Source organism: Halocatena halophila (genome assembly GCA_027563145.1).
In the GTDB taxonomy this organism is placed as follows: Archaea; Halobacteriota; Halobacteria; order Halobacteriales; family Haloarculaceae; genus Halocatena; species Halocatena halophila.
Genome location: CP071307.1, coordinates 572,791 through 688,133, shown reverse-complemented (window position 1 = coordinate 688,133; position 115,343 = coordinate 572,791). Strand labels below are relative to the sequence as shown.

Below are 115,343 nucleotides of genomic sequence, written 5' to 3'. Positions count from 1 at the left end.
GTGTACGTTCGCCGAGCCGATCGGTCAGCGCCCCCGCTGGAAACTGAATCAGAGCGTAGGCACCCCACAGAACCGTGATCGCAATCCCCGCGCTCGTCTCAGAGAGACCAAACGATTGCTGGACAGAGGGAAGCAACACTGGAAACAGATAGCGCCCACCAAGTATCGACAGCCACCCACCGGCCACGACGAGCAACACGAGCCAGCGGCCACCACCGAGAACGTGTTTGGTCCATTGTATCTGCTCGGTATGCGATTCCATTCGAGCGTTGATTCGACCGACGCCATGAAAATCGTGACGAATACCGAACATTGCTGTGGAGGGGTCGACAACCTCAACCCATAACTAACAGAATTAATTATGATATTATTGTCGGGGTGCAGACGATTTACTACCAGGCAATGAGGGCAGCCACAATACAATAGTGTAATGCAACCGTAGTGCGAATATGGAAGCGGTAACTGTGTTGGAACTGGTCGTGCTTGCCACCAACGACCTGGGATTAGTGTTCGTTGGCCTCGGGTTGTTGCTGTCGTTGATCGGAATCGGATGGTGGATGCTCCGACCGCAGGAGCGATCGGCAGAGGAGACAGAAAGCTGGGAATCCAACTCGTCTACAGCCACTGCAACGGCGGAATCAGAGTCCGAAGAAGAACAAACGGGCGGTTTCGTCTTTTCGGACGAAGATACGGGAACGGACACGGATGACGACTCAGATCTGGGTTTCGGAAACAATCAGTGGTAACAAAACGAATGGGTTCCAGAAGATTGTGCGGTCAACTCGCCAGTCACCCATTGGACGAAGCCGACTGCTCCTCGATGAGAATGTCAGCAAGAAGTTCGAGCGGGTGAGTGATCGAATAGCCGGTGCCATGGGACATCTGCATCGCACACGTTGGGCACTCGGTCATCCCTTGCTCACCGGCTGCTGCTTCCATCTCCGCAAACATCGTGTCGCCGATTGCCATTGAATAGTCGTATTTCTCGGCTTTCCAGCCGTACGTCCCTGAAATTCCGGAGCATGAATCGCCGACATCCTCGATCGTCACGCCATCAACGTCGCTGAACAGTTCAACTGCCTGCCGATCGAGTCCTTGATTGCGGGCGTGACACGGGGCATGATAGGCAAATTCCTCTGCATCACCCGCTGTTTCAGCGAGGGCGGCCTCGAGATCCTCATTGAGCCGAAGGTACTCCAGCGCTTCGTACGTGTTCTCACCAACGGAATCGATGCCATCGAGATCGAACAGTTCGGGATACTCCTGTCGAAGCGCCATCGAGCAAGACGTACACGAAGCGATCACGTCGGCACCGTCCGCAATCGCCTCGGCGAGCGACTCGACGTTCGTCTCTGCGTGTCGTTTGGCGTCATCGAGTCGGCCATTCGCAAACATCGGCGTTCCCGAACAGCGCTGTTGTGGGACAAGCACCTCATACCCGAACGATTCGAACACCCGAACCATGGCCTTTCCCACTGCCGGCGTATTGTAGTTCGCATAACAGCCATGAAAGTAGGCCACTCGCTTGTCCGGATTCTCGAGTTGGGCACCGCCGCGTTCGGTCCACCACTCTCGAAACGTCTGGGTGGCAAACGAGGGAAACGACCGCTCGCTGGTGATCCCGAGCACGCGTTCAAGGAGCCAACGCGTGGGCCCGAAATTCGTAAACGCATTTGCAACTCGTGGTAGTTTGCTCGCAAATCGTCCGGCCGTGTAGTAGTTTGCCAGCAGCCGGTTTCGAATCCGCTCACGGAGATCTGAAACTCCGTCTCGAACGATGGACGCCCCGCGTCGAAGCTCTCCTGAACGGAGCGCAGCCAGCGCAGAGCGAACGAAACGCTGATTTTCCACGTACGCGCCGCGTGCCGTGTTGTGCATCTGACTCAACGGGACGGATGACGGACAGGCACCATCACAGCGCATGCAGTTCGAACAGCCCATGATGGAGTCATCAATCTCCGTATCTTCCTTGCGCGTGAGTCGCCACTGTTCTGGCCCCTGGAACTTCGGGCCAGGAAACGACGAATCAACGGAGGCCACCGGACAGACGCTGTCACACGTCGAACACTTATAGCAATCATCAGAGCCCGATCTGAGGTCCTGTTCTGTCGATTCGAACACCGTTACTGGATCGAATGAAGGTGTGTCTTCTGTATCACTCATGGTGAATCAGTTGCTCCGTTCTCCCGCGAGACGACCGGCCCGGACGCCGCTCGTGAGAGAATTTCCGCTCGCTGAGAGTTCCATTGTCACGTCTGTGCCGCCGAGAATGGCACCAGCAGCCCGAAGGTTGTCGTACTCAGGACTCCCCGAATCGTCGTGGGGTTTGAGATCTGCATCCACGGAAACGCCGAACCGAGCAAATGGCTGGTCCGTGTGTGGATTGTCGCCGTACCACTCGGTTCGGTCCTCGGGGTGTGGAACGTGACAGTCGAACACCGATTCCGTGAGCGCAGTGCGGTCGGAGTCGAGTCCTTTGCCGACAAGTCCACCGGTTGCGAGCACGAACTGCGTGGCCTCATACGGGACACTGCTGCCGTTTCGGTCGGTAAACACCCGCCGAATACGGTCACCATCGGCGTCGAACGCCACCACCGGATTGCCCGTCGCCCGATGCACGCCAGCCCGGTCCAACGCGTCGAGGAACTGGTGTTCGAGGCGCTGACCGGGGATACTTGGTGGGCCCATCGGCACTTCGAACACGTCCACACCGAGGAACTGCTCGAGATCCCGGCGAACGTTGGGTGCGTTCTCGAGGCCAAGAAGCGCTGGAAGGCCAACACGCTGTGCCGACTCGAGATGTGACTCGATCCGCCGAGCGAGAGCGATCCGTATCGGCTGTTCTCCAGTGGACGTCGAAACCGACTCGTTCGCATCAAGTGCGTGAACAAGCCGATGGAGCCGTGTGTCCGGCCGATGTGATCCTGGGGCGGAGATCGTTACGCCACGCGTCGGCGCAGGCATCCCGTCCGAAGAAAGCGATGCACTAACATACGGCGCATCGAACGCGCTCAATCGCTCAAAACCGACAAACAACACAGGCGAGCGATCGCTGGCCAGTCCGGCCGCCGTCATCGCTGGATAGCGTGCAGTCGGTTTTATTCGCCCGACGTAGGTTGGAACAAGCGCGTTCGCCGAAGTGTGTCCGCCCGCATAGCTCTCACCAACGACGCGGTCAAACAGGGCGAGTCCGTCGTGAATTGCCTGTGAGCCAACTCGTTGATAGAGATGATGGTTCGGCAGCGACCCCATCGCCTCGAACGGCTCGGCAACGATCTCACCCGCAGGGGTGTATCCCAGCACATCGATCAGCCCGCTTGCTTGCCTGAGCGTGCTCTTTTTGTGCGACAGCAGTCGAACGGACGCCCCAGTTTCAGCAGCTGCGAGCGCACTCGTCATGCCAGCCAGTCCGCCGCCGATTACACACACGTCCGATTCAATCGCCACGCTCATCACCCCCATCGAACCGTTCGAACGCTACCGTCGGCGAAGATTCCGTCTGCGATTGGGCCCGGTTCATCGTCGTTGCGTGTAAATACCGTGTGAGCATGGCTTGTGAGAGCTGTTCGCCCCACAGCGCGTGGCGTTGTCCCCGCCAGCGCTCTTCGTACAGCGCTTCGAGTGAAGTGCGTACTGTCTCGACAGTGTGATCGGGGTGTAACAGCGCTGCCATCCGGTGAGCACAGAAACAGCCCTGACAGTTGCCCATCGACGCACGCGTTCTGATCCGGACTGCATTCAGATCGGTGCCTACCTCCGTAATTGCGTCCTCGAGTTCGGCCCTGGTGACGGCCTCACAGCTGCAGATCACCGGATTGGGATCGCTCGTTGAAAGGACCGACGACGACCGACTACCCAACCGTTGGACGCTCCGGCGGGCGATCGGTGATCGGAGCTCGAACGACTCCATCGCTTCTTGCAGGTGCATTGGGTTTTCACTTCCTGGAAGCGCCACGTCTGCAGTCCGACAGACGCCATCCACTCCGATCCTGTCACAGACGTGATCGGATATTCGTTCGGCCATCAATCGATAGGTAGTGAGTTTACCCCCAACGATCGAGGTCATTCCAGCCAACCCGTCACGGTCGGCGTGATCAAGCAAGAAAAACTGCCGCGTGATGTCCGTGGGATCGCTGGTCTTCGTTTCGGGGGGTTCATACAGCGGCCGCACCCCCCAGAACGACCGAAGTGTACGCGCCTCATCGAGGATGGGAACGAGCTCTGAGAGCGTCTCGATCATCGTCTCGACTTCCCACTGCGTTTCGGGAAACGCATCCGGGTCATCCACCTCCACGTCGGTCGTTCCGAGGATGCACGCCGTTTCGTGTGGGACGATGATATCCGCGTCGCCCTTTGGCCGACAGCGATTGATCACTGTATCGACCTGGCGACAGTTCATCACCGTCATCGCTCCTTTCGAGGGCCGCACGGCGATATCGACGCCCGCCATGGCACCGATCTGTCCGGCCCACGCACCCGTCGCATTCACGACGTGCGTCGCCTTGATGCGTTCTGTCGAACCGGTCATTCCGTTATCGTTCGAATGTGTTATCTCGACGCCGACGACTCGATCTCCATCGAGAAGCAGATCGGTGACTTCGGCATGAGTTTCGATTCGAGCGCCGTGTTCTCGAGCCGCAGCCGCATTTGCCACACACAGCCGAAACGGATCGATCGCGGCGTCTGGGACGCGTATTGCCCGCTCGATATCGTGAGCGAGATACGGCTCGATGGCTCTTGCTTGTTCGGCACTGAGGAGTTCGGTCGGTATATCACACGCAGAACAGCCAGCCAGCTTCCGTTCGAAATACTCCTCCGAGTCGCCCGGCTTTGAAACGAACAGGCCGCCAGTCGGTTCGACACAGTGGCTTGCGATCTCACGGAGTATCCGATTTTCAGAGATACATTCTGCCGCACTCTCTCGGTCCGAAACTGCATACCGACCACCGGAGTGGAGCAGCCCGTGCATCCGACCGGTGGTTCCATCGGTGAGCGTCCCGCGTTCAACGAGCGTGACTGCGACACCACGCATGGCGAGGTCTCTGGCGATGCCACAGCCGGTCGAACCACCACCGATAACGAGCACCTCGGTTTTCGTATCCATCGAATTGTCCGTGGGTTAGTGCCGACGCACTTTATTTTACCGATGGATGTATACCAGCCGTAACTATCATTCGGGCCGAGTCAAGTTGCGATGGAGCATCGAGTGCTCAAGACTTATAGCTGATTGGTCCAAGCATCGATAACGACAGTCGGACACCCGAGATCCGACGGGGCGAAATGGGACAGACAGGGCCACTCACGAGACCGTCCGACGGACGGATTCGACTGGAACGCACGCAACTGGGCTATCAATGAACCGCTCGATGGATCTTCAGTCGAGAATTCGTCGACGGGCAGAATCGAGCACCGAGACGCGACTTATCCAGGAGTACGAACCGATCAGTCCGGTTGCACACATAGAAGAACCCATCGGACGGGGGGCGATAATCGAACGGATGCTCGACTACCTCGAGCCGATTTTCGACGGACAGCTTCCGTCGAACGCCTACATCTGGGGACCGGCTGGGAGCGGTAAGTCAGCGATCGTCACGGCACTGTTTCGTGGGATCCGACAGTGTCGATCCCACACTGACGCCATCATTCACACGGCAACCCGTGTCGAATCGACGACGACGCCTGCGCTGGTCTATGTGGACTGCCGGACTGCGAGCACGGAATTTGGCGTGTATCAGTCGATACTCGATGCCGTGCTCGAGGACGTTCCCAAAAATGGCGTTGGGACAGAACGACTACGCGACAGCCTCCAGGAGTATTTAGGCGCTACGGAGAATGCTCTGCTCGTCGCGTTCGATCACGTCGATGAGCCAGGAGCGCACGACCTTGCCACACTTGAGCGTGCATTCGACGATGTCGCGGATGACCTCTCCTGGATGGCAATCGCCAGAGTACCGCCCACCCGGCCGGTACGTTCCGAAGTCCAAATTGAACTGCCAGCCTACCGCGATCCCGTTATGGTTGATATACTAACACAAAGAGCCTCAAACGGGCTGGCCCATCGTGCGATAGCACACGAACAGCTGCGAGAGATCGCTGCCTGGAGCGATGGCAACGCACACGACGCCCTTTGTGCACTGTTCTGTGCGGCTGACATCGCCACCGCAACTGGCACAGCCACTATTCGTGACCGGGATCTCCATGCCGGGATGGACAGCGTTCCGAAAGGAACAGCCGCCCTCGGACGAGTCCTCGCGCTCGCAGAAAATCGACGGCGGGTGTTGCACGCACTCATCGAAAGCGATCAAGGAGAACGTGCACCGATCGAAACCACGGCTACCTCGATCGCAGACCATCCCGACGTTGCGCTTTCACCCAGTACAGTCAAGCGACTGCTGTATGAGCTGGCCGACAACGGTATCGCACACCGAGTCCAGATCGAGACAACAGACGAACGGGCTGGTCGAACACCGAGTACCATCGAACCACGGTTCCCAACGCGCGTTTTTCGCCGTCTCGATGGACTATCGACGCAACCGTCTGTGGATTCGCACTGACCGATCCTGTCCGCCCGATCAGTGTCGAAGGTATTTTCTCACGATAGATTTATACTGATAGAACATGCTGGTTACGCTCGAAGCCATGGTACGGATAAAAAATTCTCGGCGACTGGACCGAATCACCCGAGGTGACCGATGAGCGACGATACGTACGTGGGTGCGATCGATCAGGGAACGACCGGCACACGGTTTATGGTGTTTGACCACGATGGCCACGTGATCGGTGAGGCCTACGAAACACACGAGCAGTTCTACCCAGAACCGGGATGGGTAGAACACGACGCCGAAGAGATATGGGAGCGGACCCGGTCGGTCGTCCTCGCAGGAATCGACGACGCTGGCATTGACGCCGAGCAACTAGAGGGGCTTGGGATCACAAACCAGCGTGAGACCACCCTGGTGTGGGACCGCAAAACGGGTGCGCCGGTGTACAACGCCATCGTCTGGCAGGACCGACGAACGACCGAACGGATCGAAACGCTCGAAGCCGCCGATTCCGATGAATCGATTCGCGCGACGACCGGCCTCGAACCCGACGCGTACTTTTCGGCGTCGAAAGTAGAGTGGCTACTCGATTCGGTCGACTCCGAGACCGACCACGACTCGTTGCGAGACCGTGCACGGGCTGGCGAGCTCTGTTTTGGGACGATCGACTCCTGGCTGATCTGGCAGTTGACCGGCGAGCACATCACTGACGCGACAAACGCGTCGCGAACGATGCTGTTCGACATTCACGAGCTGGCCTGGGACGATGCCCTCCTGTCGGAGTTTGGCGTTCCCCGCGCGATGTTACCCGAGGTCCGTCCGTCTGCCGACAGCGACTATTACGGGACGACCGACCCAGATGGCTTTCTTGGTGCGGAGATTCCTGTTGCTGGTGCGCTTGGCGACCAGCAGGCAGCACTGTTCGGACAGACCTGCTTCGATCCAGGTGACGCGAAAAACACGTATGGGACCGGCTCGTTCTTTCTTCTCAACACCGGAGACACCGCCGTCGAGAGCGACCACGGACTGCTGACGACGGTCGGATTTCAGCGATCTGGCGAGCCAGTACAGTATGCGCTTGAGGGCTCGATATTCATCACCGGAGCGGCAATCGAGTGGCTCGAAGACGTTGGCCTGATTTCGAACGCCAGTGAGTCGGCCGCGCTGGCACAATCAGTCGACTCCACGGACGGAGTCTATTTCGTTCCGGCGTTTACTGGCCTTGGGGCTCCACACTGGGACGGCAGAGCACGCGGGACGATCGTCGGACTGACTCGTGGAACGACCGACGCACACATCGTCCGTGCGACGCTAGAATCGATCGCGTTTCGGACGCGTGACGTTGCCGAGGCGATGGCTGCCGACGCCGGCCTTGAGATCTCGAGTTTGAAGGTCGATGGGGGCGCGGTGAAAAACGACTTTCTCTGTCAACAGCAGGCGGATATCGTCGGAACTTCGATTGACAGACCGGCAGTTGATGAGACCACGGCACTCGGTGCGGCCTACGCCGCCGGCCTGGCAGTTGGCTACTGGAACGACCTGGATGAGCTCCGCGACAACCGGCGGGTTGACCGGACGTTCACGGCCGATGACGACGGGACGGCAGACGACCGATACCAGCGCTGGACGGACGCGCTCGAACGTGCCCAGGACTGGGCACAGGAGCACTGACCGATGCTGGGTCTGCAGGTGGCGATTATGGGCAATGGAGTCGAAACCATGCTCGTACTCGCTATCACGGCGCTCGCTGGCGGTGCATTCGGTGCGGCGATCGGTGCGCTTCCGGCGTTCGTTTTTACCGGATTCGTCGTCTTTCTTGGCGAAGGACTAGAAATTCTTGAGTCGTCCGTGGGGTCGCTCGCAGGAATTGAGGCAACTGCGCTCGACGTTGGCCTGACGGGATCAATCGGCTTTGGTGTGGTGTTTGGCCCGCATGTTGCGTTCGCCGGCGGCGTTGCGGCCTCGGCATACATGGGCAAACAGTATCCTGAACAGGAGCCCAATGGCTGGGACTACCACCCGGGAAAGGTGATCACGGAGGCGTATGGCACACAGCCGGACATCCTCGCCGTCGGTGCGGCCTTTGGACTGCTAGGTCACGTGATCGAGCGCCTTGCCGTCGCCAGTTCGATTCCAACCGATCCCATTGCCCTCTCGGTCGTCGCGACGGCACTGCTTGCGCGACTCGCCTTTGGATACCCCCTGATTGGGACGCCAGCGGGTGATTCCTGGTTCGATATGCGCCCGTTCCAGAACGGTGACCGTCAACCGCTGACTGACGGTGGCACCGAACGAACTCGGCTGGCCACCGAGCCATGGCTCGCACATCAGTATCGCTGGTCTGGCGTTACCACAATCGGCATCATCGGCGGGCTCCTCGGCGGCTACATCTGGATGGAAACCGGGAGCATATTTCTCGGCTATGCGCTCTCAACGATGAGTCTGACCTTTTTGACGCTTGGCGTGGCGAAAATTCCTGTCACTCATCACATCACGTTGCTCGGTTCCGTCGGGGCAGTACTCGCCGCAGAGCTGACCGGGAGTGTGGTTCTCATCCTCCTCGTTGGCGGATTGTTCGGAACGATTTCGGGGCTCATCGGAGAAATAACACAGCGAGTGTTGTATGCCCACTCTGGAACACACGTTGACCCACCGGCGATGGCGATCACCGTGTGTATGGTAGTTGTTGGTGTTGGGGCCCTGCTGGGAGTTATCCCAACCGCCGCCTATCTGTAGCCGAGCAGTTCACCAGTGCCATCCGATCGGCTGCGGGATGGTATCTCCCAGAGAGATGGTGAGTCGGCTCAGGCCAGTGTGTTGTTGTAGATCGTGTTGTAATGGGAGTACTGATCGTCGATGATTGGTGCTTCGTGGTTGTTCACGATCTCGTTGTGGGCAACAGTGTTGTTGTTGGCATCGCCAAGCTGTTCGCCAACGGTGTCATTGCTCCCGCGCAGGACGACACCCGAGCCGTTGTTCTGAGAGATCGTGTTGTGTGTGAGCAGATTGTTACTGGCGAAATGGAGATACACACCGTGATCGCCGTTGGAGTGGACTCGGTTGTTCGCCACAGTGATGTTGAGCTTGTTGGCACTCGGGGTCTGTCCCGGAGAGATATGCAGTCCTTTCCCGTTGTTGTTATTAATGGTGTTATCCACAACACGGCTGTCGTCCGATTTGCCGACTGAAACACCGAGTCCGTTTCCGGAAATCTTGTTGTCGGCAATTAAACTATTGTACGAAGTCCCACCCACACTGAGGCCAGTTTCGGTGTTGTGTTCGACAGTGTTGTCTCGGACTGTCGAATTGGGAGAGTCATGCAGATACATTCCGTCTCCATTTCCTTTGATCACGTTGTCAGTTACTGTTGCTCCCTCCGCATTCTGTCCACTAATCGCTTGTCTCGTGTTCTGTGCGATTTTTGAGTCAGTAATTGTGATCCCGGAGGCGCTGGCGATATCGATTCCATCCATGTTGGAGACGGTCTGAACGTTCGTAATCGTGGTGTCTGCATCCCAGACGTAAATCCCGGCCCCAAAGTCCGATATCGTCACGTCACGTACTGTAACGTTGCTCGAACGGGAGGACGACGTTTCGATCCCGATCGATTGCAATGTATCAACACCATCGAGGGTGTGGCCGTTGCCGTCGAATGTCACGTCATCTGCCTGGATCGAGATGCACGGATCCCGATCTTTGTTGATGAGATCTGTCGTCAGCTCGTACGATCCAGACGACGTAATTACAGTACAGGAATCAATCGTCTCAGTGCCGTCCGGGCCGTGGCAACGCCAGATGGGATGCCTATCAGCGCTACCAGTACCACAACCCCTACTACAGCTAACTTTGCTCGTATCATACTGCACCAGCGACTATCTAGAGTATTCCCATTGTTAACCTCTGTCTACTGTAAGAATAATAATGTTGGCGGCCGATTCGGACGCTCACAAACGCAGTGAGGCGTACCGTCGATACTTCCATCGGTCCATTCGAGGTATCGTCCGTCGTGTTAATATCGAACGAAATTCAGGGGGTACCTCCGCCGTGAACCTCGCTCAAGGCGGAGGATGCAGAACGGACCAGAACGACACACCTTCGAATTTTGTGAGATATGGACCACCGAGCTGCGTCTTTGGTCGGGTGTCGAGTGGTTGAACGTTCGGATTTCCACGAAATAGATCGACGACCGACATGAACGCCGGCGACGGTGTCGAATCAGTGGCGACAGTGAAGGCGTCCTTGCTGACTGCCGTCTGGACGATGGCACGGGCGTCGTCTCCGAGCCCGGACAGAGAAAAAATGAACCGGGCCCGCAATCGGCTGTCGTATTCGGTGCTGGTTCCAATCCGCGTTGGGGTATACATGAACCGTTTGACCGTAACCTCACCCAGGCGTTCAATCCTGACGGCAACTATTGTGCTATCATCCCACGAAATATACGAATACTCCGGTCCAGAAACTAGCACGGACCGTTGGCGTTTCTCATCAGTGTAGAGAAACGTCGAGGCGACACCGAATGTGTCACCCTCCGCTACTCCAATTTTGCGTAACTGAGCTCGTATATTGCATCTTTGTGGAAGTAATGCGCTCCGTCCGCAAACGGTGGCCGAACGCTCTCGACAACGGATGAATCTCGAAGAAACTGCACGAGGTCCCTGGACGTGTATCCGGTGAGTTGCCGTGACCTGATGGTGGGAACTATCCAAGATGAGAGCTCGACCGCATCCAGTGGCGTCATTCGAAGACTGGCAGTTGACGGAGTTCCAACGGGCGCGCTAAACTGCGTAAAGATGGCTGCACAGCCAGCCACAGCCCCGATCACGGCTGTGCCAACGCTCGTGAGTACCGTCCGTCTGTGCATGTTATAAAGTAGCACTACACACGATCGTGTAGGCCTTGTGGCGACCAACGGAACACCCGTTCTCACCGTCATCTCCTGTGTCCTGGTACCGAGCGCCAATTATTAGGCTGTCCTAAAAATCGAAAGCGTATTATTTTCTTAGGTAAGCCTAAAAACATGGACGGAACGAAGCGCCCCAACTGGCGTCCAACTCGAAGAGCATATCTGGCAACCGGGTTCACGGCCCTTGGAACGGTTCTTGCTGGCTGTACGGGCGATTCGAGCGGACCGACGACCGGCACTGATTCGAACGCAAACGACGATACCGACGAGTCATACTCGGTGTCGATCGAGCCGATGGGTACGGTGTCGTTCGATTCAGTCCCACAGACGTGGGTGGCAAACAATGGGAGCTGGGCAGATATGGGAATCGCGCTCGGTCTCGAGCCGCCAAAAGGCGTGTGGCTGACCGATCGCTATCACACGCAGTACTACGACGCGATCCCGGCGGTCTCCGTTTCGACAGAGGAGATGGTGTCGCTGTATCAGGATGGGGTGAGCAAAGAGCGGTTTTACGACCTGGACGCAGACGTTCACGTCATCGATCCCAACTTCCTGATGAATCGGTTCAAGGGATGGGAAAAATCTGACGTGGACGAGATTCGCACCAACGTCTCGCCATTTTTCGGCAACAGTACCTACGCCCAGCATTACCCCTGGCACGAGGAGTATCGGTATTACACTCTGTACGAGGGGTTCGAAAAGCTCGCGCAGGTGTTCAGACGAACCGACCGCTATGACGCGTTTGTGAACCTGCACGACGACTTTCAAAACACACTCAAGCCGATCGTCAATGAACGATCCACCCGGGCAGGGGCAGTGCTCTGGGGCACTGGTGACACTCCCAAAGAGTTCTACCCCTACCGCATCGGGAATGGAACTGGATTCAAACATCTGCGCGATCTGGGCGTCTCGGATGCACTGGCAAACAGCGACGTCAGCGACTTCCATGGCAGTCGAACCGCAGTCGACTTCGAAACCATTCTGGAAGTCGACCCAGAAGTGTTGTTGCTCCGTGGCTACGAAACAAAAACAGCTTCGGAGTTTCAGAATACCGTCGTAACGTTTCTCGAATCGCATCCAACGGCGAGCGAGCTAACGGCGGTTTCGAACGGCGATGTGTATCGAGCGGGTGGACTCTATCAGGGCCCAATCACGAATATGGTCCTCACCGAACGGCTCGGCAGTGCACTGTTCAATATCCAAAAAGACCTGTTCGATCGTGACCGCGTGGGGGCAATCGTTAACGGGGAGTTCTGAGCCATTCGAGAATGCGGTCCTGACGACCGACGATGAGTGGCTACGTGGTAGTAGCACCCAACAGATCAGTGTATCACCACTAATCACGGAGTAGTTCACCTCCGAACACGGCCAATAGGGAGTACTTACCTGGTCGTTCCATTCCCGAATTACAACCAGCGCCACCCCATTCAAGCACGCAACGGCTAGCCACTCGGCGGTGTCCACACAGGCGTGAATCGAACGTGTTTGAAACACCCTCGGTTAGGGGCCATAAAATCACCGATCGGTGCAGTAAGTCCCGAACATCGTCTAGTAAGGAGGACGTACTGAAGTATATCCCTACCAAAGGATCACCTGGTAGTTTGGGATGACATCACACTGGGATGAGGTCAGCTTCGTGCTGGCCTCCACGTACCGAGTCGCTGTTCTCGAACGACTGATGACCGGTCCGGCAACACCGTCACAGCTCGCGAGCGACACTGACGTATCCATGTCACACATCTCGCGCGCACTCAGCGAGCTTCGCGACGAAGACCTCGTCGAACTGCTCGTCTCCGACGACCGGAAAAAAGGCCGGGTGTACGGCATCACTGACCACGGGAACGAGATCTGGGACACGATCGAAGCCGAAAACCTCGCCTGAGGACGGCTACGATTCGGTTTCAGAACGCTCGATCGATTCAGAGGCGCGCCGATAGAACGCAATGTGGAACGTCGACAGGACGGGCACGACGACCGCAGCAATAAGGAGGGTTACTAAAAACGCAAACAGGGCCAACAACGGTGAGGGATCCACCTGAGACATCACGAGGGAAACGACGAGAACCGTACCGATCATCGAGACGAAATAGACGATACCTCCGACGATATCGTATCCGATCGTACTGAGGATATTGTTTTTCACGACGCGATAGCTACGAGAAAACGAACTGCCGACCGAGCTATCATCGACCACAGTAGCAGCGTAAACGAACTGGAAAATGAATCCAAAAATCATGTACAAACCAACAATAAACCAGTATGCAAGAATCATACTCATAATAAACGTGACAAATGACTCGCTGCTACCCGAATCGAGTGTGCCAAGCAGGGCAATCGAACCAAACAGCTGAGCCATCACTGATATCGCAAAGAGAACCACCCAACTCACCAGTGCGATGACGAACACGTCCACGAAATTTGCCTTCCCCTCGTCGAGAAACGTCGATAACGAGGTCGAACCGTCCAGTGCCTCGTTGCACATCCCCAGAAGCCCACCGATTGCGTACGTGAAAAAGGCAATATTGAGCAACATCCAGAAGAACGAAAATATGAAAAATATTATTTGACCAATTGCTGCCACGATTCCGAACGGGATCATCGCCAGAACGAGCAAAATAGGAACGGCGACCAAAATCGGATTGTTTCGCACGGCATCGATCGACTCGGTGAAGGCGTCGATTACTACCATATTAGTAATCTATTCTATGTTATTATAAATCTAATTGGTACCATTACCATTTCATTAAATATATTCTAATTACAGTTAGAAAATATTCTTATTCTCCCGTCAGGAACATCGCTGGACGGGGCTTGTCCCTCCGATGGTCAGATTACCATGTATTGACAGACTTCTGAGATTGGTTCGGTGTGTCTGCTGGACGACTGACAGTGAGCGGCCGTGTTGCCGTTTCTTGCAGTGATGTGACGACGACCACATACTCACCGGGGTCATCTGTAGTCTCTACTTGCGTTGAAAATGATAGTCGTTCGGACTCACCGGGTGTGAGGTTGAGTTGTTTGTGTGCCCGAGACCGTCGAACCGTATCGCCAGTCCCGTTCCGAGAACGTTCGACGAAGCAGTAGATAGACTGCGTTGTCGCATTCCCACCAGTGTTCACAACGGTGGCGTTGACGCGGAGTTGCGATCCGATCGGGACCTGGTCCGGTGCTGTAACGTTCGAGACGGCAAAATACGCCGGACTGGACCCAGTAGCCTCAACGGTGACAGTGAGTTCGACCGAATCGTTGTGTGTCGAGAGTTCATACGTCGCCGGTCCTGTTTCGTTTGGTGCCCTGACGGTATGTGAAACCGTTTGTCTCTCACCGGGTGCCAGGGTGTTGGTCGTTATCGTCTGGGTTTCGTTGTTCCGACGAACCGTTACCGGCGTAGATCCCGGTGATGTCCCATTGTTCTCGACGGTTACACCTACTGCAAACGGTTCGCCAGACGGAGTCGAAGATGGTGCGCTCGCATTTACGATTTCGAACGATGCTGTTGGCGTTTCGGTGGGCGAATCGATGGTGATCGTCCTCGCGGACACTTCGTCGGCAGAAATGCCATGATGGTAGGAGCCAGGCTCAAGCGACGAAGGAACCGGAATTGTGAACGTCACTCTCGTTTGTTCGCCTCCAGCAAGCGTTACACGGCGTTCAGTCGTCATGTTCGTACTCGAAGCATCGAATGCAGTTCCTGGTGGGAGATAAAACACCGACCGGGTCGCCGTTTCGGAGCCAGTGTTGGTGATCGTCGCCGAGACGGTTATCGTCTCGTTTGTCGCCGCGCGCTCGGGAGCCGAGAGATTCGAGACGCCGAAATACGCACCCATCGTGAAGTTCTGCGTCGTCGTCTCGTTCGGTGAAACGACGGGGAACTGTATTGACGTCGCGTTGTAGTCGCTGGCGTTCGCAACGACTGCGTACGTCCCTCGATCGAGGCCATCGAATTCGTAGTAGCCGCTCTCGTTCGTCGTGGTTTCGAAGGCGTTGGCATCCGCATCGGTAACCGTCGCTCCCTCGATCGGCTCGCCCGCACCGTTCAGAACGTACCCCACAATCGTCCCTGATTTCGGGGGAAGCCGAAAGTCGACGCCCGAAACGGTCTCGCCCGGACCAACAGTGACGACCGACTGCGAGTGAAAGCCAGCTGGAGTCTGGCCGATCGAGACGAGATAGTTGCCTGGCGAAACGGCCATCGAGTACTGACCGGAGCCATTGGTCGTGACCCGTTGTGTGGTGTCATCGCTGTCCGTGCTGGTGACCGTGACGTTCTTGAGGGGAGCTCCTGTGTCAGCGGCGACGACACTGCCGGTGATCGTGCCGTTCGCTGGCGAAACAGAAAGATCAGCCGTGGTGGTTTCGTTGTGTGACACTCTCACGGTTCGATTCTGTCCGTGATACCGGTCAGTATCCACACCAAGCTGATGGTCACCGACCGGGACCGCAGCAAGGGTGTACTCGCCATCTGCATTAGTGATCGCCGTTGTTGATCCATTCGTAGTGTTGATCCTGACAGTTACATTCGAGACAGGCGTATTCGTTGTGTTGTCGGTGACAGTGCCAGAGACCCGCCCAGTGGGCATTTGAACCGTTACCGGCGTGCGATTGCGATCGTCACGCGTCTGCACCGAATAAAACCACTGCTCAGTACGATCCAGTCTATATGGAATCGCCGACGAGAATGTGAGCTGTTTGGACTCACCCGGTGTGAGTGACAATCGCTGCGTGGTGTTCGAAGCGGCTGGTGTGCTGGCTGGTGTGTGGTCACCGACCCAGCGGACGGCATTTGCCAGGATTTGATCTGCAGCCCGGGTAAACGACGGATTCTGCACGAAATACTCGCGACCAAACGTAGCGGCAAGCACTGTCGCACTGTCGGAATCGACGGCTACTGCGGGACCACCCAGGTGACTTCCATCTGCACCCACCGTTCCGATCGTACGTCCATCAAAGCCGTGAAACCACGACCGGTCCGCGTACGGACCGTGGTGGATCGCCACCGCCTCGTTTGTTGCTACAACGCTGTTGACGATCGGATGGTCGGTCGTCACGGTCAGATTGACAGGCGATTGTCCCGTATCTGCATCGTTCGTACTCAATGGGTCACCGGTCACAACCGACCGCTCGACAATTGCATCACTGTATGCCCCCCAACTGTCCAGCCAGATGGCCCCCGTGGTGGTGGTATTGAGCCGATCGACAAGCTGCTGAACGTCAAGTGCTCGACGATCGAGGTCCTGAATGACGACAACGTCGTGGGCTTCAACCGCGTCGATAGCATCCTCATCGTCGATCAACGAGATGGTGTGCCGATCGGACAGCGTTGCGTTGAGCGCGGATACCACCTGGTCACCGTAACCGTGATCGGTGTCGACGACAGCCACTGACATGGTTTCTCTTATAAGATCGTAGGTTACCGGCGTCGCCCCGGTTGCATTACCGGTGTTCGTGATCGTCGTGGAGACGGTGACGGGCTCACCAGGGGTTACGGATGAGGGCCCAGAGAGTGCACCGACTCTGAAAAAGGGCGAATCGATTCGTACCGATTGGGTGGCCTGATCAGCTGGTGTTGTTACGACCTGTTCGATCTCCGCACTCTGTTTTGTTGGCGGAATCTGATGGGAAAACGTGACTGTCGTTCTGTCGCCGGCATCGAGCGTTATGTTCCGCTGGTTGGTACCAACGGACTCGAGTGCGGACTCGACGGTGTGGGTCGCGTTTTCGTTGCCAGTGTTTTCGACCGTTACATTCGAGGTCAACGTCTCCCCGGTGGCGATCGATGGTGGCGTCGCAACTGACCGAATCGTGAACGCTCCACCGCGGACAGTCAGCTGATCACCCGCAGCATCCGTTTTGCTCACCACAGCGTGGTGATACTGACCCGGAAGGGCGTCCGGAGTAAACTCGAACGTGACAGTCGTCGACTCTCCAGGACCCAGATCCACCACCTCACTCGCCACCGTATCGTTCTGTCCGAGGTCGGATGCACTGCCAAACCGGTATGAGAGCTCCTCAATGACGCCTCGCCCACCGGTATTAGTAGCCGTGACAGACACCGAGATCGATTCACCGTGTGAAACTGAATCCGGTGAGTCTAACGCCGACAGATTCACCCGACCTGCAGACAGGTCACCGAGGACCGAACGTTGCAGCAATCGTAGGTCTCTGTGAGTAATTTTCCCGTCGCGATCGAGATCTGCCAGCTGCTCGTTGAAATGTGCGTCTTCAGACAAGGAATCGGCAAGATACTGTTGAAGCAGTTGGATGTCATTGACAGAGAGCGATCCGTCTTCGTCAACGTCGCCGATCTGGTGTGTAGGAACCGGATCAAGCGCGGAGACGGCACCGTACGCATCGATAATCCCAGCGCCATATCTGGTGTCGTTGCCGTCACGTGGCGAGCAGTCCGGCGAGCAGTCTTTCGGTTTGGTTGCTGTGGAGTACAGCGCCCGTTTGACTGCCGCGGGCGTCGAATCGTCAGTATCGCTTGACAGCATAAGTGCGATCACTCCAGCAACGTGGGGGGTTGCCATCGAGGTTCCCGAATGGGTGGTGTAACTCCCATTCGGAACCGCACTCTTCACGCCTACGCCGGGTGCCACCACGTCGGGAACGACGTACGTTGCCGGCCATCCCTCTGGTGCGTGGGGGAATGTGGTGTTTGCCTCGACTGTTTTCCCACCAGAAGAGCCCGCGACGCTGCGATCTTCCGCAGTTGAGCCAACTGCGATCGTTTCGTACACCGATCCCGGTGAGCCGGCAGTCCCCGGACCACCATTGCCACTGGCCGCTACGACAACAGTTCCAGCCGCCTCGGCGTTTCTGACCGGATCGATTAGTTCTCCGTCAGCCGATCCGCCGAGACTCATGCTGATCACATCGGCGGAGTTGTTCACAGCCCACTGCATGCCGGCAATCACCTGCACGGTCGATCCGCCACAGCCAAATCCTGTGGATTCGGTCAGCACCGCACCGTGCATCAACTCAGCGTTCGGTGCCACGCCGATCCATTCGCCACTGGCATTACTGCCTGCGACGGTTCCGCTCGTGTGTGTTCCATGGTCGCCACAGACTGCTCGCGGTTGGCTATCCGCGACGCGCCCTCCTGATTGTGTGAACTCCGCCCAGCCACCAGGATACGTGGGATCGGTTGCATCGGCCGTGTGGAGTTCGATATCGGGATGGTCAATGGAGACGCCACTGTCGAGAACTGCAACGGAGACGTCCTCCCCACGGGTGTCATACTCTGACCAGACGGCCGGGGCGTTTACCTGATCGACGCCGAATGTCGTGTTGTATCCACGAGAGGAACTTGCGTTCACTGCTGGAGGACTCGCGGTTGCAGGCTGGGGACGAGGCGACTGTAGCCGTTCGTTGGGTGAGAGCCGTTCGACGCCCTCCACGGTGGCAATTCGGTCCAATTCGACACGCTCGGTGTCGACCGACAGCAACACAATGTTTGAAAGCCAGAGCCGACGCTCAACCGTCACCGACTTGGGATGAGAACGAGCAAACTCGACAACCGGCCGTTGGGTTTCTGTGGCGTGGCGTCGAAGCGTCGTTCGAGTGGATTCATAATCCGTATTCATTGCGGTGTTCGCCGGCTCGAGTTCGACGATCACTTCAACGGTTCCGTTTTCCTGATTGAGCGCCGGAGCAATGGGGGCCCCGCTCTCTGTGGCCGGTGCTTTCAGGCCAGCCATTCGACTGGTCGAATCTGACGGATCAACCCCTGGGATCGGATCGGTGGCCCCAACAGATGCGATCGGTACGAACGTTGCGATGATAACGATGCAAACGACACTGAGTACGACACTGGATCGTCCATGAATCATGGGTACAACTAGTTCTTATTTGACATCCACGCAGTACAACCGAATAATGCATGTACGAGCGATAAAGACATGTTGTGACCGAACATATCTAATTAGATCCGTGCAATATTAAAAATTGGCCCAATACGCCATGAGAATTGTGTAGAACCATATTTCAATGTCTCACAAATATCAAGTAATAATGTGATTCAGTGTACGTGGTGAGCGGTTTGTGCGAGTACGCGCTGAATATTCGAATAAGGCTACCATCAACGGTACCCACGGGGGTATCGAATCTTAGCACAGTTACTACTGTATAAACTGTAAATACTGTGTGCAGTAGTCAGACCGATAATCACTACGAGCTCCACCGAGACCGTTTACTATAATTACAGTAATACCGATATAATTACATTCTATCCACACTCGAACCGTATACAATCCCTAATCGGCTCAAATTTGTTCATTCACCCCAATCATTTACCACTCAGTTAGAGCATCTATAGTAGTTACTATCATGTATTTGAATGTAGTGGACACGACGTGGCGCTCGAAAGAACCGTTCCATAGACGGTACAGAGATCGTTCCAGATTACACCAGACGGCGATTCACAGCATCCATATCCACAGAGATCCCCAACCCGGGCTCCGATGGGACGGTTAGACACCCGTTGTCGAATTCGAATGGCTGATCGAGGATGGTGTCAGCCCAGCTGTAGTAGGTCGTATCGGAAGGAAGCGCGAACCCCGCCATTCCATAGACAGCATGACAGATCGCCGCCGTTCGAATGCCGAGATCGAATCCACAGTGATGAACGGCGGGAATGCCAGCAGCTTCTGTGAGTGCTACTTGCTGGCGAAGTCCACTGAGGCCACCAGCCGGTGTCAGATCGAGCACGGCAACGTCGAGCGCGTTGTGTTCGATGAGAGACTGAAGATTGTGCGGAACGTACGTATCCTCGTTCGGCGCGATCGGCTGTTTGGTCCGATATCTGAGACTTGCCAGCACGTCATGCATGTCGGTCCGAATCGGTTGCTCGAGATACTGCAGATAGATGCCGGCATCCTCAAGCGCACTGGCAACGCGGAGGGCCTGATCGGGCCGCCAACCCTGGTTGGGGTCAAGCCGAAACTCGATCTGACCGTTAGTCGCCGCGTCCATCGCAATGATTCGATCGACATCCGCTCGCCAATCGCGACCGGCCTTTGTTTTGAGAGTCGTGAACCCGGCTTCTTGGGCGGCAATTGCTTTCTCTCGAGACTGTTCGAGCGAGCAGATACCCAGACAGAACGCGAATTCGACCGAACGATCCGTTGATGACAACGAACTGTCCGTCTGTGACGGTGTGTTTCGTCCGCCGAGGAGTTCATACACCGGACGGCCGAGTGCCTGACCAACGATGTCCCAGCACGCCGTTTCGACTGCGGCAAAAAACATCTCCACGTTGGTGTACTCGATGGTCACGCGACGGCGAATCTGCTCAAGGTCGAACGGCGACTGGCCAATCACCTGCTGGGCAACGCCGTCTTCGATGAGTGATTCTGTGGCGCCAGCAGCCAGAAACGGGCGCATTTCACCCCACCCAGAACGGCCATCGCTCGTATCAACACGGACCAGCACCCGTCTCACCGAGGAGATTTCTCGGTGATTCATGACGTACGGAGCGATGCCAAGCGGCGCATCAGCCCCAACGAGCGGTATTTCGACCGTCATCGCCGTGATGTCCGTGATTTCCATATCCACCACTGCAGTTACCGTGATATAAATATACTGGGCACTTCCGATACATTCATCGGGTTTTGACGATAGTAAAGTACTTACCAACCATTACCTATGAGAACATATGTCGGAAAAGGACCGGAATCCACGCCGCATTCGATCGGTACAACATTCGTGTGCGCTATTACGGGCCGTCCAACAACACGATGGTGCAACGGTCTCCGAACTGGCCGAAGACGTTTCGCTCTCGATGGGTGCCGTCCACACACATCTCGCGACGCTCCACGAAGAGGGGCTGATAGTTAAGGAAAATCATAAATACAGATTATCGGAACAGTTCATTATCTACGGAGATTACGCGCGGAATAATTCCGACCTTTTTAGAGCTGGAAAAGCGGTCGCTGATAAGCTCGCCGAGGAGACGGGCGAGTCAATCCACCTCATCGGAGAGCACGAGGGACTCGAAGTGATTTTCTATGAGAGTTTCGGAGAGAAAGCAGCTGGCACTGCATTCTACATCCAGAACAGACAGAATCCCGAGTTACATCTCCATTATTCCGCCGCCGGCAAGGCGATTCTGGCACATCTCCCTGAATCTCGTTGTGAGGAAATTATCCAGCGGTATGGGTTGGTGAGACGAACGGAGCATACCATCACTGACGAACAGACACTGCTGGAGGAACTGGCCCTGATTCGCGAGCGAGGATTCGCCCAGAACGACGAAGAAGCGATCAAGGGCGTCCGGGCGATTGGCGTCCCAGTGATCGGCAAAGACCAAGCGGTAATCGGTGCGATTAGCCTCTCGGCACCCACAACGCGGCTACAGGGTGACGATTTTAACGATACAATGGCCCACCGTGTGATGCAAGCTGCCAACGTGATCAAAATAAACGTCGAGACGAAAACATCTCCGCTCTGATTCCGGCGCGGTCGTGGCTTGCCCTCACCGTCCATTACGCTGGTACTATTGTAATTCCAGAGCGGTGCCCTCACACAGCACACAGGGTTTCGGTATCGTCAAATTCGATTCGGTGTGTGATAATCAGTCCACGGAGTGACGGGTTCCGTAGACGTCTGGATCATCGTGAAGACAGGCCGTCCAGCCGCCATCGACCGGAATCGACGCGCCGGTGACGAATCGTGCCTCCTTGCTGGCCAGAAACGCGGTCATTCCGGCGATATCGGCCGGTCTCCCGTATCGATCCGCAGGGAGTCCTTCGAGCCGGTGTTCGAGCAGTGGATCGTCGCCAGGATCGTCTTTGATCTGTACGGGACCGGGTAAAATCGCGTTCACAGTGATGTTGAGCGGACCAAGGTCGGCGGCCATCGACCGCGTCATCCCATTGAGCCCCGCCTTTGCCACGTTGTACGGAAACCGCTGTGGATCTGATGCCATGGAATGAACGGACGATATATTCACTATTGAACCACCCGCCGGCATCGAATCGATCGCGTGTTTCGACAACAACCAGGGGGCACGGAGGCTGACGTTGATCACGGTTTCCCAGTCGTCAACCGTGCGATCGAGAAATGGTCCGTGGGTCCAGGCAGCCGCGTTATTGACGAGTACGTCGATCGAACCGAACTGATTGACAGTCCGGGTCACGAGCCGTTCGATTGGTTCTATGTCCGCCAGATCAGCTTCAATAAAGGTGGCTGTGGCGCCGCAGTTCTGGATGTCGTCTGCGACTGCCTGGCCGTCAGCAGAAGACCTGCCGGTAACGACAACGTTCGCGTCTTCGTCGGCAAACCGGCGGGCTATTCCCTCCCCAATGCCGCGTGTTGATCCGGTGACGAGCACGGTTTTGCCGCCAAAGCGGTGCATGTCGGAGGGATTGATAGCAGTGTGTAAGCGATCCGAACGTGGTGTCGTGTTTTCAGGTGTCATTGGTGGTAAGTGGTGTTTCGTTAGGGCCAAACAGTGTCGGTTCCGTGCGGACGGTGTCGTACAGCGCGCGTACAGCTGGGTCGTCCAGTGCAGTGATCAGTCGGGTGGTGACACCAGATTCGAAAAACGGCATTTGTTCAGTGTCACGGGCGTGTGCTAACAGCGCATTCACCGACTCCGGCACGAGATACTGGCGTCTGCCGTCGGGCCAGCTCGTTTCGATTATGCGTGCTGGCGAAGGCCGCGACTCGGGGATGTCAGTTTCGTAGGACCGAACAGCGTCCATATTGACAGTGACGCCCAACCCTGGACCATCCGGCACCGACGCCATCCCCGAATCTACCTCGGGGGGATCCTCAAGCAGGGTGGATTCGAAAATTTGGTGGCAGTTGACCGCTGGAAGGCGTGCCTGCTCGAAGACGCCGCCACAGTGAAGCGAGAACGCAGCCGAAATGCCTGTGCCCACGATCTGAATCATGGCAGGAAGATCGGCCTGGGCGGCCACCGTTGCGTGCTTGCGAATCGCCCCAGGGGCGGCATTCAACAACAGCCCATCGCAGACGTCAGCCACAATAGCCTCGAATGGGTCTATCTGTCCGTAATGTAACAGAATCGGCGTCGACAGCGCATCTCGAAGCTGGGCGTACTCCTCGGTTGCACCAGGTTCGATCGGCGTCTCGAAATGGCTGACGAGTGGAAACTGCTCCAGCGTTGGAAGTATATCGAGTGCTTTCTCGGTGGTGTGCAACGTGGCGTTGAAATCAATCGACACGTCGAACCAGTCGGGGACAGACGCCGAAAGCGCCTGCAGCTGTGCTTCGAGGTCGAACCAGGGTCTTCCTTTCACCTTCAGTGTCGTGTAGCCAGCATCGATCGCACGGCCGGCCTCGTGTACCCAGTCTTCCGGTGGCATATCGATACACCACCAGGCGAGCGGCGTCGAGTCATGAACCTGTTCGCCGAGTAACCGATGGATGGGAACGGACTCGGCGCGGCCGATTGCATCGAGTGCGGCAATTTGAATCCCTGGGCCGAGCGAATCGTCGAACGGAACGTCCAGGACATCCGTTCCCTCAAGACGGTCGATCGTCGCTTGCTCTGTCGGACCGTTCATGTAATAGAGCATCGCCTCGCCATGACCGAGGGCACCACAGGCAAGTTCTAGCTCGAACAGTTCGAGATATCTCCAGTGTGGAAGCTCACGACGAAGGTTCCGCCCAGGAACGTCACGAAACGGCACCCTGACTGGAATCTGCTCTATCCGTTCTATCACGCGATCCGTGGCTGTGAGTGCGGTGTTCATTGGTGGATATCTGTGTTGGGCTGCTAATCTCGGCTCGTTCGTGGGTTCGGCGGATCACTGCGATAGCCCTGTCGGTCGGTCGGTGCTGCGTACAATGAGCCATCACCCGTCACGAACAGCGTCCGGTGGTCAGGGCCGCCAAATGTGCAGTTTGTGGGGAACGACCCCGGGAACGGGTGGGTTTCTAGTACCCGGCCGGATGGGGCAAACACGTAGAGCATTGGTCCCGGACCGCTCTCGTCCGATCCCGCCGTGGCTATTACGTTGCCCTCAGCGTCGAGGCACATGCCATCGATACCGCGATGCGGGCCGAAATCGAACAGCACGCGATACTCCCCGAGGCCGCCGTTCTCGATGGGATACGCACGGAGTTCCATCGGGGCGTCCGGTGCAGGGTCGGTCTGAGCGACGTACAGCGTGTCGCCAGCAGGCGAGACCAGGATGCCGTTTGGCTTTGTCGTGTCCGAAGCCACACGTTCTATCTCCCAGCTACCGTTCGATCGGGGATCCGCGCGATACACAGCCTGACAGTCCTGTGGAAGGGCATCGTATTCGCCGTACCGGGGATCGGTAAACCAGAGTCGACCAGTATCGTCGAATCCCAGATCGTTCGGACTGTTGAACGGGGCTCCGTCGTACGTTTCGATCACGGGGGTTTCAGTCCCGTCCACATAGCGAACAATGCGTTTTCCAGGCGGTCCCTGACACGCATACAGCGCCCCATCGGGGCCGATTTTGAGACCATTGGCTTCTCTCGTGTCGGTACGGAACCGTTCTGTTTTGCCGGTGTCGGGAACGTACCGAAGGATTCTACTCGTTGGAATATCTGTAAACAAAATTCCATTTCCATCCCACGTTGGTCCTTCAGTGAACTCAAACGGGCCAGCAACATGTCTGAACTCCCATGGCATATCACGTAGGGAGGGTGGATGAAGGATAAATATACTGGCTTTCCACAACAAAAAGAAATAGAACAACTAGATATCCAACTGCAAAAAGTAGTTACCCGATGAAATAATTGTAGTAACTTTCCTATTATTTCTAGTTAAAAAGTGATGAATAATATCACAACCTACATGTACTTCTGGTCTAACAAATATCTATGCCAACCGATGGCACCAGTGACCTAGACGGCAGTATGGGGATCTCTCGTCGGCAAGCCATCCAGTTGATGGGAACCAGTGCAACGCTGGCACTCGCCGGCTGTGCTGGGGTAACCAACGATGGTGGCGGAGGGGGCGAGGGGGGACTCGCCGACGGCACGCTCACCATGTACGACGAGGCCAACCCGGAGAAGATCCAATGGAACAACTACTACGGGAAAAAGGTAAACTCCCGGGTAGTTCGAAAGCATCTCTTCGATCCACTGGCGAAGGCACCATCGTACACCAGCAAGGTTGACCCGTCTGAAACGGTCGATCATCCGGATCTGCACCCGGTGATGGCCAAAGAGTGGTCCATCGACGGCGAAACTGCCTCGGTGACACTGAAAGACGGCTACAAATGGCACAACGGCGATGATGTGACGGCAAAAGATGTTGTGACGCAGTTTACGATCGAAAAGCATCTCGAACTGCCGACCTGGAGTGCTCTCTCCGGCGTTTCTGCGGCGGACGAGAAGACCGTCGAGTTCTCGCTCGCTTCGACGCCAGTCAACGAGTCGATTCTTTTCGTGCAATTGCTCGCCATCCGACCGCTCACGACACCAGCCAGCATCTACAAAGAGCACGTCAAAAAGCTCGAAAACGGCGGCAAAGCGGCCAAAGAGGAGTTCATCAACACGAAGATCGAAGAGCCAATTGGCAACGGTCCGTTCAAAATCGACGACGTTGCGAGCCAGCAGTACAAGCTGGTAGCTCACGACGGGCACCCAGCGAGCGACGCGATCAACTACGATGTGGAAGTCGCATACGTCGAAGAGGTCGAGCGGATGCAACAGGGGCTCAAAAGCGACGAGCTCGACGCTGTCGAACGGTATCCGGTTCCAAAGAAGGTCCAAAAGGAGTTCCCTGATCACGTCGAGACGTTCCCGTTCCCTGCGGCCGGCGGCGGCTGTATCCTGTTTAATCTCGAAAAAGAGCCGTGGTCGAATCGGAACGTGCGAAAGGCCTTTGCCTGGCTGATCGACCGAAAGAAAGTGGCCGAGAATGCGCTCGACTGGTCGGTGACACCACGAACGATCACCGGGCTCCCACCAGGACTCGTCGAGTCGTGGGTGGGTGGCGACTTCCTCGAAGCAAACTACGAGATCTACGAGCCAAACCAGAAAAAGGCAGAGACACTGCTGAAAGGCGAAGGATTCACCAGAGAGAACGGTACGTGGCTGACACCAGACGGCGAAGAGCTTTCTGCACCGATCGTCGCCCCGAACGCTGGAACGTACGACGACGTCGGTGAGAGCGCTGCAGCGATGTTGTCCGAGTTCGGTATCAACGCCGAACTCGTCACAAAATCGTCCGCTGCATACGGACAGGCCATCGACAATGGCGACTTCGAGCTGGTCGTTACGATGCACGGATCGGGACAGATGCACTACTACACTATCTTACAGGACGACTTCAACAAACGGAAGCTCCCGCCGACCGGGATGTCCATGGAACGGGAGGTGCCAATGCCCGTCGGAAGCCCGGACGGAGACCTGCAGACGGTGAATCTACAGGGGAAGATCGATTCGCTCGTGACGGCAACGTCCGAGAAGGAAACCCAACAGCTGCTCCGCGAGATCACCTGGGTGTACAATCAGGACGTGCCATCGATCAATCCACACTTCTGGGTGGTGACGGATTATCTGACCAGCGACCACTGGGACTATCCTGATCCCACAGACGAAGCGTTCTTCAACGCGGTGCCGCTCACGTTGCCAAAGCTCGGGAAGCTGACCGCAACGGAGAAATAATCAGCGTCAATCACACCAATTCATGAAATGGTTGTACAAGCGGCTGATGCAGTTTGTCATCACGGTGTTCGTAGTGATGACTCTCTCATTCGGGTTGGTTCGGTTTATGCCAGGGGGACCGATGGATTACATCCGTGCGCAAGCACTGGCGAACGCCGGAACGGGGACAACCCGGACGCTCGTCCTCGAAACCTCACGGGAGGCACTGGGATTCACACCGGATGCGCCACTCCACGTACAGTATTTCAACTACATCACGGACATCCTGATGGGCGATCTTGGAATCTCGATCGCCAACGACGAGCCGGTGAGCGCAATCATCGCCGAGGCGCTCCCGTGGACCCTGTTTTTGATGGTGCTGTCGATGACCATCATGTTCGTCGGAGCGATCGTTATTGGCGCGTTTATGGCCTACCGAGAGTCCGGACGACTCGACACCGGACTCACGAGCATCTTTGCCGTCCTCAACTCGACGCCGTACTACATCGTTGCGCTGTTGTTGCTCTCGTATATGGCCTTCGAGCTGAACTGGTTTCCAAAACGGGGTCGCGTCGCCCCGTTTATCGAGCCAGGGTTCACGGTCGAGTTCATATACAGCGCGCTCTATCACGCCACGTTGCCAGTTATCTCCATCGTGATCACTGGAATTGGAGGCATAGCATTACAGATGCGAGGTAACGCGATCCAGATTCTTGGCGAGGATTACCTCCATGTCGGCCGACTGCGAGGCATTCCAGAACGACGGCTGACGTACCGATACGTCGCCCGAAACGCAATCCTGCCGATGTACACACAGTTCATGATCAAACTCGGAACGATGTTCGGTGGAGCAGTGGTGCTAGAGCAAATCTTCACCTACCAGGGGATCGGGAAGTACATGTTCGAGGCGATTAGCATGCGAGATTATCCACTGATGATGGGCTGTTTTCTGGTTATCACGCTCGCCGTCGTCACTGGCGTGTTCATCGCCGATATGACCTATGGCCTGATCGATCCACGAATCTCGACCGGAGGTGAATCGAATGAGTCGTTCTGAAGGGTCCAGTCCGTTTACCACAGTCTCGGACGTTGAACTCAACGACCGCGAGCGGATTGCCCGATGGCTCGAACAGTCCGTTTTCGCCCCAGCGCGGGTACTGCTCAGCGACTGGCGTGGCATCGTGGGCGCGCTCATCGTCTTTGCGTACATCCTTGCGGGCACTGTCGGTGTCTGGCTGATTCCAGAACCGGTCCAGAATCAGGCACCGCGAGAGGCGGTGTGGTTCCAGAGCATGGAGTATATTCTGGGTGCAGACCACATGGGACGGAGTCTGGTGAGCCTGATCGTCCACGGAACGCCAACGATCTTGAAGATGATTCTCGCCGGTGCGGTGTTCACGACCGTGATGGCGACGACCGTCGGCATGCTCTCGGGATATAAAGGAGGACGCGTCGATACCATCCTTTCGACCGTGATGGACGTCTTCATCACGATTCCAGGGCTACCACTGGTGATCGTCCTCGCGACGATGTTCGAACCAAAAAACGTCTATCTCATCGGCATCCTCGTCACGATAAACACCTGGGCCGGGCTCGCACGATCAATCCGGTCGCAGGTGCTGACGATTCGAGGTGAGTACTACGTGGAAGTCTCTAGAACGATGGGTGTTCCGATCCGAACGATACTGAAAGACGATATCTTGCCGAACATCCTCCCATACGTATTCATCAACTTCGTCCTTGCTGGCCGACGCGTGATCTTTAGCTCGGTTGCGCTGTATTTTCTCGGGATTCTTCCGAGGGTAGGATCACACTGGGGTGTGATACTCAATACGGCCTACTCAAACGGGGCGTTGTACACCAGTAGTCTTCGATACTGGATCATCGTCCCGGTGGCAACGATCGTAGTGCTCTCATATGGGCTATTTATCCTCTCACAGGCAGCAGACAGGCTGTTCAACGTCAGACTCCGGGCGAAACACGAATCGACCAGCGAAGAAACGACCGGCATGCCGGCCGATTGAACAACAATTGTGCTCACACGATTGGTGCACAGTTCACCATGGCTACAAGAAATAAGTGGCTGATAAAAAGATAGTGACGAACATTAAAGTATGATGAACACACCCTATGCAATGATGCGTTGTTATAGCGCGGTCGAACGACCCGTCTGTGGAGCCGACTTGGAACGGGACAGTGCGAACACCATAGAGACCTGCCGGAGGCGAACTGATGGCTAACACAGAACCATACCGGACACCGAACGAATCGAATGACACTCCCGTAAAGCTCGAGCTCCGCGATACGTCGGTGTCGTTTTCAATGGACCGCGGTGAATCGCGAGTGCTCGATTCGGTTTCGATGGAGGTGTATGATGGTGAAATTCTCGGTGTCGTTGGCGAATCGGGGAGCGGCAAATCGATGTTTGCCTCGGCGATGCTTGATGCGATCGAAGCGCCAGGAGAGCTCACGGGCGAGGTAGTGTATCACACCGGTGACGGAGAGACGGTGTCAGTGCTCGATCTCTCGCCATCGGAGCTTCGAACACTGCGGTGGGAGTCGATCGCCATGGTGTTTCAGGGCTCTCACAGCTCGTGGAATCCGACGATGTCGATTCGTGGACACTTCAACGAGACGCTTTCCTACCACGACTTCGATGTTGGGGCGGGAATGGACCGTGCAAACCGACTGCTCTCCGAGTTGTATCTCGATCCAGAACGGGTGCTCGAGAGCTATCCCCACGAGCTGTCCGGTGGAATGAAACAACGGGCACTGATTGCGCTCTCGTTGATTCTCAAGCCCGACGTGCTAGTAATGGATGAACCAACGGCCGCACTCGATCTGTTGATGCAGCGCTCGATCATCGCGTTGCTCGATGCGATCCAGGACGAATACGATCTCACGCTGGTGTTCATCACCCACGACATCGAACTCGTTGCGGATCTGGCCGACCGGCTGGCCGTGATGTACGCCTTTGAGATTATCGAGGCAGGCCCGGCAGACCATGTGCTGTTGGATTCGAGCCATCCGTACACCAGGTCGCTCGTCAACTCCACACCCAACCTCGAAACGCCAATCGAGAAAATGCAGCCGATTCCTGGGGAGGCACCCGATCCGGTGAACGTTCCGACGGGCTGTTCGTACAGCCCACGGTGTCAGCTCGCAGACGAACGGTGTCGCACTGAGGATCCGCCGATGATTGATGCGGGCAACGCCCACGAGTCGGCGTGTCACTACGTAGAGCACGTTGATGAGGAGATTCCACTCAGCATTACCGATGTCACTGTTCAGTAACTCAACGAACCCTGAAGAACCAGCGCCGAAAGACGATGCGCCCCTCATTTCGCTCAAGGATGTTGAAGTGCACTTCGAGAGCAATGCCGGCCTTCTGAATCTGTTTTCGGAAAGCCAGGTCGTCAAGGCAGTCGATGGGGTATCTCTCGAGATTGGTTCGAACGATGTCGTTGCTCTGGTCGGCGAGAGCGGGTGTGGCAAAACGACGCTTGGAAAAGCCGCAATCGGCCTCCAGCGACCGACCGGTGGCAGCGTCAACTACCGTGGGCAAGACATCTGGGCTACAAATGACAACGGAACCGGGCCGCTCTCATTTTCGGAGATCCGTCGATCGTTACAGATCATTCACCAGGATCCCGGTGGCGCGCTCAACCCGAACAAGACGGTGCGAGACATTCTCTCTGTCCCAATAAAAACCTGCGAACCGAGTCTCAGCCCCAACGACCGTGAGGCACGGATTCATGGCATGCTAGAGCGCGTTCGAATGAGTCCACCGTCGGACTATGCCGGACGGTATCCACACCAGCTTTCGGGTGGAGAACAACAGCGTGTTGCGCTCATCCGGGCATTGTTGATGAACCCGGATCTAATTCTTGCCGACGAGCCAGTGAGTGCACTCGACGTTTCGCTACGGGTGGATACGATGGATCTCTTACTTGAGCTTCAAGAACAGTTCAACACCTCGTTTTTGTTTATCTCGCATAATATATCCAATGCCAGATATTTGACCGAGAAAACCGGGGGGAGAATCGGTGTCATGTATCTAGGAGAAATCGTAGAGATTGGTACACCTGATGAGATACTACACAATCCACAGCATCCATACACGAAAGTGTTGAGCTGGGCGACCCCCCAGCTAGATTCCAGCGAGAAGATCGGCGATCCCCCAATCCGAACGATCGACATTCCGGATCCAGTCAATCCACCGAGTGGCTGTCAGTTCCACACTCGTTGTCCGAAAGCGACTGAACACTGTACGAATCACAAACCAGCGTTGCAATCAACGAGCGAAACGCACCGCGTGAGCTGCTATCGGTCGTTTGGAGACGCCCACGAGTACTGGGACAGTCCGTCGATCGCAGAGAACGAGACCACCTCAATAACGCAAGACCCGCAACCTCCAGCAAATGACTGCGGCTCACGCTGATTCGTATGCGTATGAGAGATAGACGAGCCCTCCAGAACAGAGACAGAGCATCCCACCGATAGCAAGTGTGATTACGGTGATGTAGTAGCTCGGCGATGGGGGAGAGAGAACCACGAGTAGACCGAACAACAACAGGAGAATAAACAGGGTTGATTGAAAAATAAATGTCCAGACGTGTTTCATCTGAATGAGTTGTTGGGTGAACGACCCAGTCTGCGACCTCATATGTTCCGTTGTGTGGACTGACAGTTGAGTATTGCCATTATCAGCACGAACCTCACATCGACATGATAGTGAGCATTGGATTCTAATTCTTTTTGATGTAAAAAGACGTGTACTGCCGTGACAACGTTCAAGCGAATGGCCACTACCTAGGATAGTGAAACGATAGCAAGACTCATACACATGACAATCACACCGACACACCAACGAAAGCGCGATGGCGGGTGGCGACGGCGAACCGTGTTACGAACGACTGCAGGGCTGGCAGGGCTTGCCGTATTCGGCCGTTCTAGTGCCGACACCGTCAGTCGTCGGGTACTCCTCAGCGGCAATGCGACGGACGGAACGGTGACGATCGCCGATGCAACCAGTTACGAGCCGTTGCTAACGATTGATGCGTATCCGGTCGGTACCAAAGAAGATCTCCTTCGGGACGCGATTGAGCACACGATTGGAGCGGTGATAAACGCATTCACCAGGGAAAACTATCTGGAACACGCCAATCTTTCACCCGATGGGAGGACGGTGTACATCGCCCGTGGACACGTGGGAGATGTGGTCGCAATCGATCTCGAAACCCAGGAAAAACGATGGGAGCGTTCGCTCACAGGCTTTCGAGCGGACCACCAGACGATCAGCCCTGACGGAACATACATTTACACGGCCGACATCCTTGCCGACCAGATCGACGTGATCGACGCAGAAACTGGTGCCATCATTGATGCAGCTTACGCGCCAAACCTGCCACACGGCGTGCAGTTCCGACGGCTCCCAGCCTTTGACAACCGCCCAATCCTGGTCAACGGCAGTCTGGGCAACATGATCTTCCCAGACACTACATTCGGTGATCCATTCGTTCACCGCCTGTCCTTTATCGACCCCACCACACTGCGTCCGCTCCAGACGGTCTCGCTGGATGAAGGTATCAGACCATTTTCTTTTTCTCCAGATGGGCGATACTGTTACTGCCAGGAGTCGTACTTCCACGGATTCCACGAGGTGGACATCGCGCGCGGTGAGATCATCCGAACGAAATCGTTGCCAAAAACCGAGCACGTCCCTGCTGATCCCGCAGAATACCCCATGCAGGCGGCCCACCACGGAATCGGCGTGTCCGGCGACGGCAAATATCTCTGTGTTGCGGCAACGACTGGCTGGTATGTGGCAATTCTCAACCGAGAGGACCTCAGCGTTGTCAAGCGAATTGATGTCGGAGCACACCCGTACTGGGTGGAAACGTCGGACGACGGTCGATTTGCATTCGTTCCCGTCAGAGGCGATAACGAAATTGTAGTGATCAACTATGCGAGTCAAGAGATCGTCAACCGAATTCCAACAGGGAGTGAGCCCCACGTTATCGAAACCGGGACCATACCTGACCGACTGCTCTAACAGCCAGCTTGGAGTACCATCACAAGCGCCAAGGTGCGCTCACACGTGTATCCAGTATGAGATTTGCCACGATCGTTCATAAACATTCGGACGGCTGGTTCCAGTCACTGGGGGCTACGTTCTCCGAACGCAACGATGTCACACCGATTGCGCTCCACTCGTCGCAGATTCTCACGGACGGAACGGCGGTGGTGCTTTACGAACTCGAGGGAGCTCCAGAAACAGTGCGATCAATTCTCGAGAAGTCACAGACGGCCACGGACTTTCGCGTAACACAGAAACGTGATAACATCATTGCCTACATTCATTTCGAACCGACACCGGTTGTCGCGGGAATGTTGAAATCACCAGCCACGTACGGACTGCTGGTCGATGGTCCGATCACGTTTCACGATGACGGGGGCGTCGAGCTTTCGCTCATCGGGCGAGAGGAAGACATCCAGCGAGCACTCGCAGAGACACCAGAACACGTTGCAACGACGATCAAGCGCGTCGGCCAGTACGCACCAGGACAGCTCGAAACCGTGGCAACTCTCAGCGAACGCCAGCGGGAAGTGTTGCGGATGGCACACAAACAGGGCTACTACGAACAGCCACGGCAGGCGACCTACGATGACATCGCCACACAGCTCGGGTGCACCAAAGCGAACGTCGGGGACATCCTCCGACGGATCGAAAACGCGCTCATCAACGAGATCGTTCAGGATAGGTTCGAACACCCGACTGTCGAGGACGAATCACGGAATCGTACTTAAATTGGTTTCTATGTGAAGGAAGCAGGATTTCCATTCGAATCACGAACGTGGAAGCATGTCACACGCAAGCATGGACGCGTTCGCACTCGATGCATTCATCGAATCAATCGACTGCACGACGGTTGCAGATGGCGTCCATCACTGTACGGCGTTCAGCGGTGTAACGGCCTTCGAAACCGAGGCCGGTCTCGTGCTCGTCGATACTGGGCTTCGTGCAGTGGCCGGCGAAATCGCACGCATGCTGCGCGAAAAGACCGATGCGCCGATCCACACGGCAATCTACACGCACGGCCACATGGACCATGCCTTCGGACTCGAGGCGTATCTCAAAGACGACCAGGAGCCACCGACAGTGATTGGACACGAGGCAATCGAAGATCGGTTCGACCGATACGAGCTGACAGCCGGGCACAACGATTCGATTAACAGCCGACAGTTTGGTGGGACGGCCGAGGATGATGGTCAGCAACCAGGATTTGGCTGGCCAGCGCAGCCACCAACAACGACCTACGAGGACGCTTTGACAGTCGAGGTGGGCGAACTCACGTTCGAACTCCAGCACGGCCGCGGCGAAACCGACGATCACACCTGGCTCTACTGTCCAGAACGGGATGTGGTCTGTTCGGGTGATTTCGTCATTACCGTTGCACCGAATGCTGGTAATCCCCAGAAGGTCCAGCGATATCCCACCGAATGGGCCGAGGAACTCCGCAAAATCTTGGCCGTAGAGCCAGGCACGCTCTGTCCGGGCCACGGTGAACCCATCGTCGACGATCCCGACGCGATCGCAACGCAGCTACGAACAGGCGCAGAGTATCTCGATACCATCGTCGACCGGACGATCGAACTGCTCAACGATGGCGCTCCGCCACACGTCGATATCGTTACTGAAATCGAGCTTCCAGAGCCAGACGAGCCCTGGCTCCAGGAGGTGTACGACACGGGAGAATTCATCGTTCGAAACGTGATTCGGCGCTACGGCGGCTGGTGGTCGGGGCGCCCAAGTGAGCTCAAGCCAGCACCACGAGGCGACCTTGCAGCCGAAATCGTCAGACTCGCAGGCGGAGTCGACAGGGTGCTCGATCGGGTTGAAACGCTCACAGCCGAGGATGAACTCCGGCGAGCCTGCCATCTCGCAGACTTCGCGCTCGAGGCTACCCCAAACAACGAGCAGGTTCGAACCGTCGTTGTGGATGTTTACGAGCGCCGTGCCGAGCGGGCAGACGATCTGATGTCGAAAAACATCTACGCGTCGGCCGGGGCGTATGCCAGTGAGGGACGGAGGTTTCGCTGACGATGGCAGCCAGCAGCCAACAGCTAGCGACCGGCAGCCTCTCGGTGGCCGGCGCGACCGCACTGCTCGTCGGCAACGTCATCGGAATCAGCATCTTCACCCTCCCTGGACCACTTGCTGGCAGTGCCGGTCCGAGCGTCATATTTGCCATTCTTCTGGCAATGGTTCCCCTGGGGTTTGGAATCGCGATGGATTATCAGCTCGGCAGTGCAATTCCGGTTGCAGGAGGCAACTACGTGTACGCTTCACGGATCGTCAGTCCATCGGCCGGGTTTCTCGTTCCGTGGATCATCGTACCCGGCGTGTGGGCCGGGTTGTTGTTCATTGGCGTGGGGTTTTCGAACTACGTTGGACTCTTTGTCGATGTTCCCACGCTGGCGTTGATCTACACGGTGTTGATACCATTTCTGGTGTTGAACATCGTCGGAATCAATCCGGTGGCGCGCGTCCAGATGGTGCTCGTGGCCATCCTCCTCGTGAGCATGGCAGTGTTCATCGTGCCGGGTGCGCTCGCAATCGATCCAGGGAACTACACGCCACTGTTTCCCCACGGCGTCGGCGAGTTCGGGCTTTCCGTGGTCTCGCTGTATTTCCCGTTGCGCGGCTTTTCGATGATCGTTGCGCTCGGAGAAGAGCTCGAAGATCCAACCACATCGATTCCGACGGTGCTCGGGTTTGCAGCCGCCATCACACTGACACTGTTCGCCACGATGGTAGCCGTCCTCGTTGGCGTGGTTCATCACTCGGAACTCGTTAGTGTGGAGGGTGCTATCGTCGAAGCCGGCCGGACGTTCCTGCCCGAACCACTGGCAGCGTTTCTCGCGATCGGTGCTGTCGTCGGCGGACTCACCTCGATCAGCACGACGTACACCGGCTTTTCACGGACACTCATGCGGGCCGCGCGCGACGAGGTGATTCCACGGTCGGTAGCCACCGTCCATCCACGGTTCGAGACGCCACACGTGTCGCTACTCGTGCTTGGCGTACCACCGCTCTTTCTCGCACCAGTAGTCCTGCGTGGACTCGAGAATCCGTCGGTGGTCCTTTCGGTGTTTCTTGCCGTAGCAGTGTTGTTTGCCATGAGTCTCAAGGCAGTTGCCCTCTGGAAGCTCCCTGCTGTCTTCGAAGAACGCTGGGAAAACGCAGATGTTACCTTCACTCCGAGGACGCTCAAACTGCTCGCGCTTGGAACGTTGGTAAGTGCAGTCGTGTTCATCCTGATCACGGCGAGTCAGACACCAGCGATCGTAGGAATGCTTATTTGTTATAGTGTAATTGGACTTGTATATTTCACCCTCGGAAAACGACAGCTCCGCCGGCGAGATGTGGATCTCGATGCTGTGATGAGTACGCTGGCCGAATATGAGTAACATATCACGGTTTCAATGCGCGGGACCCGAACGGAACTAGCCATCCGAGTGTGGCACAGAATAGATCGAAAGACTGTATAATGAACAATGAAACCAAACGCCATGGATAAAGAGATAACACGGCGGCGAGTGCTGGGGAGCCTGGCCGCAATCGGTGCAGTCGGAATGGGGGCCGGTGGTGGTGATCTGCTCGATCGGTTCGCTGCAGGCAGCGGATCGCTGTGGGACACGCGCGATCGATCGCTTCCCGATTCGGTCTCGAGCCCGTACGGACAGGCCACAATCAGCTACGACGACAGCGGTGTCCCGCACATCGAAGCCGATTCTGAGGCTGCGTTGTTTTTCGCCACGGGATACGCACAGGGGGCCGACCGGCTGTTCATGATGGATCTGGTCCGTCGTCAGATGAGTGGTCGGCTTGCAGCGGTGATTGGCGAGCAGGTCGTTGCTCAGGACCGGTTCCACACGAAGCTGAACTTCGAGGCTGCAGCTGAGGCGACCTGGGAGCGGATGAAAGGGACGGAGTCGGCCACGCTGATGGAGGCGTTTGCCGAGGGCGTCAATAGACATCTCGATCGGCCGCTTCCTCCGGAGTTCGATTTGCTCGGCTATGAACCCGAGCCATGGAACCCCGTGGCGACGATGCTGGCAGAAAAACAGACGGCCTGGTCGTTTACTGGGAGTTTCCGGACGCTTCGCAAGGCAACAATCGCAGCTGAGATGGGCGAGGACGTGGCAAATGAGCTCTACCCCCCATCGCTACGACCACGATGCCACCATTCTGGATGACAACGAGTCAGAGAATGCTAACGGAACAACAGATCGCATACGGCCCACTGCAGTCACGCCGGGACTGACCGAGTGGCTATCATCGTTCGAATCACCCCAGGGTATCGGATCGAACTCGTGGGTCATCGGAAAACAGCACACACGATCGGGCGCACCGATGATGGCAAACGACCCCCATGTTCCGTTGTTGGCACCGCCGGTGTGGTACGAGATGCATCTGAAGGGGCCAAAAACCCACGTTCGGGGGGTCACCCTCTCTGGCATTCCGTTTCCGATCGTTGGGGAAACGGAGCATTGTGCCTGGGGTGTGACTGTCGCATACACCGACGGAATCGACTTCTACAGCTACGAAACGAACGACGGAAAATACAGATACGGTGATGAGTACCGATCGTTCGACACCGAGACGAAAACGGTGCCAGTCGCAGACGGTGACGATCAGGAAGTGACTGTAAAACGGACGGTACACGGCCCGGTGGTTGACCACGAGTCCGACGGCGACGAGTTACAGGAGCCGATCGCGGTTGCCTGGACAGGGCTGACAGCAACCCGAACCGGGGAGGGCCTGCTGAATTTACTCCGCAGCGAGAGTCTCACGGAGGCTCGCGAGGGGCTCTCGATGTTCGATCTGCCGTCGTTGAACTTCGTGTACGCAAATCGTGACGGTGAGACCCTGTATCAGGTGGTTGGTAAAGTGCCGATCAGAAAGACGGATGGCGAACCAGTCGCGGCGAATCGCGTCTTCAACGGCTCGGATAAAGCGGGTGAGTGGCCCGGGTTCAAGCCGTATGGAACCTCGACGTGGGATGAAAACGGGGGTGTCATCCCGTTTGAGGAGATGCCCCACGAGATCAATCCCGAGTATCTTGGCACCGCCAACCAACGCATCGTTGAGGACGAATCGTTCCCCCACTATCTGTCCGCATCGTATGCGACACCGTTTCGAGGAATTCGTCTCAACGAGCGTCTCGACGAGCGCGTCACATCCGGCGAGCCGATCGATCGGGAGTTCATGAAATCGCTCCAGCGAGACACCCACGACGAACGGGCGGCCATATTCGTCCCGAAGATGCTCGCGGCAAGCAACGAAATCGATGGAAAGGCGGCTGAACTGCTCGAAGCGCTGTCGGACTGGGACTACCACATGGATCGAGATTCCAGAGCGGCGTTGATCTTCTCGCGGTTCATTCCACACTATCGCGACGTGGTGTTCAAACCCCGGCTTGAGGAGGCGCTCGACGATCGGCGCGATCCTGAGGAGTACTACGGCGATCAGTGGGTGACGGTGACACTCAATCCTGACTCGGACTGGTTCCCGGAGGGCAGGCCAGTGGCTATTCAAAAAGCACTCGAGCGAACGGCCGCGGAACTCGAAGAGGAGGGCTGGGAAACGTACGGCGATTTCAACACAGCGGATTTCAAACACAAACTGGAGCAGGACTGGCTGGCGTATCCACCCATACCAACCGACGGCGCGGAAGGATCGCTCAACAACTTCCGTCGCGATACTGCCATAGGAAGCAGCTGGCGACAGATCTGTCCGATGGACAAATCCGACGGGCCATCGGAGGGGACCTTCCCAGGTGGCAACAACGGCAATCCGATGTCTGATCACTACCACGATCAACTCAAACGCTGGGCCGACGTGGAGTACACGGACATTGGACTCAAGATGCCCGATGAAACGACGGTGACGTTCACGGAGGACGAACAATGAGCGTCCCCAATACTCTGGAGGAGCTGCGATCGACGACGCGACAGCGCTGGCTCGCAACCGCGGTGGCGGTCGTGGTCGGTATTGGTCTCGGGTGGATACACTGGTTCGGCGTGTTCGTCGGGGCAGCACTCGTTGCGCTGGTCCAACGAACCGTCGGTCGCGGAATCGCTGCAGGAATTGGCTTTGGCGTGCTCTTTGTTGGTGTATTTCTCGTCTCGCTCGCGATGACAGGCGATCTCGATACCTTCCGTGCGATGTCGAAGATAGCGGTCGTTGCCGTCGGTGGGGTGATCCTCGCAGCGGTGTTCGGGTCGTTCGTGCGCGCCGTTCGGTGAATGCCATCGTACGGCTTATTATCTGAGTATGATACGTGCCGAATAATTCTATGCAAATTAATTTATATTTGTGGATCATTATCCATTCAATAGTATAGAGAAAGTGCAATCCCTGCGATGTATGGCTCTTCTCTGAGCAGATCAAGAACACCATTAAATAACTTATTAAATATATGAATATCATCTATTCCTATATGATATATTAGAGAAAATGAAAAGGTATCGTTTCGACACCATTATTTCCTGAGGGTCCGTAGTTCATCTACCAGACGATCAATCCGAGACGACAACCGGCGACGACGGATCCTTGAACGAAAGCCGATGGGTGGGCTCCCATCCGAGCAACTGTGCAGCCTTCGCCGTCGAAACGAGCGCACTGTGGCCACTGAACGATCGTTCAACAGTGGTGTTGGGATAGCACGCTTCAACGAGCGCCGGGGTCTCAACAGCAACGGACGTAGTGTCTGCAACGCCCCAGAACCGTTCGTGATCGTCGAACGGTGCACCAATAGCTGCCAGTGCGAGCCGGGCGGCGTCAGTTCGCTCTATATACGCGAAGAGATCGTCGCGGCCAAACAGCGCGTCGTCGTCAGTAACCGCATCGAGCGACCGATCGACGCCATCGAACGTCTCAAGGAGTTCATCTCGACCCGCGACCCACGGTAACCGTAGCGAGGCGATCGACGTCTCAGAATCTGCGCGCCGGCCGAACGCATCCGCAGTGACTTCGATCGCGTGTTTGGCCGTCCCGTACGGATCACGTGGCGTCACGGGATGAGTCTCATCAACCGGTAGTGTGGCAACCTCCATCGGTTCGTTCTGGAACGTTCCCCCCATCACGTTGACGCTAGAGGGAAGCACCACCGATTCGAGCGCGAGCTCGATGGCCGCCGATAACACGTTGTACGACCCCATTACGTTGCTCTCATACGTTTCGTGTGAGACGTTCGAGAGCGGGTTCGGAATCGACGCCATGTGCACGACTGCATCGGCGTTCGTTTCGGCGAGCGCTGCATACACACTGCCGGGATCAAGCACGTCAGACTGCACGTACCGATCGGCTCTATCGATCACACCGTCGGTGACTCGGGTCTTTTGCTTGCCCCGGTTGAGATTCACTGTCCGATAGCCAGCGTCGTTACAGGCGTCGATGATGGCACTTCCGATCTTGCCGTTCCCGCCAGTAACCGCCACGGTTTGAATTGACATACACACCCTATTGTGAGTCCACACATCAACGTTCCCGTCCGTTGTACCCAATCCGCAACTGTCACGTGACGATTACTCGCTCACCGTCACGTTCAATTCACCGACAGCGGCCCAGGGGCCACCGTTTTTGGCGCTTTCTGCAACTAGTTTGACGTAGCTGCCCGTCGTTGAGCCCCACTCGATAAGCTGTTTATCGCGACTATCGTCGAAGCTCCCGCTTGCAACGGGCTCGCCCCAGGACTGCCCATCAGTGCTCACATACACCGCATACTCGTCGATCAGACCGTTGGTCGTTCCCGTCGGGCGTGGATGATACACCAGACCGTCGACCTGGTGGCTTCCACCGAGATCGAGCGCGATGTGGTGTGGATACGGATCGTCCGGCTCAACCTGCGACCAGGCGGTGTGCCAGAGCGTTCCGCTGTCGCCGTCGATGGCGTTCGACGCCGACCCGTTCGTCGCGTCATCGGCACTGTCATAGTCGTGAATCGACAGCCGCCACTGCGGAATCATATCCGCGCGAGCAATTGTGAGCTCCGTCGTCGTTGCTAGGTCGCCGCGCTCACCGTCGAGTTCGTAGGTGGCAACCCCAGTGACCGACTGCGTGCTGTCAGCGTGGTCCGCCACTGGCATAACAGTCCACGTCGTCAAGACCGACTCGCCGGCACCAACCGTTCCGAGCGTTGGGCCATCAGTCGCCGTCGCCGACCAGCCCTCAGGGGTCTCGAGAGCGACTGCAACGTTTGTAAGCGGCTCGGACTCCCTGTTGGTGAACGTTGTGGTGAGCTGACTGTCGTGTTTGGGCCACAGTGGCGTGTTCTCGGAAGCGACCTCGAGACCAGTACACGCAGGAGCCGGATCATCGACCGGACCGAGATCATCGACGTAGAAGTCATCGATCACGAGCATTCCATGGCCACTATCAACCGATTCAAAGCCAACGAAGAAGCCACCACATACTCCTGTCTCGAACTCCATTTCGAACGATTGGGTTTCATAATCGGGATACGGACGTTGGCTGACTGACCGCTCAGCTGAGACGGACAATGTCTGTGACACAACCGTTGTATAATCGTTTCCGGCGAGTACTCGATAGCCATCGCTGGCAGCTTTATACTCGAACCCCACACGGTAGCGACGGTTGGCATCGAACGCCAACAGTCCGGGTGACGTTCTGGCCTCGAGACCATCGCGCTTATCTGCAATCTTAAACGACCAGTCGCCGTTGATCGTGTCGTTGGTCCACGGCCGATTCGTCTCGGAGAGGTGCATTCGTTTGTCGCTGGTCCCTCCCGCTGGTCCAGCGATAAACGGCGCGTAGCCCTCATCAACGTGCTCGAAGTCCTGGAAATAATCGTGATTGCTCGAGGGGGACCGTTCGGTTGGAACGATCCGTACATCATCGTACTGGACGCGAACTGACCCAGCACTCGTCTGGAGAGAGACTGTCGGCTGTGTGCGCTCTGTAACGTCAAACAGGACACGCAGGCGCTGGAACCGACGGTCAGCCTTCTGGTTGGCCTGCACGTAGTTCACCGGCAGTGGATCGGTTACGGTCCGATCGGTAGCTTGCACGCCATCGCCGTCGACTCGAAGCGTTGCTGGCCGACTCCCAGCGCCATCTTCTCCACCGATCTGCACCCAGACCGACGCGGCGTACGTTCCCGGATCGAGCGAAGCGAGCCGCTGAGAAACGGTGACAGAGTCCCCAGATTCGACCACCAGTTCGTACTGTCCGCGGTCGTTTTGTTGGACTGCAGCGATAGCGTCCGCACCCGACACCGACCACGATTCCAGCGAGCCACTCGCAAAGTTTGGATCCGAGAGCGGCGTGCTTTCGCCCCATTGGGGATCATCGAGCGTTGGTGGCAAACATCACTTGTCTGGATTTCCACCTTTCCGTGAGCAGTAAACGACATACGGCGTCCCCGCCTCGGCATCAATCGTGACCGAACCGTTCGATGGTTGTAGAGTAGTCTCATGGACTCGACCGGTGTCCGTAAGTTTATAGCACTCAAGCCATCGTTTGTTCCGCCACGGTGGCGCTGGCAGTTCCCAGGTCGTTTCGCCTCCGTCCGGATTCCAGTGATAGAGCCGTTGGTTCTGGCCATCGTTCGCAGACCACTGCAGCAGATACGCACCGTCGTCGTAAACGGTCCGATCGTTCCGGGTGATCGTTCGCCGACCGCTGGCGTTCGAAAGCTCGACATCGTCGGTAAACGTCACCGTGTCGTCCGTCCAGCGGACGATTTCGTGGTGTTTTAAGAACTTGATCGGGAGATTCCGATCGAAGACGGTCTCGACAAACTGGGTAAAGTCGTGTTCTCCGGACCAGCCTTGCCAGCCGACCATCTCCGGCACCGGGAGCAACTCCGTGCCGACGAACACGTCTTTCTGGTGAAAACGAATAAACCGGATTATTGTGCTGTTAATTCCACGGCTGGAGTCCGGCCCGTAGTCGATATCGGTCGCCCAGTGTGACCAGACAGAAAATCGCTCCCAGGTTTGTGGGAACTCGGTGGTGGTATCCCACCCAAGATCGTGCATCAAGGTCGCCGTCTTGTAGGCGTTCCACCCGTTTGCGTAGTACACATCCAGATAGATGAACGAAAGATTCTCCTCTGGCACTTCAGAGCGCAACTGTTCGAGCCGGCGCTGAAGTCGGCCCGACGTGAGATCGTAGTGGTGGTCGTTGTAGTAGCTCTGATCGAGCCAGCGCCAGCCTTCGCTGTCGAAATCAACGAGATCGCCGTCGAACCCAGTGGCTTCTGGATAGGACTCAGTGGCATTGAGATGCACGCCAAACTCAGCGTTGAACGCCTCACCACGCTGAATGAGCGTTCGCAGATCCTCACGGCCCCCGGCACGGCGGTTGTAGTTTCCACCGTAATCTGGATGAGCAGAATCGTGGCCCTCAGACTGATAGCCCTTCAGCTCGATGAACTGACCGAGGCCGTCGGTCACCAGATACGCACGTTTCACACCGTCGAGCGCAGCCAGAAACGGCGTCGTCGCTGTCGAACCGAAGTTGTGGGTGATGTACTGTGCGACGCGTTTTTTCGTCTCCTCGACGCCGGGTGGGTTGTACATGATCTCCCGAAACGCGATCGCGCCATCCTGCCAGTTCACGGTCCCATCGCCGTTTTTATCGCCCGCTATGGCTACCTTCGCCCACGGCAGCTCGACGATGTCGTCGGTATCTGACTCTCGATACCGCCAGGGCTGAGACCAGATGCCAGTTCGTTTGTATGATCCACTATCGACGGTCTGTACCGCCAGCCGGTCGGGGTCCTGGCCTTCGTCGTTCTGGAGCGGCCCGAATGCGTTTGTCTCTACGCCTGCGGCGACTGTGTCGGTCGAAACGAACGCGTACGGCGAGCCATCCGGTGAGGATTGAACGGAGCCATCCGCCACGGACACGACGTAATCCCCATTTTTCGAGCCATCCACGCTGAAATCCGTGGCAGCCAGCGTCGCATCCGGTTGTGAATCACGAACAGAAACCAGGTTGTGCTCGGGGATTTCGAGCGTGTGGACCATTCTCGAGCCCCCCTCCTGGATGTCAGTGACGGTGAACGCAACGATCGATCCCGACACACGAATCGAGCAATCGATCGTCACCGCAATCGAAGGAACGGCGAGTCGGTACTCGATTGCACCGTCCCGGACGGTTGAGCTGACTGACGGCGTATACTCGGTGCCGTCGATCAGTAGAGTCGAAAGAGATGCACTGGTGCCATACAACAGGCCACCCGTTGGAGTGTGTGCGTACTCGATGATCCGTGGGAAATCGGTTGCTACCGTCACCGACAGATCTGATGACTCGATCGTCGCCGTTGACGGGGTGGCTGCGTTCGCTGACTGGGCACCAAACGCGGAGCTTGCGAACCCCAGTCCCACTACTTTCAGGAAATTTCGTCTGTTTGCTGTCATTATCGAGGGTTGACCGTGAGTTACCAGAGGCTGGAAGAGTCACCAACATCCCCGTGACCCACCAGCAGTTCTCTCACGTGACACCACCATATTGGAACAATATGTTTTATAACTTGTGGTGAATTGAAATGGGAGGATAACCAACTGAATAGCACCGAAATTGAGACAGATCCCGATCAAGTCACCGATTTTCCTCGTGGACATCGGCCAGGAGCGAACTGAATTCATCAATTATTCGCTCGAACATTATTTTTCCCTTTTTCTCGTTCGCCAACTCTGGTGCACCGATCGCACCAGAACGAGAATACTCCTCAAAGCCCCGATAGACGCTTAGTACTCCGCCATCATGGAGATCCTGTCCGGCCTCCTCGTACGGTTCGTCCATCATAGTGCCCTCGGGATTGTCTCCGACCAACTCGGGATACAGATGCATCATCAACGAGGTTTCGAACTCACCTCCGTGTGCCATCCCGCCTATCTCGCTTTCTCTCACGTCGCCAATTGCGTCTTTTACGAGGGTGAAGTAGGTCGTGCCAAGTATCTGTGTGTCGGGGTTCGAGACGCCTACAGTGCTGACGAGACTGTCAATCACCGGCATGTTTCCACCATGACCGTTGAGCAAGACGAGTGCGTCGAAGCCGTTCTCGAGTGCACTCGCACAAACGTCCTCAAGGAGGCACATCATGTGTGAGTGTTCGAGCGTGATCGTTCCACCGAACGACATGTGATGTGGAGAAAACCCCGTCCAGATCGGTGGTGTTACGAGAAGCGGTATCGAGTCAGAAAGTCGCTCTGCTCCAGCAGCCCCAACAGCATCAACGAGGAGTGTGTCGGTTCCGACCGGAAGATGGGTGCCGTGTTGTTCGATGCTCCCAATCGGAACCACGAGGATGGAACCGGAGCGTTCACCACAGTCACGAATTGCGGAATACGATAGCTGCTCCCACGCAACGGCTGGAGTAGTCGATCCATTACTCATCACGGTCCATTCTTCGATCCCACGTATAAAAAACCATCCCCGCTGGTGAATGATGAATCCACGCTGAACGTCGTTCGACGCTCGCAAAACGACACACGACTGTGGAACGGTCCGTGGACGCCGACTTCGCGACCGTACAGCCAGGTCACATCCATAGCATGGTTTGACAATGACATACGAACCGCGATAATGTGGATTGGCGCTAGCAAATGGAGCCCTGTGGTGGTCAGCTACAATTATTTCAGGTAACTCATTACGAGTGTACGTTCGTAACAGGAACACAGGCGATGACGACGACTCGTGAGGGTCAAAAATGACGGGATCACACGCCACCGATCTGTGGTGTCGAGCCGTTCGGGTGTGCAGAACGCGATCGCTCAACGGGGGCTACAGACCAACAGGAATGGCTATCGGACGCCTTGTGGGGTAGTTCTGATCCGTTATTGTTCGTCGTAGGAAAACTCAGTCCAGGGACCCTCCTGAAACGGATACTCCTCAATCACGTCCAGATCGACAGTGACGCCGAGTCCCGGTCCATCAGGAACCCGAAACGTACCGTCATCGATCGAGAGCGTCTCTTCGATGATGTCGAACGCCAAATCGAACGGATACATTCCGGCCGCGGTGTCTAAGCCGGCGTCGAACACCGCTGGATCGCCATCGAAGACTGGATACTCCAGCAACTGCGACCCAGGCGTCCCGGCAACCAGATGTGCGTTCGCAACGAGACCGAGCCAGGTACCGAAATTGTGCGGAACGAACGCAATTCCGGCAGTTCGACAGGCTTCGATCGCCTGAAGACAGCCCAGATAGCCGTGGTGGCGAACGTCGCCCTGACAGTACTCGATAGCGCCAGTTCGAACGAGCTCGCACAGGCCCGACGGTGCGGGCTCGCTCTCACCGCCTGCCAGTGGCACACCGGTCGAGGCGAGTGACCGATAGCCATCGTAATCGTCGGGAGCGACGGGTTCTTCGACCCAGAGAGCCCCGCGTTCGGCCGCATACTCTGTGAGTTCCCGGATGGTCTCGCGATCGTACCCGGATTCGATCTTCCACCAGGTGTGGCCATCGAGCTGGATCGCCATCTCCTCGACTGTCTCGGCAAGCAGATCGATCGTCCGCCGATCATCGTCCGGTCCGATCCCCGGCCGGTATTTATACCCAGCAAAGCCGACCGACTCAAGCTGTGCTGCCTGCCGGGCGTACCCCTCAGGTTCCATATACATGCCGGCGCTGGCGTAGAGCTCCATCGATCGGGTCGATGAACAGCTGCTTCGGTCGGCGAGCAACGAATGGATTGGCGCACCGAGCTCGCGACCACGACAGTCGAACAGCGCAACCTCCAGGGCGGCCACCGCTTCGTGGTGGAGATGATCCGGAAGCGACGCCTCGGTGAGCAATCCGGGCAGCGATTCGATCGAGGAGACGGTCTTTCCTTCGAGGACATCGGCCACCGGCCCGTTGAGCAGTGTGGCGAACGTCGCTTGCGAAGCGTCGTCGAAAAACTCGCGCATCGCCGAACTGCTCGCTCCAGCCGTTGCGACCCCTCGTTCGCCGTCGGCTGTCTCGATGACTACCAGCACGACATCGCGCTTGTGGAGTCGACGCGTCCCACCGTGGAAATATCGCTCCTGGACCGGTTCGATCGGAGAGGACAGTGCGTATCCCTCAACAGACACAATTTTCATGTGTGTTTACTACAGTCAAACATCACTTAACTGTATTGTCTGGACACACGATCAAGGCCACATTCATGATAATCCACTGACAATCAACTACAACTATCGATGCACACATTCCACCGGTCAAATTCGATTGTTGTCGTGAATTGACGCCAGAAATCGTACATTTACGTGTTTGTATTGACTAACCACATATTAAAATAGAAGATCTAGCGAAGAATTTCACGTATTAGTTCGTGAATTTCAATGATAGCAATTAATACTCGACCAACTATACTGAAATACAGTCATAATGTGTTCAAACACGTGGGATGAACTGGGGGCAGTAGCCTGCTCGAAGATTGCTACCGGAGGATGTGACAACGGGGGTGTGAGATGGGAGCAATGAAGATGACAAAACGGCGAACGCTCGTGCTCGCGACGGTGTCGTTCAACGTCTCGTTTCTGGTCTGGTTTTCGTTCGCTCCGTTCACCGGACCGATTAGCCAGGAGTTCGGCCTGTCGGTTGCCGAGGTCGGGATACTCTCGAGTGCTGCCATCTGGCTCGCACCGTTCGGTCGAATTCTGACCGGCTGGCTGTCCGACCGGTACGGCGCACCAACGGTGTTCGCCATCGTGCTCGGTTACGTTGGTCTGTTTTCGATGGCGAGTGCCGTTGCCAACTCCTACACGGTGTTTTTCATCGAGCGGATGGTCGTTTCAACCGCCGGAATCACCTTCGTGGTCGGGATTCAACACGTTTCGGAGTGGTTTGACGACGATGAACTCGGCACAGCAGAAGGAATCTATGCCGGGATTGGAAACGCAGGTGCGGCTGCGGGCGCATTGTTGTTGCCTCGTTTGTTTCCGGCTGACTGGAGTGGTCCACTGTTCGCGAGCAACTGGCGGGCTGTCTTTTTCTACACCGGCGTGCTGTCGATACTGCTCGGCATTGTCTACTACGTCCTTGGTGAGGCTGCCAGCTCCGAAGAGCGTCGGAGCGAAACGCGCGCAAACGCCAGCGCAACCGACTGGATTCACACCGCCACTCGCTATGGAACGCTCGTGCTCGCGTGCGGATATCTGATGAGCTTCGGGCTGGAACTGGCAATGAACGGCTGGCTGGCAACGTACTATCGAACAGCGTTCGGAACGGACGATCTCGTGCTGGCGAGTTCGTTTGCAGCGACGTTCTCGATTGCCTCGGGACTGCTCCGGCCCATCGGCGGGTATATCAGCGACACGCTCGCCAGAACACAGCGTGACATTATACCGCTGTTTCCCGGTCGGCATCGCGAACAGTGGACGTTCGTGTCGCTGTGTTTCATCGTCTGCATGCTTGGTGTCATGACCCTGGCAGGCCAGTCCGGTGACGTACTGCTCGCCGTGGGAGCAGGCTTTCTGGTCGGCGTGGGCTGTGCGTTCGCCGAGGGGTCGATCTTTGCGCAAGCACCGGCGATGTTCCCAAACAACTCCGGAACGGTCGCAGGAGTGGTTGGTGGCGTGGGGACGATTGGTGGAATGGTGTATCCGGTCGCGTTTTCGTCAGCGGTTTTTGGAAGCTATCATATGGGATACGCAGTCGTCGCCACGTCGATGCTCCCGATTCTCGGACTGGCCGCCTGGGCGTTCAGACCGGCAATCGCGAGCGTTGCCACGGAAGTCGGTCCCTTCAATCGCACTGAGTCGGGAAAGGTCGAATCGGATTGATCCCATCCCAGGAGTGGTAATCCAGCGTAACGAGTTACGGACGGGCACCGCCCGATCTGGGGGCCACCTCAAGAATGTGTGGTTCAGTCTGTCCCCCAGAGGGGAACCGTAACGTTACATCCGTACCAGTGTAATGAATTGAAACCCTCCCCAACGAAAATCGGAACGATAGCTCAGGAACATCGAACGCAACAGTGCGATTTTTACTGGTGGTAGTCCCATCGATCTGTGAAAGGAACTGTTCGAACTACACCCGACCGACCGCCATCACTGTTCGGCCCAGCAAAACGGGAGCCCGGTGCGACGGTCAAAATGTATTTATAATAGATACAAATATGAAAGATACTTTTAAATATATTTATTAATTATTGGTAGCTGTTTGTAGAACGGTTACGGAAGCAATGAGATTCAACAGACGTACATTTCTTCGAGCGGTTGGGGTGGGAAGTTTCGGGACAGTATCTGTCGGTGCACTCAGTGATCCCAGCGCAGCAGCAACAGTTATCACACTCGATGGAGGCGGAGATGACATCTGGGGTACTGCAGACGCCTTCCACTACTACTACGAAACCGTCAGTGGTGACTTCGACGTTGTCGTGCAAAACACCGGCGTCGAGAACACGGATAGCTGGGCGAAAGCAGGATTAATGGTCAGGGAGTCGACAGACCCCCAGGCAGCCAACGTCCTGGTTCGCCGACGATCGAACGGTGAAGCGTCAATGCAGTACCGACCATCGGTGGGAGCCGATACGGATAGTGTTGGTGGGACACAAGCAGACTGGCTCCGGCTGGTCCGCACGGGCGATACGATCAAAACGTATCACGCGAATGATCGCGGTGATTGGACACTCATCGAACGACTTGGCCCGGACGATATCACCCTCCCAGAGACCGTTCCGGTTGGGTTGGCAGTCACGAGCCACGCGACTGGACAGCTGTGTACGGCGACCTTCCAGAAGCTTTCGGGGATCGATCCCGACACGAGTCAGGATATCGGCCCCGTGGAGGTTGCTGGTCGCGTCGACACGCAGGCAGGCGTTCCACTCGTGAGGACCGGCGACATCAGTTCAGTAGGGACGGATACTGCGACGATTAATGGAGACGTGACCGATCTTGGAGCGGCCAACACGGCAGTGTGTCGCTTCGAGTACCGAGAAGTTCCAACCGAGGAGTGGACGACCACGGAGACGCACACGCTTGATGAGCCGGGCTCGTTCAGCGCCACAGTTACGGGACTGAGCAGTCGACGCTACTACGAAATTAGAGCCACCACTGAGACGAGCGACGGAGACACCGCCGTTGGGACAACGACCGTGTTCAGCACCGAAGCGAAGGGAAGTGGCCGTGGGCCACCGCCCCATGCTGGGCCAAACAGCAGCTCACAGTTCGGTCCCGGTGATGGATTTGCGGAGGCTGCCCCCTGGCTCGACGATTCAACCCCCGTGATCACAATTCGGGAGCCATCCAGACGGCAGTTAGTGGCGGCGCTGAATGTCGACGGTCCACGACTCGTCGTCTTTGAGACGAGTGGAACGGTCGATCTCGAAGGCCGGGATCTCGTCGTTGCGACGGACAACCTCTATCTTGCCGGACAAACGGCCCCTTCACCGGGAGTCACGTTGATCAGGGGGCGGCTCACGATCGCTGCAAACGACTGTGTGGTACAACACCTTCGCGTCCGTCTCGGTGACAACGGTCTCGAGGAACCGACCGAGGGATGGGCGCTCGATGCGATCAACACGGCCGACGGAACTGCGAACAACGTAATCGATCACGTGTCGGCAAGCTGGAGCGTCGATGAGGTGCTCTCGGTTGGCTATGACACGACCAACACGACGGTTTCAAACTGTCTGATCGCCGAAGCGCTACACGATTCCGTGCATCCCAAGGGATCGCACGGCTACGGATCGCTCATCGGAAATGGAGCCACGAACGTGGCCCTGCTCGGAAACGTCTGGTCGCAAAACACGGATCGGCACCCGCGGTTGAAAGCGGACACAGACAGCGTCGTCATTAACAATCTCGTCCACAACTATGACGATGGTACGTGGCTCGACCCCGATACTACCGCTGCGATCGAGGGGAACGTCTATCTCGATCCGAGATCGGAATCGGCGAACGTCTTCGCAGAAGACGATGTCGAAACGGCAATCGCCCATCTGGCGGATAACTACACGAACGGTGACGTTCCAATGGTGGACTCGAACGTCACGCAGGTTGGCGAGCGCCCGTTGTGGCCAGACGGGCTCGAACGGGTCGGTGCCGGTCGAACGATCACGCACAATCTCTCGAACGCTGGCGCTCGGCCTGCCGATCGAACGGAACACGACCGTCGGATCATCGAGAACATTCGAAATGGGGTTGATAGTTATATCGACAGCCAAACGGCTGTCGGGGGCTATCCCACGCTGGCAGTGAATACACATTCGGTTTCAGTCCCTGACACCGCGACACGAGTCTGGCTCAGAGCAAAGGCCCGTGACGTCGAATCCGGTGAGTAGGACAGCTCCACAGTATTTCGAATCAAAGGCCCAGCTCTCCCAATCCGAACCGTATCTTCGGGCCAAAACCAAGTGAAAAATTCCCAGATGATCACTTCGCCACCTATCCCAGCGGATTATTTCAGAATCTAGACGGTATGGGTTTCACACATAGTTGATTGGATGTGACAATATTTTGCAAAATGGTAAATATCACCACTATATTCCAGATCCCTCATTGAAAAGTATATTAATAGTGATTATTTTATTGCTCTTTGAAGTTAATTCTGATATCGGTAGTGATGCCAACGGTAATAGAGCTCAGTATGAGATATCTTGTGAAATCCTCACATATTAGATGGTAGCAGCCGAACTCGACTGAATGGATGGATCAACTGTGCGGAACAAATTTTACTATTTATTATCTGAATTGCTATCATTCGAATTGGAATCTCCGTACCGGCGTACGTATGGCAGAATAACAAGATGAAAAAGCGAAACACAGGAATTTCCGAAAAGCACTGCAGGTGGGATTCGATCGGAAATCTTCACTCCCAGGAGTCGACGCTGGTGAGAATCGTCGGACGTGGTTGCATCGTCACGGCAGATTCTCGCTCGATCGCATCGAATGAGTCGTACATTGGCGATTCGAGCGTGAGCCGGCATGCACTAACAGCCAGACCGAGGATGAGCTGTGCCTCATACAGCGCGAACTGTCGGCCAATACACATCCGAGCGCCCCCACCGAAGGGGAAATAGCTGTAGGTCGGTCGATCGGACGGGCCCGCAAACCGTGCTGGCCGATACACGAGTGGGTCATCCCAGAGATCCTCGTGGCGATGCATCAGGAACTGGCTCAACAGCACGTCGCTCCCGGCCGGGAGCGTATATCCACAGAGTCGATCGGGCGAGCGCAGTTCACGGCTGATCACCGGCACTGGTGGATAGATTCGCATTGCTTCCTGGACGCAGTGTTTGGCGAGCGTCGATTCATCGACCGAAGGGGTGTCCGCTGTGAGCCAGTCGGTCGATTGCGTCCACTCATAGAGTTCGCGGTGAATCGATGGATGGTGACAGAGTAAATACCAGCACCAGGCAAGCGCAGTGGCAGTCGTCTCATGACCGGCCAAAAGAAAGGTGATGAGTTCGTCTCGGATCTGCTCATCGGAGAGCGATTCGCCCGCATCCGTTCTGGCCGCGAGCAGCCGCGCGAGCATATCGTCCTCTCCGTTTGGTGATTGTTTGCGCCGTTCGATCAGTTCGTAGACGAGCGAATCGAGAAACTCGGTTGCTTCGGCGAGTTCGCGGTTGTGTTGGGTCGGCACCCACCGTGGAACGGAAAGCGAAACGCCTCCAACCTGCCGGCGAAACTCACGACGGACGGTTGCGAGCGCATCCCGGAGTCGCTCGGCGTGGGGTGTCATGTCCGTCGAAAACATGGCCTTGCCGATGATCGAGAGCGTTACCCGCTCGGTCTCTGCAAGCAGATCGATCGGTCCGTCGTGTTGGTGCCAGCGTTCGACCATCGCGTGGGTCTCCTCGCGAATTAACTCGGTGAACGTCTGGATCGCAGCAGGGCGAAACAGCGGCCGAATCACGCGTTGCTGTCGTCGCCAGTGATCCTCGGAGGCGGTCAATAAGCCGTCACCGAACAGCTCGGCGAGCTGGTCGTCATAAACGTCGGATTTTCGGTAGTTTCCCTGATTCGTTTCGAGCACCTGCTGAATGGCCCCGGGATCGGAGATAAGATACGACTCACCGCGAAAGTACACGCGGACGATGTCACCGTACTCTTGCTGTAGGCTGGCGAGCGTCGTGGTGGTGTCGGCTGCGATGAACTGTCTGGCAACCGAGAGCCACGAGAGGCGTCGGGGACCTGGCGGCCGATTGGCGGTGTGTGTTGAAGGCATTGGATGGATCTCACTCAGTTGGATTCTGTAAGTTCCTGGGCGGTCGCTCGAACATCATCCATCATGCAGTTGAATCGACAAGTTTCTCAGGGGCGTCAATCGTCCCGGGCCGACTGCTGAGACGCTCGTACAGCGTTGGATGGTCCAGCAACAGCGTTGCCAGTGTGGCGTCATCCGAAGGCGTCTCAACGATATCTGGAAGACCCGCACGAAACGTTGTGTCGTCGCCGTCGAGGACGGCGTCGATCCGTTCGAATGTGGGTGTGCTCATGCGATGACGACACCAGTGAGCGCAGTGTTTCTGGGCGAGACACATTAGGCTGTGCCGTCGCATTCACGGGGCTATTTATTACCAATAGACTCAGAAATAGAATCAAGACAGTCCTCTGCGGTTGCAACCATCCCAAACATGCTAACGAAGCCGTGAATCATCGCGGGGTAGTGACGGTGAGAAACCGACACGCCAGCACCAGCGAGTCGGTTCGCATAGGCAATTCCCTCATCTCGTAGGGGGTCAAAGCCTGCGGTGACGACCGTCGCAGCGGGCAGTCCAGACAGATCGCGCGCTAACAGGGGTGAGAGATACTCGTTGCGGGCCTGAATCGGATCCTGGATGTACGCCGCAGAGAACCACTCCATATCCGCGCGTTCCAGAAAGTAGCCATCGCCGTTTTCGTCGTAGCTCTCGTGGGGGTCCGCTACGCCACTGGCAACGGGCGGATAGAGCAGTAGCTGGCGGTCGATTGGTGGCCCATCACGGTCGATTGAGAGCAGTGAGCAGGCGGCTGCCAGGTTACCACCAGCACTGTCGCCGGCCACGACGAGCGTCTCAGGATCGCCACCGAGCGATTCGGCGTGTGTCGCCGCCCACTGTAAAGCAGTATAGCTATCTCGGAGCCCGGCCGGAAACGGATGCTCCGGAGCCAGTCGGTAATCGACGCTCAGAACGAGCGCCTCTGCCCGATTCGACAGTGCCGAACAGAGCGCGTCGTGTGTGTCGAGACTGCCGAGCACGAATCCGCCACCGTGGAAATACAGTATCACCGGAAGGGACGTGGCACTTGAGGGGCGATACGCACGGATCGTTACTGGTCCGGCCGGTCCCGAAATGTCGAACTCGTGGATCTCGTGGACAGATTCGGACTCGGCGAACCCACTAGTGGCTTCGAACTGTTCGCGGGCCTGTGCGGGGGTCACCGACGAAATCGGCACCATCGACTGCTGGTTCATCACCGAAAGAATCGGCTCAAGGTCGCTATCGACGCTATCGGCGCGTCTGGGAGCTGGATCGAACGTGTTCTCAGTCATACGTCGGTCTAAGCTAACACGTACCACAGGGTAAAACGTATCGGTGGGAGAATATAACATAACTGGCCTTGTATCGGACGCAGTATCGTTACATAGCTCACGGGAGATGGATGCGTACACCGATATCCGGCGACGCAATCGCCGGCCGGTCCGGATACAAGCCATGCAATTCGGGATCTTCTACGAACACCAGTTGCCCCGGCCGTGGAAGCCTGGCGACGAACAGCGGCTGCTCGAACAGGCGCTTGAACAGATCGAACTCGCCGACAGCCTTGGCTACGACTACGCATGGGAGGTCGAACACCACTTTCTGGAGGAGTACAGCCACTCTTCTGCACCTGGCGTATTTCTGGGAGCCACAGCCCAGCGGACAGAACAGATCAAACTCGGCCACGGCATCCGCCTGATGCCCCCAGCGTATAATCATCCCGCGCGCGTAGCAGAAACGATCAGCACCCTCGATCTGCTGAGCGACGGCCGTGTGCAGTTTGGAACTGGAGAGTCCTCATCAAACGTCGAGCTTGGTGGCTTTGCAATTCCCCGTGACGAAAAAGAAGCGATGTGGCGCGAAGCGACCGAGCAGGTGACGAACATGCTCACGATGGAGCCCTATCCTGGCTATGATGGCGAATACGTCTCGATGCCAGCGAGAAACGTCGTTCCAAAGCCTGCCCAGTCGCCACATCCGCCGCTGTGGCTCGCCTGCTCGTCGCGATCGACGATCAAACAGGCCGCACGACTCGGGATGGGCGCGTTATGTTTCGACTTTGCGGCAGCAGACAATGCGAAACAGTGGGTCGACACCTACTACGAAACGTTCGAAAACGAGTGTACACCGATCGGCCACACCGTCAATCCAAACATCGCGATGGTGACCGGGGTTTCCGTCCACGAGGACCGACAGACGGCGATCGACCGGGGTGCTGTGGGCTTTGCGTTCTTTCAGTACGCACTCGCTCACTACTACGGAGCGGGTGCCCACCAGCCAGGTCGCACGAACGTCTGGGAGGCGTTCGAAGACGCAGGCGGCGCGGAGGCCATTCTCGACGGTACAGCTGACGAACCAGTCGGTGCAATCGGAACTGTTGACGATGTGCGAACACATCTACGCGGGCTCGAAGACGCTGGTGTCGATCAGGTGATCTTCATTCAGCAGGGCGGCAACAATCGACATGAGCACATCTGTGCATCGCTCGAACTGTTCGCAGAGGAGGTGCTCGAACCGTTCCACGAGCGCGATGAGGCGTATCGAGCCCGAAAGCACCAGGAACTCGAACCCGCCATCAGAGCTGCGTTGGAGAGAAAACAACCGATGGAGTCGATGGACGACGACGAGCCGCCCATCGTCGATCCCTGAGCACGGTCGCACACCGAACGTTCGGTATTGCCGAACAGCTATGTCAGGTGCAGCACGTGACAGATGTACCGTTGTAATGGTCACGAGCGATCCGGAACTGCGATCGTAGAGAATTATTGAAACGAAAGATCAACTTCGATTACGTTCGCGGTCGATCTGATCTGTGTGAGAAGTTCTCTGTCCTCCCAGTCGCCCGCTAGCCGCATTGCAGGCCCAGAAAGCGAGATGGCTCCAGTAACCTCGCCGTTCGATCGGAGGGGGACGCCAAACGCCGTTACCCCCGGCCTATACTCTTCCCGATTGACAAACCAGCCACGATCGCGTCCAGTTTCCAGTTCGTCGTAGAGGTGGTCCCGCTCGGTGATCGTCTCCCCAGTGAATTTCTTGAGTCCCCATCGATCCAGGATCGCTTCGGTTCGGTCTCGATCCAGATGGGCAAGAATTGCCTTCCCAGCCGCCGAACAGTGCATATACGAGTGGGTACCCACACGAAGATCGGTCTGTACTGATCGCTCGCCCTCGGCAAGACAGATGACCGTTGCGAGACCGTGCTGTTCGACCATACAGAACACGCGCTCGCCAGTCTGTTCGGCGAGTTCGGTTACCGCCGGCTTTGCCACGGCATAGAGCGGTTGGGCTCGCTTGACGTACTCTCCAAAGTTGAGAAACCGAAGCCCGAGCTCGTAGGTTCCGCCGTTCGACACCACGAATCCGTTACGCTCTAGCGTCGAAAGGTGATCGTGAACGGTGGACTTCGAGAAATCGAGTGACTGGGCTATCCTCGTGACTCCTGCTCCATCGAGCTTCCAGAGTGTCTCGAGCACCGCAATGGATTTTTCGACCGATCCGAGCGTGTGTGACGACCCATCGGTGGTGTCCATAGAGCGAACTTACCGATCGATCACCATAAACTGTTCGACGATGACGAACGATCAGTGGAGTGTTCGAACGGCACGCATAGCAAAAGCGTTTTGAGACGCCACTATCCAGTATAGCTGTGGTTGGCAATGACAAACCTCATCAATGACGTACGATCGGCGGTGGCAGCAAATGGAGAACGGACGGCGCTCTCCTACGACGGGACAGATATCAGCTACGAGGGGTTCTTCGAGCAGGTTCGTCGGTTCTCGGGAGCACTCAAAGAACGCGGCTTCGAACCCGGTGATCGGGTGGGGCTGTATCTGCCAAACCTTCCCCAGTACGTGGTTGGCTTTTTCGGCACGCTCCACGCGGGAGGCGTCGTAGTGCCGTTGAATCCCCAGTACAAAGCACGAGAGATCGAACATTTGCTTTCCGACAGCGAGACGACAGTCGTCGTCACACTTTCTGATCTGGTGGGGTACGTTGACGCCGTCGTCGAGGAGACGAGCGTTGAGCACGTGTTCAGCGTTGGCGACGCAGATGGGGCCGACGCGCTCAATGCGGTGCTCGCCAACGCGCCCATCGCCGAAGAGCACATCGAGCGCCACGACGACGACGTGGCAGTCCAGCCATACACCAGTGGGACCACGGGAACGCCCAAGGGCGTCTTGCTCACACACAAGAATTTGGGCTGGGATGCGCGCGCAGCCGCGAAACTGATTCCGGATGGAATCGACGAAGACGACCGATTCCTCGGCGTGTTGCCGTTGTTCCACATCTACGGCATGACGATTACGATGATCGCAACGCTGTTCGAGGGGGCTACATACTATCCGGTGCCAGAATGGGACGCCGACACCGTCTGTTCGATCATCGAACGCGAGCAGATCACCGTGATGCACGGCGTGCCCGCGATGTTCAACGACATGATCGGGCTCGAAAATAGCGACGCGTACGATCTCTCCACGCTTCGCTTTGTCAATTCCGGTGGCTCGGGCCTCCCGATCGAAGTGCTCGAAGGGTTCGAAGCGACGTTCGAGGTGGAGCTGTACGAAGGGTACGGACTGACCGAAACGAGTCCGGTCACTCACGCGAACAGTCCCTCGAACAGACGGCCGGGCTCGATCGGACAGCCACTGGAGGGAGTCTCTGCCAGGATCGTTGATTCGTCGTTCGAGGAAGTCGATCCCGTTGAGAAGGGACCAGTCGGCGACGATCAGGAGCTCGATGGACTCACCGGCGAGCTAATCGTCAGCGGGCCAAACGTAATGAAAGGCTACGCTGGTCTGCCAGAGGCAAACGAGGAGGTGTTCACCGAGGCCGATGGCAAGCGCTGGTTCCACACCGGCGATATCGGCTATTACGACGAGGACGGATTTTTCTACGTCGTCGATCGCGAAAAGCACATGATCAACACCGCGGGCTACAACGTTTATCCGCGCGAACTCGAGGAGTTGCTGTTCGAGCACGAGGCCGTCGCAGACGTGGCAGTCGTCGGGATCGACGATGAGCGCCGTGGCGAAACCGTCGCGGCGTTCGTCGTCCCGGCCGGAGAGGTGACCGAAGACGAGCTGAAATCGTTCTGTCTTGACCGGCTCGCGGAGTACAAACACCCACGCACGATCGAATTCGTTGAGGAGTTGCCCCGGACAACGACTGGGAAAGTCCAGAAGTTCGAGCTCAAAGAACAATCCAGCAACGAATAGAGCTGTACGCTCCGTGAAGGAACTTACTTCTTTGTGGCGACCGAGAATGTAGCTATGGGGTTTCAGCTAACAGACGAACAGCGGGCAATCCGTGACGTTGTCAGGGAATTTGGCGAAAATGAGATTCGTCCGGTTGCACGCGAGCACGACGAAGAGAAACGCTATCCCAGCGAGTTGATCGAACAGGCGGCCCAGTACGACCTGATTGCACCCACGATTCCGACGGAGTACGGCGGCGCAGGGATGGATATGCTGAGCTCTGTGCTCGTTACCGAAGAGCTCTGGCGGGCGGATCCTGGAATTGGCAGCGCCATCGGTTCGCGTGGATTCGGATCGAGCATGATCCGGCAGTTCGGTGACGAGGCGATGAAAGAGACGTGGCTGCCAAAGATCGCTTCGGGCGAGTCGGCGAGTTGTTCGTGTATTTCAGAGCCAGCGCACGGCTCGAACGTGGCGGGGATCGAAACCCGTGCCGAACCGGACGGTGACGAGTTCGTCATCAACGGCTCGAAGATGTGGATCACGAACGGCACGGTCGCCGATGTGGCAGTTGTGATGGCCAAAACCGATCCGGAAGCCGGCCATCGCGGCATCACGGCGTTTCTGGTGCCGACCGAGACGGATGGCTTTTCGGCTTCCAAAATCGACAACAAGCTCGGGATTCGTGCCTCCGATCTGGCAGAAATCACGCTCAGTGACGTTCGCGTGCCCGACGACAATGTGATCGGCGAGGTCGATCAAGGATTCTACCAGCTGATGAGCTTTTTCGCCGGTGGACGCACCAATGTCGCCGCCCAGGCGCTCGGTACCGCACAGGCCGCACTGGACGCGGCGATTGACTACGCAGAAGAACGCGAACAGGGGGGACAGCTCATCAAGGAGTATCAGGCGATCAGTCACAAGATCGCCGAGATGGCAACCAACGTTGAAGCGGCACGGTCGCTCACCTACAGGGCTGCCGGACACGTGATGGACGGTGATGACCGTGAGGGAGCCCGCTATGCTTCGATGGCCAAACTGTTTGCCAGCGAGCACGCCGTCGACGTTGCCGACGAGGCGATCCAGGTTCACGGCGGGGCCGGCTACGTCACCGACCACCCCGTTGAGCGGTTCTATCGCGACGCACGAATCACGAAAATCTACGAAGGTACCAGCGAGATCCAGAAGAACATCATCGCCGATTCGCTACTCTGAGCCGATGCCCTCGCGCAAACGAGCAACATCACCCGCGTCGTGTCCACAGACGACAGTCGCGTTGTGGCGTCGCTCGCGGTCTTTGAGCCGCTGGAGGCTCTCGAACCAGTGCGAACTGCTCCAGAGCAATCCGGTGCTCATTGGACGTTCCTGGTCGTAGTTGTCCCGGACGTACGCCTGATCGCCAGCGACGATCAGCGTCTTCCCGTCAACCGTAATCTGTACACCCAACAATCCCGGCGTGTGCCCGGGGAGATGAACGAACTCGATCCCTTCGAAGTGGGTTTCCGATCGCTGATGGACGATTTCCCAGTTCAGATCGTGATCGAAATCCGAGGCCACGTACGCCACGCTTCCGGCATCGGTGTTGGCACTGTAGTAGGCGTATTTCAGTTCGTCCTCGTGGACGTAGATGGGAACGTCCGTCCCTGCAAACTCGTAGAGCCCACCGGCGTGGTCTAAGTGTAAATGCGACATCACGACCGCATCGATCTCCGCGAGGTCGTAGCCGGCCGTGGCCAGATCCGAGGCAAGTTCGTGTTCGTCGGCGTCGTAATGTTCGAACGCGGCGTACAGCTCTGGGGGCCAGTAGCCGTCTCCCGCCGACGGATGTGAGCCTGTATCCCAGAGGATCGTCGCCTCGGGATGTTCAATCACCAGATTATACACCGGACTCTCACCCATCATCGTCTGGGGGTTGGAGTCGTTCGCCGTTCCCATCACTGTGCCACCCACGACATGGTTGATGTCCGCCCGAATGTGGCCCCGGTTGAGTAGTTCGATCGTGATATCCATCACATGATAATCATGTAAGGAGCAATCGTAGGTATCAGGAAACAGGCAAAAAACGCCGGGAAGGTGTCAGCTGGCGTCGATGACGCTCGCCAGATCGTTGCCCACCTGATCGTCACCCAGATACTCGGTGTGGCTGCCGACAGTGTCCGTCACGTCGATGTCGGCGTAGTTCGACGGCCCGGCACAGTCTGCACCTTCCGTGCCGAGCGCCGGTTCGCCGAACCAGCCGTACGCCGACCCCACCGTCGAATCGTTGTGCGAATGGTAGTTACGAACCGTTTGAGCCGACGCGCCGATTCCCTCGTGCCACACGCCACCAGAACAGACGGTCGAACCGTTTGCTGCCGTCCCCATCGCGCCGATCGTCGATATCGTGTACCCAGCTGAGAGTTTGTCCGCCGTCCAGTAGACGACTCGACCGCCCAGCGAATGGCCGGTGAGCCTAACGTTCGTCGTGCCGTCGTCGATCGAGGCCTCAATGAGTGACGCGAGCGTTGCTCCAACCCCCTCGGTGTCCGCCTCGGCATCGAAATACCACCAGTTGCTGGCCGGCCACTCGATGGCGATCGATTCATCTGGGGTGTAGCCGGCCGTCTCGAGGGATCCAAGGATGGACTCTGCCTGACTCGCTACCGAATCATCGCCGTACCAGCCATGAACGAAGACGAACAGCTCTTGAGCGACTGGAAGCGTTCCATCCGTAACGAATACGCCATCAGACTGTTCTGTGAACCGGATCGTCGTGACCGCCTGGGCTGCGGTGGACTGAGCCATTGTAACTGGACCAGCAACAATTGCCGCACCCATTCCCCGCAACACCGTCCGGCGGCCAACCCGTCTTCTGCTCGATTCCCCCCGTTCATTCGTTTTGGTATTGTTCCACATACCACCCATATATTATTATTTATTATTTTAATACTTTTTGTTTATATTGAGAGAAGTTAAAATGAAGTTGGTGGTCGATCGCGTGGACCGCTCGGTCGGCTCAGTCCGAAAGCACCACAGCGGCAAAATCGCTACCGACCTGTGTGTCACCCAGATAGTCGAGATGGCTCCCGACGGTCCCAGTAACATCGACATCCGTGTAGTTGCCCGGTCCCGAACACGCCGCACCCTCCGTGCCGAGCGCTGGTTGGCCGAAAAATCCGTACGCACTGCCGACAGTGGTGTCGTTCAACGAGTGATAGTTGCGAACAGTTCCAGCGCCAGTGGCGATGTCCTCATCCCAGTCTCCACCAAAACAGACGTTCGAGCCCTCGGCTGCGGTGCCCATGGCACCGACCGTGTCAATCGTGTACCCCGCACTGATTTTCGAACTTGCCCAGTAGACGATACGGCCGCCGAGCGAATGTCCAGTGAGTCTGATACTACCACCACCAGCGTCCGAAAAGTCCTCAATTAGTTCTGCTACGACTTCGCCAACCGATTCGGTGTCGCTCTCTGCGTCTGTGTAGAGAAAGTTCGTTGCGGGCCATTCGACCGCAACCACTGCGTCCGGATCGTAGCCGCCGTCCTCGATCGAATCGCGGACATCAGCAGTCTGGCTCACCACCGTCGAATCACCGAACCAGCCGTGAACGAAAACAAGTAGCTCATCAACCACCGGCAAATCGTCGGTGGTGTAGAAATTGCCAAGCATTCCTTCAGAGACCTCCACCGTCGTCACGGGCTGGCTAGCTGCAATTCCACTGAAACCACCGACACCAACTGCAGTCAGCCCAACTGCTCGGGTGAGAACGCCTCGGCGCGTCATCGGTAGTGTCGTTCGATTCGGTCGGTCGGATCGATCGGATTGTTTTTTCATGCGGCAACGTACTATTTGCTACGATTATAATTAATTTCTATTATGGTTATAGCCACGTCTTTAATACGGTTCTGTGAAGATACCAGAAAACTACCCATCAAATTTATCACAGAGAAATACAACGCAACAATAATGTGCCACGGTATCACTAGACGGGAAACTCCCGTGCCAGAACGGTGAGCACCAATGTGGGAGATAATGTACACCATCGCGCCGGACGGTGGCCGTTTCGATCGTGCAGAGCAGATTCTGTACGAAAATGGTGTCGTACTCAAGACGATCCAGTCGATCGAATTTCTCACAGACGACTCGATCGTTATCGTCTACGAGATCGATGGGAATCGCGAGACACTCAAACGGTGTCTGAACGATGGATCTGGAAAAGTCCTGGAATTTGCTGTGAGTGAAGAATCCGACCCGCTCGTTGCCCAGATCAGATTCATCCCGGATACACCACTCGATGATCTTCTCCGGATTCATCGATCGTACGGCGTTACAGTTGTGTTCCCGATCCACTACGTAAACCACGATCCGTTTCGAATCGAGCTCACTGAAATTGGCCCGCGGGCAGAGCTCCACCAACGGATTCAGGAGACGCGTACGATCGCAACAGTCGGAATCAACCGCGTTTACCGGCATGATCCAGCATCGACTCGATACGCTGGTGTGCTCACACAGAGACAGCAAGACGTTCTCGAGGCGGCGATCGAGGCCGGTTACTATCGGATTCCACGGGAGACCACCCACGAGGAGCTATCAGAGACGCTAAACTGTAGTTCGAGTATGGTCGGTCAACACCTTCGTCGGATCGAACGCCGGATCATCAGCGCACTGTATCACGGTGGCGAAAGGATGAACACAAACGCGTGACCGGTTTCGAAATGGAGCAGTTATTTGGCAGTCGCCACCTATCGAGAACCATGGAGTACGAAACCGTTACCGTCGAGTACGATTCACAGACCGGCGTCGGTCACATAACGCTGGACCGACCGGATTCGCTCAACGCGCTGAGCGAGCAGTTGTCCGCAGAGATCGTCGAGGCGCTCAAATCACTGGAGACACAGGGAGATTCGAGCGATCGCGGACTTCGTGTGGTCGTGATCGAGGGAGCTGGTGAGAAGGCGTTCTGCGCTGGTGCAGACATCAACGGTTTTTCGAGCGCAAACGAGGGGGAGCGCTCGGAGCGGCGGGCTCACGAGTTCATTCCAGAGTTTCCGGTGCCAGTCGTGGCAAAAATCGACGGCTACTGTCTGGGTGGTGGGTTCGAACTGGCGCTGTCGTGTGATCTCCGGCTCGCGAGCGATCGCTCGACGTTTGGCTTTCCGGAAGTGGACCTTGGACTCCTGCCGGGGGCAGGCGGCGTGCAGTTCGTGACGAAACTCTGTGGCCCGGCCGTTGCCATGGAGCTCGCAATGACCGGTGAGCACGTAGCTGCCGACTGGGTGCACGAAAAGGGACTCATCAATCGCATCTACGACAGCGAGGAGTTCGACGAGTCGGTCGATTCGTTCGTCGCGTCGCTGGCCGAACAGGCACCACTGGCCGTCCAGGCGATCAAGCGATCGGCACGAACGGCGGTCAACACTTCCCGCCAGGAGGGCCGGCGCTACGACCGCCAGCAGTTCAACTCGCTGTTGAACACCGAAGACTTCGAAGAAGGCGCAGCCGCGTTCGCTGAAAATCGCGATCCGGAGTTCGTCGGTCGGTAGTTCAGTCCCACTCCTCGCCGATACCGCGCAGCGAAAACGGTCCGACGGGGAGATTGTAGCCTGCCTCGAGTGCGGTGTCTACCTGTTCTTCGGTGGCAACGCCAGCATCGACAACGCGCTGGGCTTCACGGCGCATCGCTCCGTAGATCCGATTGGCGACGAAGCCATACGAACCGGGATCGTCGTCCACGACGATCGCCGTTTTTCCGAGTTCCTCAGCGAGCGCCTCGGCACGCTCGACGACAGCGGGGTCAGTTTCGGGCGCTTTGACGATCTCGACGAGTTCCATCACCGGAACCGGATTGAAAAAGTGCGTGACCGCAACGCGCGATGGATCGTCAACGGCGTTGGCGATCGATGCCACCGAAAAGCCACTCGTGTTTGAAAACAGCGGCTGGTCGTCGGTCACCTCGTTGAGCGCCCGAAACACCTGGCCTTTGATGGAAAGTTCCTCGGTGACCGCCTCAATGACGAACTCGGTGTCCTGCGTTGCCGTCTCAAGATCGGTCGTGAATGTGAGCCGATCGAGCGTCGCATCACGTTCTGCCTCGGTGAGATAACCGCCCTCGACGGCGTCATCGAGTCCGAAGCTCCCTGAGATAAGCCGTTCGCGGGCGGCCTCGAGGAGTTCGTCGTTGAGTTCGCGAACCCGAACCTCGTACCCGTTTCGTGCGAGTACCTGTGCGATACCACTGCCCATAATACCGCCACCGATGACGGCGACAGCGTTGTCTGCCATAGATACGGACAGGTGTGGCTGCCCCTTAGCTGTTCCCAACCGAGCAGCCGATACCGCATTCGTGTGAGATGGTTTTACTATCGTTCAGCCGTTTGGTGAGATATGCGATATCACGATTCGGAGACCGCCACCGAAGTCGCTGCGCGCGTTCGTACGTTCATGGACGAGGTCGTCATCCCGCGTGAGCGACGCGCGCTGGCTGATACCGACCCGATCACGGTCGCAGAAATCGAGTCCTTCTGGGAGCAAGCCAAAGACCGCGACCTGTTCGCACCCCAGGTGCCGACCGAGTTCGGCGGCCAGGGACTGGAGTTCTCAGAGATGCTGCCCTCGTTCGAAGCGGTCGGGAGAACGCTGACAGGGGCGCTCGCAATACGGGCAAATGCGCCCGACGAAGGGAATATGCACACGCTTGAGGCCGTCGGCACGTCCGAACAAAAAGAACGCTGGCTCAAGCCGCTGGTCCAGGGTGACATCTCCTCTGGCTTTTCGATGACTGAACCACGACAGGGCGGTGGTTCCGATCCGAAAATGCTCAAAACCACCGCCGTTCGTGATGGCGACGAGTGGGTGCTCAACGGGCACAAATGGTGGACGACCGGCGGCATGAACGCCGACATTCTGCTGGTGATGGCACGAACCGACCTTGAGGCACATCCGTATGCAGGCACGTCGATCATCGTCGTTCCGAGCGATGCAGACGGTGTGAACGTTGTCCGGAACATTCCACATCTCGGCGACGAATCGATCACCGAGTTCCCGGTTGGCCACGCAGAGATCGAATACGACGACGTGCGCGTTCCCGTCGAAAACACGCTTGGTGAGGCTGGCGAGGGGTTCCAGATCGCCCAGATGCGACTCGGTGGCGGTCGGCTCACCCACTGCATGCGCTATTCGGGAATGGCAGAGCGCTCGCTCGATGTCGCCAAAGCGTATCTGACAGAACGGGACGCGTTCGGCAGTGCGCTTGCAGAGAAGGGATCACTGCGCCATCGGATTGCCGATGCCGAAACGCGACTCCACGCGGCCCGTACCATGGTTCGCCATGCGGCCCGGGAACTCGACCGAAGCGAAGCCCGCATCGAGGTAGCAATGGCAAAGCTGTTCACCGCGAACGTCACCAACGATATCGTCGATCTGGCGATTCAGTGCTGTGGTGGCAGTGGCATCGGACGCGATCTCCCGCTTGCACACTTCTACGAGCACGTTCGTTCGTTCCGCATCGTTGATGGCGCAGACGAGGTCCACCGCCGGTCGATCGCTCGCCACGCCTTCGATGACGTCGAAACAAAAGAGCTCGAAGTGCTCCCAACGTTCAACGAGGAAAATCTTCACGACTCGCTCCGAGACGACGCTCCTCAGTAGTTGGCCTGTTCTTTCGCGTTCGAAATCTGGGTGTCATACTCATCGAGTGCCCATTCGTAGGCCGCCTCGGACGACTGGCCCTCGATCAGGACACGATTAACCATCTGATCCTGAATGTAGGTCGTTCCCACGTGCAAGGTCTCGGGTGAGCTCGGCAGGTCGGGACTCTCGAGTTCCGGGACGATCTCGGTTGCGATTTTCTCGTTTTTCTCGAGGAAGACACCATCCTCGGCCTGGAAGATCTCTGCGTTCCGATACGCATCAGCGTCCATCACGTCCGCATACGGCGGGATGAACCGCATCGGCTCGAGCAACGACACTGGTACCATATGTTCTTCACCAAACATGTGCTTGTTGAACTCCTTTGCACCCTCGGGATTGCTCGATCCCTCGATGATGGGGGTTCCGTTGGCGAGAATCCAGCCCCGTGTGATGGGATCGGCCCCCTCACGAACGGGAATCAACGCCTGTTCCGTGTTGCGCGCAATGTCGGTCGCTCCAGCCGCATACGCCGGTCCACAGAGCCAGGCGTTGTTCATGAAACACTGCGCAATGCGGCCACCGGCCCAGTACTCGACCGTCTTCGCCCACGAGAGACTGGATGGGTCCGGCGAGTAGTTCGCAAGCTCCTGGAGCACCTCGAGGACGGCCATCACGTGCTCTTTTTCGAACGCGAGTTCGATCGACTCGCCCGCAGATTTCCAGGTCTGACCGCCGGCGTTGTACAGCCAGTTCGAAAAGTCCGATCCGGACTTGCCAGCCGGCGTTCCAGCTACCCCAAAGCCGGCCGCCTCCACTTCATCGGATTCGTGGATCGCTTTGGCGTTGTCCACGAGACCTTGCCAGGTTTTGGGAACCGAGAGACCGAGTTTTTCGTAGATGTCCTTGCGATAGTTGAACACACCGCCCACGTAGATCCCGTTGGGGATCATGTGCATCTCATCGGCGCGATCGCCGTTGAACGGCTGCATCGTGTATTTGAACAGCGTCTCACCCCAGGTGGATTCTAACTCATCGATCACCGAATCAACCGGCTGCGTCAGCCCCTGATTGAACAGGTCGCCAATTTCCGTCTGGGTCGCGTGATAGCATTCCGGTGGCGTATTCGACTGCAACAACGTTGCCAGGCGCTGGCCACCCTGGCCTTGCATGCCGGCGTACTCCACCGACACCGACGCGTCGGACGACGATTCGAATCCGGCGATGAGTTCGTCCTCCCAGTAGGACTCCCACTGCTCGCCGGTGAGATCCGTCAGGATGTGGATATCGCCGTCGCTTGATTCATCGTTCGTGCCACCGCTGTCCATTCCAAGACAACCGGCGATGGCCGTCGCGGTGGCCAGTCCCGTGGCTCGCAACACGCCACGGCGTGTTGGTTGGTATCGTGTCATACACCTCCAGTGTTGGTAACTGGAGCATAAGTGTTTCGATCAGTCGTGTAAATACTAGAGATCGAACTGATTGAATCGATTAGCCGATTCGAATGCCACTCGCAGGATCGTACAGCGAGAGCTTCTCTACGTCGATCTCGATGGAGTACTCCGTCTGACTTCCGCGGAAGTCGGCCGGCGTCTCGACGGTCACGCGACCCAGTGGAGTCTCGAACAGGCTGTGGGTCCGGTCACCGAGCGTTTCGTCAAACACGTGTGTGGCGGGAATGCCACTGGAGTTCCGTTCTGTTACCCGGAGATGTTGTGGTCTGATGCCGACGCGCAGGTCGTCGCCGTCGTAGCCGTTCAGCCCATCGTGTGCCAGCGTGAGATTTTCTCCCGCAAGCAGTTCGGATCCGTCGTCTCCGTGCTCGATCCGAACGTCGAAAAACTCCATTGCGGGTCGGCCGACAAACTCGCCAACGAACTGTGTGTCCGGTTGTCGGTACACCCGGTCTGGCGTGTCAATCTGCTCGAGATGACCGTCGTTCATCACCGCGATCCGATCGGACATCGTCATTGCCTCTTCTTGATCGTGAGTGACATACAGCGTCGGACAGCCGACCTGATCCGTAATCTCTGCGAACAGCGGGCGCAGCTCGTGTTTGAGCTTCGCGTCGAGATCGCTCATCGGTTCATCGAACAGAAACAACGTCGGCTCTCTGATAATCGATCGACCGAGCGCCACGCGCTGTTGTTGACCGCCCGAAAGATCCCCGGGATACTTCGCAAGTTGGTCTTCGACCTGCAACAGCGATGCCGTCTCAACGACCCGTTCGTGGCGGTCGCTCCCATCGATGCCGGCGAGTTTCAGCGGATATGCAATGTTTTCTTCGACCGTCATGTGTGGGTAGAGCGCGATGTCCTGGAACAACAGCGCCACCCCCCGCTGTTGCACCGGTGCGGTGGTGACGGTCCGGTCGCCATACCGGATCTGGCCGCTCGTGACGGACTCCAGGCCCGCAACCATTCTGAGCGTCGTGGTCTTGCCACAGCCCGAGGGCCCGACGAGCGAGACGAACTCGCCGTCCTCGATCGTGAGGCTGAGATCATCAACTGCAGTCAGTGAGCCGTACTCCTTTGTCACATCGTCGAGTGTTATCGAAACCATTTGTTGTGTATCGTCGTTATGGATGGTACTCGCGTCATAGCGCCCTGATTTTGAATCCCTTCAGCAAATATGACTGAAGGAAGAATGCGAACACGAGCGGGGGCAGCGTGAGCATGAGACTCATCGCCATGAACTCCGCCCAGCTCGCGTCCCACTGTGAGCCAAGCAACCGAAACAGTCCGGCCGGAAACGTGGTGGCATCGTTGCTCGGCATCAACACGTACGCGAACGTGAAATCACCCCACGCGATCGCAAACGCGAAGATTGCGTTGGCGATCATCGCCGGCTTTGTCTGTGGGACCACGATGTCGACAAACGCCCGCCAGCGAGGCGCGCCGGCCACCCATGCGGACGCCTCTACCGACTCCGGAATCGTCTGAATGTACTTCCACATCAGCCAGACCGAAAACGGCATCGAGATTGCACTCAGCGTCAGTATCAATCCGAGATACGAGTTCAACAGCCCGAGCCGATCCCAGATGAGATACAGCGGAATCGAGAGCACGATCGGACTGAACATATAACCCAGCAGCAAAAACCGTGCAACAGCGATCTTATACGGAAACTCAAAGCGGGCGAGACCGTAGCCCGAAACCAGCGAAATCGCCAGCACGGTGAGTACCACGCCAACGGTAACGATCGTGCTGTTGATGAGATACTGACCGACCGTTGGATCGGTAACGACCGCAAACTGCTCGAGTGTGACGGTGTCGGGAGTGGGGAGCAAGCCACCGTCCTGGACGCCAAGCCGTGTCCGAACGGCGTTGGCAGCCATCCAGTAGAGTGGAAAGCCAAGCAGTACAACGAGCAGGATTGCGCTCACTGAGAGGCCGAGTCGATAGAGGCGGTTCCGGTGTCGAAACGAGAGTCGAACCGAGCGTCCAAACGAATCAGCGTCGCTCACGTTTGTACCTCCTGGCTGGGATTGATCGCTCGTAAATAGAGGACTCCGCCGGCAAACAGGACCAGAAACATGATCACGGCGATCGCATTGCCCCGTCCATACGCGTTCATCTGAAACGTCTCTTTAAACGCCAGAATCGGCATCGTTGTCGTCGCCGATCCCGGCCCACCCTCGGTGAGCTGCCAGATCACATCGTATTTGTTGAACATGAAAATCGCACGGAGAAAGACGACGACAGCGAGCGCACCGCGTATCCGCGGGAAGGTAATGTCGCGAAACTGCTCCCACCGCGTTGCCCCACACACTCTCGCCGCCTCGTAGAACCGGTCGGGAATCGAACGGAGCTGAGCAAGCGTAAACAGCGAAACGAACGCTGCAAACTTCCAAGAAGAGATCACCACGACCGCGGCCATCGCCAACTCGGTGTTTCCCAGAAGAAAATCGTTCCACAGCCCGAGTGAGGAGCCAGCCGCGTGAACAACACCGTCGTACGGATCGAGCATGAACTCGAAGACGACCGTGACGACGATCGTCGGAACCAGGTACGAGGTGAACACGAGCGTGCTCACCAGTCGGCTGGTGCGCGAGAGTTTATCGATCACGAGCGCCATCCACACGCCAACGACGAACTGAACGAGCGTCGATCCAACCATGAACAGCACACCACGCCACATTGATCCCCAGAATCGGTCGATCTGGAAGACCTCGACGTAGTTCGAGAGGCCAACGAACGACCACTGTGGGTTCAACAAATGTACGTCGTGAAACGACGCCACGACGGCAAACGTGATCGGACACAGTGCAACGATGGTGTACAACAGCAGTACCGGCGTGATCGACAGCCACCCCCAGACCGATTCGGGGAGACCTCCAAGCCACCCTGGAGACGACACACTGTCGTGTGGTGGGGGATCACCAGCCGTGTCAGTTGCCATGATACCACATTGGAAAACCAGTTGTTAATACTTTCGTCGTGAGCAATTTTTCGAGATCCGTTCGTATGTGATGGTTCAGTCGTCGCCATCAGTGGAGACGGTAGCGTTGGACCCACTGGCGGTCGTCCGACAGAACAGTGGCACGGAGACAACCAGCAGACAGCCACAGAGCAACATCGCACAGAGGAGATACGTGTTCCGGTAGCCAAACCAGAGATCCACAGCCGGCACGGCAACAAGCGGGCCGAGACTCAATCCCACGTCACCCATGCCGTTGTAAATACCACCCATCCGGCCGAGTTCATCGCCTGGAGTGAGATCTCCCAGAATTGCCAGCAGAGACGGTGCCACGACGCCCATGCCGAGGCCAATACAGACGATGGCACCGAGCAACGGCTCGACCGACCGGCCAACGGCGAGGACCACAAAGCCGGCCGCCATCGAACAGAACGCCGGGACGGTGAGAATTGATCGGTTCCCAATGCGATCGGAGAGCTTGCCGGTGGCAAGCGTCGCACTACCAGAGCAGAGCACACCGACCGCCATCACCAGTCCACTGATTCCGGCGGCCTCGAACGAACCCAGTCGGATCGCGTGATCGCTAGCAAATCTGGCCATCGTCGAGAGGATGATCCCACCCCAGAGGAATCGAACGCTAAAATTGCCAACACCCACGGCGAGGACGATCGGCTGTCGTGCTAACAGCCCAGGGAGCGAACGCAGCGTGACGCTCTCGTCTGCTCCACCACGATGGACGTCAGGTAACACCATCGCTGCTGTCACGCCAGCAGCGAGCGCCAGCACGCCAGCGACAAGAAACGCCGTCTGGATGTCAAACAGATCGGCCACAACGCCACCGACGACCAGCCCAGTGGGAAAGCCGAGCGACTGACCACCGCGCATGTAGCTGATCCACCGACCGCGGTTCTGGCTCGTCGTGACGTGCGAGATCGTGGCGAACGCACCGATGAAGACGAACGCGCTGCCGATTCCCCAGAACAGGCGCGCAAGCACGAACACAACGCCGGGTATCGATATCGTCGCCCCTCCCGGAAGGGCGAGCATCGTGGTCGGTGCTCCCAATCCGATGATGTAGCCAAATGGAGCCGCCGCCTGCGTGAACAGCCCGCAGATCATCGGCCAGCGCGCGCCGAGACGGTCGACGATCGCACCGGCCGGCGTGTTCATCACGAGCCGAGCGATCCGATTCGCCGAGAGGATCACGCTCAGCGTCACGGCGCTGATCGCCAGGTGGTCGTCAAGCAATGGGAGCGTTGGGAACGCGACCCCAGTTGCCACGCCGCCGAAAAACACGCCGGTAATCACCGCCAGGGCGATCGTTCGGATCTCTCGCTCCGTGTAGTGGTGGCTATTGCTCATCGTCAATCCACCTCGGTCAGGATTGATTGCGTGTTGGTTGACCAGCGATTGCACCGCTGAGACGGGATGAACGTACTACTCACGACGACAATCGATTCGTTTTCGCCCGACGACATACGTGTTTCGTCGTCAGAGTTACGTGTCTCTCCTCCCGAGTATCACTCGATGAATGATGAGTCGTTCTCGGCACTCGAATCGCGAGTCGGCGATTCCGTGGTGACCGTCGAGGAGTTTGCCGTCACTGCTGGGAAAGTCGCGGAGTTTTCCCGTGCGATCACCGATCCAAATCCGGTGTTTCTGGACGAATCCGCCGCTGGCGAGCGGGGTCACGATCGAATGCCTGCGCCACCAACGTTCACCAGGGTGAGCACATTCACGCGGTATCGACCACCCAACACGCCCGAATACGGCATCGAACTCGGATTCGATCCAGAACGACTGCTCCATGGCGAGCAGTCCTACGAGTACGAACGCCCTGTTCGTGTTGGCGACGTCCTATCGGGAACGTCGACGCTCACCGACGTGTATCGACGCGACGGCCGACGCGGCGGGACGATGACGTTTGCCGAGCTCGAAACAAGCTTTACGGACCAGCACGGCGAGCACGTACTCACCGAGTGCTCGACGACGATCGAGACCGCACCAGTCGATGACACGACTCACACCGACGACGATACTGTCCAGGCCAGCCGCGGTGGGAGTGCAACCTCGGTGAGCGGGTTGTCACCCCGATCGATCCAGCCACGACGCACACCCCCAACCGAACGACTCGACTCGACCGATTCGCTCGCCGTCGGCGATCGCGGTCCAACGATCACCGTCGAATCGCTCACTCGACAGGATTTCGTCCGCTATGCTGGTGCCAGTGGAGATTTCAACCCGATTCACTACAACGAGCCGTACGCAACGGCCGCCGGCATCCCCAGCGTGTTCGGACAGGGAATGCTCACCGCCGGAATCACCGGGCGGGTACTCACCGACTGGGTTGGAATTGACGCAATCGACTCGTTTGGCGTCCGGTTTCAGTCCCGGGTGTTCCCAGGCGACACCGTCGTTGCGTCTGGAAACGTGACGGAGGTGTCCGACGACATCACGATCGAACTCACTGCAGAAACCGAAACGGAGACCGTACTTTCTGGCAGGGCAACCGTCTCCGACGTAGCGTAGCCATCAACAACTAATTTCTGAGTAACATTTATTAGTTACCCATCACACGCTGTTGCATGGAACTCGCATCCGTGGCCAAAAGTGCACGATCCGGGAACGTCGCCCGACTGTACGACGAAACCGTCCGGCACCACAGCGAGAGCCCAGCAGTGGAGTATCACGGGCGGACGCTCACCCATGCCGAGTTGCAGACCGAAAGCGCTCGGTTCGCCGGTGGGCTTGAAAAACTGGGATTCGAACCGGGTGCGACGCTCCTGGTGTATCTCCCCAACTGTCCGGCGTATCTGATTGGTGCACTCGGTGCGTTTCGAGCGGGGGTCGTGGTCTCGCCGGTGAATCCACAGTATCGAACCCGGGAGCTGACACACCAGATCGAAGATACGGACGCGGATGGGGTGCTCACACACGCCGCGCTACTCGAACACATCGATGCGACGCTCTCAGCGATGGATAGAGAGCTTGAGGTGATCGCCGTTGCCTCGAGCCGTGACGATGTTCATCAGTTCGAATCTGTCCGAGACACAGAACAGTTCGTCGAACGCGATGACTCTGACGTGGCGCTGTTGCCCTACACGTCCGGAACGACCGGCCAGCCCAAAGGCGTACAGCTCACACACGCCAACGTTCGGGCACAGCTCACGTCAACGCTTTCAGAGGGCCAATCGGTCGAAGACGAAGCCGTGCGGAGTCTGATCTGGCTGCCGTTGTACCACATCACGGGGTTCACTCACAGCGCCCTTCAGCCGCTTATCCGCGGTGGAACGGTCTATCTCAGGAGCGCAGCCAACTGGAACGCATCGAGCTGTATGGAGCTGATCGAATCCGAATCGATAACGCACTTTGTTGGCGTGACCGCAATGTACGTCGATATGGTCACGGCAGCTGATTTCGAAGCGTACGACCTCACTTGTCTGGAGATGGCCGCCGAAGGCGGGGCAAAGCTCTCTGGGGCTATCCAGGAGGAGTTCGAAACGACAGCCGGCGTGGATATCGGTGAGGGGTACGGACTTACCGAAACACACGGTGCGACCCACAGCCAGCGCGGCTCAACGATGGGGCTCAAACCCGGCACGGTTGGGCAGCCAACGCGAATGACTGACTGCAAGATCGTCGATGACACGGGCGAGGAGCTGCCGATCGGCGAGCCAGGCGAGTTGCTCGTGCGGGGGCCACAGGTGATGGCAGGCTATCACAACCTCCCGGCGGCGACGGAGGCCGCGTTCACCGACGATGGATACTTTCGAACCGGAGACATCGCTCGACGAGATGAAAACAACTACTACGAGATCGTCGACCGGAAAAAACACGTCATCGTCAGCGCGGGCTACAACGTCTATCCAAGCGAGATCGAGGCAGTGCTCACCGAACACGAAGCTGTCACCGAAAGCGCCGTGATCGGGGTGCCTGATGAGCGACGCAACGAGATCCCCAAGGCATACGTCGTGTGTCGTCCGGACGTAGAGGTGACGACAGACCAACTCAAAGAGTACGTTCTCGAAACGATCGCTCCGTACAAACACCCCCGGGAGATCGAATTCGTTGAGGAGCTCCCCCGCACCGCGTCGGGGAAGGTACAGAAATACAAGCTCGAAGCCGAGGACGACACCTGACAACGGGAGTCAGAACAACGACTGGGCGATCGATCGTCGCTGGATTTCGTCCGTTCCTTCAAAGATGCGATAGACGCGTGCCGACCGATACTCCCGCTCGATCGGCAGATCCTTCATGAATCCAGCACCACCGTGAACCTGCATTGCAACGTCGGCAGCGGTGTTGTATAGCGCTGCGCCGCGAAGCTTGGCCATCGAGACCAGCTTTCGCGCCTGGTTACCCTGATCAAGCGACCAGGCCCCATAGCGATACAGCTGTCTGACCTGCTCGATCTCGGTCGCTAAATCCGCCAGCTGAAAGCTAATCCCCTGGCGCTGGCCAATCGGTTTGCCGAACGTTTCACGATCGCTCGCGTAGTCGACGGCCAGATCAAGCAGATGCTGGGCACTTCCAACGCTGGCTGCCGCGATCGAAATCCGACCGCCACCGATCCAGTTCATCGCCGTTGTAAAGCCCTGGTCTATCTCTCCGAGTACCTGGTCCGTGCCCACACGACAGTCAGTGAACTGGAGTTCACACTGGCTCCCAGGCGTCAATCCCATCGTCCGGTGGATTCGCCCCACCTCGTAGCCAGGGGTGTCTGCGTCGACGAGAAATGCTGTGATGCCGTGATAGTCGCCCGACTCACCGTTCGTTCTGGCGAACACGATCGCAAAATCCGCGTACGGACCGTTCGAAATCCAGTATTTCGTTCCGTTGAGCACCCACTCGTCGCCGTCTTTGTGTGCTGTTGTCTCCATATACTGTGGATCGCTGCCGTGTGCGGGCTCAGAGAGCGCAAAGCAGGTCGTGAGCTCCCCCGCCATCAACGGGTCCAGATATTGGTCGCGCTGTTCGTCCGTACAGGCCAAAAGGATCGGTGTTGGTCCGCCCGCACCGCCGAGAATCGCCGAGTGGAATCCTGGCGGCCGGTTCGAAAGATGTTCGGTGACGATCCCCCGCGTCACGGTTGAGACGCCGCCACCACCGACCGATTCTGGCATCGACATGCCGTAGAATCCAGCGTTCACCGCGCGCTTGCGAACGGTTTCGAGAACCGAACGATACGCGTCTACCTGTCGGTTGTCGCTGTCGACAATGTGTCGTTCGTAGTCCGGCCCGAGAAACTCCTCGTGTTCGGCCTCGAGCGGTGCGACCTCCTGGTCGATGAAATCGTCGAGCGCCCGCTTCAGCTGGATTGCCTCGGATGGCTCACTAAAATCCATGCGGTGTATGGTATCTCACACCAAATAATAGTTACCGGTAACTACCAAACCGCAGACTAATTATGGGATGGAAAAGAGTTCCTTCACGGCTGGCCCATCGGAGTCGAACTGATAGACGCCATCAGACTCTGACAGCCGGCCGTGTCTCGCGAGATGGTCGAGATGGGAGTAGGCCTCTCCTGGGCCGTGCATCACGTGGATGCCTTCGAGCGAACCGAACAGTTCAGCACTCACCTCCCAGGCGTTCATCGGTCCGTGCTCTGCGACGACGGTTGCAACCCGCGTGGCTCGTTCGACGTGGTGCTCGTAGATGGTGCGAGCACGATCTGACGGCACCGTGATCGCGTCACGATGACCCGGCCAGGCGACGGCAAACTCCTGATCGATGATTCGCGAGAGCGTCGCGAGATACTGATCAAGCGGGTGTTCGACGCGGACATCCGCCCCGCCGACGTTCGGTGTGTATTGACCCAGAATTGCGTCGCCGACGAAGGCCTGCGTACTGCCGTCTTCGGCCGTGAATGCAAAGCAACACTGTCCTGCCGTGTGACCCGGCGCGTGTATAACGGTGAGCTCGGTTCCAGCAACCGTGAGTTGATCGCCATCAGCCACTGGCGTCACCGAGGGCGCTACTGTCGTCGTCGCTGCCGTTCCAGCCAGCCGATCAAGCAGAGCCGCCCGCCGGTCTTCGGGAATGCCCCAGCTGGTGAACTGCTGGCGCTGGCGTTCGAACAGCGCGTCGGTTGGGCCATCCTCCTGGGCAACCAGCGGGGCATCAGCCTCGTGGACGTAAACGGTCGCATTGCTCTCGCGCTGGAGTACGCCGGCGAGACCGGCATGGTCCTGGTGCCAGTGGGTGACCACGATCGAATCGATCTCGGAGAGGGCAACACCGTACTCTGCGAGTTGTTCTCGGAGTCGGCGTTCGGTTTCTGGTGTTTCGATTGCAGTGTCGATCAGTGCAACCGAATCGTTGCCCCTGAGCAAATATACGCTGTTTTCTCCCTCGAACTCCGCATTCGACAGCGAAATGACCTCCATACGTTTCGTTGGTGTGATGTCGGTTTGATCGTTTCGGCGAATGGCTCAGGTGTAGGCCTGAAGATCCGTCAGTTCGTAACCCACCACGAGCTTCTGGATCTCGGTGGTCCCGTCCGGAATTGTCATTGTGCGCGCATCGCGGTAGTAGCGCTCCAGGGGATACTCCGTCGAGAGACCGTTGCCACCGTACACCTGAAGCGCTTCGCTGGTGACCTCCACCGACTTCTCACACACCCACCCTTTCGACAGCGAGGAGAGCATTCGCGCCTCGGGATCACCCGCTGCAATTCGTTCTGCGGCGTGGCGACTCAACAGGCGACCCGTCTCGAGACCAGCGCGGATGTTGTACAGCTTCTCCTGAATCAACTGGTGCTGGCCGATCGGCTGCTCGAACACCTCACGATCGGTGGCGTACTCAAGGGCTGCCTCGTAGGCGGCTTGCATGATTCCAACGGAAATCGAGGCCATGCCGTTTCGCATCGTAGCAAACAGCGTGTTGAGTGGATTCCCGCTAGTTGATGCACTCCCCAAAAACGAATCTTCGGGATCCAGACGACCGTCGGCCATTGCACTCATCACCGCAGTCGAGAGCTTGTTTTCGGCTGGAATCCGACAGTCGTCGAAAAACAGCTGCCCAGTGGGGGAACCCTTCCAACCGAGTTTGTCGAGCGAGCGGGTCTCGAACGACGCCGTTTTCTTATCTATGAGAAACATATCCCGATACTCCTGAGCTGTATCCCAGGCGACGACGATCGCGACGTCTGCGATCGGCGCGTTCGACACCCACGTTTTTTCGCCATTGATGACGTATTCGTCGCCGTCTTTTTCGGCGGTTGTGTTCGGAACTTTCGTATCAGAGCCTCCGGCCGGTTCGGTTATCGCAAAGCACCCAACGAGTTCGTCATTGGCGTACTCCGATTCGTACGCCGACCGTGTTCGTTCGGAAAAGATTTCGAACATGCTCACTGCCATGGACATTCCCATGGTTACCTGGAGACTCGGCCAGACGCGAGACACCTCCTCTCGAATGAGCGCATCCGTAACTGGATCCGTGAACGACTCCTCGGCGTATGGTCCGAGGTCAATCTCTGCCATTTTCTGCATGTAGTCGATCGCCTGTGCTTTCGTCAGTGGCTTGCGGTCTGCCTCGGGGAGGTCTGGTGCAATCTCGTTTTCCAAAAATTCCCGGACCGTTTCTCGAATCATCCGCTGTTCTTCACTGAGTTGCATCGTATATCACTGAAACTGTACCTCGCACAAAGAAACTGGTATGTGTTAAGTCTTCACCCAGAACAGTACCGGTTTGTTTATGCAATTCGTGTCTCGAGATGATTTCGATTTTGACTCTCTGGGGCGTGGAGTTCGAATCAACCACAGATCAGATTTTTAACTACTTATGCTGTTCAACAGCGATACGGCTAACTGAGATGAACAGACACATTCCAAACTATACTGTAGTCTCAATATGTTAGTATAATGTATTTACTGTGCCAATAAGGCTCGTCAATTGCTTTTTCGGACAGTAAAATCGTATACACCCCAAAATACGGAGATACTGTCTTGATAAATGCAACCTATACTGATGAGTATTCATATATGAAATTCAGTCAGAACAGTAATAGATGGACGCCAGCAAGGATGATGCTAGAGAGCAGTATCTATACATCCATCAAATTGTGGAATATTATAATATTTGTCGTTAGTTCAAAATCAATTAATCGTAGATGCTGTCTATTTGTATCTCTGTCACACACCCTTCTCAACGTGATACCAGTCGGTCGTGCCTTCGATGGCGTACTCGGTGATGGCTTTCGTTGCTGCGAGTCCATACAGTGGAAATACCAGTGGTGTGAGCAGCCACTCCCAGCCAATTCGATCGACTGTTCCGTTCGCGTAGTCGATACCACGAACGAGTCCAGTGATAGCGACGATTGTGACGAGCGGGAGCATCGAGAGGACTGGATCACCCATGACCACCAGAACGACGAATTTTGCGGTCAGCGACAGCAACAGTAGATTGCCGAACACCGAGCTCAGACAGATGCCGACGCTGAGCAGGTCCCGAAAGGAACGAGGGGGTAACCATTCACGAACGAGAAGATGAAGCACCTGCGCGTAGCCGCTCATCCACCGTTTTCGTTGCCCCCACCAGTCATCGATCGTGTGTGCAGCTTCAATCGTCGAGGGATACCGAAGCTGTTCTTTCACGGAAAGCCCGTTTCGATAGCATCGATAGGCGAATTCGTAATCCTCCGTGACCATCTCCGGGTCGTATCCATCGACCGATTCGAATGCAGACCGATGGAGCACGACTGCTCGACTCGCTGCCAGTTTAAAGCCAGTGACGAGATTCAACACCCGACTCGTCACATAGCTGAGTAGCACGGATTCGTAGTAGGCGAAGGCTTCAATGACCCCTGGTGCACGTGGCACCGTTCTTCCCTGCACGATATCGTACGATTCGAGCCCTTCGAGTGCTGTCTCCAGAAATTTCGGGTGGACTGATTCGTCCGCGTCGAACACGCCAATATACGTCTCATCAGTTTCTTCGACGGCGAAATTGATTGCACCGGCTTTTGTTCCGGTGTATCTCTCGTTGATCAGACAGTATACCGGCTCATATCGAGACGCAAGCGTTCGAGCACGGGTAATACTCGGTCCGTCGTCCGGTTCACAGACAATATACACGTTCACCGGAACTGTCGACGCGATTAGACTCGTGACGCTTTTATCCAGGATCGCCGCATCCGTATACACGGGGACAATTGCTCCAACCGGATCGTCTTCGGAGACTGTGACTGGCTCGCTTGTGGACGAACGCGTATCCCTCCACGACAGTCGGTCACGCAGACGGGCCGTCAGTCGATCGTCTAACGGATCAAGAAGCTGGACGATAAACACCAGCCCGGAAAGCGACAGGACACTCGAGAAGGTGACAGCGGAGATCACCGCCTGAATCGTCCCCACGATAATGATGATCGCGAACAGATCCAGGCGGAGATTGATCGTCGAGAGCCCGCGAACCAGCTCGAACGTGAATATTCCACTCGACAGACAGACGAAGCAGAGTCGGCCAATCCACCGTCGGCCGATCGTCCGCAATCGATCCATTGTTTGACCCATAATTGGAGTATCGTATTATTGTATTGGTTTTCTGTGTGCTATATCTTACACACTATCCGCACTATCGGCAGTAGGCCTGTGGGGACCTCTCCGGTCAGCGATGACAGTCGTTCGTCGTCCGAATCCAACAGCTATGCCAGTTGAATCGCAATGAGTTTTTTCCAGTTGCTGTCGGTGATGGAGGCAGTTTCTCATGGGACACATATTAGGAGTGTAGAATGAGTCTTCGCGAAAGAGCACAAAAGCTTCGGAATCGATATGCCACACTGAGAACATCTGAGAGTTGTCGCATGGTAGATACTCAGCGGAGAGAATCGACGAACACACAACTTTCGGCACGGGTGACAACTCAGGCTAGCTTTTCGAGCTGGCTGTCGCGGAGGACAGATTTGAGAACGATATCGGTGTCTTGAACGAGTCGATGTTCGAGATAACTGCCCTGGCCCCGGCCACCGCCTGTGCGGGTGGACTCGACCACGCCGAGAAACGCCTGTTCTTTGAGCAGTTCGTAGACGCGATGTTCGCTGAGCGTTTTCGTACCCAGCGTGTCGGCGATTTCAGTGTAGTGGTCGTAGATGTGACTCGTCGAAAACTCGTCTGCATCGTTGTTTTCCGTGAGCAATGCCAGCGCATAGAGAATGAACTTGACTTGCGTAGTCGACCCCCTGAGCAGTTCTTCGAAGCGATCGATTTCGGCCCATTCCTGGGCGTCTCTGACGTGGGATTCGGAGATTTTATCGGCGTTCTGTCGTTCGGCCAGTTCACCTGCATGGCGAAGGATCTCGATTGCTTTTCGTGCGTCGCCGTGTTCCTGGGCGGCGAACGCGGCCGTCAGCGGAATCACGTCGTCCGTGATCACTCCATCGTGAAACGCGTCACGACGATGGTTCATGATTTCCCGGAGTTGATTCGCATCGTAGGGCTGAAAGACGAACTCTTCTTCCCGGAGACTGCTTTTGACCCGCTCGTTGAGCTCGTTGTGGTACTCGATCTTGTTGCTGATAGCGATGATTCCGAGATGGCAGTCGGCCTTGCCAGATTCGCGTGCGCGAGAGAGTTGCATGAGAACGTCGTCGTTTTCTAGCCGATCGACCTCGTCGAGAATGATAACGACCGCATCGTAGCGTAGATCGAGAATATCCCAGAGATAGTCGTAGTACTCGCCACTGCCGATCCCGGACCGTGGAATGTCAAAGCCGGTGATATCGTTGTCGTTTACCGTCCGCGTGATCGAACGGGCGACGCGTGTTTGCGTATTGTGCTGTGCACAGTCAACGTAGACCATTCCCACCGACGCTCCCTTCGCTTCTGCTGCTCGTTTTGCCCGTTCAGTGACGTGTCTGGCAACGAGTGATTTTCCCGTTCCGGTTTTGCCGTAGATCATCACGTTGTTTGGTGGCTGATTGTGAACGATTGGACGAAGCTCCGCCGCAACGGCCTCAATCTCATCGTCGCGACCAACGATGCGGGCGCTCTCTGGAACGTGGCCGACTTTGAGTAGCTCCTTGCGGTTGAAGATGTGCGCGTGAGCGGTGTCGTCGTCGAAGTTAAACAGGGGATCCTTCGAGGGATCCTCGAATCGATCGTCGAAGTCGGAGAGTCGCGGAGCCTCATCGACCATGTATATAGATATCAGTGAAGGGCGTTTACTTAGGTTTATCCCTCCTGAGAAAGAGTGTAACTCACCACTACACAGGGGGGTAGCCGTATCGTACGATGCATATCAGAATATTAATATGAATACCGAAAACAGAGTGTATTCATCGCGGGTCCTCCACCAACGACCAGTGGCGTTCCTTTATGCGGACACCGGCAGTCAAAAACGAAGTGTCACACGTTCTTCGACACAGCACAACAACGGGAGTTCATCAAAGACAGTCCGTCGATCTCGCTTCAGAAGTCGATTCTCCCACCCCTGGTCCAGAGTGAAACGCAACTGAACGGTGATTTCCGTCAACAAACCTAGTACGAACGAATATATTAAAGAATATGAACGAATTATTCCAGTATTAGATTTAAAAACGTACCACTCAGTGTGGGGCACACCCCTCGTCCAGAATGAAACCGTGCAAACATCCAGTGGTAGATCGCGATTGGTTCCTGGTTCCGATGACACCCACCCCCGATCAAGAGTGTAACCAATCACAGGGGTCTCGACCAACGCGATCTCTCCCACACCCACCCCTCGTCAAGAGTGAAAGCGAACAAACGGATGGGGTGGTGGACTGCGTTGTTCATGCACTGGGAATCGGAATTCAGGGGGAGAACCGCGGAGCAATCGAGAAGAAAATGAGAAAAAATAGAGAGATTGGTAAGAAAATAACCCCGATCGATCGACCAATAGTAGTCGAGAACTCCGTCAAAAGTTCCTTTGTAGGCAGTATATCGGTAGAAGCCAGACATCCCAACCTAAGACGATGCTTGTTGCTATTTTAAATAGATTTCTAGAAAGTATGTTTCTATGTCGGATCTCTAGCTAGGATTGATCTAGAAGGAATAGTATTTTATATTATAATACGGTTGTTTCAATTTTGAATTAGTAACTAGACGATTCTAGACTAGTAACGTAGCATATGTTAACTTTTTATCGGTAGCTTTAATAGCGATAGAGGAGAAAAGTCCATTGAGTGAATCCAACGAATGAAGATGGATCATATGATCCATCTTGATTCAGGAGAAACGAGGGGATACTTCCGCTCTATCCATCGAGTAGAACTTACGCGTATTACCAACCAACACCACCATTGTTACAGTAATTGCCTCTATTGCTGGTGGGGCCCCTCCCGTCTGTGCTTTCACTCTTGACGAGGGGTGGGTGGGGTACTCACGTTACAGTCTTGACTGGGGGTGTCTCATGGAGAAACGTCGTCACTCGCTGACGTTTTTGTGGTAACTGCTAACGTGGGCACCGATTCGTATGAGTTTTGCCACAATATGATTTGTTCGCTCCGAGAGAAGGCGTTCGGTTGAAAGGAATGTAGCTCTGCACTATCGTGGTGGTCTGAGTCGGTAATACCGACGATTCAGCTCGTACATGTACCCTTCTCGCATTGTTTTCAAGACGGCATACGAAAGGCACGCTCCCACGATGGGTAGCAAAAATGTGAGATCCTGCAGCACGTGTGGGGGAAGCATTTCAGGAAAGAGGTTTTTGACCGATAGCGCCGCAATGGTAATCGAAAATATCACCCCACCAACGCCGATGGCTGCCCAGAATGGCTGTTCTACGGGCCTGCGAGCCGATCCTTTGTTCAAAAATGGAACGATGGCTATCACCCCTATCACGAGCAGATTGGCGAGCACAGCGTACATTCTATCGGTCATCAACTTTTCTCCGCCTAGAATCGAAAGCTCTGGATTCAGAAAACCGAGTTTCAAAAGCCCGAACGACCAGTAGAGATACCAATCCGGGAGTATCACGGCGGGCGTGGTCGATGAATCAGCTGGTGCTTCGAGATGTGGCGGCATCGTCGCCGACAGAAACATAATCATCCCAATAAAGAATGATGCGATTGCCAGATTCCGTATCGTTTCGTGGGGCCACGTGGGAAATCCGAGTACATCCCGCTCGATGTAGCTCGATGAAGTCCGCAACGCCTGGTCCTCGTGGCGGGCGCGCTCGAAATACTCATAGGTGAGCTGCGAGAGCCCCTGCGTACGTGCTTTCCGATCGGTCCAGGTTGGCGTCTGATTGTCTGGAGGGACAGTATCACCGGAACTTACTGGATCTTTCTGCGATGGAGGGTCTGACACAATCTGGGCCAATGGATGCCACTGTATTGGAATTCATGGAGAATTTCACGACGTGGAAATACGCCACAGATTTTTATCCAAAAATATTGAATTATAAAAAAGCTTGGGGGAGAATCACCTACAGTGGCTGTAGCCTGCCAGTGTCAACGAAATTCTCAACGGATATTACCAACCTTAATCGATGCCCTCTCCATAAAAGAATCACAGGAACTGTTTTCTTATCGGCAACCAAACGGCCAGGCACATGTTCGACGATGACGATCTTTCCACGATCAGGGAGTCCCACGAACAGTGGACCGAGGAGACGCTCGATCCCGTACTGGATGCGTACGGAGAGCGTCAGGACCGGTTCGCAACCGTCTCGAATCATGGCGTCGATCGGCTGTACACACCCAATGACGTGGCCGATCTCGACTACGAACGAGATCTCGGTCAGCCGGGTGAGCCACCGTTCACCCGCGGGGCATATCCCACGATGTATCGCGGTCGGACGTGGACGATGCGACAGTTCGCGGGCTTTGGAACTCCTTCCGAGACGAACGAACGATTCCATTACCTGATAGAGAACGGTCAGACCGGGCTCTCAACGGCGTTCGACATGCCATCTCTGATGGGAATCGATTCCGATCATCCAATGAGCGAGGGTGAGGTAGGAAAGGAGGGTGTGGCGGTAGACACACTCGCTGACATGGAGGTGCTATTCGATGGCATCGACATTGGTTCGGTCTCGACGTCTTTCACCATCAATCCCAGCGCACCCGTCATCTACGCGATGTACGTTGCGCTTGCCGACCAGCAGGACGTTCCCCGTGGGGAGATTGACGGCACGCTCCAGAATGATATGCTCAAGGAGTTTATCGCCCAAAAGGAGTGGGTAATTCCGCCACACCCCTCGCTGTCGATCGTCACGGACACGATTGAATTCGCGGTCGAACAGACGCCCCAGTTCCATCCGGTGTCTGTGTCTGGCTATCACATTCGGGAAGCCGGCTCGACGGCGGCCCAGGAGGCGGCATTCACGCTTGCTGATGGCTTTGCCTACGTCGAGGACTGTCTCGATCGTGGGCTGGATGTAGACACGTTCGCTCCGTTGCTCTCGTTTTTCTTTAACTCGCACAACTCCATCTTCGAGGAAGTGGCGAAGTTCCGCGCAGCCCGTCGAATATACGCCAGGGTGATGGCTGACTGGTACGGCGCGAGTGCCGAGGATGCCCGCCGGCTGAAGTTCCACACCCAGACGGCCGGTCAGTCCCTAACCGCACAGCAGCCGTTGAACAACGTTGCCCGCGTGACGATCCAGGCGCTGGCCGGTGTCCTCGGTGGTACACAATCTCTACACACCAACTCGTTCGACGAAGCGCTTGCCCTCCCCTCGGAAAAAGCCGTTCGAGTGGCGCTGCGCACCCAGCAGATCATCGCCGAAGAGTCGGGAGCGGCCGACATCGTTGATCCGCTGGGTGGCAGTTTCGCGGTCGAGGCACTCACCGACGAACTCGAAGAAGAGATCATGACGTATATCGAAGAGATCAAAGAAATGGGCGATGGCTCGGTCCGTGACGGGGTACTCGCTGGCATCGACAGCGGCTATTTCCATCGAGAGATCCAGGAAGCCTCCTATGAGTATCAACAGCGCGTTGATGCCGGTGAAGAGACCGTAGTCGGCGTGAATGCTTACGAAATCGAAGAAGACACCGCAGTCGATATTCTCACAGTAGAGGAATCCACAGAACAGACCCAGCTCGAACGACTCGAACGCGTGAAATCTGAGCGAGATGACACAGCCGTCAAAGCGTCGTTGACCGCTCTTGCCGAGACGATTGAAGCGGGTGATAACGTCATGCCGGCGATCATTGATGCGGTGAAGGTGTACGCCACAATGGGAGAGATCATGAGCGTTTTCGAAGACGAATACGGATCGTATCAGGAAACGCCAGTTTCTGTGTGATAGCTGTTCCGGACCTCTTCCTGGTCGATGAAACAATAATAATTATATTCCCTACAGCCTACAATCCTCGAATATACTGATCAGTAGCAATAATATGATCTATCTGTTCTTGTCCTGATGTAGTGATTTTATATGATCGCCCATATGAGATCACAGGCCAGCGAGACACTATACCGGGTCTCAATGGGTTATGCTTCTTCATATATTAAATAAACAATTGTATTTGCCATACTGTCGATAGCCTTTCTGTAGTACGAACTACTACATATATCCCTCTCATGTCTTGGTAGCTGAGAAAAGAAGTCTAATAAATAATATCTACTAGGGACAACACTGTTCTACTTCGTGTTCTTTTGGTATCACATTATTGATACCTCTACACCATCTTTCGCTGCGGTGTAAATGGCAGATAGCGTTTGCATGTCTGTGCGTGCGTGCTCGCCGTTGGGGTAGATTGGGTTCTCGCCGAGAACGCGGTCTGCAAAATAATCGAACTCCTCGGTCATCTCATCGCCGAACACATCACCGCGGCCATCATTGATGTCGAGGCTCCGTCCATCGGGTCTATAGACCGTGAGTTGCTGCGATGACTGTCCGAGGAAGGTGGATTCGAGAACCAACTCGCCGCTCGTCCCAACGATCCGGAGATGTCCAGACCGGTGGGCGTGCTGACTGGCCGTACAGGCGGCATACGTGCCATCATCGAACTTGACCGTGAACGTGGCGTGTTGATCGGGGACGTCACAAAACGCCTGATCCACGGAGTGCATCTGGGCAGTTACGCTCACCGGATCTGCATCGAGAACGAATCGAGCCGTGTTGAGTGGATAAATGCCGAGGTCCATGACGGTAGCGCCGTAGCCGGCGAGTTCGGGAGCAAGTCGCCACTGGTCTGGATCGGTAGAGACTACATCGAGCAGTTGCTGGCCCATGTGGCCATGGACACCTACTGGATCGCCGATCGCGCCAGTGGCAATGAGTTCACGCATCCGGCGCACCTGGGGGTCGGTCTGCATCCGGTATGCAACCATCAGGGGAACGTCTTCAGTGGCCCGGATGAGCTGATCTGCCCGCTCAGTGGTTGCTTCGATCGGTTTCTCACAGAGGATGGCCTTTCCGTGGTCGGCTGCTGCGCTCGCGTACGGAAGATGGCGGGCATTTGGCGTACAGATATAGACGGCGTCGTATGATTCGATCGCCTCCCCATCGACGAATGCTTCGTAGGTGAGGGCAGTCTCAACGCTGTCTGTTTGTTTCTCGACAGCAGCGGCCGTTTCTGCGCTCGAACTGACGACAACGGTTGTCTCACAGAAATTCGACCGCTCGACGGCTGGAATTGCCTGTGCTCTAGTCCACCAGCCCAGTCCAACCATCGCAATTCGGAGCGTCCCCGAATCCAGCGTTTCCCAGTCGCGCGCTCTGCTCTCATACGGGCACCCATCGTCGGTCATACACGCGAGTTTGCCCGAATCATCAAAAGTGTAGTGGACAGTTAAAAAATTGATCCCACTATGATACCGAATCACTGCTTCAACCGGCGAATCTTCGGTGAGAACCGTCTCTGCGGTCGTCGTTCCGACTAGTTATCTACTCCGCCGCTGTGTTGCGTTTGATCAGGAATATCAGCATACTCGGAGAAAAACGCGATGAGCGTGTCACGCCACTGCTTGGCGTGAACGAGCTGTTCGTCTAATCGCTCGGCTACGTGTCGGTGGCGTGCCCGATCAATGTCACCCTCCAGACCTGCCCACCGATCGCGCATCGACCGCACGGTTTTGACTCCTGCAACGCAGTTTTCATAGAGTCGCTGGATCACAGTAATTCCCTCGTACTCGTACTCCCAGGGGAGGTGGTGGAAAAACAAAAGGAGCTCCGTGGGACAGTCCTCGACCGACAGATACTGCTCGGCGAGCGGTTCGGGAAACTGTTCTGCGTAGTCGGTCCGATCGACGCCTATTCCATCGTCATCCGCACCGTGATACTCCGGCCACTCCCATGGATCAGGATTGTAGTGGTTTTCTAATACATCATTCTTATTATACATCATATGTAACAGCCCGAGATGCCCAGTCATGTAATCGAGAACGGCGGGCCAGGAGTCATAAAGGATGCTAGACACCGTCTCGACAACGGCCGGCTCGTTACCGAACGTCTGTGTGACCCACTCTGCGGTGATGGTTTCGATCTCCAGATCTGGATCCCAGACGAGGCGACCAAATCCATAGAGATTCGCCTGTGCCAGATAATGGCCGGTCCAGTTCGGATCTGTACCGACGTTTCCAACCCCAGCGATGCCGTTTCCGTCACTGTGAGCGAGCAGCTCTGATACCGGTGTTCGCTCTTCATGAGCGTGGGTATCGGTCTCGAATATTTCCTTCCATTGTGGGACGAGATAGCAGATATGTACGCCCTGACCCGTGTACTCCTGTGTAATCTGGAGTTCACACGCGAGATTTGTCTCAGAGAGTGCACCGAACAACGTCGACACTGGCTCTCGTGGCTGAAAATCGACTGGTCCGTTCTTGATCTGGAGGGTGACGTTTTCGTGAAACGCTCCGTCGAGCCCCGCGAACGTGTTGTACGCCTGAACGGCGCGATCATCGTGTGAACCATACACGAATGCCCGCCAGAAAACCCGCCCGTCATGGGGGGCAAGTGCACGCCCGAGCAGGTTCGCTCCCTCCGCGTGGGTCCGGTTGTAGTCGTGTGGCCCCGGCTGTCCCTCCGAATCGGCTTTCACGAGCACGCCACCGAAATCAGGAACGTGGTCGTACACCGCATCGAATGTCTCCGACCACCACTGGACGACATCGTCGTCGAGTGGATCGGCAGTGTTGAGCGCACCCGTGAGGACAGGTGCACCGAAGTTGACCGAGAGGTAGATCTTGATTCCGTACCGTCGGAATACGCTCGCGAGCGCTGCAACCTTCGGGAGCTGTTTCGACTGGAGCAACTGCCAGCCGTCCATGCCAGCGGTTGCCATATTCTCTCCGGGCCTGTCTGGCGTTTGTGTGTTGACGTTGTTGAGGACGACCCCGTTGATACCAACGGCGGCGAGCAATCGTGCGTAATCACGGTATCGATCCCGGAGATGGGGCAACTGCGCCCAGTCAAAGATCGACGAGCCTGCGTAGCCGCGCTCAACGGAGCGACGAAACGGAGTATCCCAGTGATTGATGATCCGTGCGTCGTTTTTCGGTTCCTCGACGATGTCGAGCTCGTCGATCGGCTGTCGTGTAGCAAGGAGTCGGAGCAGATGAAAGGTGCCATACACCATTCCAGCGTTCGTGGCTCCCGTGATGACGAGACACTCCGTGTCTTCCCATTCGACCGAGCGAATGATATACCCATCCTCGTGAAGCGCATCGATCTCGGTCTCCGCAACCCCGGCCCGAACGACCGCCATCCGTTCGCGCCGACCGACGGCGAGAAATCCATCGACCGATCTGGGGGGGTGCATCCAGAGGTGTGGCTCTCGACCGAGCAATCCCGTCAGACCGGTGTGAAGCTCATCGCGTATCACACCAAACTCCGGTCCGGCCGTCGATGTGAACACGTGTGAGCACAGCTTTCGATACGACAATCGGCGTGCTGGGTTCTGAATCGGTTCATAGCGCAACCAGCAGTCGTCATACACAGTTTCTCCCATTCCATCAAATAATTGAATACATCGTATAAAAAATCACCACCCAGATACGACCGACGCAGCTCAAAATCCGTATAATCGCTTTGGACGGTGGTAGGCGACGTGTTCGATTAGCTCTCTTGCTGTCTCCATTGGCATCCGGCCACGCTCGACGTGATTGCCGACGACGTTCGCAAGTGAGCGCCGGAACATCTCGAATCTAGAGGAAAACGACAGCAGTTTCCGAGAATCACTGACCATTCCGGCGTGATTTGCGAGAAGATCGACCGAACCGACGTATTCGAGCTGGTGTTCCATGCCGAATGGACTGTCGTTGTACCACCATGCGGGCCCAACACTGACGGTCGGGAATGCTCGAGCGATCGTCGTGAGTGTTGGATAGTGTGTCGGATCAACACAGTAGAGGACGATCTCCGATTCGCCATCGAACGTGTTGAGAAAATGTTGGAGATTTGTAGCGATGTCGATGGTCTGTGTCGTAACGGTGCCTCCAGCGTCTGCACCGAGCTGTTCGAATAGCTCATCCCGATAATTCCGAACAGGACCGATGTGAAACTGCGTGACCCATCTTTTTTCGGCATTTAGCCCGCCGATATACTCGATCATAAACGCTTTAAAATCCGCAATTTGGCGGTCATTTGGTGACTTGCCGCGGCGCTCTGTCTCGTAGATGGTGGCTGCCCGTCGTTTGCTCACGGGCCGAGTAACTGGCTCTTGAACGCTCAGATCACTCGCTCGACAGCCATGTTCGGCGAAATAGTCGTGTGTCGTCTCAAGCGCGTCGAGAAAGCCTGTAAAGCTGCTCGTATCAACACCGGTCGCTCCCTGAAGTTCGCGAACGAAATCATCCCAGTCTCGGTGGCCGATGTGGACGGCCCTGTCCGCTCGCCAGGTGGGATACACGTCGATGCTATCGACTTGTGTATCGGCGCGTTCGTGCAACTCGAGCGTCGCCGTTGGATCGTCCGTGCTACAGACAACGTCGACACCCATCTCCCGGAGCAGTGCCTGCGGACGCTTTTCGTCGGATTCCAGCTGTGAAGCCGTTTCATTCCAGATCTCGTCGGCGGTTGATTCGGAGAGTGGTTTTTCAATGTCGAACCGTCGCTTCAGATCGAGATGAATCCATTCGTACGTCGGATTTCCGGCCAGCTCTGGAGCGATTCTCGCCAGGGCGTTCCATTTCTCCCGATTCGATGCCTTCCCCGTGATCTGATCTTCGGGGATGCCTCGCTTTCGCATCGCCGTCCAGACATAGTGGTCGGTCGCGCCTTCAAGCTCCCACACGTCGTTCCAGCCCTCATTTGCTACAATTTCGCCGACATCGATGTGGCTGTGTGGATCGATAATCGGCAGCTCCTCGATTGCGTCGTATAATTTCCGTGCAGCGTCCGTTTCAAGCAGGTAGGTCTCGTCAAGAAAACCCATTGTAGTAGATGACACAGTGGTTACAATATTAACTGTGGGGGTCACCGTCGACCGCCATCTGTCGTGGGCGCAGATTCGAACGTGCCACAAACGGTATATTCTATCCTTCATAAACAGCTATCCACATATGGTCAATCAATCGACTATCACAAATGGATTTGAACGGAGCGGGGTCGTCGTCATCGGTGGAACGACCGGAATTGGCCGTGCAATTGCCCTTCGGCTCGCCCAAGCGGATGCGGATGTCATCGCAACCAGTCGTTCTCGCGATGCGGTCGCAAGCATTACTGCTGAACTCCGTGATTGTGACGCAACGACAACGGCGGCCACCTGTGATGTTCGTGATCGAGAGTCGATCGAACAGCTCTGTGACACAGCAATGGCGACCCTCGATTCAATCGATCTGCTTGTCAACTCCGCCGGCACAGTCGGCACGGCGTCTGTCCTCGAGATGTCCGAATCGACATTCGAACGCGACATCGACGTGTGTCTCACCGGTGTCTATCGTGCCATCCAGGTGTTTGGTCGAGCGATGGATGGCGGAGCTATTGTCAACATTTCGTCGATGTCGGCCGATCAGGCACGAGAAAACCGACCTGCATACTGTGCGGCAAAAAGCGGACTCAACGGACTAACACGTGCTGCAGCAGCCGATCTGGCCCCCGACATTCGCGTCAATGCCGTTGCGCCTGGATTTGTGAAAACCCCATTAGCTGGTGATAAACTCGATGACGGATCTTCGTTCCGGGCGACCGTTGACGAGCGAACCCCGATGGGACGGGTGGCAACCCCAGAAGAAATCGCAGACACCGTTCTCTTTCTGGCGAGCAACGGAGCATCGTTTATGACTGGCGAAGTACTCACGATCGATGGTGGATACGACAGTAGTGCACAGTGAACCCCACAGCGTTACTACAGTTGTCGTGGTTCTTTCGGATTGAGATTACTGAATTCGGTGAATGTAACTACTGTCTCGTCGCAGTTACAACGTTCATTCGAATCCTTGGGTATTGCTGTCATCTTTCACAGGGAATGGCTTCATTCTGTGGGTAATTGTATCGTTCACTGTATCGGATGATAGTTCATCATCTGTGGATCGGCGTATTTTCACACGGTGGTGTCTAGTACTGGTGTTTTGGTGATCCGCTCACGCAGGTCTACTGAAGGCATACGCAGTGTAGAATTACGAACGTACGATTGTAATGGTTTCCGCTCCTCGAGATCCACCATTCCGGGAACTGGCAGAAATTCTCATCCCGATTTTCGAAATGTTAGAACCTGTTGTAGCATCTCCCACACAGTGATGAGAGGACTGATCTGTGGAAAGACCGATGCAGCAATCACATTCTGGAAAGGGCCCTGAAGCTACTGGTTTGAATGGGAGCGCACCCCTTTTCCCCGATAGACACCCTCAACTGACTGTTGGATTCGACTCTGACGATCAATCCGAGTCCCTAGAGAACCGATTCGAGGGTGTCGACTGCGTCGTGCAATGTGGATGCGATGTCGGTATCCAGTCGCGTCATGTCGATGCGGAACTTCGGTCCACCAACGCTCAATCCACCGAGTATGGAGCCATCGGTAGCGTACACCGGTGCACCGACTGAAACGAGTCCCGGGGCGAACTCCTCGTCGACGATTGCGTGTCCATCGCCGCGAATTTCCGCCAGCGTTGCTACCAACTCCGACCGACTGGTGATCGTCGCTGGTGCCTCTCGAGGGAGTCCCCATCGGTCGATTATCGCCTCACCTCGCTCCGAATCCAGTGCAGCCAGGATGGCCTTTCCAGCGGCCGTATTGTGCAGATAATACTCCGATCGATACCCTTCGACAGCATCTTCATCACTCGAAGCGCCGTAGAACAACAACAGTCGTCCGTGTTCGAATATTGTGAAGTTCGCCTCCTGTCCCGTGGTTGTGGCAAGCTCATCGACGACCGAGCTAACGGCATCCATCGACGGATACCGACGACTGCTGCGCCGTCCCAACAGCGCGAGTCGATAGCTCACCCGGTAGACCCCGTCGTCCTTGACGACGTAACGATGCTCGCAAAGCGTGTTGAGATGGCTGCAGATGGAGGGCTTCGAACTGTCGACGAACTCATCTATTTCGGCGAGAGTGAGCCCATCGTGTTCGAGAATGAGACGAAGTATCGCAAGTGAGGTTTGCGTCGTTTTCAGTTGACGCCCAGTTATCTTCTCTGCCATATTCCATGGATATATTCTAACACCATAACTATTTCTATTATGTAAATCTCGAATAGAAATTGGGTGTGGTGATTTATTGCTGTCGTCGATCAGATCGCACGCGAGCGATGAACCCATCCGATGCGCGTGATTGCTTCAGCACCCAGTTGTCCGAGCAAGCCCGCCGCTTCGAGGTCGTGTGATTCGAACGCGTCGACGACCACATCACCAGCACTGAGTACGCCATGGTCTCCAATCGGTACGTATAGCCCAGAACGAAGCTCTCCGCGGCTGTGATCGTCGTCAGTTCGATCGTGGTCCGAATGAATCTCGGGCTCACCGGTTCGAAACGTCCGTGCTGCGGGCGTCGACTCCGCAATCTCATAATCCGGTCGATCCCCGGCCCGCTGGACGCACTCTTCGGTCGCAACGACCGCCTCAAGGGTTGTCCCGTCATCGCTCACGAGCCGTACTGTCGTGTTGACGAGTCCGAGAATGTTTTTGGCGGCGCTCGCGAGTACGGATGCCACATCATCTTTTGAGCTTGCCGTTCGCAGCGTCTGGTTCGTCCGTCGGAGGATCTCGATCCGCTGCTCGCGTCGTTTGGTTGCCGTTACGTCTTCGACTGTACCAAAGAGGGCGGATGTCTCACCGTTCTCGACCTGTGGCGCACACGAGAGCCTGATCAGTCGCTCTGTTGTACCAGACCCAGCCAACGCAACGTCGACAGTAAACGACGCACCATCCTCAACCGCCTTCGAAACCCCTGAAGCGATTGTATCACGGTCCTGGTGATGATACTGTTCAAGAAGTGCGGAGAGTGTCGGTCGATCAACACCAGCGATAGGATGAACTGCTGTGGCGTGGGGACTCCAGTAAAGGGACTCGTCTGCGATATCGTACGTCCAGACGCCGAAACCGGCGAGCGATTGCAGTTCATCCAACAGTGTGTGATACTGGCGTTGGGCCGCTGATCTATCACTGTCGTTCTGGATTGACGTTCGCCAGGGGGCTCTCTCGACCATCTGTAGGTACCACTTGTTATGATATCAACAATAATATCTCTGTTGGCGTTGTTTACTGTTGGGGTACTCCAGCAGTACGGTTGGCTGGCGTCAATGACCGTGTAGTTGGTTGCGTTCACCCCAGGATTTACTTCTGCCCTGTGTGTAGTGAGCATGATGACAGGTAACGATGCGTGTACAGAGCCACGGGTTTCGGGGCGGTCGAATGCTAGAACTCTGACCACGCCGATTGATCCTGCCGAGTACGAATCGTTGGGTGCAACGCTTCGTGACCGTGTTGACGGCGAGGTACGTTTCGATAGCTACGCCCGCGTGCTGTATGCGTCTGACGGGAGCATTTATCAGGCCCAACCGGCGGGCGTGGTCTGTCCGAAGACGGTGGCCGACGTCCAGGCGACGGTTGAAACGGCGACCGAGCATTCGGTGCCACTGCTTCCACGTGGCACCGGTTCATCGCTTGCAGGCCAGGCCGTCGGTCATGGCTGTATCGTACTTGATTTCACGAAACATATGGATGAGATCGTCGATATCGATCCTGTTGCCAGACGTGCCACCGTCGAACCCGGCTGTGTACAGGACCATCTCGACGACCAACTTTCACCCCACGGTCTGAAGTTCGCCCCCGATCCCGCGTCATCGAATCGTGCAACGATTGGTGGGGGAATCGGAAACAACTCGACTGGTGCACATTCGGTTCGATACGGCATTACCGATGCGTACACGGAGGAACTCAGGGTGGTTCTTGCGGACGGAACGTTGATTCACACCCGGGAAATTGTCCTCGATGGCGAGGAGTACGAGGCGATCATCGAACGCGGCGGAACTGAGGCGATACTCTATGCAACGGTCAGAGAGCTGGTTAACTCACACTCCGCCGAGATCGATCGTCGGTATCCGTCGCTGAAGCGATCCGTTTCGGGATATAATCTCCAAAAAGTCATCTACGAAAACGAGGCTGGCGACCGGGTGATCAATCTCTCGAAACTGTTCGTTGGTGCGGAGGGAACGCTGGGCATCGTCGTTGAGGCGTGCGTTTCGCTGGTAACCTGTCCGGAAGAGACCGCCCTGGCGCTGTACTGTTTCGATGACCTCCGGGCGGCGTTACAGGCCGTGCCGCGTGCGCTCGAACATCCCGTGAGTGCGGTCGAACTGATGGACGAGGAGGTGTTTCGGCTGGCTCGCGAATCAGAGGGATACGCCGAATACGCACGCGATGTCCCGACAGAGACGGCGGCCGCGCTGTTGTTGGAGTGGGACGACGAACTCGTGGATGATTTCGACGCGGCGATCGGAGAGGTAACGAGTCGATTCGTCGACGACGGTAGGGCGTTTGCCGTTCGTGAGGCCCACAGTGACGAGGCACAACAACGACTGTGGAAGCTCCGGAAGGCAGCCATCCCACTGCTGATGAGTCTCGAAGGCGATCCGAAACCGTATCCGTTCATCGAGGATGCGACTGTCCCTCCCGAGGCGCTTGCCGAGTACGTCGAACAGTTCGAGTCAATCCTGAATGCACACGACACTGAGGCGGCGTATTTTGCACACGCAGGATCCGGAACGCTCCACATTCGTCCAATTCTCAATCTCAAAGCCGAATCCGGCGTCGAGACGATGCATTCGATAACGGACGACGTTACCGATCTGGTGGTCGAACACGACGGATCGTTTTCCGGTGAGCACGGCGACGGGCTGGCTCGAACGGAGTACAACCCCAAGCTGTACGGGCAAGCGCTCTGGACGGCGTTCAAACGGCTAAAAACGGCGTTCGATCCCGACTGGCTGTTGAATCCGGGAACCGTGGTCTACCGCGAAGACAGCACAGACCCGGGGCCACCATCGGATCGAGGCGTCGGTGCGGACATGCGAGCGAATCTCCGATACGGGCCGGAGTATCAGTCCATCGAGCCACAGACTCAACTCGATTTCGACGAAGAAGGTGGATTCTCTCATCTCGTTGAGTTGTGTAACGGCTGTGGAACGTGCCGGCAGACGACGGGCGATGTGATGTGTCCGACGTATCGTGCCTCAAAGGACGAAATTCAATCCACGCGTGGGCGTGCGAACATGCTCCGAGCGGCCATCTCGGGAGAACTTCCGGAAGAGACGCTTCAGTCCGACCGATTCCACCGGGAGGTACTCGATCTCTGTATTGGCTGCAAGGGCTGTAAAAGCGACTGTCCGACGGGTGTTGATATGGCCAAATTGAAGGCCGAACTCAAACACCAGCACCACGAACAAACCGGAGTCGGTCTTCGATCGAAGCTGTTCGGGCACATCGATACGCTCGCCGCAATTGGAAGCGCGACGGCACCTCTTTCGACGATTGGGCCCCGGTTGCCGGGGAGTCGTCTTCTTTTGGAGAAGCTGTTTGGCATTGCCCGTAACCGCGAACTGCCACGATTCACCCGAGAATCGCTAACCGCGTGGTTCGATAGTCGAGATACGAGCTCGATACCGGCGGCTGACGCCACAGAACGAGTGGTGCTCTTTCCCGATACGTACACTAACTACAGCTATCCGGCCGTGGGTAAAGCGGCGATCAAGGTGCTCGAAGCCGCTGGCGTTCACGTTCGGATAGGTGATGAGCTCACACCAAGCGGTCGTGCGGCGTTTTCAATGGGACTGCTCGATCTCGCCAGTGATCGTGCACAGACCAACGTGCAGACGCTAGCACCCAGGGTAGCGGATGGATGGACCGTGGTGTTCGTTGAGCCCTCCGATGCGGTCATGTTCCAGGATGAGTATCTGGATCTACTGGAAGGAGATCGCGTCAGGGCAGTGTCGGAGGCCGCAGAAGGGATCATGGAGTTTCTCGATCGTCGCCGACTGATCGAAGCGCTTCCGCTGGCGACGCCGACCGAAACGCTTGCGTACCACGGTCACTGCAATCAGACGGCAATCCATCGCGACCACCACGCCGTCGGCGTGCTTCGCCGTGCTGGTTACGAGGTGGATCCACTGGATTCGAGCTGCTGTGGGATGGCCGGCTCGTTCGGCTACGAAGCCGAGCATTACGAACTGTCGATGGCAATCGGCCAGCAGCTGTTCGATCTAATCGGAGAAAGTGACGGCGAAGTCGTGACCGCACCCGGCGGGTCGTGTCGGTCCCAGCTGTCGACATACACTGATGAGGACCGACCCCCGCATCCGATCGAAACTATCGCCAGACTCTTGCAGTGACCGTCTTTCGCGAGGTAGACCCACCGAACGGCCACGCTTTCGCTTGGTTTCGAGCGGCGGTGATTACACAAACGAAGAGAGTACACGCAACGACTCTCGAGCCGCTCGATCAGGGGTATCTGGATAGGTGTAGAGCTCCAGTGTCGCATGCCCCGTGTAATCGATATCATCGAGCGCATCGAACAGCCGTCCAAAATCGAGATCTCCCTCGCCAGGAATTCGATGGTAATGCTTTCCACCCCGTCCCCCAACGATATCCTCGATGTGGAGTCCAGTGAGATGGCCCCCACAGCGACGGATTGCCGCAGGCACGTCCTCGCCGTAGACGGCAACGTGACCGATATCAAGGTTGATCCCCAGGGCGTCGCTGTCAACTTCATCGATGAGCTCGAGTGCTTCGTCGGTACACTCGATGAGCAGTTCGGGTTCGAACTCGATTCCCAGGTGTACGTCTCTCGCTTCGGCGTAGCGTGTGATCTCCGCGAGCGAGTCTAGTAGGTACTCTCTTGCCCGTTCCGGTGGCGTTCCGGCAAGCGGTCGCCCCGAGGTGAGACAGACCGCAGGAGCGTCGACGACGGTCGCAAAATCGATTGCCGATTTCGTATACTCGATCCGCCAGCGCCGATCCGTTGTATTCGCGGTGATAATCGTCGGATCAAAAAATGAAGAGGGAGGCGCATCGTCGTAGTAGCCACGTGCGGTGTTCGCGTTCACGTTCGAGACGGCAAGCGCAGCTTCCTCGAGATGTTCTGCGAGTGTGACCCATGACGACTCATCGAACTCCGGAAAGAACGCGTGTGGGACATCTCCAAGAATCTCGACGCCGTCATACCCGATTGCTGCGATCCGATCGATTGCCTCTGACAGTTCGTATTCAGTGTACGCGTTCGTCGAAAACGCAAGTTCAACCATGGGTGACACTCACATTGTATCACATTAACTGCTTGGGAACCGGTTGCCCACGGGTGGATCGCTCAGCTCATTTTGAACGTCTTTGCCATTCTAACCGTTGCCATGAAACAGCCTCCCGCGATGATGCCCAGCGACGGCACAATCGCTCCGGCGACGGCACCGTTCAGCAACACGAGTCCCTGTAAACAGACGCCAACTGTTGGACCAACCGTCGCCGGCGTCGGGTCTGTGTACGTACGGTAGAGCACAGGACCGATCCAGTAGCCAAAACAGCCCAGCAAACCATATCCCACACCGAGCGCACCGATCGTCGTTGGTTCTTCGATGAGCAACCAGAACGGAACTACTGTGGTGAGGAGTGCTGTGTATGCGACGAGAAGTGCTGCTCGAGAGTTTGGTGCTCCCGTTTCGCCCTCTGCTAGCCGGGTGATGGCTCCAATATAGAGCGCAATCGCGATCGCGTAACCGATGGCCCATGGTGGCGCATTGAGCGGATTAACGGCCAGTGATACACCGAGCAGTACGTTCATTCCCCTGCACGCACCCATCGTGACCCAACCGAGCACGCTCCCTTTCCACAGTCCATCGTAGAGTACGATCAGTGTGGCCAGGATGATTGCGACGATTCCCGATTGCGGACCTCCTGAAAGATACCCACCGATAATACCACCACAGAGCAGGGTTAGGCCTCCAGCGAGCGCCATACGTCCGGAAATTTCTCCCGAGGGGATCGGTCGTTTGGGTCGTTCGATAGCATCCACAGCTGCGTCGGCGTAGTCGTTCAGAACGGTCCCTGCACCGTACAGACAGATCGAAGCGAACGAGGCCCCGACCAGGGTGGGCAGTGACACACCCTGGCCAACGGCGAGCCCGATCGCACAGCCAGCGATTACGTCTGGCGGTGCCGTCCCGAGATTTGGAAGCCGAACAAGTGTTGCCCAGGCCACGAGTGACTGTCGAACACGATGAGGCGTCCAAACGCTGTCAGTCGACACCATTGTGTGAACAGATTCTCACATCCAGCCGTGTTCCTGGAGATACTCCTGGGCGGTTGTGGCCGTTTCTACCGCGGTATTCTCATACGGATACAGTTCGACCGTGACGAAACCATCGTAGTCACGCTCTTTGAGTGCGCTGAGAAAGCCGTCGATGTCGAGCACGCCAGCTCCGAGCTGCGTGTGTTCGTGTGTTCGATCCGCCGGAATATCCTCGAGATGGTAGTGTGGGGTGTACGGTGCGAGCGGGCCAATCAGTGCTGTGGGATCGCCGCCAGCGACAAAGAAATGGCCCGCATCGAAGTTACAGCCGACGGCTGGCGAATCGATTTGATCCAGACACGCCAGTAGCTTCTCGGCGGACTCGATGAGCAAATTCGGCTCGGGTTCGATCAATAGATCGATCCCAAGTCGTTCTGCTGTCGGTGTCACCGCTTGGACGCCCTCGATGAACAGCTCCATCGCAGTGGTTCTGTCCATCGCCTGTGGAAGGGGGCCACCAGGAGGAATCGAGATGCTGGGTGCACCGAGCGTGTCGGCCATCTCGAGTGCACGGCGGGTGTGTTCGATACGGGCACGTCGGTCGCTCTCGATGGGTTCGATGAACGACGGATGGTGAAATGACTCTCTTGGACGTGCATACTCCACGCGCTTTCCCCGATCCGATCGCTCGATCGCGTGGAGCATGAACGCGTTGCAGTTGCTGATCGTGAGATTGTGATCTGCAAGCTGTGCCCGTAGCTGGTCGATCGTCTCCTGGCTGGTCTGTCCGGGGACGAGATGTGGCTCATCGAGCAAGAGCTCTACGCCGTCGTATCCAGCGCTTGCCACGTGATCGATGGCATCCGCAAGCTCGTGCTGGCGAAACGCGTTCAGGGAGAATCCAAATCGCAATGGTCACACCCCGACGGTGAAGTTCGGCGAGTGGTTGAAAAACGCCCGCGGATTTTCGTAGACAACTTCTCGAACGGCCGCCCGGTCCCAGCCGCGATCGAGCATCCGATCTCGCGCTTTTGGAACGGCAAGCGGATCCGACGGATCCCAGTCTGCAGCACTGTTTAGCAACATCTTCTCCGTCCCATATGATTCGAGCAGTTCGATTGCCACGTCGATCTCGATCTTCCCTGGATAGAGGGTAAACCCGAGCCAGCAGTCGGTTTGGAGCGCGATATCGATCGTTTCTGGCGTGTTGTGATCGATCACGATTCGCTCTTCGGTCACGTCTTCGTCGATGATCATCTCTACGAGTTTTTGGGTCCCCGCCGGCTTATCCGTGTGTGGCGTATGAACAATCACCGGCAACGAACGCTCTTCAGCCAGGCGTAGCTGGCGTCGAAACGCCGCTTTCTCACGGTCCGTTCCCTGATCGAGGCCGATCTCGCCCACTCCAACCACTGCGTCGCGGTCGAGATACTCCGGCAGTCTATCGATCACTCGGTCTGCAAGCTCCGGATAGTTCGCCTCTTTTGGTTCTAGCCCAACGGTCACGTAATGGTCGATCCCCGCCGTCCGCTCGGCGCGCTTCGTCTCAAAGCCGATGAGCTGCTCGAAATAATCGAAAAATGACTCGGCGTGTCGTTTGTCCGTCCCGCTCCAGAACGCCGGCTCGATGCAACATTCGATACCTGCCAGACGGGCCCGCTCGTAGTCGGTGCTCGACCGTGAGACCATGTGCATGTGCGGATCTATTATTGGAACTGACACGAGAGAATAATCTATCTACAATAGTATTATATTTATGCTTTATTTAGAATTAAAAAATAAGAAAATTATGTTGATTCTTACCATCACCTTCGACACTATTCGTGTGTGCTATCAAGCTCTGGCCGAGTCCCGAGCAGTGTTTCGATTGTGGGGACAACGTGCTGTGCGTCCATTGGATCGGGAAGTTCGAGCGTCCGATTGTAGAGCGCTGGCCCACCGATTCCGAAGACTGGCCATGTCTCACGATCGGTTCGGCCGTGTGAGCCCCCAACCCGGCTGGCATCGAGCGAAATTCTTCCATCATCGGAAAGAAAGAGCTCACATGGATCGAATCCAGGCTTGGCATGAATGTCCATCTGGCGAGCGTACCCCGGCGCGTCTGTTGCTGTCTCCCACCAGTAGTACTGGAACCACGCGTTCGAATTGGCAATTGCGAGCAGTTCGCCGGCGTTGGGATGGTTGATTGCGTACGGGGAGTCATCACCTGCTTCGACGACGGTCTCGACGCCGTCGAGCTGGGCAAGAGCGGCCTTCGCGTCCGGAATTGAATCGAGACTGGCGTAGATGTGTGCAATCTGGTGGTCGACCATTGCGAACGCCTGTGAGTTCTCGAAATCGACCTCAGTACCACCAGAACTGTCCTCGGTGAGGCTCAGCAATCCTGCATCCCGGAGTGTGCGATTGGGATAAACGGGTGTGTCAACGGACTGGAATCCGTACTCGCTCACGACGGTTATCGCCGTTTTTTCCCAGCGACTTCTGGCTTTCAGCGTGGAGAGCAACTCCGCAACGAGCGTGTCAATCTCACTGACGGCCTCGGCCAACTCCTCTCCGGGACCGTTCTTGAGGCCTGCATAATCCAGATGTGGGAGATACACCCAGAGCAGATCGGGATCGAATCGCTGGATCGAAATGGCTGTTGCATCGAGAATCCACTCGCTGCTGGCACGGCTCGCGCCAGGTCCCCAGTACGCATGCAGGGGAAAATGTCCAAGCTTCTCTCGCAGCGTCTCATAGAAGTCGTCTGGATTCGTCCAGCAGTTCATCTCGATCAGGTTGTTGTCTGCGTCCTCGATCGGTGCCGGTGTGATAGCAACGTCGGCCGTCGAGCCGATGAGGTGCTGGAAGAACAACGCGCCCGTCGTGTGGCCCTGTTCGCGTGCGCGCTCCCAGAGCCGGGTTCGGTTGCCACGGTCACGCTCCCAGAACGCCACTGAACTGGTGGCCCGGTCGTACTCACCGCTCGCCACGTCACCGTGATCGCTCGGTGGGCTGCCGGTGGCGAGCGTCGTCTGTGCCGGCACTGTCAGCGCGGGAAATGAGGGCTTCATCGGCACGACCGTTTCGAGAACCGAGGCAAGCGCCGGCGCAGTCGACGGCGTGATGTGGTGTGGCTGGAGTCCGACGATATCCAGTATGATACACCGCGTATTCATGGATGTTCCTCGGCGTGGCGTTCGACGTACCGTTCGAGCATCGAAAACTGTCTGGAGAGGTCGTGTTCGTCGACGCCGAGTGGCGATTTAAAAAACGATGCCAGCTGGGGTTGTGGTCCCCCCTCGCCGTGTTCGTCCGCGTGAGCAATGAGTCGAACAAGATCGAGCACGAGCGGCGCTGCCAGGGCTGAATCCGATCCGTCCCAGGTGAACCGCATCGACATCTCCGTATCGAGAAAGCCGCTGAATCGAATGTCATCCCAGGCGGTCTTCCAGTCGCCAAGCGGTGGCGCATAATCGATCCGGACCTGATTGTGAAACGTTCCATCGAGCAACTCCTCGAGCACTCCACCTTTACTTTCGAGCTTGCCGGCCTGGTGGGTTTCATCCTCGAGGACGCGCCCATCGTTGTTTCCGAGAATATTGTGTCCAGACCAGGAGGTCACGCGAAGATTTCGGCCGGCAAACAGCGGGGCGAGCGCTGATTTGACGAGTGTTTCACCGGTTTTTCCGTCCCGGCCCATGTGTGGGACGTTCCGTTCGATAGCGAGCTCCTGGAGGCCCCCAAGTGATGCCCCTGTGCTGGGTGTGAAGTTGATGTAGGGATGTCCATCGAGCAGCGCCGCATAGGCATACACCGCGCTCGCCGGAAGCGTCCGGTCGTCTGTTTCGATGGCGCGTTCGATTGTGGCTCGACTGTCGAACCGTGCTGGTTGCTCGAGTGGTTGCTCCGTCGAGGCGACGTTCACCACCACGAGCCGTCCCAGATCGTGTTTCTCAACGAACACTCGATACGTCCTCCTGAGCTGTTCGACCATCGACGATAGCGACTCGCCATTAATTGATTGCTCGGCGAGCGCTTCGATTGCAGAACCGGAACCGGTGATCGTTCCCGTTCGTATTCGGTCGTCGATTCGTTCGAGCTCGTCACTGACGGCTTCAACGGTGGAGGATGGTGGCGTTCCGTTTGCAGCGAGCAATTGTGCCCGAGAACTGATCCCCGTCGTCGTTATGTCATGTCCACCAAAGACGAGATCGTCGAATCCGGGCAGTTTGAGTGTCGTACACGGCGGTCGTTCGGTCACGAGTCCAGCGGTTGTGGCGTGTCCAGTGGCAATCGCTCGTGCGCCAACGATCGCCATCGTTCCCACATTTCCCCGGGCTCCAATGAGCCAGACGCCTGTTCGTGTCATACGTTGTTGTGTCCCTTACCGTGTCCGTTTCCACGGCCATTGTCGTGTCCATTGCCGCGTCCCTTCTGGTGTCCGTTTCCACGACCGTTGCCGTGTCCATTGCCGTTTCCGGTCTCCTCATCGTCGGTCACCTCGAACCGGAGCATCATCTTGTTGTCCTCGTGTTCGAGCATATGACAGTGCCACGGGAACTGTCCGGTGTAGCCATCGAATCGAACGGCGATTCGGACTGTCTCGTTCGGTGCGACGCGAACCGTGTCTTTGTGGCCACGTTCGTTCGGGTCCGGTGGGTCGGTCCCGTCGGGTCCGCGACCAATGACGCGAAACGTGACCAGATGGAGATGGATCGGATGCGATCCGCTCGTGGTGTTCTGTAGCTCCCAGATCTCTGTGGTGTCTCGCTGGGGACGGACAACCCCGTCTGCATTGCCGAAGCCATAGCCGTTCAGCTGATACGTAACGAGTCCATCGGCAACCGAAACCCCAAGATCCATCGATCGCGTTCGTGTTGCGTCCGCTGACTGTGGTGTCTGGTGTGTGGGGAGTGTGAGCCTTTGCGGGTCGATGCTCGGATCGTGGGGTGGACTGGTGGGGTCCGTGACCCGGATCTGGAGCAGTTCCTCGAGATCGCTTCCCGAGTGCTCACCACGATACGGCAGTTCTGCGACGTTTTTCAGCACCAGGGTTTCGCCGGCAAACGAAGCAAAATCGACGATAACTTCTCCGCGCTCGAACGGCTGGAGTACGAGTGTCTCGAGGTCACCACCCGGCCCGATTGGGACGACTGACTCCAGATAGCCCTGATCTGGGGCGAACTGATAGAGCGGTGGCACACCGATTCCGGATTCTGACGCCAGCCGGAGGCCGAACGTCCGGTGATTCGCACCGTTCAACAGCCGGAACCGATACCGTCTGGGCTCGACTTCGAGCGATGGCCAGACTGCTCCGTTCACGACGGCAGTATCCCCCGCAAACTGGGGCGTCCAGCGCTCAGGATACGAAAGCGAGCCATCTTCATTGAACGATTTGTCCTGTATCAACAGTGGTATGTCGTACTCGCCTGCCGGGAGGCCGAGTTTCGACTCTCGGTGCCCTGTGAGAGCAACCAGCCCGACGAGTCCGGCGTAGGCGTTCAATCGAACGATTCCCAGCGTGTGGTCGTGATAGGTCGATGTCAACCGATGCTGGTTCATCGGCAACTCCTGCCATTCGGCCGTACGCCGTGGCCCGGTCTGTCCGTCCGGAGAATGCCACATGTCGGATTGTCCGTCGTGTTCGGGCGCTACCGAAAGGCCATGAAAATGTGTCACCGTTCGGACCGCCGGAACGGGCTCACTGCCGTCGTATCCGGGATGATTTTCAGCTGTCGTTCCGCCGATTCGTTCGTCAACCGCGAACAGGTGCTCCGAGGGAAGCTCACTGTTGTCGAACCGAACGGCGAGTCTCTGATTGTGTTTCGCTTCGATCAGTGGACCGGGATACTGCCCGTCATAGCCCCAGAGCGTGGTGGCTCCGAGTGCAGGATGGAGATTCTGCGAAAACTCTTCGATCGAAATGGTGTGTGAAAGGGCACCCCTTCGCCGTCCGTCCGGCTGTCTGGGTTCTGGAATCGGCAGAGACTGGACGAATTTTTCGAGCGTTGGCGAACTCCCGCCAGCAACGCTGCTGAAAAGCTGGGGAAGGGTCCCGACCATTCCAGCACTAATCCCTGCCTGGAGCAGTCGCCGCCGTGATATCCCGCTCATTGTGTATACATCACCCAGACAGATTTTGGCTTGTGGCTTCGCTGGTGGCACTCACTCTGCGGGGATAGTCCCTGTGGCATGCAATCTCACTGCAGTACTCTCTACTGAATGTATATAAAACTATCTTCTAATAATAGATAATTTTATTTTATAGATATCTTACCAAAACGAAACTGCTCGGTCTAACGATCCTCACTTTTTGGCTCCCATCGAAATCACTGATGTGGGTGTTCACTCTGGGGTCCGTTCCACCGATCCATGAGTCGTGCACTCCGATAGAGCGACTTGATCGGCGCTGGGGCACCATCGTACTCATAAAAACAGTACTCGCACTCGGTCGCTGCCCTGGCGACGTTGAGAACGCCACGAAGGGGAACGTCACCCTTCTCAATATCGACCATCTCGTAGGTATCCGCGCTCAGCTTGCGGAAATCCTTGACGTGAAGCGATCCGATTGAGTCGCGATGGCGGTTCAGAAATGAAATTGGGTTCACCCCGCCGGCAAACGCCCAGCCGATGTCAACCTGGAGGTGAACGTGATCGTTGATTGCCTCTGCAAATATGTCGTAGCCGCTCTCTCCATCGAATGTCGTCGCGAACTCGTGGTCGTGATTGTGATAGCCGACACCCTTGATGGTCCCTCCTGACCTTTCAAAAACAGCGGTCCCGGCCCTGTTTAGCCGCTGAGCCCACTCCAGAATTGCCGTTTTGCTCTCCCAGTTGCTCATATACGGTGTGATCAACCACTCCGTCCCGAGCTGTGTGTACAGCTCGATTGTCGCCTGAAATTCGTCTTCTGCCATCGTTTCAGGACTCACCAGTCCCGTGTGCGCAGTCGGCATCTCCACGCCCGTCTCTTCTATCGCCGTGAGCACAGCCTGTGGGTCGTCGATGAAATACGGTTCGAACACGTCGTAGCCGCTCTCTGCGTGGAGATAGACGAAATCCGCCACCGAGTACTCCGAGCCGAGCACTCGGTTGTATGTGTACAGCTGCGATCCACGCTCCATCTCAGTTTCAGGGCCAGACCATGTCTCAGTAGTGGCTGTGGCTGTTCCCATCGTGCTCGTCAGGCCAACGATCCCGAGGCCTTTCAGCATCCTCCGCCGAGTGATCGGCCCTGTCGCGTGGGCAGATCCAGTACTCTCCGTTCGATTCGTTGCTGACTGTCGCTTTTCACACCATCGTTGCATGTCTCACACTACTCATTAATAGTATAGGTAATAAAATTTATTTAAAGATTGATTATGATTTTAAAACTAGATCAGAGAACTTGAATCTCACCCAGCATCGAGCTTGGATGCACGGTACAGACGTACTCGACCATCTCGGTCGTGGCGGTGAACGTGAGTGGTGTCACCGCGCCGTCTTCCATATTGATGTCGGTTTTGGTGATGGTGTTGCCTGAAGCGTCCTGGATGGCGAAATCGTGTGGTGCACCGTCTGCATTCGTCCACTCGACGGTGTATTCTGCACCGTCTTCGAGTGTGAGCGTTGGATTCGTTGTGTCGACGATACCATCGGGTGCCGTCCCGATCCAGCCGTCGATGAATCCATCGAGCTGGATCGTCGTTTCGGGATCGATGGTGTCTTCTCCACCAGTTCCATCATCGCCGTCGGTGGATCGAATTTCAATGCCACTGAACTTTGAATAATCAGCGTGTGTCGTGGTGGTGATCGAGAGCACCGCCTCCGAGACGGTCACATCCTGGATCGTTTTCGTTACCGCGGTGAGACTTCCTGCCTCTTCGTAGATATCGAAGTTCGAAAGCACCGGTTCGCCTTGAATCGAAACGTCGAAGACGCGATCGCCAGCGCCGGTGTCTGCACCACCGCGGCCATCGATTCCCCACCATATCTCGGCAAAATGGAGGGTAATGTCGTACGTTCCGTTCGGAACGGCGATCTCGTAGCCAATATCTGGCCCTGCGTGTTCGGTCATGTAGAGCAGATCTGCCTCCGTGTTGGCGATGTCGTGGCCATCACCGACGATCGAAGAGACACCGTGGTCGCCTCGCTGTGTGACCGATGGATTCGGGACCGACTCGTAGGTTAGCTCACCGACCGAGACCGTACTGTCGTGGTCTTCTCCACCAGCATCCAGTCCAAACGGCACGGACAGCGGTGTGGCGATTCGAACTGTCTCGTTCGCGAGGAGTTGGCCATGGGTGCCGTCTCGTTCGTAGGCAACCTGCGTTCTGAGGCCATACTCGCCGCTGTCGGTCGACTCGGGGGCGGAGATCGTCCACTCGACGGTGTGGCTCGATCCGGGTGCGATCGAACTAACCGTCGTTTGTTGGTCTGTGGTAGCCTCAAGCTGGCCGTCTGTCGACTCAAGCGAGAACTCGATGCCCGTTAGCTCCTCATTTGATCGGTTCGTGATCGTCGTCTTCGCTGTCGTCGATCCGCCGGCGGTCATCGTCGAACTTGTGATTACAAACTCGATTGCGTCCGCACCAAGCGATCCTGGTCGGTGCTCGACCCGATAGATTCCCGGATTCGTCCCGCCATAGAACCCTTCGCCGTACTCCATGAGATAAACGGTCCCATCGGGCCCAACTGTGAGATCCATCGGTCCGTTGTAGGAGTGTGATGGCATGAACGGAGCGATATCGAGGATGTTTCCCGATTCGTCAATCGTGGCGTATTTCAGCCAGTCAGCACCCCACTCCATGATGAACCACGACCCATCGAATGACGGCGGTAGCGCTCGCTCTGCGCGCCCTGTCTCCGGCTGGTAGATCGTTCCGGACATCGGTGCCCCACCCGGTGGAATCGATGGCCATGGCCGCTGGTCAGGAACGATTTCCTGAGCGTACTCGGGAGCATTGGTAAGAAATTCCTCCCAGCTGTTGGGATAGTAGATCGTGGCCGGTGTCACCGGTGGCAGCTCACTGAGGCCGCCGTTGTTCGGCGAGTCGTTGCTGGGCTGTGCCGGATCGAAAGGCTCTCCCGACGTTTCGGTTGCAAAATCATAATCGACGTACGGAACGTTCGGCCCACGAACGTACGGCCACCCCGCGTTCTGGGCGGCTTCAACCCGACGGAACTCGACGATCCCGTTTGGCCCCCGGGTTTCGTCCCACGAGCCGGCGTCAGGCCCATAGTCGGCGTAGTAAAGCACCCCGGTCTCCTGATCAACGCTGAGTGTGAACGGATTCCGACAGCCCATCACGTAGATCTCCTCGCGAACTAGCCCTTCCTGTCGTGCGTCTGCATACTCGTCGCCGGAAAAGAGATTATCCTCGGGAACACTGTAGGACCCATCGTCCTGTGGAATAATTCGCAGGATGCTTCCCCGAAGGTCGTTCGTGTTCGCTGCTGTTCGCTGTGCGTCCCAGTACGTGTGAGACAGCCCAGCTGCGTCACTCTCCGGTGGCCATACCCCATCACGCTCATCGATCGGCGCATAGCCACTCGAAGCAAACGGATTCGTGTCGTCGCCGGTCGAAAGATAGAGCTCGCCGTCCGGTCCGAACGCGATGTCACCGCCGACGTGACAGCAGGTTTCGCGCTGGGTCGGCACGCGAAGGATCTCAGTCTCTGTCGATCGGTCGATTGTCGCTCCTTCGACGGTGAATCGCGAGAGGACGTTGTAGGGCGTCTCACCGACAACATCCTCCGGTGGGGAATAATAGCAGTACACCCAGCCGGTCTCCTCGAATGCCGGGTCAAGCGCAATCCCCTGGAGGCCATCTTCTTCACCGGCGTACACGTCGAGCGTCATCGCTTCTGTCACCGAGCCGTCGTCGGGATGGATGACGCTGATAGTTCCGGATTCGCGCTCGGTGTAGAACAGCCGTCCATCGGGGGCAACGTCCATCCGCATCGGCTCGGAAACATCGTCGGTCAACAGCGTCTTCTGGTAGTTCGCCCACACCGTTCCGGAAGCGCCACCGGATTCGAGACCACTTGCCCAGAGAATCCCACCGAGGACGTGCTCGAGAAAGGCGTCTTCGTCGAATGCATCCTCAGTGTGTCCTCGTCCGGTGTACCACGCCCGCCCGCCCCGATAGTTCCGACACCAGCAGATCGGATGATCCGCTCGCGACATTCCGGCTCCCTCGTAGCTGTCTTCGTCGATCGTAGCGAGCACATGGACCGATCCACGGGGATTGTCTGCGAAATCGTACCACTCATCAGTCACTGTCCAGCGCTCTGAAAGGTGATTCGTCGAGGGGTGCGTTCGGTCGGTGACGGTGATCTCTGCCTCCTGGACTGCCGGATGGCCATCGAAGTATGCGCCACCCAGCATGTCGCCGTAGAACTCCCAGTCGTACTCGGTGTCTGTGGCGGCGTGAATTCCAGCGTAGCCGCCGCCGCGTTGCATATAGCTCTCGAACGCTGCCTGTTGGTCTGCGTTCAACACGTCACCGGTGGTGTTGAACCAGACGATCGCGTCGTAGTTCTCGAGTTCATCGACAGACTGTGGAAACGCCGAGGCGTCGTCAGTGATCGTCTCAATCGTCACCGTCCCAGCACCTGTTTCCGCAGCGATTCGTTCTTTCAGACCAGTGAGCTGCTCGATACCGTATTCGATGTTGCCGTGTCGGTAGCCGGCCGTCGCAGAGAACACCAGCACCGAAACCTCCAGTTCGGGTGCTGTGCCCACCTCAATCGTTCCGCGCATCTCGTGGCGGTTCGTCTGTGAATAGTACTCGGCCATCGCCTCGGTGGCAGTGAACTCAATGGTCTGGGTTTCGCCGTCGTGTGGCTGCACGGAGCTCTTTTGTAGCTTTGTTCCGTCTCCATCGACGATGACCACGTTGTGTGGCTTGCCAGTCCGGTTCGTCCACTTGAGTGTGTACGTCTCGCCAGCCACCAGAGACAGCGTTGGATTGCTCGTCCTGTCGATCTCAGCGGGGACGATCCCACGCCAGGTGTACCTGGGCTTTCCTGCGTGTGCTGGTGGTCCCCGCCCACCAGACCCGCGCTTTGGACCGTTCGAGTCATTCGGTGATTGCTCGATCGCTTCCAGTTCGATCTGGTTCGACCGAGAAGATTCATTGGCATGGATTGGGGCCGATCCAAGCAATCCCCCAACGCCGATCGCACCAGTGGTCTGTAACAGCCGCCGTCTGCTGATCCGCGGGTCTGTCGATTTGCCGATACCGTCCGCTACCGAATCGTCTGTACGCTTTTCGGTTACCATGTTGTCTCGGTGCAATATTATACATTCTTTACATACATATTATACATTTCATAGTAGCAATTAATTCCGGTAATAGGGAGTAAAAAATTACTGATGTGGACTGATGGCCATTCAGGTGTCGCTCTGGACGACATCGATGGCACCGACCATGGTGCCGGGATGGACCGTACAGATGTACTGGTCCATCTCCTGGGAAACAGTGAACGTGAGTGGTGTCACCGCGCCGTCTTCCATGTTGATGTCGGTTTTGGTGATGGTGGTACCCGAAGCGTCCTGGATGGCGAAATCGTGCGGAGCTCCATCAGCGTTCGTCCACTCGACGGTGTATTCTGCACCGTCTTCGAGTGTGAGCGTTGGATTCGTTCCGTCGGTGATGACATCGGGAGCGGTCGCCGCCCATCCACCGGTGAGTCCATCGAGCTCGATGGTGGTTCCTGGCTGAATGGCTGACTGGTCATCTGATCCATCGTCGCCATCACCGTCCGAGAGTTCAACGTGTCTGCGGACGCGCTGATAGACCGTTTCGAGTCCCCCTCCGAAGCCACCGATCTGCGTTAGCTCTGCATCGTCGAACCAGACCGTTCCGTTGGCGTTCCCCCAACCGCCAAACAGAAGGTTGAGCTGATACTCCGAGGGAGAGCCACCAGTGGTAAACGTGGTCTCGAGCCGTTGAAAGCCATCGACTGGCTCCGTGAAGTAGTCAGTGATGGTGTCCTGCCCGAGCGAATGGACGTTCAGGGTGACGCCGTAGGAGCTACCGATCTCGCCAAATCCGTCCTCTGAGTTTTGAAAGTCGTCCGACGTTCGAACCCACGCCCGGAATCGGTACTCGGCGTTGGCTTCGAGTTCGAGAAACTGTGACCAGGAAGCGTCTGCCCCTTCCGCGGAGCTGATACTGAGACTATACTCTCCCGTTCTGGACGCTTCGGTCGTCGTCTCGTGTTGTGCCGTCCCGCCGTAGGTGATCGGCTCCCAACCATCGGGAGTCCCCTCCGGTATGGATTCCATCGACGGATTCTCGAGGAGGTTCGGGCGCTCTCCCGGATCCGGTGGCCCAGTGGTGTCTTCGTTTTCCTCGTAGGCAGCGATGAAGCCATCTGCATGTTTGGCACCGGCAATCGAGGCGGCCTCGAGGAGGATTGGTTCTTCGGCCGCACCGTCGGAGCTGATCATCGCATAGATGGCTGCCCCGGCTTGTTCGGATGATGGCATGTCGGCAAGCGAAAGCAACGCCCAGGCCCCAACTCGCCGATCCGAATCGGTTAGGAGCCCCGCTTCGAGTATTGCCTCACGGGTCTCTGCAGTCCGTGGTAGCACCCGCAGCGCCGCAATCCGAACGCCAGCTGCAGAGTGTGTCAACGCTGCTCTCGCACCAGCGATCGCGCTTTCATCACCGCCAGCAGCGTCGAGCGCACCAAGCCCATCGAGCGTCCAGAGCGCGTGGATCGCACTCGGATCGTTGTCGATGCCATCGAGTGATTCTGTACTGATCAGTTCGAGCAGCTCAGCCACTACGTCGACCTCCGCTCGCCTGATCAGAAGCTGTTGGGCAGTCGTCCGCCAGAACATGTTCTCACTCGAGAGCGCCGCTACGAGCTCGCTGGGAGTCGCGTTGTTCAGTCCAGTCTGTGTGTTGGTGGCTGCGTCGTCGTAGGTGACCCGGAACAGCCGGCCGGTTGCGTGGTCGCGCAACTCAGTGATGTAAGCGTTCCCTGGGCCGTTCTCGAAGCCGTCTGGCGTCGGATTGTGCTGGAAAATATAGTTGTACCAGTCGATGAACCAGACCATCCCATCGGGACCGACCGCAGAGTACGTGGGCGCAAACCACGCGTCCGTTGCGCCAACGAGATTGTGGGCGTAATGTGATCGATAGCCGGCCCCGTCGGGTTCCAGAAAGAACGTTCCCAGCAGATGTCCAGTACCGTCGCTGACAAAACTGGCTGCATTCCAGTACTTTTCAGGATACGCTCTCGCCGTGTAGATCGTGTGTCCCGCTGCGGCGGTGAAGCCGCCGTGCCAGTCCACCTGCCGGACGCGGTCGGTGACTGGCAGGAATCGATTCGTATCAGCGGTCCCACCGATGTCGGCTGGCTCGGTCCCGTTGATTGTATCGTAGTAGCGATACGGGATGGCGAGGTAGTTGCTCGGTCGACCTGCGGTCGCTGCTGATCCAAACGCCAGACCTTCCTCGGTGAAGCCGAGGCCAGCCTGGTTGCCTGGCAGTTCAGCAACCACCTCAAAGGCCGTCACAGTTCCCGACGAATCGACTTTGAACCGGTAGACACAGGCGCTCACGTCGAACTGTTCGCCAGCAACAGAGCCGCTGAAACCCGAGTATCCGACCTGGCCCCAGATCCAGTTGTCGATTCCATACTCGAGTTCGTTCGGCCCGGCGTGGGTGTCTCCATTGCCGAACCCAGAGAACAGCTCGATCCGTTCGTCGGCTACGTCGTCGCCGTCGGTATCTTTGAGATAGAGCATCTGTCCGCTTGACTCTGGATCGTTGAGATTTGCGACCACGAGTCCGTCGCCGATGTGCACCAGACTGGCAGGAATGGAGAGCGCATCCGCAAACACGGTGAACGAATCAGCGGTTCCATCGCCAGTGGTGTCTTCACAGATGACGATGCTGTCACTCCCTTGGCCCAGCTCGTTCGGATAGTCCTGTGTGACAGCCAGCCATGCGCGGCCCCGTTCGTCGAATGTCATGTCAATGATGTTTCCACGAATATCTGCAGGTAGCAGTTCTTCGGTGACGAACGGCTGGATACCGAACCCCTCTGGGTGAATCATTCGATCGACCGTTTCTCCAGGATCGAGCGCGCGTTGCATACGCGTCCACTCCGTTCCGGAGCCGACCTCCTCGGGGACCGTTGGGGAAAGGAGACTTCCTTCGGGTGGTGGATAGTACGGAATGGTTTCGTCTACGAATTCGAGCGGATCGAGCGTTCGTGTGTCTTCTCCGATCGTCTCCCCGTTGTGCGTAACCCATCTGATCGCGTTCTCGATGAGTCGTTTGAAACCCTCTGTCTCCCAGGTTCCCCGGTCGTGACCCCAGGCAGTGTAGAACACGCGACCGTCTCCCTGCGTTCGAATCCAGCTCCAGGGCTCGGGCGATTCGTTTTCGCCGTAGTCCGGAAAATCCCCGTAGGCAAGCACAGTGATGTCGTCGTTCAGATTGGTGTGTCTGTACGTTTCGTCTTCGGCGACAATCGGCTCGAGCCCGGAGAGAACGGGATGTGCTGGGCGTTCGAACGTGGTACTCATCTCGCCGTAACCGTGCGATTCGAACTGTCCGCCAACCAGCTCGATGAAGGCGTCACTGTCGGTGAAACAGGCCGAAGCGCTGTGGATCGGAACGAATCCCCCACCGTTCTCGACGAATTCGACGATCGATTCCTCCTGGCTCTCAGTGAGTCCAGACCGATTGTCGTACAGCAGCCAGGCGTCATAACGATGTAGCGTACTCGATTCGAGATCGGCCAGCCGATCGGTGTACATCACCTCGATACCCCGATTGAGCAAATACTCCGTCAACTGGAGCTGGCGGGCGGGCCCATTGTGGCTTCCGCCCGAGGGGCCACCCAGCATGAGGACACTGATACGGCCCGGACTGGGTTCTGGAACCGTGCCGAATTCGATCGATCCACGCATATTGTGGCGATTTGGCTGGGAGTAGTATGTAGCCATCTCCTCGCTGGCAGTGAACTCGACGGCCTGAGTTGTGCCTTCGTGTGGTTCTACAGAACTCTTTTGCAGCTTTTTCCCACTCTCATCGGCGATCACCATGTTGTGTGGTTTTCCGTCCGTGTTCGTCCATTTGATGGTGTAGGTCTCTCCCGGCACGAGCGTGAGCGTTGGATTGATCGTGCCCCTGATTTGGTCGGGAGAGATCCCCTTCCAGACGTGCGTCGGCTTCGCTGCGTGTGAGGGTGGACCACGGCTGTGCTTTCCGTTCGACTCTGACCCTTTCGATCCGGCGGAAGATTGCTGGACGGCTTCGAGTTCAATGACGTTCTTTTCGATTGCGTTGGATGCCCGCACACCTGTGGTAAGCAACGAACCGATCCCGACTCCACCCGTGGCCTGAAGAAGCCGGCGTCTGCTGAGCGTTATCGGCGGTTGGCTATCGATACTCGTCTCTGGTGGACCACTGTCGTCCTGACTCATACTGATACAGTCCACTATAATTCAATATTCAACCTTGTTTGAATATTTGGTTGCGGGAAAAATTGCCGATATATTATTGTTTTACCAAACTTTGATTCAGGATATCACTATCAGCTCGCTCGGTGTATCCGGCCAGTGGATCCATTTGCTGCCACAATATTGATTATTGATCATCGTATCAATACTATCGCATTATGACTGCAGGCCAAATACTCGCCATACGCACACCATGCGTTCGAATCCCACTCAGACCACACCGTGATTCGATTGCTGTGCGAATTAATCCGGGGTACCGACGATGACGGTAACGATCGTCGGCACGCTCGATACGAAAGCCCCGGAGATTGCCTACGCGCGGGAGGTCCTCGAATCACAGAACGTTGCCACACACATCGTTGATGTTGGGATCATGGATGATCCAGGTCTTGAGCCCGACACGAGCGCTGCTGCGGTAGCCAGTGCGGCGGGCGAATCGTTGTCGGCGCTTCGAGAGACAGGTGACCGAGGAGCGGCAATCGACGCCATGGGACGCGGGGCAGCCACAATCGTCTCCAGACAGTACGATTCGGGTTCTCTCAAAGGAGTGTTCGGACTCGGTGGTTCGGGGAACACTTCGATTGCGACCGCAGCAATGCGTACGCTGCCGGTAGGCGTCCCGAAGCTGATGGTCTCAACGATGGCCTCCGGTGACACAGAGCCGTACGTCGGTGCCCACGACGTGGCGATGTTCTATCCAATTGCGGACATCGAGGGGCTGAATCGGGTGACGCGAACGGTCATTTCGAACGCCGCCTCTGCAATGGCTGGCATGGTGATGAACGACGCCGAACGGACCGCAACTGGACGGCCAACAATTGGTTGTACGATGTTCGGTGTAACCACTCCCTGT

86 protein-coding genes (2 of these 86 only partly in view) are annotated in these 115,343 nt (G+C 56.7%); 33 read left to right on the top strand and 53 right to left on the bottom strand.

The window, feature by feature from the left end; all coding sequences use genetic code 11:
* Nucleotides 1–262, bottom strand: partial view of an MFS transporter gene (locus JXQ78_RS17140; RefSeq protein ID WP_330633060.1) — the beginning only. The gene continues 959 nt to the left of window position 1, outside the view; 262 of the gene's 1,221 nt are visible here — the first part of the coding sequence; its start codon is at nt 260–262; its stop codon lies off the left edge, out of view.
* Nucleotides 263–449: 187 nt separating this feature from the next.
* Between JXQ78_RS17140 and JXQ78_RS17135 the strand changes: the two genes are divergently transcribed.
* A complete protein-coding gene (locus JXQ78_RS17135; protein ID WP_330633059.1) occupies nt 450–746 on the top strand; it encodes a hypothetical protein in 297 nt (98 codons plus the stop codon).
* Between the two features lie 43 nt (nt 747–789).
* Here JXQ78_RS17135 and JXQ78_RS17130 read toward each other — a convergent pair whose 3' ends face one another.
* From JXQ78_RS17130 to glpA, 3 genes are read right to left on the bottom strand one after another with little or no spacing between them, the layout of a single operon-like run.
* The gene (locus tag JXQ78_RS17130) at nt 790–2,163 is read right to left on the bottom strand and encodes an anaerobic glycerol-3-phosphate dehydrogenase subunit C (protein WP_330633058.1); all 1,374 of its coding nucleotides are present in this window, start codon (nt 2,161–2,163) and stop codon (nt 790–792) included.
* Nucleotides 2,164–2,169: 6 nt separating this feature from the next.
* Complete coding sequence (glpB, locus tag JXQ78_RS17125) at nt 2,170–3,447, bottom strand: glycerol-3-phosphate dehydrogenase subunit GlpB (RefSeq protein WP_330633057.1); 1,278 nt, start codon at nt 3,445–3,447, stop codon at nt 2,170–2,172.
* Complete coding sequence (gene glpA / locus JXQ78_RS17120; protein WP_330633056.1) at nt 3,437–5,104, bottom strand: anaerobic glycerol-3-phosphate dehydrogenase subunit GlpA; 1,668 nt, start codon at nt 5,102–5,104, stop codon at nt 3,437–3,439. Before glpA ends, glpB begins: the two co-directional genes overlap by 11 nt.
* A gap of 262 nt (nt 5,105–5,366) precedes the next feature.
* Between glpA and JXQ78_RS17115 the strand changes: the two genes are divergently transcribed.
* From JXQ78_RS17115 to JXQ78_RS17105, 3 genes are all read left to right on the top strand, one after another.
* The gene (locus JXQ78_RS17115) at nt 5,367–6,554 is read left to right on the top strand and encodes a Cdc6/Cdc18 family protein (protein WP_330633055.1); all 1,188 of its coding nucleotides are present in this window, start codon (nt 5,367–5,369) and stop codon (nt 6,552–6,554) included.
* 138 nt (nt 6,555–6,692) lie between these two features.
* Entirely contained in the window at nt 6,693–8,213 is a 1,521-nt protein-coding gene (gene glpK, locus JXQ78_RS17110) for a glycerol kinase GlpK (RefSeq protein WP_330633054.1), read from the top strand.
* 27 nt (nt 8,214–8,240) lie between these two features.
* Nucleotides 8,241–9,278, top strand: a complete 1,038-nt coding sequence (locus tag JXQ78_RS17105) for a hypothetical protein (protein WP_407934062.1) — start codon at nt 8,241–8,243, stop codon at nt 9,276–9,278.
* 68 nt (nt 9,279–9,346) lie between these two features.
* Here JXQ78_RS17105 and JXQ78_RS17100 read toward each other — a convergent pair whose 3' ends face one another.
* From JXQ78_RS17100 to JXQ78_RS17090, 3 genes are all read right to left on the bottom strand, one after another.
* Entirely contained in the window at nt 9,347–10,201 is an 855-nt protein-coding gene (locus JXQ78_RS17100) for a right-handed parallel beta-helix repeat-containing protein (RefSeq protein WP_330633052.1), read from the bottom strand.
* 396 nt (nt 10,202–10,597) lie between these two features.
* Nucleotides 10,598–10,906, bottom strand: coding sequence for a hypothetical protein (locus tag JXQ78_RS17095; protein ID WP_330633051.1), 309 nt, complete (start codon nt 10,904–10,906; stop codon nt 10,598–10,600).
* A gap of 167 nt (nt 10,907–11,073) precedes the next feature.
* The gene (locus JXQ78_RS17090; protein WP_330633050.1) at nt 11,074–11,403 is read right to left on the bottom strand and encodes a hypothetical protein; all 330 of its coding nucleotides are present in this window, start codon (nt 11,401–11,403) and stop codon (nt 11,074–11,076) included.
* A 156-nt stretch (nt 11,404–11,559) separates the two neighbouring features.
* Here JXQ78_RS17090 and JXQ78_RS17085 point away from each other — a divergent pair, with 156 nt between their 5' ends.
* Together JXQ78_RS17085 and JXQ78_RS17080 are read left to right on the top strand one after the other, a co-directional pair.
* Nucleotides 11,560–12,702: an ABC transporter substrate-binding protein gene (locus JXQ78_RS17085; protein WP_330633049.1), complete on the top strand. Its 1,143-nt coding sequence runs from the start codon at nt 11,560–11,562 to the stop codon at nt 12,700–12,702.
* A gap of 349 nt (nt 12,703–13,051) precedes the next feature.
* Complete coding sequence (locus JXQ78_RS17080) at nt 13,052–13,327, top strand: winged helix-turn-helix domain-containing protein (protein WP_330633048.1); 276 nt, start codon at nt 13,052–13,054, stop codon at nt 13,325–13,327.
* Between the two features lie 6 nt (nt 13,328–13,333).
* On the opposite strand, the gene JXQ78_RS17075 is transcribed toward JXQ78_RS17080, so the two are convergent.
* The 3 genes from JXQ78_RS17075 to JXQ78_RS17065 form a co-directional block, all read right to left on the bottom strand.
* Nucleotides 13,334–14,134: a DUF7847 domain-containing protein gene (locus JXQ78_RS17075; protein WP_330633047.1), complete on the bottom strand. Its 801-nt coding sequence runs from the start codon at nt 14,132–14,134 to the stop codon at nt 13,334–13,336.
* A 142-nt stretch (nt 14,135–14,276) separates the two neighbouring features.
* On the bottom strand, nt 14,277–19,277 hold the full coding sequence (locus JXQ78_RS17070; protein ID WP_330633046.1) for a S8 family serine peptidase: 5,001 nt from the start codon (nt 19,275–19,277) through the stop codon (nt 14,277–14,279).
* A gap of 571 nt (nt 19,278–19,848) precedes the next feature.
* Nucleotides 19,849–20,994: a mandelate racemase/muconate lactonizing enzyme family protein gene (locus tag JXQ78_RS17065; protein ID WP_330633045.1), complete on the bottom strand. Its 1,146-nt coding sequence runs from the start codon at nt 20,992–20,994 to the stop codon at nt 19,849–19,851.
* Between the two features lie 106 nt (nt 20,995–21,100).
* On the opposite strand from JXQ78_RS17065, the gene JXQ78_RS17060 reads away from it, so the two are divergent.
* Complete coding sequence (locus JXQ78_RS17060; RefSeq protein WP_330633044.1) at nt 21,101–21,895, top strand: IclR family transcriptional regulator; 795 nt, start codon at nt 21,101–21,103, stop codon at nt 21,893–21,895.
* Nucleotides 21,896–22,018: 123 nt separating this feature from the next.
* Here JXQ78_RS17060 and JXQ78_RS17055 read toward each other — a convergent pair whose 3' ends face one another.
* From JXQ78_RS17055 to JXQ78_RS17045, 3 genes are read right to left on the bottom strand one after another with little or no spacing between them, the layout of a single operon-like run.
* Nucleotides 22,019–22,864, bottom strand: a complete 846-nt coding sequence (locus JXQ78_RS17055; RefSeq protein ID WP_330633043.1) for an SDR family NAD(P)-dependent oxidoreductase — start codon at nt 22,862–22,864, stop codon at nt 22,019–22,021.
* Nucleotides 22,854–24,167, bottom strand: coding sequence for a mandelate racemase/muconate lactonizing enzyme family protein (locus JXQ78_RS17050; protein ID WP_330633042.1), 1,314 nt, complete (start codon nt 24,165–24,167; stop codon nt 22,854–22,856). Before JXQ78_RS17050 ends, JXQ78_RS17055 begins: the two co-directional genes overlap by 11 nt.
* A 23-nt stretch (nt 24,168–24,190) precedes the next feature.
* A complete protein-coding gene (locus tag JXQ78_RS17045) occupies nt 24,191–25,078 on the bottom strand; it encodes an SMP-30/gluconolactonase/LRE family protein (protein WP_330633041.1) in 888 nt (295 codons plus the stop codon).
* Between the two features lie 191 nt (nt 25,079–25,269).
* Between JXQ78_RS17045 and JXQ78_RS17040 the strand changes: the two genes are divergently transcribed.
* From JXQ78_RS17040 to JXQ78_RS17020, 5 genes are all read left to right on the top strand, one after another.
* Nucleotides 25,270–27,063, top strand: coding sequence for an ABC transporter substrate-binding protein (locus JXQ78_RS17040; protein WP_330633040.1), 1,794 nt, complete (start codon nt 25,270–25,272; stop codon nt 27,061–27,063).
* 22 nt (nt 27,064–27,085) lie between these two features.
* Nucleotides 27,086–28,099, top strand: a complete 1,014-nt coding sequence (locus JXQ78_RS17035; RefSeq protein WP_330633039.1) for an ABC transporter permease — start codon at nt 27,086–27,088, stop codon at nt 28,097–28,099.
* Nucleotides 28,086–29,066 carry an ABC transporter permease gene (locus tag JXQ78_RS17030; RefSeq protein WP_330633038.1) on the top strand — a complete coding sequence of 327 codons (981 nt, stop codon included), beginning with the start codon at nt 28,086–28,088 and terminating at the stop codon, nt 29,064–29,066. The genes JXQ78_RS17035 and JXQ78_RS17030 overlap by 14 nt, the downstream gene beginning before the upstream one ends.
* A 208-nt stretch (nt 29,067–29,274) precedes the next feature.
* Nucleotides 29,275–30,336, top strand: a complete 1,062-nt coding sequence (locus tag JXQ78_RS17025; protein WP_330633037.1) for an ABC transporter ATP-binding protein — start codon at nt 29,275–29,277, stop codon at nt 30,334–30,336.
* Complete coding sequence (locus JXQ78_RS17020) at nt 30,320–31,483, top strand: ABC transporter ATP-binding protein (protein WP_330633036.1); 1,164 nt, start codon at nt 30,320–30,322, stop codon at nt 31,481–31,483. Before JXQ78_RS17025 ends, JXQ78_RS17020 begins: the two co-directional genes overlap by 17 nt.
* Here the strand turns inward: JXQ78_RS17020 and JXQ78_RS17015 are convergent.
* Nucleotides 31,475–31,708 (bottom strand): hypothetical protein, encoded by a 234-nt coding sequence (locus JXQ78_RS17015; RefSeq protein ID WP_330633035.1) that lies wholly within the window; start codon nt 31,706–31,708, stop codon nt 31,475–31,477. The genes JXQ78_RS17020 and JXQ78_RS17015 overlap by 9 nt on opposite strands.
* 180 nt (nt 31,709–31,888) lie before the next feature.
* Here JXQ78_RS17015 and JXQ78_RS17010 point away from each other — a divergent pair, with 180 nt between their 5' ends.
* The 7 genes from JXQ78_RS17010 (at nt 31,889) to JXQ78_RS16980 (ending at nt 39,357) form a co-directional block, all read left to right on the top strand.
* Nucleotides 31,889–33,097: a YncE family protein gene (locus tag JXQ78_RS17010; RefSeq protein WP_330633034.1), complete on the top strand. Its 1,209-nt coding sequence runs from the start codon at nt 31,889–31,891 to the stop codon at nt 33,095–33,097.
* Between the two features lie 56 nt (nt 33,098–33,153).
* Nucleotides 33,154–33,852: a helix-turn-helix domain-containing protein gene (locus JXQ78_RS17005; protein ID WP_330633033.1), complete on the top strand. Its 699-nt coding sequence runs from the start codon at nt 33,154–33,156 to the stop codon at nt 33,850–33,852.
* 55 nt (nt 33,853–33,907) lie between these two features.
* Complete coding sequence (locus JXQ78_RS17000) at nt 33,908–35,146, top strand: alkyl sulfatase dimerization domain-containing protein (RefSeq protein WP_330633032.1); 1,239 nt, start codon at nt 33,908–33,910, stop codon at nt 35,144–35,146.
* 2 nt (nt 35,147–35,148) lie between these two features.
* Nucleotides 35,149–36,516 carry an APC family permease gene (locus JXQ78_RS16995; RefSeq protein ID WP_330633031.1) on the top strand — a complete coding sequence of 456 codons (1,368 nt, stop codon included), beginning with the start codon at nt 35,149–35,151 and terminating at the stop codon, nt 36,514–36,516.
* 102 nt (nt 36,517–36,618) lie between these two features.
* Complete coding sequence (locus JXQ78_RS16990; RefSeq protein WP_330633030.1) at nt 36,619–37,305, top strand: penicillin acylase family protein; 687 nt, start codon at nt 36,619–36,621, stop codon at nt 37,303–37,305.
* Nucleotides 37,256–39,022: a penicillin acylase family protein gene (locus JXQ78_RS16985; protein ID WP_330633029.1), complete on the top strand. Its 1,767-nt coding sequence runs from the start codon at nt 37,256–37,258 to the stop codon at nt 39,020–39,022. Before JXQ78_RS16990 ends, JXQ78_RS16985 begins: the two co-directional genes overlap by 50 nt.
* A complete protein-coding gene (locus JXQ78_RS16980) occupies nt 39,019–39,357 on the top strand; it encodes a hypothetical protein (protein ID WP_330633028.1) in 339 nt (112 codons plus the stop codon). Before JXQ78_RS16985 ends, JXQ78_RS16980 begins: the two co-directional genes overlap by 4 nt.
* A gap of 273 nt (nt 39,358–39,630) precedes the next feature.
* On the opposite strand, the gene JXQ78_RS16975 is transcribed toward JXQ78_RS16980, so the two are convergent.
* The 5 genes from JXQ78_RS16975 to JXQ78_RS16955 form a co-directional block, all read right to left on the bottom strand.
* Nucleotides 39,631–40,566 (bottom strand): NAD-dependent epimerase/dehydratase family protein, encoded by a 936-nt coding sequence (locus JXQ78_RS16975; protein ID WP_330633027.1) that lies wholly within the window; start codon nt 40,564–40,566, stop codon nt 39,631–39,633.
* A gap of 72 nt (nt 40,567–40,638) precedes the next feature.
* Nucleotides 40,639–42,438: a discoidin domain-containing protein gene (locus JXQ78_RS16970; protein ID WP_330633026.1), complete on the bottom strand. Its 1,800-nt coding sequence runs from the start codon at nt 42,436–42,438 to the stop codon at nt 40,639–40,641.
* 3 nt (nt 42,439–42,441) lie between these two features.
* On the bottom strand, nt 42,442–44,499 hold the full coding sequence (locus JXQ78_RS16965; protein ID WP_330633025.1) for an endo-alpha-N-acetylgalactosaminidase family protein: 2,058 nt from the start codon (nt 44,497–44,499) through the stop codon (nt 42,442–42,444).
* Between the two features lie 181 nt (nt 44,500–44,680).
* On the bottom strand, nt 44,681–45,478 hold the full coding sequence (locus JXQ78_RS16960; RefSeq protein ID WP_330633024.1) for a creatininase family protein: 798 nt from the start codon (nt 45,476–45,478) through the stop codon (nt 44,681–44,683).
* A 440-nt stretch (nt 45,479–45,918) separates the two neighbouring features.
* Nucleotides 45,919–47,166, bottom strand: coding sequence for a mandelate racemase/muconate lactonizing enzyme family protein (locus tag JXQ78_RS16955; protein WP_330633023.1), 1,248 nt, complete (start codon nt 47,164–47,166; stop codon nt 45,919–45,921).
* Nucleotides 47,167–47,550: 384 nt separating this feature from the next.
* Here JXQ78_RS16955 and JXQ78_RS16950 point away from each other — a divergent pair, with 384 nt between their 5' ends.
* The gene (locus JXQ78_RS16950) at nt 47,551–48,849 is read left to right on the top strand and encodes an MFS transporter (protein ID WP_407934061.1); all 1,299 of its coding nucleotides are present in this window, start codon (nt 47,551–47,553) and stop codon (nt 48,847–48,849) included.
* Between the two features lie 401 nt (nt 48,850–49,250).
* Nucleotides 49,251–51,350, top strand: coding sequence for a pectate lyase (locus JXQ78_RS16945; protein ID WP_330633021.1), 2,100 nt, complete (start codon nt 49,251–49,253; stop codon nt 51,348–51,350).
* Nucleotides 51,351–51,877: 527 nt separating this feature from the next.
* On the opposite strand, the gene JXQ78_RS16940 is transcribed toward JXQ78_RS16945, so the two are convergent.
* The 3 genes from JXQ78_RS16940 to JXQ78_RS16930 form a co-directional block, all read right to left on the bottom strand.
* On the bottom strand, nt 51,878–53,239 hold the full coding sequence (locus JXQ78_RS16940; protein WP_330633020.1) for a cytochrome P450: 1,362 nt from the start codon (nt 53,237–53,239) through the stop codon (nt 51,878–51,880).
* Nucleotides 53,240–53,300: 61 nt separating this feature from the next.
* Complete coding sequence (locus tag JXQ78_RS16935; RefSeq protein WP_330633019.1) at nt 53,301–53,510, bottom strand: thioredoxin domain-containing protein; 210 nt, start codon at nt 53,508–53,510, stop codon at nt 53,301–53,303.
* Nucleotides 53,511–53,581: 71 nt separating this feature from the next.
* Nucleotides 53,582–54,547, bottom strand: coding sequence for an alpha/beta hydrolase (locus JXQ78_RS16930; RefSeq protein WP_330633018.1), 966 nt, complete (start codon nt 54,545–54,547; stop codon nt 53,582–53,584).
* A gap of 106 nt (nt 54,548–54,653) precedes the next feature.
* Here JXQ78_RS16930 and JXQ78_RS16925 point away from each other — a divergent pair, with 106 nt between their 5' ends.
* The gene (locus JXQ78_RS16925; protein WP_330633017.1) at nt 54,654–55,904 is read left to right on the top strand and encodes an LLM class flavin-dependent oxidoreductase; all 1,251 of its coding nucleotides are present in this window, start codon (nt 54,654–54,656) and stop codon (nt 55,902–55,904) included.
* Nucleotides 55,905–56,017: 113 nt separating this feature from the next.
* Here the strand turns inward: JXQ78_RS16925 and JXQ78_RS16920 are convergent, their stop codons facing one another.
* Complete coding sequence (locus JXQ78_RS16920) at nt 56,018–56,785, bottom strand: IclR family transcriptional regulator (protein ID WP_330633016.1); 768 nt, start codon at nt 56,783–56,785, stop codon at nt 56,018–56,020.
* 126 nt (nt 56,786–56,911) lie between these two features.
* Between JXQ78_RS16920 and JXQ78_RS16915 the strand changes: the two genes are divergently transcribed.
* Together JXQ78_RS16915 and JXQ78_RS16910 are read left to right on the top strand one after the other, a co-directional pair.
* Entirely contained in the window at nt 56,912–58,471 is a 1,560-nt protein-coding gene (locus JXQ78_RS16915; RefSeq protein ID WP_330633015.1) for an AMP-binding protein, read from the top strand.
* A 54-nt stretch (nt 58,472–58,525) separates the two neighbouring features.
* Nucleotides 58,526–59,665: an acyl-CoA dehydrogenase family protein gene (locus JXQ78_RS16910; protein ID WP_330633014.1), complete on the top strand. Its 1,140-nt coding sequence runs from the start codon at nt 58,526–58,528 to the stop codon at nt 59,663–59,665.
* Here the strand turns inward: JXQ78_RS16910 and JXQ78_RS16905 are convergent.
* From JXQ78_RS16905 to JXQ78_RS16895, 3 genes are all read right to left on the bottom strand, one after another.
* Nucleotides 59,657–60,463 carry an N-acyl homoserine lactonase family protein gene (locus JXQ78_RS16905; RefSeq protein ID WP_330633013.1) on the bottom strand — a complete coding sequence of 269 codons (807 nt, stop codon included), beginning with the start codon at nt 60,461–60,463 and terminating at the stop codon, nt 59,657–59,659. The genes JXQ78_RS16910 and JXQ78_RS16905 overlap by 9 nt on opposite strands.
* A 63-nt stretch (nt 60,464–60,526) precedes the next feature.
* Nucleotides 60,527–61,345 (bottom strand): alpha/beta hydrolase family protein, encoded by an 819-nt coding sequence (locus JXQ78_RS16900; protein WP_330633012.1) that lies wholly within the window; start codon nt 61,343–61,345, stop codon nt 60,527–60,529.
* Nucleotides 61,346–61,445: 100 nt separating this feature from the next.
* Nucleotides 61,446–62,264 carry an alpha/beta hydrolase family protein gene (locus tag JXQ78_RS16895; protein WP_330633011.1) on the bottom strand — a complete coding sequence of 273 codons (819 nt, stop codon included), beginning with the start codon at nt 62,262–62,264 and terminating at the stop codon, nt 61,446–61,448.
* Nucleotides 62,265–62,450: 186 nt separating this feature from the next.
* Here JXQ78_RS16895 and JXQ78_RS16890 point away from each other — a divergent pair, with 186 nt between their 5' ends.
* The gene (locus JXQ78_RS16890) at nt 62,451–63,134 is read left to right on the top strand and encodes a helix-turn-helix domain-containing protein (RefSeq protein ID WP_330633010.1); all 684 of its coding nucleotides are present in this window, start codon (nt 62,451–62,453) and stop codon (nt 63,132–63,134) included.
* 50 nt (nt 63,135–63,184) lie between these two features.
* A complete protein-coding gene (locus JXQ78_RS16885) occupies nt 63,185–63,973 on the top strand; it encodes an enoyl-CoA hydratase/isomerase family protein (protein ID WP_330633009.1) in 789 nt (262 codons plus the stop codon).
* A gap of 1 nt (nt 63,974) precedes the next feature.
* On the opposite strand, the gene JXQ78_RS16880 is transcribed toward JXQ78_RS16885, so the two are convergent.
* Nucleotides 63,975–64,712: a 3-hydroxyacyl-CoA dehydrogenase family protein gene (locus JXQ78_RS16880; RefSeq protein ID WP_330633008.1), complete on the bottom strand. Its 738-nt coding sequence runs from the start codon at nt 64,710–64,712 to the stop codon at nt 63,975–63,977.
* Between the two features lie 102 nt (nt 64,713–64,814).
* Here JXQ78_RS16880 and JXQ78_RS16875 point away from each other — a divergent pair, with 102 nt between their 5' ends.
* The gene (locus JXQ78_RS16875; protein WP_330633007.1) at nt 64,815–66,077 is read left to right on the top strand and encodes an acyl-CoA dehydrogenase family protein; all 1,263 of its coding nucleotides are present in this window, start codon (nt 64,815–64,817) and stop codon (nt 66,075–66,077) included.
* Here JXQ78_RS16875 and JXQ78_RS16870 read toward each other — a convergent pair.
* The 5 genes from JXQ78_RS16870 to JXQ78_RS16850 form a co-directional block, all read right to left on the bottom strand.
* Entirely contained in the window at nt 66,071–67,468 is a 1,398-nt protein-coding gene (locus tag JXQ78_RS16870) for an ABC transporter substrate-binding protein (protein ID WP_330633006.1), read from the bottom strand. The two genes, JXQ78_RS16875 and JXQ78_RS16870, sit on opposite strands and share 7 nt — an antisense overlap.
* Nucleotides 67,469–67,547: 79 nt before the next feature.
* Entirely contained in the window at nt 67,548–68,618 is a 1,071-nt protein-coding gene (locus tag JXQ78_RS16865) for an ABC transporter ATP-binding protein (RefSeq protein ID WP_330633005.1), read from the bottom strand.
* Nucleotides 68,619–68,652: 34 nt separating this feature from the next.
* Nucleotides 68,653–69,522, bottom strand: coding sequence for a carbohydrate ABC transporter permease (locus JXQ78_RS16860; protein WP_330633004.1), 870 nt, complete (start codon nt 69,520–69,522; stop codon nt 68,653–68,655).
* On the bottom strand, nt 69,519–70,457 hold the full coding sequence (locus JXQ78_RS16855; RefSeq protein ID WP_330633003.1) for a carbohydrate ABC transporter permease: 939 nt from the start codon (nt 70,455–70,457) through the stop codon (nt 69,519–69,521). The genes JXQ78_RS16860 and JXQ78_RS16855 overlap by 4 nt, the downstream gene beginning before the upstream one ends.
* A gap of 75 nt (nt 70,458–70,532) precedes the next feature.
* Nucleotides 70,533–71,837, bottom strand: a complete 1,305-nt coding sequence (locus JXQ78_RS16850) for an MFS transporter (protein WP_330633002.1) — start codon at nt 71,835–71,837, stop codon at nt 70,533–70,535.
* A 165-nt stretch (nt 71,838–72,002) separates the two neighbouring features.
* Here JXQ78_RS16850 and JXQ78_RS16845 point away from each other — a divergent pair, with 165 nt between their 5' ends.
* Together JXQ78_RS16845 and JXQ78_RS16840 are read left to right on the top strand one after the other, a co-directional pair.
* A complete protein-coding gene (locus tag JXQ78_RS16845) occupies nt 72,003–73,004 on the top strand; it encodes an FAS1-like dehydratase domain-containing protein (RefSeq protein ID WP_407934087.1) in 1,002 nt (333 codons plus the stop codon).
* A 56-nt stretch (nt 73,005–73,060) separates the two neighbouring features.
* Nucleotides 73,061–74,614, top strand: coding sequence for a class I adenylate-forming enzyme family protein (locus tag JXQ78_RS16840; protein ID WP_330633000.1), 1,554 nt, complete (start codon nt 73,061–73,063; stop codon nt 74,612–74,614).
* Between the two features lie 9 nt (nt 74,615–74,623).
* On the opposite strand, the gene JXQ78_RS16835 is transcribed toward JXQ78_RS16840, so the two are convergent.
* The 6 genes from JXQ78_RS16835 to JXQ78_RS16810 form a co-directional block, all read right to left on the bottom strand.
* Nucleotides 74,624–75,820 (bottom strand): acyl-CoA dehydrogenase family protein, encoded by a 1,197-nt coding sequence (locus JXQ78_RS16835; protein WP_330632999.1) that lies wholly within the window; start codon nt 75,818–75,820, stop codon nt 74,624–74,626.
* A 60-nt stretch (nt 75,821–75,880) separates the two neighbouring features.
* Nucleotides 75,881–76,861 (bottom strand): MBL fold metallo-hydrolase, encoded by a 981-nt coding sequence (locus JXQ78_RS16830; RefSeq protein ID WP_330632998.1) that lies wholly within the window; start codon nt 76,859–76,861, stop codon nt 75,881–75,883.
* A 45-nt stretch (nt 76,862–76,906) separates the two neighbouring features.
* Nucleotides 76,907–78,091, bottom strand: coding sequence for an acyl-CoA dehydrogenase family protein (locus tag JXQ78_RS16825; protein ID WP_330632997.1), 1,185 nt, complete (start codon nt 78,089–78,091; stop codon nt 76,907–76,909).
* Between the two features lie 516 nt (nt 78,092–78,607).
* Complete coding sequence (locus JXQ78_RS16820) at nt 78,608–79,972, bottom strand: glycosyltransferase (protein ID WP_330632996.1); 1,365 nt, start codon at nt 79,970–79,972, stop codon at nt 78,608–78,610.
* 361 nt (nt 79,973–80,333) lie between these two features.
* Nucleotides 80,334–81,605: an orc1/cdc6 family replication initiation protein gene (locus tag JXQ78_RS16815; RefSeq protein ID WP_330632995.1), complete on the bottom strand. Its 1,272-nt coding sequence runs from the start codon at nt 81,603–81,605 to the stop codon at nt 80,334–80,336.
* Between the two features lie 1,367 nt (nt 81,606–82,972).
* Nucleotides 82,973–83,740 (bottom strand): cytochrome b family protein, encoded by a 768-nt coding sequence (locus JXQ78_RS16810; RefSeq protein WP_407934086.1) that lies wholly within the window; start codon nt 83,738–83,740, stop codon nt 82,973–82,975.
* A gap of 241 nt (nt 83,741–83,981) precedes the next feature.
* Between JXQ78_RS16810 and JXQ78_RS16805 the strand changes: the two genes are divergently transcribed.
* Complete coding sequence (locus JXQ78_RS16805) at nt 83,982–85,682, top strand: acyl-CoA mutase large subunit family protein (RefSeq protein ID WP_330632993.1); 1,701 nt, start codon at nt 83,982–83,984, stop codon at nt 85,680–85,682.
* Nucleotides 85,683–86,041: 359 nt separating this feature from the next.
* Here JXQ78_RS16805 and gfo6 read toward each other — a convergent pair whose 3' ends face one another.
* From gfo6 to uxaC, 3 genes are all read right to left on the bottom strand, one after another.
* Entirely contained in the window at nt 86,042–87,133 is a 1,092-nt protein-coding gene (gene gfo6, locus JXQ78_RS16800) for a D-xylose 1-dehydrogenase Gfo6 (protein WP_330632992.1), read from the bottom strand.
* A 128-nt stretch (nt 87,134–87,261) separates the two neighbouring features.
* Nucleotides 87,262–89,331 carry an alpha-glucuronidase family glycosyl hydrolase gene (locus JXQ78_RS16795; RefSeq protein ID WP_330632991.1) on the bottom strand — a complete coding sequence of 690 codons (2,070 nt, stop codon included), beginning with the start codon at nt 89,329–89,331 and terminating at the stop codon, nt 87,262–87,264.
* A gap of 60 nt (nt 89,332–89,391) precedes the next feature.
* Complete coding sequence (gene uxaC / locus JXQ78_RS16790; RefSeq protein ID WP_330632990.1) at nt 89,392–90,756, bottom strand: glucuronate isomerase; 1,365 nt, start codon at nt 90,754–90,756, stop codon at nt 89,392–89,394.
* Nucleotides 90,757–90,883: 127 nt separating this feature from the next.
* Between uxaC and JXQ78_RS16785 the strand changes: the two genes are divergently transcribed.
* A complete protein-coding gene (locus tag JXQ78_RS16785) occupies nt 90,884–91,654 on the top strand; it encodes an SDR family NAD(P)-dependent oxidoreductase (RefSeq protein WP_330632989.1) in 771 nt (256 codons plus the stop codon).
* 556 nt (nt 91,655–92,210) lie between these two features.
* Here JXQ78_RS16785 and JXQ78_RS16780 read toward each other — a convergent pair.
* A complete protein-coding gene (locus JXQ78_RS16780; protein WP_330632988.1) occupies nt 92,211–92,963 on the bottom strand; it encodes an IclR family transcriptional regulator in 753 nt (250 codons plus the stop codon).
* 89 nt (nt 92,964–93,052) lie between these two features.
* The gene (locus tag JXQ78_RS16775; RefSeq protein WP_330632987.1) at nt 93,053–93,967 is read right to left on the bottom strand and encodes a GAF domain-containing protein; all 915 of its coding nucleotides are present in this window, start codon (nt 93,965–93,967) and stop codon (nt 93,053–93,055) included.
* Nucleotides 93,968–94,120: 153 nt separating this feature from the next.
* Here JXQ78_RS16775 and JXQ78_RS16770 point away from each other — a divergent pair, with 153 nt between their 5' ends.
* Nucleotides 94,121–97,147, top strand: coding sequence for an FAD-binding and (Fe-S)-binding domain-containing protein (locus tag JXQ78_RS16770; RefSeq protein ID WP_407934060.1), 3,027 nt, complete (start codon nt 94,121–94,123; stop codon nt 97,145–97,147).
* Between the two features lie 63 nt (nt 97,148–97,210).
* Here JXQ78_RS16770 and JXQ78_RS16765 read toward each other — a convergent pair whose 3' ends face one another.
* The 10 genes from JXQ78_RS16765 to JXQ78_RS16720 all read right to left on the bottom strand — a co-directional run bounded on the left by JXQ78_RS16765 (nt 97,211) and on the right by JXQ78_RS16720 (nt 114,454).
* Complete coding sequence (locus tag JXQ78_RS16765) at nt 97,211–98,059, bottom strand: sugar phosphate isomerase/epimerase family protein (RefSeq protein ID WP_330632985.1); 849 nt, start codon at nt 98,057–98,059, stop codon at nt 97,211–97,213.
* Nucleotides 98,060–98,121: 62 nt separating this feature from the next.
* A complete protein-coding gene (locus JXQ78_RS16760; RefSeq protein ID WP_330632984.1) occupies nt 98,122–99,006 on the bottom strand; it encodes a UbiA family prenyltransferase in 885 nt (294 codons plus the stop codon).
* A 66-nt stretch (nt 99,007–99,072) separates the two neighbouring features.
* On the bottom strand, nt 99,073–99,948 hold the full coding sequence (locus JXQ78_RS16755; RefSeq protein WP_330632983.1) for a sugar phosphate isomerase/epimerase family protein: 876 nt from the start codon (nt 99,946–99,948) through the stop codon (nt 99,073–99,075).
* 3 nt (nt 99,949–99,951) lie between these two features.
* On the bottom strand, nt 99,952–100,731 hold the full coding sequence (locus JXQ78_RS16750) for a TatD family hydrolase (protein ID WP_330632982.1): 780 nt from the start codon (nt 100,729–100,731) through the stop codon (nt 99,952–99,954).
* Nucleotides 100,732–100,853: 122 nt separating this feature from the next.
* The gene (locus JXQ78_RS16745; protein WP_330632981.1) at nt 100,854–102,194 is read right to left on the bottom strand and encodes an alkaline phosphatase family protein; all 1,341 of its coding nucleotides are present in this window, start codon (nt 102,192–102,194) and stop codon (nt 100,854–100,856) included.
* Nucleotides 102,191–103,387 (bottom strand): inositol-3-phosphate synthase, encoded by a 1,197-nt coding sequence (locus JXQ78_RS16740; RefSeq protein ID WP_330632980.1) that lies wholly within the window; start codon nt 103,385–103,387, stop codon nt 102,191–102,193. The genes JXQ78_RS16745 and JXQ78_RS16740 overlap by 4 nt, the downstream gene beginning before the upstream one ends.
* Nucleotides 103,384–105,132: a multicopper oxidase family protein gene (locus tag JXQ78_RS16735; protein WP_330632979.1), complete on the bottom strand. Its 1,749-nt coding sequence runs from the start codon at nt 105,130–105,132 to the stop codon at nt 103,384–103,386. Before JXQ78_RS16735 ends, JXQ78_RS16740 begins: the two co-directional genes overlap by 4 nt.
* A gap of 215 nt (nt 105,133–105,347) precedes the next feature.
* Nucleotides 105,348–106,325 (bottom strand): sugar phosphate isomerase/epimerase family protein, encoded by a 978-nt coding sequence (locus tag JXQ78_RS16730; RefSeq protein ID WP_330632978.1) that lies wholly within the window; start codon nt 106,323–106,325, stop codon nt 105,348–105,350.
* Nucleotides 106,326–106,396: 71 nt separating this feature from the next.
* Entirely contained in the window at nt 106,397–110,284 is a 3,888-nt protein-coding gene (locus JXQ78_RS16725; RefSeq protein ID WP_330632977.1) for a ThuA domain-containing protein, read from the bottom strand.
* Nucleotides 110,285–110,395: 111 nt separating this feature from the next.
* Nucleotides 110,396–114,454 carry a PVC-type heme-binding CxxCH protein gene (locus JXQ78_RS16720; protein ID WP_330632976.1) on the bottom strand — a complete coding sequence of 1,353 codons (4,059 nt, stop codon included), beginning with the start codon at nt 114,452–114,454 and terminating at the stop codon, nt 110,396–110,398.
* Between the two features lie 298 nt (nt 114,455–114,752).
* Between JXQ78_RS16720 and JXQ78_RS16715 the strand changes: the two genes are divergently transcribed.
* Nucleotides 114,753–115,343, top strand: the beginning of a protein-coding gene (locus JXQ78_RS16715) for a Tm-1-like ATP-binding domain-containing protein (protein ID WP_330632975.1). Its footprint extends 630 nt past the window's final position; the window shows 591 of its 1,221 coding nt (coding positions 1–591); the start codon lies at nt 114,753–114,755; the stop codon falls past the right edge of the window.

Coding starts and splice junctions, on each gene's coding strand:
- JXQ78_RS16940 (WP_330633020.1), bottom strand. CDS start 53,239: ATGCCTTCAACACACACCGCCAATCGGCCGCCAGGTCCCCGACGCCTC.
- JXQ78_RS16890 (WP_330633010.1), top strand. CDS start 62,451: ATGTGGGAGATAATGTACACCATCGCGCCGGACGGTGGCCGTTTCGAT.
- JXQ78_RS16930 (WP_330633018.1), bottom strand. CDS start 54,547: ATGACTGAGAACACGTTCGATCCAGCTCCCAGACGCGCCGATAGCGTC.
- JXQ78_RS16955 (WP_330633023.1), bottom strand. CDS start 47,166: ATGAAAATTGTGTCTGTTGAGGGATACGCACTGTCCTCTCCGATCGAA.
- JXQ78_RS17015 (WP_330633035.1), bottom strand. CDS start 31,708: ATGAGGTCGCAGACTGGGTCGTTCACCCAACAACTCATTCAGATGAAA.
- JXQ78_RS16720 (WP_330632976.1), bottom strand. CDS start 114,454: ATGAGTCAGGACGACAGTGGTCCACCAGAGACGAGTATCGATAGCCAA.
- JXQ78_RS17080 (WP_330633048.1), top strand. CDS start 13,052: ATGACATCACACTGGGATGAGGTCAGCTTCGTGCTGGCCTCCACGTAC.
- JXQ78_RS16945 (WP_330633021.1), top strand. CDS start 49,251: ATGAGATTCAACAGACGTACATTTCTTCGAGCGGTTGGGGTGGGAAGT.
- JXQ78_RS17050 (WP_330633042.1), bottom strand. CDS start 24,167: ATGAACACCGCACTCACAGCCACGGATCGCGTGATAGAACGGATAGAG.
- JXQ78_RS16910 (WP_330633014.1), top strand. CDS start 58,526: ATGGGGTTTCAGCTAACAGACGAACAGCGGGCAATCCGTGACGTTGTC.
- JXQ78_RS16745 (WP_330632981.1), bottom strand. CDS start 102,194: ATGAATACGCGGTGTATCATACTGGATATCGTCGGACTCCAGCCACAC.
- JXQ78_RS16870 (WP_330633006.1), bottom strand. CDS start 67,468: ATGACACGATACCAACCAACACGCCGTGGCGTGTTGCGAGCCACGGGA.
- JXQ78_RS16775 (WP_330632987.1), bottom strand. CDS start 93,967: ATGGTCGAGAGAGCCCCCTGGCGAACGTCAATCCAGAACGACAGTGAT.
- JXQ78_RS16895 (WP_330633011.1), bottom strand. CDS start 62,264: ATGAAAAAACAATCCGATCGATCCGACCGACCGAATCGAACGACACTA.
- JXQ78_RS17105 (WP_407934062.1), top strand. CDS start 8,241: ATGGGCAATGGAGTCGAAACCATGCTCGTACTCGCTATCACGGCGCTC.
- JXQ78_RS16765 (WP_330632985.1), bottom strand. CDS start 98,059: ATGGTTGAACTTGCGTTTTCGACGAACGCGTACACTGAATACGAACTG.
- JXQ78_RS17090 (WP_330633050.1), bottom strand. CDS start 11,403: ATGCACAGACGGACGGTACTCACGAGCGTTGGCACAGCCGTGATCGGG.
- JXQ78_RS16855 (WP_330633003.1), bottom strand. CDS start 70,457: ATGGCAACTGACACGGCTGGTGATCCCCCACCACACGACAGTGTGTCG.
- JXQ78_RS17095 (WP_330633051.1), bottom strand. CDS start 10,906: ATGTATACCCCAACGCGGATTGGAACCAGCACCGAATACGACAGCCGA.
- JXQ78_RS16875 (WP_330633007.1), top strand. CDS start 64,815: ATGCGATATCACGATTCGGAGACCGCCACCGAAGTCGCTGCGCGCGTT.
- JXQ78_RS16770 (WP_407934060.1), top strand. CDS start 94,121: ATGATGACAGGTAACGATGCGTGTACAGAGCCACGGGTTTCGGGGCGG.
- JXQ78_RS17060 (WP_330633044.1), top strand. CDS start 21,101: ATGTCGGAAAAGGACCGGAATCCACGCCGCATTCGATCGGTACAACAT.
- JXQ78_RS17130 (WP_330633058.1), bottom strand. CDS start 2,163: ATGAGTGATACAGAAGACACACCTTCATTCGATCCAGTAACGGTGTTC.
- JXQ78_RS16730 (WP_330632978.1), bottom strand. CDS start 106,325: ATGCAACGATGGTGTGAAAAGCGACAGTCAGCAACGAATCGAACGGAG.
- JXQ78_RS16795 (WP_330632991.1), bottom strand. CDS start 89,331: ATGGGAGAAACTGTGTATGACGACTGCTGGTTGCGCTATGAACCGATT.
- JXQ78_RS16950 (WP_407934061.1), top strand. CDS start 47,551: ATGACAAAACGGCGAACGCTCGTGCTCGCGACGGTGTCGTTCAACGTC.
- JXQ78_RS17000 (WP_330633032.1), top strand. CDS start 33,908: ATGTCACACGCAAGCATGGACGCGTTCGCACTCGATGCATTCATCGAA.
- JXQ78_RS16780 (WP_330632988.1), bottom strand. CDS start 92,963: ATGGCAGAGAAGATAACTGGGCGTCAACTGAAAACGACGCAAACCTCA.
- JXQ78_RS17035 (WP_330633039.1), top strand. CDS start 27,086: ATGAAATGGTTGTACAAGCGGCTGATGCAGTTTGTCATCACGGTGTTC.
- JXQ78_RS16885 (WP_330633009.1), top strand. CDS start 63,185: ATGGAGTACGAAACCGTTACCGTCGAGTACGATTCACAGACCGGCGTC.
- JXQ78_RS16825 (WP_330632997.1), bottom strand. CDS start 78,091: ATGCAACTCAGTGAAGAACAGCGGATGATTCGAGAAACGGTCCGGGAA.
- JXQ78_RS16835 (WP_330632999.1), bottom strand. CDS start 75,820: ATGGATTTTAGTGAGCCATCCGAGGCAATCCAGCTGAAGCGGGCGCTC.
- glpK (WP_330633054.1), top strand. CDS start 6,693: ATGAGCGACGATACGTACGTGGGTGCGATCGATCAGGGAACGACCGGC.
- JXQ78_RS17055 (WP_330633043.1), bottom strand. CDS start 22,864: ATGACACCTGAAAACACGACACCACGTTCGGATCGCTTACACACTGCT.
- JXQ78_RS16740 (WP_330632980.1), bottom strand. CDS start 103,387: ATGACACGAACAGGCGTCTGGCTCATTGGAGCCCGGGGAAATGTGGGA.
- JXQ78_RS16845 (WP_407934087.1), top strand. CDS start 72,003: ATGAATGATGAGTCGTTCTCGGCACTCGAATCGCGAGTCGGCGATTCC.
- uxaC (WP_330632990.1), bottom strand. CDS start 90,756: ATGGGTTTTCTTGACGAGACCTACCTGCTTGAAACGGACGCTGCACGG.
- JXQ78_RS17115 (WP_330633055.1), top strand. CDS start 5,367: ATGGATCTTCAGTCGAGAATTCGTCGACGGGCAGAATCGAGCACCGAG.
- JXQ78_RS17020 (WP_330633036.1), top strand. CDS start 30,320: ATGTCACTGTTCAGTAACTCAACGAACCCTGAAGAACCAGCGCCGAAA.
- JXQ78_RS17005 (WP_330633033.1), top strand. CDS start 33,154: ATGAGATTTGCCACGATCGTTCATAAACATTCGGACGGCTGGTTCCAG.
- JXQ78_RS16785 (WP_330632989.1), top strand. CDS start 90,884: ATGGTCAATCAATCGACTATCACAAATGGATTTGAACGGAGCGGGGTC.
- JXQ78_RS16725 (WP_330632977.1), bottom strand. CDS start 110,284: ATGGTAACCGAAAAGCGTACAGACGATTCGGTAGCGGACGGTATCGGC.
- JXQ78_RS16865 (WP_330633005.1), bottom strand. CDS start 68,618: ATGGTTTCGATAACACTCGACGATGTGACAAAGGAGTACGGCTCACTG.
- JXQ78_RS17135 (WP_330633059.1), top strand. CDS start 450: ATGGAAGCGGTAACTGTGTTGGAACTGGTCGTGCTTGCCACCAACGAC.
- JXQ78_RS17030 (WP_330633038.1), top strand. CDS start 28,086: ATGAGTCGTTCTGAAGGGTCCAGTCCGTTTACCACAGTCTCGGACGTT.
- JXQ78_RS17085 (WP_330633049.1), top strand. CDS start 11,560: ATGGACGGAACGAAGCGCCCCAACTGGCGTCCAACTCGAAGAGCATAT.
- JXQ78_RS16735 (WP_330632979.1), bottom strand. CDS start 105,132: ATGAGCGGGATATCACGGCGGCGACTGCTCCAGGCAGGGATTAGTGCT.
- JXQ78_RS17025 (WP_330633037.1), top strand. CDS start 29,275: ATGGCTAACACAGAACCATACCGGACACCGAACGAATCGAATGACACT.
- JXQ78_RS17070 (WP_330633046.1), bottom strand. CDS start 19,277: ATGATTCATGGACGATCCAGTGTCGTACTCAGTGTCGTTTGCATCGTT.
- JXQ78_RS16935 (WP_330633019.1), bottom strand. CDS start 53,510: ATGAGCACACCCACATTCGAACGGATCGACGCCGTCCTCGACGGCGAC.
- JXQ78_RS16805 (WP_330632993.1), top strand. CDS start 83,982: ATGTTCGACGATGACGATCTTTCCACGATCAGGGAGTCCCACGAACAG.
- JXQ78_RS16980 (WP_330633028.1), top strand. CDS start 39,019: ATGAGCGTCCCCAATACTCTGGAGGAGCTGCGATCGACGACGCGACAG.
- glpA (WP_330633056.1), bottom strand. CDS start 5,104: ATGGATACGAAAACCGAGGTGCTCGTTATCGGTGGTGGTTCGACCGGC.
- JXQ78_RS16965 (WP_330633025.1), bottom strand. CDS start 44,499: ATGACAGCAAACAGACGAAATTTCCTGAAAGTAGTGGGACTGGGGTTC.
- JXQ78_RS16975 (WP_330633027.1), bottom strand. CDS start 40,566: ATGTCAATTCAAACCGTGGCGGTTACTGGCGGGAACGGCAAGATCGGA.
- JXQ78_RS16995 (WP_330633031.1), top strand. CDS start 35,149: ATGGCAGCCAGCAGCCAACAGCTAGCGACCGGCAGCCTCTCGGTGGCC.
- JXQ78_RS17010 (WP_330633034.1), top strand. CDS start 31,889: ATGACAATCACACCGACACACCAACGAAAGCGCGATGGCGGGTGGCGA.
- JXQ78_RS16900 (WP_330633012.1), bottom strand. CDS start 61,345: ATGTGGAACAATACCAAAACGAATGAACGGGGGGAATCGAGCAGAAGA.
- gfo6 (WP_330632992.1), bottom strand. CDS start 87,133: ATGACCGACGATGGGTGCCCGTATGAGAGCAGAGCGCGCGACTGGGAA.
- JXQ78_RS16850 (WP_330633002.1), bottom strand. CDS start 71,837: ATGAGCAATAGCCACCACTACACGGAGCGAGAGATCCGAACGATCGCC.
- JXQ78_RS16750 (WP_330632982.1), bottom strand. CDS start 100,731: ATGCACATGGTCTCACGGTCGAGCACCGACTACGAGCGGGCCCGTCTG.
- JXQ78_RS16830 (WP_330632998.1), bottom strand. CDS start 76,861: ATGGAGGTCATTTCGCTGTCGAATGCGGAGTTCGAGGGAGAAAACAGC.
- JXQ78_RS16915 (WP_330633015.1), top strand. CDS start 56,912: ATGACAAACCTCATCAATGACGTACGATCGGCGGTGGCAGCAAATGGA.
- JXQ78_RS16820 (WP_330632996.1), bottom strand. CDS start 79,972: ATGGATCGATTGCGGACGATCGGCCGACGGTGGATTGGCCGACTCTGC.
- JXQ78_RS16925 (WP_330633017.1), top strand. CDS start 54,654: ATGGATGCGTACACCGATATCCGGCGACGCAATCGCCGGCCGGTCCGG.
- JXQ78_RS17040 (WP_330633040.1), top strand. CDS start 25,270: ATGCCAACCGATGGCACCAGTGACCTAGACGGCAGTATGGGGATCTCT.
- JXQ78_RS17045 (WP_330633041.1), bottom strand. CDS start 25,078: ATGCCATGGGAGTTCAGACATGTTGCTGGCCCGTTTGAGTTCACTGAA.
- JXQ78_RS16815 (WP_330632995.1), bottom strand. CDS start 81,605: ATGGTCGATGAGGCTCCGCGACTCTCCGACTTCGACGATCGATTCGAG.
- JXQ78_RS17065 (WP_330633045.1), bottom strand. CDS start 20,994: ATGGAAATCACGGACATCACGGCGATGACGGTCGAAATACCGCTCGTT.
- JXQ78_RS16985 (WP_330633029.1), top strand. CDS start 37,256: ATGAGCTCTACCCCCCATCGCTACGACCACGATGCCACCATTCTGGAT.
- JXQ78_RS16960 (WP_330633024.1), bottom strand. CDS start 45,478: ATGAGTAATGGATCGACTACTCCAGCCGTTGCGTGGGAGCAGCTATCG.
- JXQ78_RS17075 (WP_330633047.1), bottom strand. CDS start 14,134: ATGGTAGTAATCGACGCCTTCACCGAGTCGATCGATGCCGTGCGAAAC.
- JXQ78_RS16990 (WP_330633030.1), top strand. CDS start 36,619: ATGGATAAAGAGATAACACGGCGGCGAGTGCTGGGGAGCCTGGCCGCA.
- JXQ78_RS16920 (WP_330633016.1), bottom strand. CDS start 56,785: ATGGACACCACCGATGGGTCGTCACACACGCTCGGATCGGTCGAAAAA.
- JXQ78_RS16840 (WP_330633000.1), top strand. CDS start 73,061: ATGGAACTCGCATCCGTGGCCAAAAGTGCACGATCCGGGAACGTCGCC.
- JXQ78_RS16880 (WP_330633008.1), bottom strand. CDS start 64,712: ATGGCAGACAACGCTGTCGCCGTCATCGGTGGCGGTATTATGGGCAGT.